The following is a 115,343-nucleotide window of genomic DNA, read 5'->3' on the forward strand; positions in this document are numbered from 1 at the left end:
GGCCCCATGTCGACGCGCTTCTGGGACTTGATGATGACCCGCTGGTCCGGAGCGGTCTTGTGGACGCCCGGGTTGAGGGCCTTCATCTTCCAGGTGCGCTTGCAGGAGATCACGCATCCGTTGCACCGCATGCACTTATCGACGTCCTGCAGGATTGCCATCACATTACCCATTGCTCATCACCTCCTTAAGCCTTCTCGATCCTGCACAGGCAGACCTTGTACTCTGGGATCTTCGTGTTCGCGTCCCATGAGTCGATGCACAGGTCGTTCGCACGCGATCCGGTGCCGAGGCCGCGATCGCCCCAGTGCCACGGGATGGCCACGACGCCGGGAGCCACACGCTGGTTCGCCAGCGTGCCGACACCGACGCGCGCCTTGAAGCCCTTGGCCCAGCCGGAAACCGTCGTCCGGCCTTCCTCGTCTCCCGTGCTGTTGGACCGTGCCGTGATGACGTTGACATAGTCGCCGTCCTTGATGCCGTACTTCAAGGCATCGACCGAGTTAAGCTCGATCCACGGCTCGGGCTCCATCTCCACGTTCCACGGGTTGTTGCGGGTGATCGGGCCGCCCTGGAAGTGCTCGACGCACCGGATGGTCGTGAGCACCAGCGGGTACTGGTCGACCGTACCGACCGGGGTGGTGACCCCGACCGTGCTGAGCAAAGAACTGCCGTTCGCGGTGTTCTTGCCCCAGCGGGCGACCAGGTCAGGCCGCGGCGACTCGTACGGCTCGGTGTAGGCCGGGAAGCGGCCGGGCAAGATGTGCGGATCGCCGATGCCGGTGTCCGGCGTGTCTGCCAGTGTGCTGTACTTGCGGTACAGGCCCGACCAGTCCGCAAGCAGGTTCGTGTTGTTCACGAACAGGCGCGCGAGGTAGCCCGGCGCGACGAAGACGTCTGCCACATCGCCCGAAAGCTCGCCGTTGTTGTAGAAGATCCGGCGGTTCAGGAGCCACGCCCAGCCGTACCGCGGGTACTGGAGCGAGGTGCCTGCGAGGTCGCCGTTCCGAGACTTCGCACGGTTGGCCTTGCCCCAGCCAGCGCCGACGGAAGGCTGCACATCGTCGGTGTTCGTGTTGTAGCCGGACGCAGAACCGTTGCCGGAGTAGATCCACAGCGTGCCTGCGGGGCCGCTTGCAGCGTCGAGCGGAGAAGCCATCTCCTTGAAGATGTTCTCGGCAACGACCTCGCTGCCGTACATCAGCACGCCTTCGGCGTCTGGCGCCGACAGGCTCTCGAAGTCGGTCGTGCCATCCCACCCGTACTTGGCGTACAGCACCGTCCACGGGTCAGCACCTGCACCGCCGTTGTACAGCGACAGCACGGCGGTCAACGTGGCCCACACCGCCTTGATGTGGTCGAAAGCACCAGCGGCATTGAGCGCCTTGGCGAAGCGGAGCAGCAGCTCGAGGTCGGACTTGCTGTTGCCCTTCGGAGCACGCGCACGGTCACGCCACTGGATCCAGCGGCCGGAGCTCGTGACGGAGCCGGCTTCCTCCACGTGCGAACAGGCGGGAAGCAGGTACGTCACGCCGGTCGCCTTGCGCTTGCACTGCGCGGTCTCCGTGGCGAACATGTCGACCACCACGAGCAGGTCGAGGTTCTCAAGACCCTGGCGGACAGCGCTCTGGTTCGGCTCCGTGACGGCGGGGTTCTGACCCCAGACCACGGCTGCCTTCACTTCTCCCGTGATCATCCGGCGGAACGCCTCGATGTGCTGGTAGCCGTTGCCCTTGGGCCAGCATGCGTACAGCGCGTCGAAGTCCGTACCGGTCACGTCGCGGTTGCCAAACCACTCACGGGTCATGTTGTAGAAGCCGCGCTGCTGCAAGCCGAGCTGCGATGGGTCGTACGGGTCCTTTGCTCCGGTTCCGACGACCCGGTTGCCGAACAGGCCGTTCGAGTAGTCGGGATAGGCCTGGCCGACGCCAGGGTTGCCCGAATAGCCCGGGATGAGGTCGAACAGCAGACCCATGTCGGTCGAGCCCTGGACATTGTGGATGCCGCGCAAGGCATTGATACCGCCGCCCGCACGACCCATGTTGCCCATGAGCGTCTGCGCGATCGCGTACGTGCGGATGCCCTGCGAGCCGGTGGTGAACTGCGTCGCGCCCATGGCGTACATGATGGTCGCCGCGCGGTACCCTGCGGCCGTCGGCGTCGCGGTCGCTGCGCCGAAGTCGATCGACGCGAAGCGGCTGTTCTCGATCCACGCTTGCGCGACCGCAGCGATGTCGGCCTCGGTGCAGCCGCAGATGTCGGCGACCGTCGCCGCATCGTACGGCGCCAGGTGTGAGCGCAGCTTCTGGAACACGCAGTCCGTGTCGTCGATGTTCGCAGCGAACTCCGGCATGTTGGAGAACGTCCAGCCGCTCGCGGTCTTGAGGATCACACGCTTGTAGTCGTCACCAGCAGCGTTCACCTTCGCACGCGAGTCGCAGTACTTGGGCCAGCCGTTCGCAAGCGGCGCCGCATACCAGGTGGTCCCGCCGTCGCTGCTGTACTCAGCCGTCGCCAGCTCAGCAGAGCTGAGGGTGCGCGACACGCCTGTGTCGTCGATGAACGAGCGGGTGAACGAACCAGAGTTCGACGCCGTGGTGTTGTGCCAGGCGAAGAAGTTGATCGACTTTTGATCCGTCGGATTCGCATACATCCAGTCGATGATGGCCTTCATCACGCCGTTCATGAACGCGATGTTCGTGCCCGGACGGATGCGGACGTAGCGGTCGTGCTTGCGCTGGTCGTTCGGGTTCGACGCATCATGCGGCACGCCCGTGAGGCGCGCGGTGCGCGTCTGCCGCGGATCGACGACGATCAGCCCCGCGTTGCGCCCGCGGCCGTACGTGTCGAAGCGCGCGTGGTTGACGTGCGCAATGGAGGCCGGGTGGTTCTCAGCGGGGTTGGCGCCCAGCACCAGGAAGAGCGTGGAGTTGTCGAGGTCGACCCAGTTGTTGGTCATCGCGCCTCGTCCGAATGTGCGGCCAAGACCGGCCACAGTGGACGAGTGTCATATACGGGCCTGGTGCTCGACGTTGCTGGTGCCGAAGTTCGCGACGATCTTGCGGTACAGGTAGTTCGCCTCGTTGCTTATGTGCGACGAGCCGAAGAACATGACCGACTTCGCGTTCGAAGCCGCCGTGCCTCCCGGCGTGACCGCACCGCGGATGGCGACAAGACCGGTGTGGTTGACGCCGTCGCCCGCTGCGATCTCGGTCATCGCGTCGTCGAGCGACATCTCGCTCCACGGGCCGTTGCCGATGCGCTTCCACGCGCGCCCGGTGAAGTCGTAGCCGTCGACCGCCGCCGTGTGCTCCGGGACGCCCAGGCGCCTCGGGTTCGTCACCAGCTGGTAGGAGCCTGCGCCCTTGGCGCACAGGCCGCCTCTGCTTGTCGGGGAGTTCGCGTCGCCGTAGATGTCGAGCACGGTGCCGTCGGCCGCGACGTCCACCTTCTGGCCGCACTGCGCTGAGCAGTACGGGCAGGTGGTGGTGTAGGTCGCTGCGACCTCAGCAGCATTGGCTCGAGACGGCGTGAACACGAGATCGGCGCCGGCCGCCCCGACGACAGCCGCTGCGGCGCCGGCCTTCAGGAAGTCGCGCCGAGTGAGCTCGAACTTCCCTCCAGTGCCTTGTTTGTCGTGTGTAGCCATACCCTTACCTCTCCGTTCAGTCGGTACTCCTGCGGGTCTTCCGCACCGAGTCCTTCGGTCCACACTCGACTACCTCGCCAGCGCCACCTCCTTCCTTCGGCCGTCATCGGGGGGAAACAAAGACCGGCCAGCACGCTCGCATCGGCGTCTGACCGGTCCTGTCGTCCGTATACGGCCTCCCTTACCCACATCGCGCACACATCGGCCCTCGTGAGGGCCTCCGGCTGCGCTCGTCCCCTTTCCGATGCGGGAGGCGCCGCGGTTTCCCACGACACCCTGTCGGCCCGAAGTCCGTGGCTTTCGCTGTAGGCGCTTGGGGCTCGGAGACGTCAACGGCCTTCTTCTGTTGCGTTCGACAGCGCCTGCCGGGGCCCCTGTCGAACGAGAGCTTGTAACTGTGATTACAAGACTCCGCCTACAAGGCTACCGCCGACAATGCGCGGTGTCAACAACTTGTTGTCGAGAATCCTGGATCCGCGGCTCACCGCTTCGCCTTCCTGTCTCGCTCATCTACGAAGCTCGCTGCGTCGTACACCTGTGCGTCGAGCGCTCGGGCCACGCGCGCGAGCTCGGAGTACTGCGTGCCGAGGCGCCCGACGCGCTGCACGAGCGAAAGCAGGATGGCCGTATCGCGGTCGACGCCGGTCTTCTCGATCAGGTCCGCCACGTCGGATTCGGAGTGCGGCTCCCCGACGAGCAGGTCCCCGAGCCGCACGCCGCCGAGCACCGCGTCGGCGAGCCGCTCGTACTCAGAGTTCGGGACGATGAGCCGTAGACGCCTCTCTTGGAGCGCGTCCATCCGGTCCATCGCAGCGACCGCTTCGAGGAAGTCCTCGGTGACGACGATCTTGCGCTTCCGGAACGCAAGCGGCAGAAGAAGCAGCAGCAACGGCGAGAGGCACAGGCCCCACTGGGCCGGCTTCTCAGGGGGCGTGACCGGCGGCACCACCGTGGTCGGCCACCCCCACACCTGGACTTGGTGGTTCTCGCGGTCCGTGATGTACATGCGGCCGCGCTTGTCGAGCGCGATGTCGTTCGGATACTGGAATTGGCCGGGACCCAGACCGGGCCCGCCGAAGGACACAAGGCGTTTCCCTTCCAGGTCGTACGCATCGATCATGTGTGCGAGCGGATCGACGACGAGCAGGCGCTGCTCGCTGTCGATGACCATGCCTCGCGGCGTGCCGGACACCGGCAGGATGCGCAAGAACTGCCCCTGCGCATCGAAGACCTGCACCCGCCTGTTGTTGCCGTCCGCGACGAAGATCTCACCTTCAGGCCCGATGGCGATGCTGTTCGGGAAGTAGAACGAGCCCGGCGAGTCCGTCATCCGGTTCGCCTGCACCGTCTTGCCGAAGCGCAGCACCTCGGTGCCGTCCTGCTCGAACACGAGCACGCGGTGGCCGCGGGTCTGACCGACGTCGCAGACGTACACCTTCCCGTCCGGACCGAACGTCACCGAGATCGGCGCCCACGTCTTGGCCGCGTCCGACTTCGGCACGAACCTGCGTTTGAAGACGCCGTCCTTGTCGAAGACGAAGATCCCGCGGAGCAAGCGGTCCGTGACCCAGATCTCGCCAGACGGGCTTTGCGCGACGCGGCCCGGCTGCGCGAGGTGCGTGGCCTCATCGCTCGTCAGCGCACCGAAGCTGAAGAGGTACGAGCCGTCGGTGCGGTACACGCGCACGACGTCGCTCTTCAGGTCGGTGACATAGACCCGGTCGTCCTTCGTCACGTACACGCCGATCGGCTTGGCGAGCGCATCTTTGCCCGCCGGTCCCGCGATCGCATACAGGAACTCCGGTGGCTGCACCGCTTGCGTACCGCCGGTCACGAACGGGATGGGGAGCCGACGGTTCGCCTGGTAGTAGAGCGCCGAGTACGTCAGGAGCGCGAGGAGCAGCACCAGCACAACGAGCAGGATCGCTTTCCTGCGCTTTGCTCTGCGCTCTCTGTCTGCGAGGTACCGGTCGAGCCGAACGGATACATCAGCCACGTTGCACGCTCCGAGGTCTCACTTCTTCTTCGACAGTGCTTCAAGCGCCGCGACCGCTTCCGGATCTTCCGGAGCGAGCTGCAGCACCTTCTCCCACGCGTCGGCCGCGTCCTTCGCGCTTCCCAGTTCTTGCAAGAGCCGTGCCTTGATGCGCGCAGCGTCCACGTTCTTCGGGTCGAGCGCCGCAGCGATCCTGGCCTGTTCGAGCGCCGCCTTCTTGTCGGTGGCGAGCAGCGCTTCAGCCTTCGCGAGCCTCTCCGAGAACGGCCCGAGCTTCTCCAGCTCCTTGAGCGGCTCCGGTTGCCCCGGCGCGCCGTCGATCGCTCGACGGAACGCCTCCGCCGCCCCAGCGAGGTCGCCGTCTTTCACCAGCAACCGCCCGAGGTCGTAGTTCGCTTCCGGCAGCAGCGGATCGAAGGCGAGCGCGGTCTCGAGCTCCTGGCGCGACTTGTCTAGGATGCCGAGCTCGCGGTACGCCACCGACAGCGCATAGTGCGTGTCCGAAGCGTCGCGCCGGATCCGAAGCGCCTCTTTGAGGTAACCGGCGGCGTCCTCGTACTGCTTGCGCTTGATGAGCGTGACGCCGAGGTAGTAGTACGCACGCTCGAGCCGTTCGTCGGCACCGGCGATCTGCCCCCCGCTGAGCTTGTCGACGATCCGCCGGAAGTAGCCTTCCGCAGTCGCCCACTGCTGCTGCTTGAGCGCGATCATCCCCAGACCCTCGAGCGCGACGGGGTTGTCCTCGTCGAGCTTCAGCGCGGCCTGGAACTGCTCGATGGCCTCGTTCAGCCGGCCCTGGCCGGCAAGCGCCTGTCCGAGCAGGATCCGCGCGTCAGGGTTCCTCGGCTCTCTCCGGACGGCCTCGGCGAGGGTGTCCACGGCGCGCGCGGCGATCGTGGTTGTCTGCGTGCGCCGTTGGTAGTCCCAGGCGGTGTACGCCAGGTACAGCAACGCGACCACGACGAGAGCGGCGACTGCTTTGAGTGCGACGTCGAGCTGGCGGCTTGATACTCGGAACTTCACGGGACTGGTCACTCCTGCTCGTCAGATCTTCAGGTCGGTATGGCAGCGTCGGCAGAGCTCGGAGCCAGGCCACGGCGCTATCTGGAGCCGGTTCACGTCGAGGGCGCCGTGGCAATCATAGCAGGCGCGCAAGTCGTGCGGGCCCGAGAGCTGGCTCGTGACGTGCACCTCGGAGAAGCCGAACCCGATGTGGCACTCCGAGCACTGGTACGGCTTGCCCTTCTTCTTGGCCACGTCGAAGTGCACGGCGTGCTCCGCGAGCGGCGCGTTCTTGATCTTCGTCGCCGGCTCCGTGCGCATCTCCGGATGGCACTTCACGCAGTTCTCGCGCACGAGGTCTACGGAGCGCACACCTTGATGGTGGCATTCCTGGCAGGTGCGGCGGTCTTTGTGGCAGACGTTGCAGTCCTTGCCGAGCGCTCCGTTCTGCTTCGAGTGCGCGGCGAGCCAGTCCGCCGGGTGCGGCATGGCGGTCTGGTGGCACTTCGTGCACGACGGCGAGTCGTGGCACACGGCGCACAGCCCTTCTTGCGCCAGGTACCGGCCGCCGTGGTCGGTCCGCCACTGCGTCTTCTTGTGATCGGCAGGCACGACCTTCGGGCTGACGCGCCCGTCGGCCATCTTCACGCCGCCGTTGTGGCACTTCACGCAGGCGCTCGACTTGTGGCACATCGAGCAGTACGTCGGCTCGCTTCGGGCGCGGTCGCGGTGACCGCCGCTCAGGAACTGCTTCGTGTGGTTCGCCGGAACGAGCTTGAACTCTTTCGGGTGGCACGCACTGCACGTCTCCGGCGCGACTTCGCCCTTGTCGCCGTGCACGAGTCCATGGCAGCGATAGCAGTCCAGCATCGAGTTGTACAGCGTGCCCTGCGGCTGGTGCGGGAACTTCGGATGGCACGTCACGCACTTGTACGCACGCTTGAGGTGGGTGTCGTGCGTGAAGATGATGCGGCCCGGCGTGATGCCGTTGATGTCTGCGTGGCAGAAGACGCACTGCCCGACGGTCACAGGTTCGTCGACGTCGATGAGCACAGATGGCTCGTCGGGCTTCACGGGCACCGTGCGGAGGTACACGGCGGGCATCGGCCCGATCCCCGGCTTCTCGCGCGCATGGCACTCGTCGCAGTCTTCTTTGGGCTCATGGCAGAGCAGGCAGCCGTTCACGTTCGGCTTCGCCGCGCGCGCGTGGGGCTCCGCCTTCCAGTCCTTGACGTGCGAGGCCGGTCTGAGCGGGAAGTCCTTGGTGTGGCAGTCGCGGCAGGTCCCGCTCGCGATGATGCCTGACGGACCGTGCGCAAGACCGTGGCACGAGAAGCACGTCTGCATCGTGGGCCGCATCGTCGTGCCGTCGCGATGCGGCGTCGCTACGTGGCACGCGGAGCACTCCACAGTGAGGTGCGACGCGTGGCTGAATATCAGACCCTGTTGTTTCGCCGAGCCGATCGAAGGGTGGCACGGCATGCAGTTGCGCGGCTCGATCGGGCCGGTGAGGTCGATCGGCGGCGTGTCGGTCTGCGTGAGCGCGGTCTCGGAGGCGCCGGCGACGAAGGCGGCCGCCAGGAGCGCGGCGGCCGCCACCTTCAGAGATCGCCTCCACACGACGCTCGCACGCATCCTGTCAGTCACGACCTCCGAGTATCGAGCCGACGAAGCGCAGCAGGCCGTTCTCCTGCCGCACGACCACCTTCTTGTGGATCAGGTCGCGCGAGGCGCGGACGAACGATTCGCTCGAGTCCTTGTGCTGGTGGCACCGCGCACACGTGGCCGGGAGGTTGGCCGGGTCGACCGGGGACGCGGGATCGCCAGCGGCCTTCACGTCGTGCGCATCGTGGCAGTCCCAGCACGCGGGAGCGTCCTTCGCGCCGCGCTTGTACGCAGCGCCGTGGTAATAGTCGCTGTACGAGTCCCAGTACTCCTTGTGGCACGTCCCGCACATCTGCTCAGCGGACGCGTGCAGCGCTTCGCTCGCTTCTTTCGTGTCCAGCCGCTGGATGTCGTGGCCCCCGTGGCACGAGCCGCACGTGGCGGAGCGGAGATTGCCCTTCGCGATCTCTTTCGCGTGCACCGAGGTCGCGTACGCCTTCGCCTGCGCGTCGTGGTCGTGGCATTCGGCACACGCAAGGCCGGCGTTGATGTTCCACAGCGGCGTGGGCGCCTGCACCTCGGCGTACGCGAAGTCCACGTGGCACTTCTGGCAGCTCAGGTCGCGGTGCGCCGAACGCTCGAGGCCGGTGACCTGGAACGACTTGATGCCAGCGCTCGTGGTCCGCACGAGGTTCGGGCTTCCATGGCACGCCTGGCAGCCGGTGCCCGCATCGTACACGAACGGGACCGGCGGCTCCCACTGGACGCCCGTCTTCAGATGGCAGTCGTCGCACTCCTTGCGCGTATGGCACATCGCGCACTTCGTGGTGAGCTCATCGCGCGCCGGCTGCACGTGCGGCTTCTCCGCCCAGTCCTCGGTGTGGAACGCAGGGCGCAGCGGCTTGCCGGTGGCGTAGTGGCAGTCGAAGCACTTGCCTGTAGCGAGGACGCCCTGAGGACCGTGGTTAAGCGCGTGGCAGTTGAAGCACTGCTTCATGTCCATCTTGAGCGTGCCCTCAGGACGGTGCGGGAACTGCGTATGGCAGCTCGAGCACGCGTACGTGATGTGGTTGCCGTGGCTGAACTTCACCGGGAACGTGGCCGGCGTCTTCGCCACGTTGCCGTGGCACGGAGCACACTTGTCGGCGAAGACGGTGCCGCCGATGTCGATCGTCAGGCCATACGCGGTCGCAGCCCACCCGAACGACACGCACGCGAGCACCATCGCAACGAGCGCTGCCGAGACAAGCCTGCCGGAGCGTGTCTCTGTCTTCACTGTCCTGTCCCCTACCCTTCTCGCACCTCGGATCCTCTGAAACCGTCACTCAGCCCTTCAGCACGAACCCGAACAGCTTTCGCAGCAGTCGGTACACAGGGTTGTCCTGTTTCGCTTGGCGCTTCCCGTGTATGGCGTCCTTATACGACGACACGAAGTCTTCGTCGACCGTGCTGCGCTTGTGGCACCCTTCCTGGCCGCAGGTCTCGACGAGGTTGGCCTCGCTCACGCGAGACTTGCGGTCCTTGGCCGGCAGGATGTCGTGCCAGCCGTGGCAGTCCCAGCAAGCAGGAGCATCTTCCGCTCCACGCTTGTACGCCGCGCCGTGGTAGTAGTCGTCGTAACTGTCCCAGTAGTCCTGATGGCACCGGCCGCACACCTCCCAGCCCGACGCGTGCATCGCGGCCTGTCCCGCCTTCGATTCCGTGAGCTTCTGGATGGCGTGGCTCCCGTGGCAGTCACCGCACAGCGGCTTGGATTCCTCCACGCTCGCTCGCGTGCCCGTCGCGTCCACAGCACGCTGGTGCGCTCCCTTGCCGAACGCCACGAACTGCTCGTCGTGGCAGTTGCGGCACGCGGTCTTCGCAGTCACTTGCCAGGCGACGTCGGTGTCGTGCGGCAGTTTGTACGCGAAGTCCAGATGGCACGCGACGCACTGCTCCTTGCCGTGAACCGAGGATCCGTACTCGTCAGGCGCCACGTAGTAGCTGGTGATCTTCCCGGCCTTCAGCCGTACCAGGTCGGGATCCCCGTGGCACACCAGGCACCCGGACTTGCTCTGCGTCGGCAGCGTGAAGTCGAGGTCGTAGCCTGACGTCGCTGACCGTGACGCAGGCACCGTCGCGACCAGCGATGGCGTTTGCGCATGCGCCGTCCCCGCCCACGCGGCGACGGCAACCAGGCAGAGCGCGAACGCTCGAGCAGGCCCCCAGTTTCCTCGTGCTCGAGTCGTCACGAACTAGTCTCCTTCTGCGTGGGCGGCTGCAAGTCCGGCCCGGGCATCCTCATGCTCGTCGTGGTGGGCGTACGCGTCCGGATAGACGGTCATCTTCTTGATGCCGAAGAAGTCGAGGGAGCACGGAAGATCCTCGGCAACAGCCAGATACATGTGGACCGTGACAAGGATGATGAACACCCAGTTGATGCTGTAATGGATGATGCGGACCCACGCCCCTGCCAATGCGACGCTGCCGGGAAGCCACCCGAGAAGCACCTCGCGAGGCGAAAGCCCGAACAAGAACGGCTGCGTCAGGAGAGCGATACCCGTGATGCCCTGGAACAACATCAGCACGGCGAACAGGTCGTAGGTGATCTTCTGCATGACGTTGTACTTCGCGACGTGCGGCTTCTTGTTGCTGAGGTAGAAGTAGTACATCGCGACGCCGATCATCGACTGGAGATCCTTCTTGGTGATGGCGAACTCCTTGTAGTCGCGCTCCTTGGAGAAGAACGCGTACCACAGCCGCCAGAAGTAGTTGATGCCCACGATGAACGCCGCAACGTAGTGCAGGTAGCGCATGGCCGTCCGGCCGCCATCGAAGAAGGGGAACCGGATGTACATGCCAGAGAACGCGAGCAGGCCCATCATAGCCAGGTGCTGGAAATGCATGAACTTCGGCAGCGCAGGCGGCGCCCAATCGTGCTTCGGCCACTCGTGATCGACCCACTTCTTCTTGAAGCGTCCGGTCGGGATGCCGAGCACGAACAGATGCACCACGAAGAACGCTACGAGCACCAGCAGCCAGACCGTGGTGAACACCACGTCGAGCCACACGTTCACTTGAGTCAGCAGAATCGCCAACACCCCCTACCCGTCCGGTGCGGCCTTATGGCCGCACCAACCAACCACACGTCCGCTGGAGCCTGCGAGGCCGCTTCGCCGGAACGCGCCTCGCAGCTTGTAACGCCTGCGACAAGCGTACGGTTCGCCGCATGAGCGTGTCAATGCGAGCGTGGCGGGGCTCACGCTTACCGCTCGACTATCTCCACCAGTTCTATCTCGAAGGTGAGTGTCCTGCCCGCGAGGGGATGATTGAAGTCGAGGGTGACGGTCATGAGGTCGTCGCTGATGGCGCTCACGGTGGCAGCGAGCTGCGAACCGTCGTCAGCTATCACGCTCACGACGTCGCCGATCTCCGGCGCAGCCTCGCCGAACAGATCGATCGGCACTTCCTGGACTGCCTCCTCGTAGCGAGGGCCGTAGGCCTCTTCGGGCGGGATGGTCGCGACGGCCTTCTCGCCGACCTCGAGGCCGAGCACCGCTGCCTCGAATCCAGGGATGACGTCGCCTTCGCCGAGCGTGAACAGAAGCGGGGCGCGACCTTCGCTCGCATCGAAGACCGTCCCGTCTTCGAGCATGCCGCGGTAGTGGACGGTGACGGTGTCACCTGAGCGTGCTGGCATCGTGAAGCCTCCTGTCGCCTCGTGCGGACCGATGACTCGCCCGGCTGCGGGCGACCATGCGCTACCCTATCCCGACACGCCCGCTCCGTCAATGCGGTCGCGAAGGCCGGCGAGGTCCGCAAGACGGCCGGCGACCACCGGTTCGTCCCACCCAGGCTGCGGCGTCTCGCCGTACAGCGACAGCAGTTCCACGGCGACCTGCCAGCGGGCTTCCGGCGTGAGCTGCGGGCGGCGCGCGAGGAACTCGGCCACGAGCGCGTCTTCCGGCCGAAGCATCGTCACCGGGTCGGGAAGCGCGAGGTCCTCTGCGTCGCGGACGACGACGGTCCCCGCAGCCATGTCCCCGAGCCGCTTGCCAGACTTCGACAGCAGCGCTGCCACGATGCCGACCGCGTAGTACCCGGGCAGCATGTCGACGATCCGGAGCACGTTGCGGATGACCGAGTCGGTGAAGCTCACCGGCCCGCCGTCGTCACGGACGACCCTGATACCCACGCGACGTTTGCCTGGCGTGCGACCTCCGCGCAGCACCTCGCCGAAGAGGAAATAGCCCCAGTAGGTGACGAATGCGGCAGCGAGAGCCGCTCCCAGCACCCACGGCGTGGCGACCGATGCGCCTGCCGCTTCCAGGAGCGACGCGACGAGCACCGTGACGCCGCCCTCGACGAGCACGATCATGAGAAGCAGCGCTGTGTCGATCACGATCGCGGCTCCGCGCGAGCCGATGCCAGCAAGCTCGTACGAGAACGCCACGGCCTCGGGGGTCTCGACCAACAGCGTGGACGGGTGTCCCTGCTCGCCCGGCATCCTCGCTCCTCACTTCGTGGCCGCAACGCGGCAAAGCCACAACGATGCTAGCATAGGCGCGTTGTCTGACATGGAGGAGCGGCGTGGAGGAGCGCGAGTTCGTCGAGGGGTCGCGCGCGGCGTGGCAGCGGCTCGCCGAGCTGACCGAGCGAGCGCACGTCCGCGGGGTGGACGCCCTCGATGCGGCCACTCTCAAGCGCATGCACGAGGACTACCGCCGTGCGGCCGCCGATCTCGCGTACGCGCAGACGCACTTCGCGGGCTCGCAGTCGGAGCGCGCGCTGAACGCTCTCGTCTCGCAGGCGCACGGCGTGCTGTACGGCAGGAGCCAAGGGCGTCTTTCGCAGGCGGTGCGGTTCATGGCGGTGGGCTACCCGCGCCTGGTCCGCGAGCACTGGCGCACCGTCGCGCTGTCCGCGCTCCTGCTGTTCGGCTCGGGCGTGCTCGGAGCGATCATCGCGGCCGTCGACCCGGCGCTCGCGCGGACGCTGCTGCCACAGATGCTCCGCGACGTGCTCGGCGAGAAGGAGTGGTCGGCCCCTTCGGACGGGTTCGCGACGATGGCGCCGCTCGTGTCGGCCGCGATCACCACCAACAACATCCAGGTCTCGCTGTACGCGTTCGCGGGCGGTATCACGTTCGGCGCGCTCACCGCCTACGCGCTCGTGCAGAACGGGCTCATGCTGGGCATCCTCACCGGAGCCATCGGAACGGGCAGGCACGCGCTCGAATTCTGGTCGCTCATCGTCCCGCACGGCGCGCTGGAGCTGCCCGCGATCGTGCTTGCGGGCGCGTCTGGGCTCACGCTCGCACGCGCGCTCGTCGCGCCGGGCGACCTGCCGCGCGCCGACGCCCTACGAGCCGCGTCACAGCCGGCCGTCCTGCTCGTCCTCGGCGCGGTGCCGCTGCTTCTCGTGGCGGGCGCGATCGAGGGGTTCTTGACGCCGGCGCGGCTCGACCCGGCGGCGAAAGTGGCGTTCGGCGGAGCGATGGCGTTCCTTCTCGGGGTCTACGTGCTGCTGCCGGGGCGGGAGCGGCGAGCCCGCTAGAGCTGGCCGCGCGCCTTGACCTCCAAGAAGCGGTTGACCGCGGCCACCGAGAGGTCCTCGGGGTCCACGTCGAGAACGAGCGCGCCGCGTGACGCGAGCGTGCGCAGCGCCTCGGCCTTGTCGCGCAGCAGGTCCTCGGCGACGGCAGCGGCGAAGGCGTCCTCCGCGGTCGAGATCTCCGCTTTCGCCCGGCTCTCGAGCGCGCGGTTGCGCTGCGTGGCCACGAGCGCAAGATGCCGTGGCGCAAGCCCCGCCAGGACGCCGATAAGCCGCCTGGACGGCTCCGCTCCCGCGACGTCGGTGAACAGCACGATGAGCGAGCGCCGAGAGAGGTTCCGCGCCAGGTAGCGGAGCGCGCGCTCGTAGTCGGGCTCCTCCACGCGGGCACGCACGTCGTAGAGCGCTTCAAGGAGCACCCCGAGATGCCGGCGCCCCTTGCGCGGCGGTACGAACACTTCGACGTCGCGCCCGAAGACGAGCAGTCCCACGTGGTCGCCCATCTCGAGCCCGAGGTACGAGAGCAGGAGCGCCGCGTTCACGGCCCGGTCGAGCTTCGTGAGCGCGCCCGCGTTCGCGGCCATCAGGCGCCCGGCGTCGACGGCGATGACGAGCGTCTGGCTGCGCTCGGGCTCATACTGGCGCACCATGGGACGCCCTCGCCGGGCGGTGGCCTTCCAGTCGATGTCGCGGTACGGATCGCCCGGCTGGTACTCGCGGAGCGACTCGAACTCCGTGCCCGACCCGGCCAGCCGTGCCGCTCGGACGCCGATCTCGTGGAGCTTCCCACGGCGAGCGAGAAGCGCGTACCCGCGCACCGCGGTGATGTCGGGGTACACCGAGCACGGCTGCGCGCACGGAGCCGACTCCTGGCGGAACACGAGCCCGAGCGGCCCGAGCAGCCGCACGCCGACGTCGCCGAACGAGAACGCCCCACGCGACGGCGGCGTGAAGGCGAAGGCCGCCTCGGCCTCGCCGTACGGCGGCACCTCCAGCGGACCAGCGAGGCGCTCGCCGGCGAACCCCGGCGGCGGCGTCTCACGCACGAGCATCCGCGCGGAGCGATCGCTTGCGTTGCGCACCACGAGGGTGACGGGGTTCGCTACGCCGATCGACAGGCGTTCAGGCATCGTGCGCTCGACAGCGATGGCGCCGCGCGGCGGAAGCGAGCGCGCGTCGAAGACCGCGGCGGCCACGCAGCACGCCACGACGACGACGGCCGCGATCCACGCTCCGCGCCCCGGGACGAGCAGCGGCGCGCCGGCGAGCAGCACGAATGCGACAGCCGCGCGCTTCGTCGGCAGCGGGACGGCGCCGAACGTCTGTGCGAGGCGCGCGATCATCGTGGAACGGGCACGCTTCCGAGGACGTCTGCGATGACGCTGTCGGGCTCGGTGCCCTCGATCTCGACTTCAGGTCGAAGCAGGATGCGGTGCCGGAGGCCCGGGAGCGCCGCTGCCTTCACGTCGTCCGGCGTCACGAAGCCGCGGCCCGCCATCAGCGCGCGCGCTTTGGCCGCCACGAGCACGCTCACGCCCGCGCGGGGGCTCGCGCCCAGCAACACCGCCGGGTGTTCGCGGGTGGCGCGCACGATCGCGCTCACGTAGTCGAGGACGCCGTCGTCGACCACCACCGCGTCGAGCTCCGCGCGCGCGGCGAGCACGTCGGCACCCGTCGCGACCGCCCTGAGCCCGAGCGTCGTGAAGTCCGGCATCTCCATGCCTCCTGAGTGGCGAGCTAGGATCGCGCGCTCGTCGTCGGCCGAGGGGTACGAGACCACGACCTTCTGCGCGAAGCGATCGAGCTGGGCCTCGGGGAGCGGGTACGTCCCCTCGTACTCGACAGGGTTCTGCGTGGCCACCACGAGGAAGGGCGACGGCAGCGCGTGCGCGACGCCATCGATCGTCACCGATTGCTCTTGCATCGCCTCGAGAAGCGCCGCCTGGGTCTTCGGGGGCGTTCGGTTGATCTCGTCGGCGAGCACGAGGTTCGCGAAGACGGGGCCCTGCCGCAGGTAGAACTCCTGGCGCTTTGAGTCGAAGACGTTCGTGCCGACGACGTCCGCCGGCATCATGTCCGGCGAGAACTGGATGCGCTTGAACGACACGTCGATCGCGTGCGCCACGGCGCGGGCGATGAGCGTCTTGGCCGTTCCCGGCACGCCTTCGATGAGCACGTGGCCGCCGGTGATCAGCCCGACGAGCAAGGCGTCGACCACGTCGGTCTGTCCCACCACCGCTTTCGCGACCTCGTCGCGCACCGCCTGCGCGAGCTGTACGACCTTCGTCGCCTCTGCCATCTATCGCTCGACCTCCCGTCGTGCCGCAACCACGAGCCGCGCTGCTTCGCGGAACTCGTCTTCCGGTATCGTATCGCGCCCGAGCGCCTCGTCCGCCCTGGCGAGCGCTTCTGCCGCGGCCGGGTGACGCCGCAACCCCGCGGCCGGCGAGCCGTACCGCCTCGCGAGCGCTCGCGCAAGCCCGTCGCGCAGCGTCGCGAGCGCCTCTCTGTGCGCACCCGCGCGCCGGTAGAGCCCGGCGAGCGAATCGATGTACGCGAGCGTGCGCGCTCGCTTCTCCTCGGGCGCGGGCACCGGCGGCCCGGTGCGGCGCGAGGCGCTCAAGAGCAGCAGCCCGACACCCAGCGCGGCGAGCACGAACGCCGCCTGGCCTGACGGACCGAGCCGCTGGAATGCGCTCCCGCCGCGCGCGAAGCCTTGGTGGTACTCGTCGAACCACACGGGTTGCGATGCAGCGAAGATGCGGAGCGCGACGCGGGCGTTGTCGGCTTCCGCGATGTGCTCGTTTGCAAGCGCGTCGGCGTCGGCGAGCCACACCACCTCGCCTCGGTCGACGGCGGCCGCTACCAGCACCGCCCCCGCATCGTCGCCCGCCACGACGACCCACCGCGGATCGTCGGCGAGCACGCGGCCTGTCTGCACCGAGACGCGATCGACGCCCTCGGCAAGCGGCGTGCGCACGCGCGGCGCGATCTCCGCGGCCTCCCCGCGCACCAGGACGGCCGTCAGCCCGAGGCTCTCGACCACCCGGCCGCCCGAGCTGCCTGCAAGCACGACGGTGCCGCCGCTTCGGACCCATTCGGCGAGCGAGGCCAGCTGCTCGTCGGTGAACTCCACCTGCAGCGGCGCGTCGCCAACGATCGCGATGCACCCGGACGGCGGCAGCTCGTCGAACTGCTGCAGCAGGCGCACATCGACGCCCGACTCGTCCAGGTAGCGGTACAAGACGCGCAGCCCTTGCGGTGCGGAGCTGAAGACGCTCGGCACGGGGATCGTCTCGCTCGCGCGGCTGAACGCAGCGGAGACCGCGAGCGCGTACAGCGCGATGACGGCCGCGGTCACGCCGAGCGCGATGGCAAGCACGGGGTCGACCGAGACGCGCCGCTTCATCTGGACGCGCCCCCGCCCGCAGCCGCGGCCTGCATCTCGAGGAAGGCCTGCCTCGCGCGCTCGTACCCATCGCGTCCAGGGTCCTGGTGCCCGTACCACGCCGGCTCGAACGCTGCCGCCAGCGCGGCGAGCGGCCGGTGGGCCGCCGGCGCGTGCTCGGCCACGTCGCGCAGGATCTCGGCGGTCGTGCGCGTCTTGGCCGCCGGGATCGCGCCGTGCTCGACGAGCGCGCGGGCGGCACCGCCGAACAGCGCGCGCACCGCCTCCCGGAACCGCCCCGAGGCCGCCTCGGCGTCGGCGAACGCGAGCGCGTCGTTCGGCAGGTCGCGGGCGGCGTCGACGACGGGCTCGCCGGCAAGCGCGCTCGCAGCGTCCCGCCTGCGCCGTCTGCCACGACCGCCGCCTCGAAGCGAGCTCAAGACGCGCCACACCAGCCACGCCGCCACGAGTGCGCTCACTGCGAGCGCCACGTAGTACGCGGCCTCGAAGCCGGTGGACGCCGCCTTCGAACCGAACACCCTCGACATGACGCGCTCAAGCCACGAAAGCAGCCGCTTCTGCAGCCTCTGCAGGAACTCCTGCGCCGCACCGCCCTGCTCGATGCCTTCCTCGGCCAAGATGCGCTTGATACGCGCAGGATCGTCGCGCACCGGAGCCGCACCGCGCTCCAACGCCACGAGCGTGCGCACGTGGGCGGCCAGGTCGTCGCGCGCCTGCGCCCGCTCCGAGCCGCTGCGCGCCTCCCGGAGCCGTTGGACGAGCGCGAGCGCATCTTCGTCGCCGCTGTCTTGAAGCGCCGGCTCGACCTCGTCCGCGAGGCGCTGCGCGGACTGCGCGTCATACGCGCGCGACGACGCGAGGGCGTCGGCGGCCTGACGCAACGACGCCGCCGGAGCCGCGGCGCACGGCCGTGCCGCTGCGGCAAGAGCAAGCACCGCAGCGAGCGCGACGACAGCGAGCGATGCTCCGGCGCGTCTCATGCCGTGCGCGCTGCGATCTCGCGCGCTCTGACGATGAGGTCCATGCCTTCCGAGCGCGCACGGAGGTCCGTATACAGGTGCGCGAGGGCGAGCGGCATGATCGGAGCGACGAGCGTCATCGCGACGGCGAGCACGAGCCCTTCGGCGATCTTCCACACGAGCGAGGTCTGCTGGAAGACCGCGTCGGGGTTCTGCACCGCCACCACGATCTGCCGCACGATGAGCGGGGAGGCGATCGCGCCCTCGAACAGCCCCATGAGCACCGAGAGGATCACGAGGTACCCGAGCACCCGCCAGAAGTGAGGCTTCGTGAGCCCGTACGACCGTTGGATCGCCTGCACGGTGTTGGCGTTCTCCAGCACGGCGATCACCGCAGCCAGCGACAGCAGCGTCCACACGACGATGCCGCCAGCGAACAGCACCACGAAGCTCGCGACGGCGGCCAGCGACGCCAGCAGGCTCACGAGGTACCCCGTGAGCAGGTACCATCCGTACCGTGGCAGGCCCCCTTTGAGGAACGCCGCCCGGTCGCTCACGCGTCCGTACAGCATCTGCGGGAACGCCGCGAGAATCGCCGAGTCGAGGTATGCGCGGCCGAAGAACATGAGCTGCGCGCCCGCGACCATTGCCGCGTAGCCCGCGAACATGCCGAACGACGGAGCAGCCGTCGGGTCGGTCCCGATGAGCGTCTCCTCGACGAACCCGCGCAAGAAGAAGTCCTGCCCGACGCCCACGAGCAGCGCCATCGGGAACACGAACAGCGAAGCGGCGATGAGGATCGGCCCCGCGTTCGCCCGATAGGTCGCGATCGCGTCGTCGATGAGCGTCCCTGCGTTGCGCGGCGAGAACCGGTTCACCGCTCGCCTCCTGTCGGTGCCAGCGTGACCTCTCCTGCAACCACCGGCACGGGACCTTCGGCCGTGCGCACCAGCAGCCTGCCCATCCCGTCCACGCCCATCGCTTCGCCGTGCGCCACGGTCCCGCCTGCGAGGTCACGCACCGTGACCTCCCGCCCCGGAAGCAGGTGCCGACGCTCGTACTGCTCGACGAGCCCTGCGAAGCCCGCGCGGACGAACTCTCGGTACGCCTGCGCTATGCCATCGAGCGCGATCGCCGCCACCTCGGCCGGCCGCATCGGAGCGACCTCGTCGAGAGAGGCGGCCTCGGGCGCGAGCTCGGGCGTCCGGCGCACGTTGATGCCGCACCCCGCGACCACCCACTGGACGCGGTCGGCCTCGGCCGCCATCTCGAGCAGCACGCCGCCCAGCTTCCGCCAGCCGAGGTACACGTCGTTCGGCCACTTCAGCATCACCGGCGCGCCTGCGGCCTCGAGCGCGGCCGCGATGCCGAGCGAGCACACGAGCGCGAGCGGCGGCGCATCGGCAGGCGCGACCGGCGGGCGAAGCAGCGCCGAGAAGTAGGCGCCCCCTCTCGGTGAGATCCACTGGCGCCCGAGCCGGCCGCGACCTGCGGTCTGCTCCGCGGCCACCACCACGGCGCCTTCGGGGGCGCCGTCCCGCGCGAGGCGCTTGCAGTCGTCGTTGGTGGAAGCGGTGACGACCCCGCCGTCGAAGCGGTTCCAGAACGGGTCGGTGACGAGCCGCTCGACCTCCGGGGGGACCGTCTCTTCAGGCAGTGCGACGAGGCGGTAGCCCCTTCGGTTCGCCGACTCGACGCGGTAGCCGCACTCGCGCAGCCCCTGGACCTGCTTGGCGACCGCCGTCCGACTGACGCCGATCCGGCGCGCGATGCTCTCGCCGGACACGAACGCGCCGTTCGCGGCGGCAAGGGCGGCGGCCACCTCAGCCCTGCGGCTCCGCATCCTTGGCAGCCTCCTTTTCGGCCTCTTTCGCCAACGCCTCGACCTTCGCCCGCAGGTAGCGCCTGCGGCCCACCCACAGCGCTGCGAGCATCCCGAGGAGCAGGACAAGACCTGCCCAGGTGATGTTGCGCGCGATGGCCAGCGCCTTGTCGAAATTCTCGCCGAACACCCGCCCGAGCACCACCATGAGCGTCGTGTACGCGAGCGCGCCCGCAAGCGTGTACGCCTCGAACAGCGCGATCCGCATCCGAGACGCTCCGGCGATGACCGGCACGAAGTTCTTGAAGACCGCGGCGAACCGAGCGATGAGCACGGTCTTCGGCCCGTGCCGCTCGAAGTACTCCTCGGCCGCGAGGATGCGCTCCGCGTCAACGAGGCGGCCGCCGTAGCGCTCCAGCGCCTGCCGGCCGCCCTTGCGACCGAAGAAGTACGAGATGTTCGAACCGGTGACGGTGCCGATGATCGAGCACGCGAAGACGATCCTGACGTCGAGGTGGCCCTTCACCGTCAAGAACCCGGCCGCCATGACGATGGTCTCGCCCGGCGTGAACGATCCGATGACGAACAGGTTCTCGAGGATCGTGAACAGCACGACGAGGAGGTAGCCCCATCCATCGAGCAAGGAGAGCACCCAGTCGAGCGCAGCGATGCCGGTGTGCGGCGTCACGCAGGACCTCCCGTCGCTCCGTCGTGGGCGAGCCAGCGCTGCCAGTCGGCCTCGCGGGGGAACATCGTGGCGCACCCGAGGAGCGCGAACCCGAGGGTCAGGTACAGGTCGAGGACCGATCGCGTCATCGGCACGAGGACCGCGCCGACGATGCTCGGCGCAACGGCCGCCCACACGAGGTCGCGCGAGAGTCGCTGCGCGCTCGCAAGCGCCGCCTCCTCGTGTTCGGCCGCCTCGACCGCGCGGGTCTTGAGCGCGCGGCCGAACACCACGGCGCCCGCGGCCAGCGCAAGCAGCATCGAGCGGAACCCCGCCGGCGGCGCCGGCCACGCAGGGAGCGTCGCGATCGCCGTCTGCCCCCACGCGACCGACACGAACGGCACCGCGAGCACGACGACGTTCCGCTTGAACCAGCGGAGGTACTCGGCTCGGACACGCTGCGCGTCCACGGATCACCTGCCTCGTCGCGCAAGGTCGGGCGTCACGACTCGTCCAGTCCGTAGTCTACCGGCAAAGCGAGCGTGATGCGGCTCGTCGAGACGCGGTCGACGCCGATGCTGGCGAGGACCTCGAGCCGCTCGATGGTGACACCGCCCGACACCTCGACTTCCACGGCGCGCCCCACGCACGCGCTCGCGTCCCGCACAGCAGCGACGGCAGCGGCCACTGCGGCGTCGTCCATGTTGTCGAGCATGACGACGTCGGCTCCCGCTTCGACGGCGACGACAGCGTCATGCGCACGCTCAACCTCGACCTCGACTGGAAGGTCCGGCCGGGCCGCACGCGCGCGGCGGACCGCCTCGGCCACGCTGCCTGCCCGCGCCACGTGGTTGTCCTTGATGAGCACCATGTCCCACAGCCCGGCACGGTGGTTGTGCGCGCCGCCAACGGCCACGGCGTGCTTGCTCAACGCGCGCAGACCGGGGACGGTCTTGCGGGTGTCGTAGACCCGGAGCGCCTCGCCTGCCGCGCGCTGCCAGCGCCTGGCCTCGGTGGCGATCCCCGAGAGCACCATGAGGAAGTCGAGCGCGGTCCGCTCCGCCGCGAGCACGACGCGAGCAGGGCCCTCGACCCGCAAGACGGCCGTGCCCGCCTCGACCTCCTCGCCTTCCGCGCGAAGTGCCTCGATGCGCACGGCTGCAGGCTCGCCCGCCGCTTCAGCGAGAAGCTCGAACGTGCGCGTGGCGGCGACCGTCCCGCACACCACGCAGCGGCGCCGGGCGACAGCGACGCCCGCAAAGCGCTCGGTTCCCAAGAACAGCGCGGAGGTCGTGACGTCGCGCTCGAGAAGCTCAGGACCTGCCTGGAGCAGCGCGTCGGGCTCCACGCCGAGGTCTTCTGCGAGTGCCCGGACGACGGCCTCGTCCACGTCGCGGGCCTGAAGCGCGCTCATCGCTCCCCCTGTTCGCCGCGTGCCACCGCGATCCGCACCGGCTCGGCCTCGCCTCGGCGCCACGCGAGCCGATGCCGCCACCGCTCGTCGTCGCGCGCCGGGAAGTCCGCTCGGTAGTGCGTGCCACGGCTCTCGGTGCGCGTGCGAGCGGCGCACGCGATGAGCGCCGCGACGGTCACGAGGTTGCGCGATTCCATCGCGGCGGCGTCGAGCGCCGGCCCGCCGAGGGTGGACGCGAGCCGCGCGAGCTCGTCACACGCCGCTGCCAGCCCTTCTTCCGAGCGGGTCACGCCCACCCGCTCGCTCATGAGCCGTTGCACGCGCCCACGCACGAGCGCAGTCCCGCAGGCCGTGTCCCCGTCCACCGCGCCGACGATGCGCAAGGGCGACGGACGCGGGCGCTCCTTCTCCAGCACGCGCGCGATACGGCGGCTGAACACGAGCCCTTCAAGCAACGAGTTGCTCGCGAGACGGTTCGCGCCGTGCAAGCCGGTCGCCGCCGCCTCGCCGGATGCGAACAGCCCTGGAAGCGAGCTCCGCCCGTCACGGTCGGTGAGCACGCCGCCTACCATGTAGTGCGCGGCAGGCGCCACAGGCACGAGGTCGCGCGCAAGGTCGAAGCCCGCTTCTCGGCACGCTCGCCAGATGGTCGGGAACCGCTGCTTGAGGAACTCCTTGCCGAGGTGCCGGGCGTCCAACCACACGTTCGGACGCCCGCAGCGGGCCATCACGCGCTCGATCTCGCGGCTCACCACGTCGCGCGGCGCAAGCTCGGCGAGCGGGTGCGCGTCGAGCATGAAGCGCCGCTCGTCGCAGTCGAGCAGGTACGCCCCTTCGCCGCGCAGCGCCTCGGTGATAAGGAACTTCGGGTTGGCGCCGGAGTCGAGCGCTGTCGGGTGGAACTGCACGAACTCCAGGTCTGCCACGAGCGCGCCAGCACGCCACGCGGCCGCCACACCATCGCCGGTCGCCACCTCCGGGTTGGTGGTGACGCGGTAGATCTGCCCGCAGCCGCCGGTCGCGAGCACGGTCGCGCCCGCCCAGACCACCACGGGCTCGCGTGCCCCGCGCTCGAGCACGAGCGCACCGACGCAGCGTCCTCCTTCGGTGAGGAGGTCCACCAGGAAGGCCTCCTCGAGGATCTCGATGCCCGCGTGCGAGCGCGCGACCGCGGTGAGCGTGTCTTGCACCTCCGCGCCGGTGGCGTCCCCTGAATGCAGCACGCGGGGCAGGCTGTGCCCGCCCTCGCGCGCAAGCGCGATGCTGCCGTCGGCTGCGCGATCGAACGCCACGCCGAGCGTCTCGAGCTCCGCGAGCGCTTCGGGCGCCTCGCTCACCACGGCACGCACCACGTCGGGGTCGCACAGACCTTGCCCGACGACGAGCGTGTCCGCGATGTGGAGCTCGACGGAGTCCGCCTCGCCGACCGCGCCGGCGATGCCGCCCTGCGCGTACCACGTATTCGTCTCCGACAGCCGCGCCTTCGTCACCAGCAGGACCTTCGAGAAGGCAGCCGCGTGGAGCGCCGCTACGAGCCCCGCGATGCCGCTGCCCACGACGAGCACGTCGCACCGCCGCTCAGGCAGCGCCTGTGTGTCGAACGGCAGGAGGTACCGCCGGTCGAGCGGCCCGAGGTCGAGCGCGGCGTCCACATCACTCACCCGATCGCGACCATGCGCTCGACGGCAGCGGCCGCACGGGCGCGGACGTCCTCGGCCACCTCGATCCTGCCGGACATCGCCTGCAGGCAGTCGCGCACCTTCATAAGCGTCGTCAGCTTCATGTTCGGGCAGAGCATCGGGGGGCACACGCCGAAGAAGCGCTTCTCAGGCGCAGCCTTCGCGAGCCCGTGCATGAGCCCCTCCTCGGTGACGACCACGAACTCCTCAGCAGGCGAGACCGCCACGTGCCGGAGCATCCCAGAGGTCGAGAGCACCGCGTCTGCGAGCGCGACCACCTCGGGCCTGCACTCAGGGTGCACGAGCACCTCCGCGTCCGGGTGCTCCCGGGCCGCCTCCGCGACCGCCTCGGCCGACACGTGGTCGTGCGTCGGGCAGTAGCCGTCCCAGGCGATGACCTCGACCTCGGAGACCTGCGTCGCCACCCACGCGGCGAGGTTGCGGTCGGGCGCGAAAAGCACGCGCGGGACGCCGAGCGAGCGAACGACCTCGGGCGCGTTCGCCGAGGTGCAGCACACGTCGGAGACGGCCTTCACCTCCGCAGACGAGTTCACGTAGGTGACGAGCGGCACGCCTGGGTGCTGCGCCTTGAATGCCGCCGCCTGCTCGGCCGTGATCATGTCCGCCATCGGGCAGCCTGCCGCCGGCTCCGGCATCAGCACCGTCTTGGACGGCGAGAGGATCTTCGCTGTCTCGGCCATGAAGTGCACGCCCGCGAACACGATGACGCTCGCGTCCGTGGCGGCCGCTTGCCTCGAGAGCCCGAGCGAGTCCCCGACGAAGTCAGCGACGTCTTGCACCTCGGCACGCTGGTAGTTGTGCGCGAGGATGACCGCGCCGCGCTCCGCCGCCAGCCGCCGCACCTCTTCGGCGAGCACGCCTGCGTCACGCTGCCCCGTCACGCCCTCCCCTTCCTTCCTCCGTCACGCGGACGGCATCGCCATGTTGTCGATAAGCCGCGTCGCCCCCACGCGCGCAGCGATGATCGCGCGCGCGCCTCCAGCGCCAGCGGCGCGCACCAGCGTGTGCGGATCGATGAGCGCGGCGTAGTCCAAAGACGCAAGCGGCTCGGCTTCGACCGTGTCGCGCATCGCCTGCTCCACGTACTCGACGCTCGTCTCGCCGCCGCACACGAGCGTCTCCGCTTCTCGCAGAGCGCGATAGAGCACCGTCGCCGCTGCGCGCTCCTCGGCAGAGAGATACGCGTTGCGGCTCGACATCGCAAGCCCGTCGTACTCCCGGACGATCGGGCAGCCGACGACTTTCACCGGGAAGTCGAGGTCGGCGACCATGCGCTTCACGATCACGAGCTGCTGGTAGTCCTTCTCGCCGAAGAACGCGAGGTCCGGCGCGACGAGCGCGAACAGCTTGGCGACGATCGTGCACACGCCGCGGAAGTGCCCCGGACGGGACGCGCCTTCCCACACGTCGCCGAGCGGTCCCGGGTCGACCGTCACCTGCGCGTCGGGCGCGTACATCGCCTCCGTGCCCGGCGTGAACGCCGCGTCCACGCCCTCAGCGGAAAGCAGCGCAAGGTCGCGCGCAAGGTCGCGCGGGTACGCTTCGAAGTCCTCGCTCGGGCCGAACTGCGTCGGGTTCACGAAGATCGAGACCACCACCAGATCAGCGCGGGCCTGCGCCGCACGAACCAGCGACAGGTGCCCCTCGTGCAGCGCGCCCATCGTCGGGACGAGCGCGACGCGCTTGCCCTCCCGCCGCGCCTCCAGCACGAGCTGCCGGATCTCCTCTTTCGAGACCGCCTGCTCCATCGTCGATCACTCCTCGCCAGCGCGCCGCGGGCCTGCAAGCGGCAGCACCGTCTCGAGCTCCGCCACCACCGGCTCGCTCGCGTGCGTCGCATTCTCGTCGCCCGGGAACGCGCCTTCCCGCACCTCGCGCACGTAGGCGGCCACGGCATCGGCAAGCACCTGCTCCGCGTCCGCGTACCGCTTCGCGTGGCGCGGCGTGAAGGTCGAGAGCCCCACGAGGTCGTGGAACACCTGGACCTGTCCGTCGCACGACGGCCCGGCGCCGATCCCGATCGTCGGGATCTCGAGCTCCTCGGTGACGATGGCCGCGACTTCGGCAGGGACGAGCTCGAGCACCACTGCGAACGCGCCTGCGGTTTCGAGCGCGAGCGCGTCTTCGACGAGCGCGATGGCCTCGCCCGCCTCCTTCGCACGCACGCGGTAGCCGCCGAACACGTTCACCGACTGCGGCGTGAGTCCGAGGTGTCCCATCACGGGGATGCCTGCAGCAACCATCCGCTCCACGAGCGGCGCGACGCTCCGCCCGCCTTCCAGCTTCACGGCCGCCGCGCCCGCTTCGGCGAGCAGGCGCACGGCGTTCGCGACGGCATCGTCGGGAGACGCCTGGTACGACCCGAAGGGCATGTCGGCGACCACGAGCGGCCGCGAGACGCTGCGCACCACAGCAGCGGTGTGCCGCAGCATGTCGTCCAAGGTGACTGGCAGAGTGCTTCCGTACCCGAGCACCGTCATGCCGAGCGAATCGCCGACGAGCACGGCGTCGGCCCCGGCGGCCTCGGCGATTCGCGCAGAGGGAGCATCGTAGGCCGTCACCATCACGATGGGGTCGCCCGAGCGCTTCATCTCGCCGAACGTGGCGACGGTCACGCGCTCCGGGCTCGTTCGAGCACTCACAGCACCGCTCCTTTCCGGCAGTCCCGGCCCGGCAGACCCAGGTCCAGGCAGCCTCTTCAGGTGGCGTTCCAGTATAGCACCCGCGAATCGGTGAACGGCTGGCCTCCAGACTGCATAGAGATGGCGCTTTGGGGCATAGACATTGTTTGGACACGCGCACAAGGGGTGCGCTGCGGACGCGAGGAGGCGCCTATGAAGAAGATCGTGCGCATCGACATGTCCGACCTGAGCGTGAAGACCGAGCCGCTGCCCGAGAAGTGGGCGCGATACGGCGGCCGCGCTCTGACGGACGCGATCGTGTTCTCCGAGGTCCCGCCATCGGCAGACCCGCTGGGCCCGGAGAACAAGCTCGTCTTCGCTCCGGGCATCCTCGGCGGCACGACCGCCCCGAACGGCGGCCGCCTCTCTGCCGGTGCGAAGAGCCCTCTCACGGGCGGCATCAAAGAGTCGAACTCTGGCGGCCAGGCCGCGCACGCGCTCGCCAAGCTCGGCATCGCGGCGCTCGTCATCGAAGGCGCCCCCGCAGACAAGGACGCGCGGTACCTCATCAAGATCGCGCCGGACGGATCGGTCGAGATCAAGCGCGTGGACGAGTGGGCCGGCGCAGGCAACTACGCGGTGGCTGACGGCATCAAGCAGACGATGGGCGACGTGAAGCGGTACGCCACCATCTCCATCGGACCTGCCGGTGAGATGGGCATGAAGATGGCCGGCATCGCCGTGAGCGACCCTGACGGGTATCCGAACCGGTTCCTGGGCCGCGGCGGCCTGGGCGCGGTCATGGGCTCCAAGGGCGTCAAGGCCATCGTGCTCGTCGACGAAGGGCTTCCCACCATCGAACACGCCGACCGGGACGCATTCAACGCGGCGGTCAAGAAGTTCGCGGCGGCGTTGCGCGAGCACGCTGTCACGGGCCAGGGGCTCCCGACGTACGGCACGAACGTTCTCGCGAACATCATCAACGAGGCGGGCGGCTATCCCACCCGCAACTTCTCGAGCGGCCGGTTCGAGCTCGTCGAGAACATCTCCGGCGAGCGCCAGCGCGAGGTCACGCTGGAGCGTGGCGGCAACGTCAAGCACGGCTGCCACACCGGATGCGTCATCCAGTGCTCGCGCTACTGGGTGGACAAGGACGGCACGTACATCACCAAGGGCCCCGAGTACGAGAGCATGTGGTCGCTCGGCGCTGACTGCGGCATCGGTGACATCGACGACGTGGCAGCGCTCGACCGCGCGTGCGGCGACATCGGCATCGACACGATCGAGACCGGCGTCATGCTCGGCGTGTACATGGACTCCGGCCGGCTGGCGTTCGGCGACGGCAAGGGCGCGCTGCGCCTGCTCGAGGAAGAGGTGCGCAAGGGCACCGATCTCGGCCGGGTCCTGGGCGACGGCGCGGAGGCCACGGGCACCGCGTTCGGCGTCAAGCGCATCCCTGTCGTCAAGCACCAGGGTCTGCCGGCGTACGACCCGCGCCCGATCCAGGGCATCGGCGTGACCTACGCCACCTCCCCGATGGGAGCGGACCACACGGCCGGCTACTCCATCACGGCGAACGTGCTGAACGTCGGCGGCACCGTCGATCCGCTCAAGCCGGACGGGCAGGCGGAGCTCTCCAAGGGCCTGCAGATCGCCACCGGCATGCTCGACTCGATGGGGCTGTGCATCTTCGTGGCGTTCGCGGTCCTCGACATCCCCGAGGCGTTCGACGCCATCTTCGAGATGGCCACGGCGCACACGGGCCAGACGTGGGACGCCGACGCGCTCATGGAGCTCGGCAAGGAGACGCTTGCGATGGAGCGCCTGTATAACGAGGCCGTGGGCTTCAAGCCGGAGGACGACCGCCTGCCGCGGTTCTTCTACGAGGAGAAGCTCCCTCCGCACGACGCCGTGTTCTCGGTGTCGGACGCAGACCTCGACTCCGTCTTCGACTTCGTGCCGGAGACGGCCGCGAAGATGGGCATCTCGAAGCCGGGTGCGTGAGGCTGCGCTGTGCGCATCGAGCTCGCACTCTTCGCATCGCTGAGGCGCTTCCTGCCGACAGGCGAAGCGGGGCACGAGCGGACGATCGACCTGCCCGACGGGACCACCGTCGGGCAGGTCATCGCCACGCTCGGGCTGCCTGACGAGCCTCGCGTCGTGTTCGTGAACGGCAGGCACGCGCCGGACGACTTCGTGCTGCACGACGGCGACCGGCTCGCGGTGTTCCCTCCCGTCGCAGGCGGGTGATCCCGATGCCGTCTCCCGAGCAGCAGGCCATCGCCGACAGGCTCGGTCGCGCGTGCGTCGGCATCATCGGCCTCGGAGGGCTCGGCTCGAACGTGGCCTGGATGCTCGTGCGCGCAGGCGTCGGCGCGCTCGTGCTCGCCGACCCCGACGCCGTCGACGCGAGCAACCTCGACCGCCAGTTCTACTTCCTGGACCAGGTGGGGGCTCCGAAGACCGAGGCGCTCGCCGCCAACCTCCTGCGCATCCGGCCAGATGTGCTCCTCGAGACCCACCGCATGCGCGTGAGGCGTGAGGACATCCCGGCGCTGTTCGGGCGCTGCGACGTGGTGGTCGAAGCAGTCGACGCGGCCGCGGAAAAGGCGGCGATCATCGAGGGCTGCTGCGACGCGCTCCCGAAAACGCCCCTCGTCGCCGCCTCCGGCATCGCGGGCGCAGGCTCGGCGAACCGCATCGTCACACAGCGCTTGAGCGAGACGGTGTGGCTGTGCGGAGACACCGAGACGCCCGCTGACGGTCACGCGCTCGTGGCAAGCCGGGTCGCAGCAGCGGCCGCGCACGAGGCGCACATGGTCGTGCGCATCCTGCTCGGCGAGACAGAGCCGTAAGGCGCGCCTTACTCGTCGCCGAGCGACTCCAAGACCCGCCCGGCCGCCTGCGCCTCGACGAGCAACCGCCGCGCATCTGCCTCGTGCTCCTTCGGAACGAGCAAGCGCACGGTCTGCACGATCGGAACCACGTTTCCCGGCGGCTCCATGATCACAGGGACGCCGGCGCTTTCGAGCAGCGTTTTATGGATGAGCGCGCCTACCGGCCCGTCCCCGGCCAGACGCTGGAACGTCTCAACGACGACCCACCCCTCGGTCCTCGGCAGTTCCACCTCGGCGTCGCCTGCCTGCCGCTCGTCTGCAGCAAGGCCTTCTTCCGGCACGTACTCGACGCGCTCGCCGCGCCACGGCACCGGCGGTGTCAGGCGCTCGAAGCCCGGAACGAAGCCGATCACGCGGGTGATGCGGCCGTATGAGGCGCCCTCGCGGCTCACGGCCGAGCCGTCCGGGAGCGTCGCCTCCGGCGCGACCTCGAGGAGCGGCACCACCACGAACTCCCGCTCGCGAAGACGCGGGTGCGGGATGGTGAGCCGAGGGCTTGCCCACTCTTCGTCGTCGAACAGCAGGATGTCGATGTCGATCGTTCGCGGGCCCCAGCGCGTGCCGTCGCGCACCCGCCCGAGCTCGGCTTCGATGCGCAGACACTCGTCGAGCAGCTGGTCTGCGCGAAGCGCCGTCGCCACCGCCGCGACCGCGTTCGCGAACGGCGGCTGGCTCGCATCGCCCCACGGCTCCGACTCGTACAGGTGGCTCACGACCGCCACCGTCGTCTCAGGGACCTCGCCCACGCGCCGAAGCGCCTCAGCGATCGTGCGCTCCCGCTCGCCGAGGTTCGCCCCGAGCCCGAGAAGCGCCATCGAGCGATGCCGGACCTCCTCGCTCGTCGGCCAGCGCAAGAGCGCCCGCCAGTGCGGCAGCGGCTGCTCGCCGCTCGCGGCGCGCACGCGCGGAGCGTCCGGGGCCGCGCCACGCACCGCCGCTTCTGCGCGCTCGAGCGCCTCGGGGTCATCGACCTCGACCTCGCCGAAGCCCGAAAGCGTCCTGCGATACGCGTCGTCGAGGCCGCTCACGTCGCTTCCCCCTCGAGCGCCCGCCACACGGCGAGCGCCTGCACCGTCTCGCGCACGTCGTGCACGCGCAGCACGCGCGCGCCGCGTGCCGCCGCCCACAGCGCGACGCCGACGCTGCCGCCGAGCCTGCGCTTCGGGTCGGCCTCGCCGGTGATGTCGCCGATCATCCGCTTGCGCGAGGCGCCGACGAGCACGGGAAAACCGAGCGACGCGAGCTTGGGCAGCGCGCGCAGGAGCTCCAGGTTGTGGTCGAGCGTCTTGCCGAAGCCGATGCCGGGATCCACGCAGATGCGCGACCGCGCGACGCCAGCAGCGATGAGCGTGTCGGCCTGCTGCGACAGGAACGCTCGCACCTCGGACACGACGTCGTCGTAGTACGGCTGCACCTGCATGCTCTTCGGCTCGCCGAGCATGTGCATGACGACGAGCCCCGCATCGCTTCGTGCTGCCACGCCCGCCATCGCCGGGTCGCGGAAGCCCGCGACGTCGTTGACGATGCTCGCACCTGCAGCGATCGCGGCTTCAGCGACACGCGCGTGCCGCGTGTCGATCGAGACCGGAACGCCCGCATCGCGCGCGAGGCGCTCCACGACCGGCAGCACCCGCTCGGCTTCGACGTCGGGCGGCACCTCGTCTGCGCCAGGCCGCGTGGACTCGCCGCCGACGTCCAGGACGTCGGCCCCTTCCGATACGAGCCGCAGCCCGTGCTCGACCGCCGCGTCCGCCGTCGCGTGCTCGCCGCCGTCGGAGAACGAGTCCGGCGTGACGTTCACGATGCCCATGACGAGCGGGCGCTCGAGCCCAAGCGCCAACCGCCCGCACTGCCACACGCGGCCCACGCGACCTCCTAGCCTGCGCCTTTGATGAGCGACATCGCCTCGGCCCGCGTCGCGATGTTGCTCGCGAAGATGCCACGGACCGCGGACGTGGTCGTGATAGCACCTGGCTTGCGGACGCCGCGCATCGACATGCAGAGATGCTCGGCCTCGATGACCACCAGCACGCCTTGCGGGTCCAGGTGCTCGACGAGAGTGTCGGCGATCTGCGAGGTCATGCGCTCCTGGACCTGCGGCCGACGCGCGAAGACGTCGACCACGCGCGCGAGCTTCGAGAGCCCGCAGATACGGCCGTGCTTGCCGGGGATGTACGCGACGTGCGCGCGTCCCATGAACGGCACGAGGTGGTGCTCGCACATCGAGTACAGCGGGATGTCGCGCACCAGCACCATCTCCTGGTGGCCTTCGTTGAACGACACGCTGAAGTGCTCAGCGGGGTCCTGCTCGATGCCAGCGAAGATCTCCTCGTACATGTCAGCCACGCGGCGGGGCGTCTCGAGCAGCCCTTCGCGCCCAGGGTCCTCGCCGATGCCTTCCAGGATGAGACGGACGCCGCGCTCGATCTTCTCGCGGTCCATGCGCGCTCCTTCGCGTTCGGACGACACGCTGATTCTAGCGCACGGTGAAGCGAGGTCTCACAGGAGCGTCTCGATGGCCGCGATCGCCTCGCGGGCCGCAGCCAGACCGGGGGAGCCGGTCGCGAGCACATCTTCGAGCGCCGCGCCCGCTGCCAGCGCTTCGAGCGTGCGTGCGAGCGCATAGTCGAAGGGGATCTCGCCGAGAAGCGCGAGCCCTTCGGTGCGCGCGAGATGGCGGACGCGCTCGGCGCCTTCGGCCGAGAGGTCGGCCTTGTTCAGCACCACGGCGACGCGCACGCCGAGCCGCCGCGCGAGCGTCACGAGCCGCGAGAGGTCGTGCTCGCCGGACACGGTGGGCTCCGCGACGCCGACGACGAGATCGGTGTTCGTCACCGAGGCGATCACGGGGCAGCCCACGCCCGGAGGGCCGTCCACCACGAGGAGGTCCGCGCCGTCGCGCTTCGCGATCTCGAGCGCGGCCCCGCGGACTTCGGTCACCAGCTTGCCGGAGAGGTCTTCGCCCGGCACGAGCTCGCCGTACACGACAGGCCCGACCACCGACGTTGCCGTGACGACTCTGCCCGCGATCGTGCTCACCATGGCGATGGCGCTGTCGGGACACTGCACGACGCACGCGCCGCAGCCTTCGCACGCAAGCGGATCGACGGCAAGCGTCGGCCGCACGAAACTCTCGCTTCCCTGCACGATCGCATCGAAGCGGCACACCCGCGCGCACGCGCCGCACCCGCGGCAGACGTCCTGATCGATCACCGCGACGGCGCCGCCCGCGAACGGCCGCGACGAGCGCTCCTGGGCGCCGAGCGCGATGGGGAGGTTCGCGGCCTCGACGTCGCAGTCCGCAAGCGCGATCCCCCACCTCGCCCACAGGTGGCTTGCAAGCGCCGTGAGCGTGGTCTTGCCGGTACCGCCCTTGCCGGACGCGAACACGACGGTCTTCATTCTTCGGCCTTCCCAGCGAGCATCGCAATCCCTTCGAGGAGCGTTGCGAACCACTCCGCCCCGTCCGGGTGCTCGTCGATGACGAGCCCGCCCCGCGCGTAGATCTCGGCGATGCGGCGGTCGAACGGGATCGTGAGCAGTATCGGGACGCCCTCGTGCGCCGCGAACACCTCGACGTCGGCCTGTCCCGCGCCGACGCGGTTCAGCACGATCCCCATCGGCGTCTGGAGCTGCCGGCCGAGCTCCACGGCCAGGCGCAGGTCGTGCAGCCCGAACGGTGTCGGCTCCGTGACGAGCACGAGCGCGTCTGCGCCCCGCATGGCAGCCACGGCCGAACACGACACGCCGGGCGGCGAGTCGAGCACGGTCACCGAGCGCGCGAACACCGCCGCTCGCTTGCGGGCGGCCCGGATGACGTCGGGCGACTTCACCTGCCCCACGTCGAGTCGCCCGGTGACGACGTCGATGACGGTCGGCGCGGCGAGCCCACCTGTGATGCTCGACCACTCGACCTCCCCGACGCGCGTTGCGACTTCGCGGATCGCGCCGACGGGGCAGGCCCGCGTGCAGCGGCCGCAGCCGTGGCACAGCTCCTCGAAGACGATCGCCTTCCCGCCAAGCACACGGATCGCACCGTACGCGCACTCGTTCCGGCAGATCCCGCAGCCGGTGCACACGTCCGCGTCGATCGCCGCGAGCGGGAACGTCACTTCCGATACGCCCTGCGCCTCGCCGCGCAGGAACAGCGCGTCGTTCGGCGCCTCCACGTCGCAGTCCACGAGCGCCACAGGCGTGCCAGAGCGGGCCGTGGCCACCGCGAGGTTGGTGGCAACGAGCGTCTTGCCCGTCCCGCCCTTGCCGGAGGCGACGGCGATCTTGACCTTCCTGAGCGCGAGGCTCGAACCCAGCATGGCCTAGTGACCGTGCCCGCCGCAAACGTAGCCAGGGTCGATGATCTCGGTCTCGCCAGCGAGGAACGCCTCCACCGCGTCACGGACGATGGCCCGCTCGTTGTCGAAATACACGGTGATGCCGGCGTCGTTGAAGCCCGCAAGCGGCCTGGCACCGATGCCCGCCACCATGAGCGCGCTCACGCCGTGCGACGCCAGCAGCTCGACCGGCCGGAGGCACCCGCCTTCGACGTGCGGCGGGTTGTCCACCACGCGCACCGCCGAGACCGCTCCGTCCTCGATCTCGACGACGGTGAAGCAATCGCAGCGCCCGAAGTGCCCGGAACGCTCGCAGTCGAGCCCTCCGTCACCCACCGACGGGATCGCCAAGACGACCTTCTCGCTCATTGCGACCTCTCTTCCTACGGCCTGCCTGGCCGCCTCACTCCTGATGCGCTTCGCCTGCCGCGTCGATCCGCTCGAGCGTGCCTGCTTCGAGCGCCTCGATGGCCTCCCGCACCGTCTTGCCGCTGCCTACGTACCCTTCGATGCCGAGCGACTCCAGCACGCGGAACGCGTTCGGACCCAGATGGCCGGTGATCACGGCCGTCGCGCCCGCGTTCGAGACGGTCTCCGCCGCTCCAAACCCCGCCCCCTGCATCGCGTTGCGGTTGCTGGCGTTGTCGATCGCCTCAGTGGCGCCAGAGTCCGTGTCGTAGACGATGAACCACATCGCACGCCCGAACTTGTCGTCGACTGTGCTGTCGAGGTCAGGACCGAGCGCTGAGACTGCGACTTTCATGAGAGCCCTCCTACTGTTCGTCCTGCGGAAGCGCCGCATCGATCGCGTCGACGGCGCGCGCGAACAGATCGCGGCTGGCGGCCAGGTGCCCACGCCAGTGCTGGAGCACTGCGACGCCGTCCGCGGTGATCGTGTACCGGCGACGCTGGGGACCCGCCTCGGTGTCCTCCCATTCCGAGGTCACGAGCCCTTCGGCCTCCAGCCGTCGCAGCGTCCGGTACAGCCCTCCGAGGTCGACGGCGAGCGTCCCGCCCGTCATCTCTTCGATGACCTGCGCAAGCTCGTAGCCGTGCCGCGACGATGAGGCGAGCCCCGCGAGCACCAGCGGCTCGACGAGCGCCCAGCGCCCGCGCCCGACCTGGCGCTGCGTCCCATCAGCGGCCTCGCAGCACCTACGACCCAGCGGGAATCCGTTCGGCACCTGCACGCCTCCTTGCTTTCGTCATGTATATGACTACATCACATAGATGCGCGCGTCAAGACCTTGATGCGATCCTGCGCAGACCCGTCAGCGAGCGAGCGGGGCGCCGCGTCGTCGCGCGCGAGAGAGGACGGCGCCCGGGTGCGCCTCGCGCGCTTACGCTGGCGACACCGGCGGGACGGTCGGCGGCATCTCGACGATCGGCCGGGCGTCCTCAGGCTGCTCCGGCTTCTCCTCGCGCTCTCGCTCCCTGCGCCGCCGCTTGCGGTCCTCGGACTCGGCCTTCGCCTGACGCTCGGCCTCCTGCTTGAGGTACTCCTCCCACGTGCCATCGAGCAGCGCCTTGAGCTCGTCTTTGTCCACGGTCTCGCGCTCGATGAGCACCGAGGCGATCTGGTCGAGCTGTGCACGCCGCTCGGTAAGGATGGTGCGCGCGCGGTCGAACGCCTCGTCGATGAGGCGCCGCACCTCCTTGTCGATCTCGTAGGCGATCTCCTGGCTGTAGTTGGGCGTCGCGGAGAAGTCGCGGCCCAGGAACACCTCGTGCTGGTCTTCTCCGAGCGTCATCGGCCCGAGCCGGTCGGACATGCCGTAGCGCGTGACCATCTGCCGCGCGAGCTTGGTGGCCCGCTCCAGGTCGTTGCTCGCGCCTGTGGTGACGTCGCCGATGGCGATCTCCTCGGCAACGCGGCCGCCGAGCAGCATGGCGAGCTCGTCGAGCATCTCGCCTTTCGTGCTCAAGAACTTGTCCTCGGTCGGCAGCGCGAGCGTGTACCCGAGCGCGCGGCCCCGCGAGATGATGCTGATCTTGTGGATGGGGTCGGTGTTCGGCAGCACGTGGCCGACGAGCGCGTGGCCCGTCTCGTGGTACGCGATGATGCGCTTCTCCTTCTCGGAGATGAGCCGGCTCTTCTTTTCAGGACCTGCGATGACGCGCTCGATGGCCTCCTCGAGCTCCTCCATCTCGATGCGCTTCTTGCCGTGCCGTGCCGCGAGCAGCGCCGCTTCGTTCACCATGTTCGCCAGGTCTGCGCCCGTGAAGCCGGGCGTCCGGCGAGCGAGCACCTCCAGGTCGATGTCGTCGGCCATCGGCTTGCCGCGCGTGTGGATCTTCAAGATCTCCACGCGGCCTTTAAGGTCCGGCCGGTCCACCACGATCTGCCGGTCGAACCGCCCGGGACGGAGCAGCGCTGCGTCGAGCACGTCCGGACGGTTCGTCGCGGCCATGATGATGACGTTGTCCTTGATGTCGAACCCGTCCATCTCCACGAGCAGCTGGTTCAACGTCTGCTCGCGCTCATCGTGGCCCCCGCCGAGACCGGCGCCGCGCATGCGGCCTACCGCGTCCAGCTCGTCGATGAACACGATGCACGGAGCCGCGGCTTTCGCCTGCTCGAACAGGTCGCGCACGCGGCTCGCGCCGACGCCGACGAACATCTCCACGAAGTCAGAGCCCGAGATCGAGAAGAACGGCACGCCCGCCTCGCCTGCGACTGCGCGCGCGAGGAGCGTCTTGCCGGTGCCCGGAGGCCCGACCAGGAGCACGCCTTTCGGGATCTTCGCGCCGAGCGCCTGGAACTTGCCGGGGTTGCTCAAGTACTCCTTGATCTCTTGCAGCTCCTCGACAGCCTCGTCCACGCCCGCAACGTCTTTGAAGGTGATGCGCGGCATGTCGCGCGTCATACGCTTGGCGCGCGCCTTGCCGAACGACATGACCTTGGAGTTGCCCCCCTGCATCTGGTTCAGGAAGAAGAACATGACGCCCACGATGAGGATCGCGGGAATGAGCTGCGAGAGCAGCGCCACCCACCACTGCGAGTCCGAGGTGTTCGCACGGTAGCCCTCGAGCGGCGGGTTCTCGGCGATGAGCTGGGCGAACCAATCGTCTCCCAAGTAGGTGGTGTTGTACTGGTGGGCCTGCTTCTTCGCCTTGTCCGCGGCCGTCGGGTAGTACTCGCCTCGCACCCGCTGCTCGCGGACGATGACCTCTGCGTTCACGACGCGACCGTCTTTGAGCGCCGTGACGAACGCCGACGTCGGCAGGTCGTCCACACGGCCCTGCGTCTCGAAGCTGTTGGCGACGAACAAGAGCGCCACTGCGATGAGCAGCAGGTACAGCAGCGCCGTTCTCAGGTTCCGGTTCAATGCACGCTCCTTGTCACGAGGTCTGCGTGTAGACCTCCGGTTTCAGCACGCCGATGTACGGCAGGTTCCGGTACTTCTCCGCATAATCCAGTCCATACCCCACGACGAACTCGTCCGGCACGGAGAAGCCCACGTACTTGCACTCGATCGGCACCCGCTGCTTGCCTTCTTTGGAAAGCAGCGTCACGACCTCCAGGCTCTTGGGCTTGCGCGACGCGAGGTTGCGGAGCAGGTACTTGAGCGTGAGACCGGTGTCGAGGATGTCCTCGACCACGAGCACGTCGCGGCCGGCGATCACCTCGTCGAGGTCCTTGATGATGCGCACCACGCCCGACGACTTCGTGGACGAGCCGTACGACGACACGGCCATGAAGTCGATCTCGACAGGACCGTCGATCGCCCGGGCGAGGTCCGCCACGAACAGCGCAGCGCCCCTGAGCACGGCGACGAGCAGGAGCGAGGAGCCCTCGTAGTCGTGGGCGATCTGCGCTCCGAGCTCGCGGACGCGACGCTGGATCTGCTCCTCGGTAAGCACGATGTGGTCGATGTCGGGGTGCATCTGCATCCTCGCTGTCCCTTTCTTCTGCCCTATCGTCGCCTCACGGCCGTTCCCACTCGAGCACCACCGCACGCTGCGTCGCGGCGGTCACTTTGAACCTGTCGCTCGTCACGAGCCCCGCCACCCACACGACCTCGTCACCGCATCGCACCACCGGCGTCACCGGGCGAAGCCGCCTCGGCACTTTCGCGTCGACGAAGACGTCGTGCAGCTTCTTGGTGCCCGCCATGCCGAGCGGCCGGATGCGATCGCCCGGGCGAGGCGCGTCGACCACGAGCGGCACCTCGATACGGTCGGCGTCTACGACGGCCGCATCGCGCGTCGCGGGCATCTCGCCAGGCTCCGCGTGCCGCGCCACGAGGACGCCGGCCGCGCCCAGATCGGCACGTCCGGGGACTTCGAGCAGACAAGGTTCGATCGGAGCGGGCGCGTGCCCGCGCCGGGAAACTGCTAGTGTAGCGTACTCCGTCTCGGCTCGCAGGCCGAAGGGAAGATCGCGCGCAAAACTTTCACACGAGAGCCCCTCGATGAGCGCCTCGACGTGCTCTGCCTCGAGCCTGCCGGCGTCCGGGAACGCGACCGTGAGCGCCGCGCGGACGGTGCGGCGCGCCATCGCGCGCGAGAGCGTCGCCATGCGGGCCTTGTCGAACTCCACCCGCTCGGGCGCCACGGTCGCGAAGTCGCGGGCGAAGGCCTCGGCCATCTCGGCGAGCAGGTCGTCTTCGTCAGCAAGGATCCGAAGCGTGCGCTCCGTCGTCTGCGCGAAAGACGGGAACCGCGACTCGATCACCGGCAGGAGCTCTGCACGCACCCACGCCCGCGTCCGAGCTGTGTCGGCGTTCGTGGCGTCTTCCCGCCACTCAGCGCCCTGCGCCGCGAGCCACTCCCGCACCTCGCTCCGGCGCACGCCCAGAAGCGGCCTGACGACCCGCCCGCGTACCGGCCGGATCCCTCTCAGCCCGCTCGCGCCAGCGCCGGTGAGCAACCGCATGAGGAAGGTCTCCACGTGATCGTCGAGCGTGTGCGCGACCGCGATGCGCGCCCGAGATCGTGGCGCGCCGAGCTCATCGGTGAGCGCGTCTGCCTCCTGCTCGGCGAACCGGTAGCGGACGCGCCGCCCGGCGTCTTCAAGGTTGAGCCCCTCCTGCTCGGCGAAGTCCGCCACGTCGTAGCGCACCACGCGGCACGGCACCGAGAGCTCGGCAGCGAGCGCCTCGACGAACGCGGCGTCGGCGAGAGAGTCGGCGCCGCGCAGCATGTGGTCGACGTGCAGCACGCGGATCCGGCCTTGAAGGTCGCCGAACGCGCCCGAGACGAGCAGACGGAGCAGCGCGACTGAGTCCGCACCGCCGGAAACGAGCGCCACCACCGCGGCGCCCTCGGGGAACATGCCGTGCTCGAGCGCGGTCGCGCGTGCGATGTCAGCCACGTCGGTCATGTGAGAAGCGTACGCGCGAGCGCACGCGCGCGCTAGAGCGAAGGCGTCGCCGTGTCCGCGCGCCCGTGCTCGCGAAGGAGCTCGACGACCCAGCGCGCGGTCGTCCCCACGAGCTCGGCGCAGTGCGCCCAGCGCGCAGGGGCGTCCATGCCGCCGTGGCGTTCTGCGACCTCGTGGCAGGTCTCAGCCCGCTCGCGCTCGACCCATCGCCGCCGAAGCTCCGCTGCCGCCTCGTAGCTCGGCTCCCAGGCGTCGGCGGGCCCTGAACGGCCGAGCACGATCCCTGATGCCATCACCGCGCCAGCAAGGGCCCCGCAGATGCACCGCGAGCCCCCGAGCCCCTCGCAGAACCCAGACGCCATGCGGTGCACGCCCTCAGGCATCGGCGAGCCGAGCGCTTCGTTGACGGCCTTCACGACGGACTCCCCGCACCACAGCCCGTTCTGGTAGTAGGAAGCGGCAGCGATCTCGGCCCGGCTGGCAGGATCGGCGTCCCACCAGCCGCCGAGCACGCGCGCGGGCGCGGGGCGGATCGGCGTCGTCGGTGCTTCCATCGTGCGGCTCGCTTCCGGTGGAGCATAGACAGCGGCTATTGACACGATTAGAGTATCTCATACCACGTCCAGCGCAACCGTGTCCAGTGGGACGGGTACAGAATCCCCAGCCAGGAGAAAGGAGCGCCTCGTGAGATCACGGTCATTGATCGCACTGCTCGCGATCGCCGTCGTCGCAACCGTCACCGTCGGCGGGTGCGCGACGAAGCAAAACAGCGCAGGAGGCGGAGGCGAGACGAAGCAGGGCCCCACGGTTCGCGTCGCGTCGCTGCTGGATTCAGAAGGCGTCGTCTTGGGCTCGATGGTCATCCAGATGCTCGAGGCGAACGGCATCCCCACGGAAGACAAGACGAAGTTCGGTACGCCTGACGTGGTCCGCAAGGCCATCCTCGCCGGCGATGTGGACGCGACCATCGACTACACCGGCTCGGGGCAGTACTACGTCGGACCCGAAGGCGATCCGTTGTGGAACGACCCAGAGAAGGGCTACCAGACCATCAAGGAGAAGGACCTCGCCAACGGGCTCGTATGGCTCACGCCTGCTCCGGCGAACAACAGCGAGTACTTCGGGGTGAAGAAGGAGTTCGCCGAGGCGAACGGCCTGAAGTCCATGGAGGACTTCGCCCGCTACGTCAACGGCAGCGGTGCCGTCAAGCTCATCGGCGACCAGTCCTGGATGGACAACCCGGCCGGGCTGAAAGCGTACGAGGCCGCGTACGGATTCACGCTGCGCGACGATCAGAAGATCGGGCTTTCGAACGGCGTGACCGCCCAGTTCATCCAGGCGCTCGTGAACGGCACCGACGGGGTGAACGTCGCCGAGGTGTACGCCACGGACGGCGGGCTGGCCGAGCAGGGCATCGTAGTCCTCGCAGACACGAAGAACGTGCCGCCCGTCTATCGCCCCACGCCCGTGTTCCGCAAGGAGATCATCGAGGCGTATCCTGAGATCGAGGGGATCTTGAAGCCGGTGTTCGAGTCGCTCACGACCGAGACGCTGCAAGAGCTGAACCGTCAGGTCGCGTTCGGCGGCAAGTCGGGCAAGGACGTGGCGCGCGAGTATCTGGTCTCAAAGGGATTCTTGAAGCAGTAGCGACGTCGGAAGAGCACGGTGGACGGCCCTGACCTTTCGCTTCACGCTCGGGCCAGGGCCGTCGCGGTGTCGGGCGCAGCGCTCGGCATCGCGGCGGCCCTCGGCCCGTTCGGCCTCGTCTTGCGCGTGAACCGCATCGCGCGCGGCGAGGCGGTCTCGCTCTTCTCTGCGTTCGGGCCGTGGGGCGTCGCGCTCGTCGCGTGCTGGGCGATCGTCGCCGTCCTCGCTCTGTCTTCCGCCCCGCTTCGGATGCGCGGCATCGTCGGCTCGCTCGCCGCCGGCGCAGCGCCCGTCCTCGCGCTGTGGCAGGCCGGCTCGGTCGCCGCACGCTACACGCTTCAAGCAGGCGACCTCGCCAGAGTCTCGCTCGGAGCCGGCTTCTGGCTCACCGTCGCCGCGTCTTACATCGCGATCTTCGCGGCGACCGCATGGCTTAAGCGCAGCGTCGTTCGGGGGCTCGTCGCTTACGGGCCGTTCGCTGCCGTCGCCGCGCTGCTTGCCAGCGGCGCGCTTTCCTCTCTCGGCATCGTCAGAGAGTACGCCAACAACGCCGAGGCGTTCGCGAAGCAGATGAACCTGCACGTCGCCTACGTCGGCGTCTCTGTCCTCGCGGGCCTCGTGCTCGGCCTTGCGCTGGGGCTTCTCGCCGCCCGGAAGCCGGCGACCGAGCCCGTCGTGTTCGGCGCCCTCAACGTTCTGCAGGTCCTCCCCACCCTCGCGTTCATCGGGCTGCTGTACCCCGTGCTCACCGACCTCTCGCGCAGGGTCGACCTGTTTGCAGCAGTCGGCGTGCACGGCGTCGGATGGGCGCCAGTCGTCATCGTCTTGTCGGCCTACGCCGTCTATCCGATCGCACGCAACACCCACGCCGCATTCGTCAGCCTGGAGCCTGCCGTCATCGACGCAGCGAGGGGCATCGGCATGGGCCCGGCGAGCGTGCTCGCTGAAGTCGAGCTGCCGCTTGCTGCGCCTGTCATCCTGGCCGGACTCCGGGTCGCGCTCGTCCAGAGCACGGCTGGCGCCATCATCGCGGGTCTGGTCGGCGGCGGCGGGCTCGGGACGTTCGTGTTCCTCGGCGCGAGCGAGACAGCAAGCGATCTCATCCTTCTCGGCGTCCTGCCGATCGTCGCGCTCGGACTCGCGTTCGATCGCGGGCTGACGGCCGTGGAGACCGCGCTCACACTGTGGAGGGAGCCTGCGTGATCGAGATCGTCGGCCTCACGAAGACCTACGGGCAGCATACGGCAGTGAACGGGCTCGACCTGCGCATCGAGACTGGCGAGCTCACAGTGCTGCTCGGCCCGTCCGGCGCGGGGAAGACCACCGTGCTGCGCTGCATCAACCGCCTGATCGAGCCGACGGCAGGGGCCGTGCTCATCGACGGCCTCGATGCCTCGACGCTCGACCCGGTCGAGCTGCGCCGCTCCATGGGCTACGTCATCCAGAACGTCGGGCTGTTCCCGAACATGACCATCCGCCAGAACGTCGCCGCCGTGCCACGCCTGCTCGGTTGGGACCGGGCCCGCATCGAGCGGCGTGTCGAGGAGATGCTTGACGCAGTCGGCCTCGACCCCTCGCGCTACGGCGACAAGTACCCGCGACAGCTCTCCGGCGGCGAGGCCCAGCGCGTCGGCGTGGCTCGCGCGCTTGCCGCCGATCCGCCCGTGCTGCTCATGGACGAGCCGTTCGGCGCCGTCGACCCGCTCACGCGGGAGCGCCTGCAGACGCTCATGCGCGACCTCCAGCGCCAGCTGAAGAAGACGGTCGTGTTCGTCACGCACGACATCGACGAGGCGGTGCTCCTCGCCGACCGCATCGCGCTCATGAAAGACGGCCGGCTGGAGCAGCACGACACGCCGGAGGCGATGTGGCGCCGGCCGGCGAACGAGTTCGTGAGCAGGTTCTTCGGCGAGAACCTCGGGCTTCGCGTCATCATCCGACACTGCCTGGCTGACGTCTCCCTCAAACCGGTCGGCGGCGACGCCGCGGACCTGCCGCGCATCGATGCGGGGGTGTCGCTGAAAGAGGCGCTCGCCGAGCTCGTCGGCAGGCGTGTCCGGGCGCTCGTGGTGGTGCGCAACGGCGAACCGATCGGCGTCTTCGACTTCGACGTGCTCGTCGAGTCGCTCGTGGAGGAGCGTGCGTGTGATGCCGTCTGAGCAGACCCGCCAGCGCGTTGTGCGCTGGGCAGGCATCGCAGTCCTCGGAGCAGCCACCGCGTGGATGACGCTCGACGCGCGCGGATTCGAGCGTTTGCTCAAGGCGTTGGCGCCGCACGAGTCCTCCTGGCTCTACCCCACCAAGCCGCTCGTGACGCTCATGGCCGAACAGGTGTGGCTTGCGACCGCCGCGAGCCTGCTCGCGTTCGTGGCAGGCGGCCTGCTTGGCGCGCTCGCGCTCACGCGGTTCGGCATCGCCTTCAGGGACCTCGTGCTGAGCGCCGCCAGCCTCGCGCAGACGGTGCCGACGGTCGCGCTCATGGCGCTGTTGGTGCCGCTCACGGGGTACGGCCCCGAGCCCGTCATCGTGGCGCTCACGCTCTACAGCGTCCTGCCGATCGCCCTCAACGTCATCGCCGGAATCGAGAGCGTGCCGCCGGAGGTACGCGATGCCGCGACAGGCATCGGCATGGGCCGTCTGCAGCGCCTGGTGCGCGTTGAGCTTCCGCTCGCGATGCCCGTCATCATGGGCGGCGTGAAGAACGTGGTCGTCATCAACGTGAGCGCCGCCACGCTCGGCGCGGTCGTGGCGGCAGGCGGCCTGGGCATGCCCATCCTCGCAGGCTTCCACGACTACAACGACGCGTACATCCTCGAAGGCGCGCTGCCCGCGATCGCCCTCGCCTTGCTGCTCGACCGAGCGCTCACCGTCCGTCCCCGGTGGGACGTGCGCTGACACCTAGCGCCCGGCACGCCGCCGTCCTACACTGTGCAGCGTTTGCCGCTTCGAGAGACGAAGGTGGTCCACGTGCCCTTCTTTTTTTCCGACCCCGCCCTTGAGCCCATCGCCGAGAAGGTGCTCGCCGGCGAACGCCTGTCACGCGAGGACGGCCTCGCGCTGTACGCGAGCCGCGACCTGCTCGGCATCGGACAGCTCGCCGACACGGTGCGCCGACGCATCAACGGCGATACGGTCCACTTCATGGTGAACCGCCACATCAATCCCACGAACATCTGCCTGAACCGCTGCAAATTCTGCGCGTTCTCGCGGAACAAGGACCAAGACGGCGCGTACGAGATGACGCTCGAAGAGATCGTCCGCACCGCTGAAGAAGCGGTCCCTGACGGTGCGCACGAGATCCACATCGTCGGCGGCCTGCATCCTGACTGGCCGTTCGAGTTCTACGTCGAGATGGTGCGCCGCTTGCGCGAGGCCCTCCCGCCGCACGTCATCATCCAGGCGTTCACGGCCGTAGAGATCGAGCACTACGCGAAGATCAGCGGGCTGTCGACGCTCGAGGTCCTGCGGACGCTCAGGGACGCCGGCCTGCAGGCCCTGCCCGGCGGCGGGGCGGAGATCTTCTCCGAGCGCGCACGCCGCCTCGCGTGGGACAAGAAGACCTCGGCTGACGACTGGCTGCGCATCCACGGCGAGGCGCACTCGCTCGGCATCAAGACGAACTGCACGATGCTGTACGGGCACATCGAGACCCTCGAGGAGCGCGTCGACCACCTCGTGCGCCTTCGCGAGCAGCAAGACGCTTCCGGCGGGTTCCTCGCGTTCATCCCGCTCGCCTTCCATCCGCTCAACACCGAGCTTTCGGACCTGCCGCCGACCACCGGCTACGACGACCTGAAGACGCTCGCGATCTCGCGTCTCATGCTCGACAACGTCCCGCACATCAAGGCGTTCTGGATCATGCTCGGGCTCAAGGTCGCGCAGCTGTCTGTCGCCTTCGGCGTGGACGACCTCGACGGCACGGTCGTGCAGGAACGCATCACGCACATGGCAGGCGCCGCCACGCCAGAGGCGCTCTCGAAAGACGAGCTCCTCGCGCTCATCCGGGAGACCGGCCACACGCCTGTGGAGCGTGACACGCTCTACAACGTGGTGCGCGTCTACGAGGAGGCGTGATGCGCCCGCGCCTCGGCCACATCCAGTTCCTGAACTGCCTGCCGCTGTACTACGGGCTCGTGAAAAGCGGCGATCATCTGCTCGAGGTCGACCTCGTGAAGGCGGCGCCACGGGAGCTCGCCGAGCGCATCGTCGCAGGCGACCTCGACGTCGCTCCCATCCCGTCCATCGAGTACGCGCGCCACGCGGACGAGTTCGTCCTCCTGCCAGACATCGCGATCTCCTCCGATGGCGAGGTGCAGTCGATCCTGCTTGCCTCCACCGTGCCGGCGGAAGAGCTCGATGGGCGCACGGTCGCCCTCACGGACACCTCGCGCACCTCACAGGTGCTCGCGCGCGTCCTGCTCGCGAAGCGCTGGGGCGCCAGTCCCGCGTACGTCGAGATGCCGCCGGACCTCCCCGCCATGCTGCGCGAGGCAGAGGCCGCGCTGCTCATCGGCGACGAGGCGCTCCGCACCTATTGGGAGCGGCCGGAGGGCGTGCGGCTCTACGACCTCGGCACCGAGTGGACCGCCTGGACCGGGCTGCCGATGGTGTACGCCGTGTGGGCGGTCAGGCGCTCGTTCGCCGAGGAGCGGCCGGACGCGGTGCGTGCCGTCATCGACGCGCTGTCGGGATCGCTGGCGTACTGCCGCGCGCACCTCGACGACATCAGCGAGTACGCGGCCCGGTGGGAGCACTTCGGAGCCGACCGGTTCCGCTCCTACTTCGACGCGCTGCAGTTCCGCTTCGAACCGCGCTTCCGCGAAGGGCTCGCGCGGTACTTCCAAGAGGCCGTCGGCATCGGCGCGCTCGATGCCGTCCCCGCGATCGAGGTGCTCGGCGAGTGAGCGAGCTTGCCGCCATCGCGTTCGAGGCCGCTCACGGCGCGCGCCGCCTGACGCCCGAGGAGGCGCTCGCGCTGCTCGAGCGCGCCGACACGCTCGAGCTCGGCGCGGCCGCCTCTGCGATGCGGAGACGGCTGCATCCTGCTCCCGAGGTCACCTTCATCGTGGACCGCAACGTCAACTACACCAACATCTGCGTGAGCGGCTGCCGCTTCTGCGCCTTCTACCGCGACAAGGACGCGTCCGACGCGTACCTGCTCACGCTCGATGAGCTCTTCGCGAAGATCGAAGAGACGCTCGCGCTCGACGGCACCGCGATCCTGCTGCAAGGCGGCCTGCATCCAGACCTCGGCATCGAGTGGTACGAGGACCTTCTTGTGGCGATCAAGCAGCGCTATGCCATCCACGTGCATGGGTTCGGCCCTCCCGAGGTGGTGCACATCGCGAAGGTCTCCGGGATACCGACGCGCGAGGTCCTCGCACGGCTGCGCGACGCCGGGCTGGATTCGCTGCCCGGGGGCGGGGCCGAGATCCTCGTCGACCGCGTCCGCAGCCACGTGTCGCCGAAGAAGGCCACGAGCGAGCAGTGGCTCGCAGTGATGCGCGAAGCGCACGAGCTCGGGCTCTCGACCACAGCGACGATGATGTTCGGCGGGCTGGAGACGCTCGCCGAGCGGGTCGAGCACCTGGCGCGCATCCGGGCGGTGCAAGACGAGGCCGTGGCCGCTGGGCGCGTCGGCTTCCGCGCGTTCATCGCGTGGAGCTTCCAGCCGGGCAACACCGAGCTCGAAGACGAGGTCGTCGAAGGCGCTGGGAGCGGGTGGCAGTACCTGCGGACGCTCGCGGTCGCGCGGCTGTTCCTGGACAACGTCCAGAACCTCCAAGCGTCGTGGGTAACGCAGGGCCCGAAGATCGGTCAGATCTCGCTCGCGTTCGGTGCGAACGACATGGGCTCGACGATGATCGAGGAGAACGTCGTGGCCGCTGCCGGCACGCGGTTCGTCATGGCGCGCGACGACCTGGTGCGCCTCATCCGCGATGCTGGGTTCACGCCGGTGCAGCGCGACACGCTCTATCGCGAGGTCCGGCGGTTCTGAGCAGACCCGTCACCTCGGCAGCGGCACCACCTGGCGCGTCGCCTCGCCTTCCGTCCCGCTCGCCTGCGGCTGCGGCAGTTGCGACGGCTGTGACGTCCGGTTGCACCCGGCCGCGAAAGCGACCTACGCGCAGACGGCGATCAGACGGACGAGCACCTTGCTGGCAACCATCGTCCCACCCCTTGTCCTGCCTCCCTCTGCTCGATCGATAGGACGCCCGTGCGGAGCCGTCAAGCGCACCTCTGTTCGGCGCCGTTCAGGTAGACTTGGACCGAGACGCACGCTCCGTGCCGAGCGAGGGGATACACCGGTCATGCGGATCCTCCTGGTCAGCCACGCCTACCCACCAGCCATCAGCGGCGTCACCGTGGTCGTGCACAAAGTCGCCCACGAGATGGTGCGCCGCGGCCACGAGGTGATGGTCGTTGCGGCGAGCGACAACGGCGCGCCGTACGAGCACGACGACGACGGCGTGCGCGTGGTGCGCGTCCGCTCCGCGCCGAACCCGTACTGGCGCGCGGGACGCCTGCCGATCGCCGGTTCGGAGCACCTCGCGGAGATCGTGCTCGGCTTCTCGCCGCACGTCGTCCACTCGCACGAGTCGGCGTGGCTCGCCTGGCAGCTCGCGCGCCTGCGCGAGGAGATCCCCGTGCCGCTGCTCGCCACCTGCCACTTCGTGCCGCGCTTCCTCACGCACTACCTCGGCCCGTCGCTTCGCACCCAGGCGCGCGAACGCGTCGCCTGGCGCGTGGCGGTGCGGCTGCTCGACCGCTTCGATTGCGTGGTCTTTCCGACCGAGACGCAGCGCCAGATGTATCTGCGGGCCGGGCTTGGCGCTCCGACGCGCGTCATCTCGAACGGCGTCGACCTTCGCCGCTACCGGCCGGGCCCGAGCGAAGGCCCCGCCGGGCTTGCGCTGCCACCGCGCCCGCGCGTCCTGGCCGTCGGACGCGTTGCACGCGACAAGCGCCTCGACGTGCTCTTGCACGCGTTCGCCTACCTGCGCGACACCCGTGCCTCGCTCGTGATCGCAGGCGACGGGAATGCTCGCGAAGACCTGGCGCGGCTCGCGACCGAGCTGCAGCTCGACGAGACGGTGGCGTTCACCGGCTCCGTTCCCGAGGCGGTCATGCCTGACCTGTACCGTGCGTGCGACATCTACGCCATCACCTCGCTCGTCGAGGTGCAGTCGATCACGACCTTGCAGGCCCTCGCAACGGGGCTGCCGGTTGTGGCCGCCGCGGCAGGCGCGCTCCCAGAGGTCGTCCAGCACGGCGTGACCGGCCTGCTCGTGCCGCCCGAAGACCCTCGCGCGACGGCAGACGCGCTGAGATCGCTTATCGCCGACCCTGAGCGGGCCCGAACGCTCGGGGCCAACGGCGTGCGCGCCGCCGCAGCGCACGACGAGCGGCACACCTTCGACGCGTACGAGCAGCTGTACCTTCAGGCCGCTGAACACCACGTGACCGCTGGTTCGTGAGGAGGGATCGCGTGAGTCTGGAGACGTTCGGGAAAGTCATCATGGCGCTCGGGATCGGCCTTGCGCTCCTCGGGGCGCTCGTGTGGCTTGGCGGCCGGCTCGGGCTGGGCTCGCTTCCGGGCGACGTCCGCATCGAGCGGGAGAGCTGGGGCTGCTACGTGCCGATCGCGAGCTCGATCGTGCTGTCGCTCGTGCTGACGCTCGTGCTCAATCTCATCGTCCGCCTGCTGCGGAAGTAGACCGGCGGCGGCTCGGGTAAGAATATGCAGGACCGAGGAGGAGCTATGCAGACGTGCACCAGCCCGACCGAGAAGCGCCGGATCGTCATCGCGGGAGGCGGCTACGCCGGAACGACCCTTGCGGTGCGCCTGGCCAAGCGCATCAAGCCGAGCGACGACGTCGAGATCCTGCTGATCGAGCCGAACCCCTGCCAGCAGGCGCTTTCGGAGCTCGACCTCGTGGCGGTCGGCCCGCCCCGGCCGGAGTTCTGCGAGCTGTGGCTGCCGACGATCTTCAAGGACCTGCCGGTCACGGTGTGCTACAACCGCGTCCACTCGGTGCTCCCTGACGAGCACGCAGTGCTGGTGGGACCGCGCGAAGGTCCGCATGAGAAGGTCACGTACTGGCGGCTCGTGCTCGCCACCGGGGCGGTCGCGTTCGTGCCGCCCGTGCCCGGCCTGAAGGAGCACGCCACCACGATGTGGTCGGTGCACGACGCCCAGGAGCTGCAGCAGCGCATCGAGCAGCAGTTCCGCATCGCCGCGAAGACCGTCGACCGCGACGCGCGCGCCCAGGCGCTCTCGTTCGCCGTCATCGGCGGCGGCGCGACCGGCATCGAGATCGTCGGGACGATGGCGCAGATGCTCCCGAAGCGCATGCGCGACCACGGACTCGACCCCGTCGACCTGCACGTGCACCTCGTGGAGGGCCGGCCCGACATCCTGTACGACCTGCCCGAGAACCTGCGTCGCAAGGCCAAAGCGCGGCTCGCTCGCTTGGGCGTGGAGCTGCACCTGGGCTCGATGGTCTCGTCGGTGGACGACACGGGCATCACGCTCGAGAGCGGCGCTCGCGTCCCGGCGGCGGTCGTCGTGTTCTGCGGCGGCGCGAAGGCCGACCCTGATGCGACCACCTGGGGGCTCGCCGCCGACCCGTCCGGGCGCCTGATGGTGGACGAGTCGCTGCACGCGAGCGGCCATCCTGACATCTACGCCATCGGCGACGTAGCGGCGTTCCGCGACCCGGAGACGAAGCGCACGCTGCCGATGCTCGCGCAGTTCGCCATCCGCGAGGCCGAGCACACGGCGGACAACCTCCTGCGCGAGCTCCGTGGCGAGACGCCGCAGCCCTTCCGTCCGCACATGCACGGCGAGTTCGTGAGCATCGGGCCGAGCTACGGCGTCGGCTGGGCGTTCCGCTTCCACCTGAGCGGCCTGCCCGCCATCGTGATGAAGCGCTTCACCTACGCCATGTACTGGTACGAGGTGGGCGGCATCCGGACCGCGTTCAAGCGCCTGCGCGAGATGCTGGCGATGCAGCGATAGCGCCGCGTCTTCGCAGGCCGGCCCGCTTGCGGTACGCTTGCGCCGAGGAGGTCCCGATGTCCGCTACTGCTGTCCCGTCCGCTCAGTTCGGCGTGTGCGGCGGCTCAGGCTCACTGTCGCTCGAGTTTCCTGGCGCGCTCGACGACCCGCGCGTCGAGGTGCTTGCCGAGGGGCTCGTGTTCGACACGCCGTTCGGCCGCTCGCCCGCCTTCACGCACTTCCGCGTGACGGGCGAGCACGGCCCGCGCGACGCGCTCGCGGTGAGGATGCACGGCTGGCGCCGCGGCGTGAAGCGGGCCGACGCCAGCCTGCAGGTGTTCTGGGTGTTCCACGAGGCGGGCGTCCGTAAGGTGCTCGCGGACGGCGGCGTGGGCGCGCTCAACTACCTGCTCGACCCGCGCGACGTGGTCGTTCCCACCGACTTCATCGACCTGTCGATCAAGCAGGACATCTACGTGCGCGGTGACCACCTGCTCATCATGCGGCAGCCCATCTGCCCCGACCTGCATGCGCGGCTGTACGCAGCCGCGAGCGAGAGGTTCGCCCGCGTCTTCCGCCGCGGCGTCTACCTCGTCACCGACGGGCCGCGCTTCGAGTCCGTGGCGGAAGTCGACTACATGAAGCGCCTCGGCGCCGACGTCATCGGCCAGTCGCTCGCACCGGAAGTCTTCTTGGCGCGCGACATCGGGGCGTGCTATGCGGGCCTGTACATCGTCGTCAATCACGCCGAGGGCGTCGTCAAGGAGTGGGAGCACGACGAGCTCAAGGCGATCTTCTTCGACGAGTCCGAGGCGATCGCCTCCTGCGTGCTCGACGTCATCGCCGATGCCCCGCTCGACGCCGCGTGCGGTTGCATGGACCTTCGCAAGCCGAGCCTGCTTCTGCGCGCAGAGGAGCCGAGCACGTGATCATCGCAGGCGACTGGCTGGTCCCGGTGCTCGGCGCGCCGATCCGAGACGGCGCAGTCGTCGTCCGCTCTCCGCTCATCGTCGACGTGGGACCGCTCCTTCAGATGCGCGAGCGCTACCCCGGGCTTCCTGTCCGCGAGCACCCCGGCTGCGTCATCGCGCCGGGGCTCGTCAACGCGCACACGCACCTGGCGCTCACCTCCGTCGCCACCGCGATCGGACGCGCGCCGTTCCCCGAGTGGCTCGGGCGCGTGGCCGCCGCGATGCGCGCTTTGGACGCAGACGACCTTGCGGCGTCATGCGCGCATGGCGCGCTCATGTCGATCCGCGCGGGCGTCACGACCGTGGGGGACGTCGCGTACGGCCCCGAGGCCCCGGCTTCCGCTGCCGACGTCGGACTCGACGGCGTGTTCTTCTTCGAGGTCCTCGGGATCGCCGCCGGCGAGCTCGAACGGCGTCTCCAAGAGATGGAGTTCCCGTCGGACGTCGGGTCCTGCAAGGGCGGTCGCACGGTGTGCGGGCTCACGGCACACGCGCCGTACTCCTCCGGCCCTGACCTGATCCGCGCGGTCCACCGCACTGCGCACGAGCGCGGCGTCCCGTTCGCCATGCACCTCGCGGAGTCGGACGCCGAGGTCGAGCTGCTCGCCTCAGGCACGGGCCCGTTCTCGTCGCTCGCCGCACGCCTCGCCCACGGTTTCGCGCCGCCCGGATGCGGACCTGTCGAGTATGCGCACCGGCTCGGCGCCCTTTCCGGGACGATTGCCGTGCACTGCGTGAAGACCGCAGGCGACGAGATCTCCCTGCTCGCGCGCGAGGCGGCCGGCGCGGTGCTCTGCCCTCGTTCCAACCACGTCCTCGGCAACGGCGAGCCGCCCGTGCGCGAGATGCGCGCTCACGGCGTGCGCATCGCGCTCGGCACCGACTCGCTCGCGAGCAACGACGACCTCGACCTGTTCGCGGAGGCGCGAGCGCTGCGCGCACTCGATCGCACCCTCGAGCCAGAGCAGCTGCTTTCCATCATGACGATGGACGGCGCGGCGGTGCTGGGACTTCAGGACCGCGTCGGCGCGCTGACTCCGGGACGGTTCGCGGACGTCATCGCCGTGCGCACGGGTCCGACCGACGATCCGGTTCGCGCGCTTCTCGACCGCGGCTCCACAGACACCGTGCGCACCGTCGTGAGCGCAGGCGTGCTGCGCGTCGTCGATGGGCGTCCGACGGTGCCCACGCGAACCATCGAGAACGACAGCGCGCGGGTCGCCCTGAAAGCAGCCCGCGCGCTTCGCGTCTCGTAGCGGTGCGGGGTCGGCTCCGAGGCCTCACACCTCGCCGAGGTAGGTCTTGCGCACCTGCTCGTTGGTGAGGAGCTCCTTGCCGCCTCCCGTGAGCGCGATCCGGCCCGTCTCAAGCACGTAGCCGCGGTCGGCGACCGAAAGCGCCATCGCCGCGTTCTGTTCCACGAGAAGGATCGTGATGCCCTCCTCGTGCAGACGCTCGATCGTCTCGAAGATCGTCTCGACGACGACCGGCGCGAGCCCCATCGAGGGCTCGTCGAGCATCAAGAGCTTCGGCTTGGCCATCAGCCCTCGCGCCATCGCGAGCATCTGCTGTTCGCCGCCCGAGAGCGTCCCGCCCTTCTGCGCGCGACGCTCCTTCAGGCGTGGGAAGAGCTCGAACACCATCTCTTTGTCCGCCGCGATCCCATCGGCGTCGTTGCGGAGGAACGCGCCCATCTCGAGGTTCTCTTCGACGGTCATGCGCGGGAAGATCCGGCGGCCTTCGGGCACGTGCACGATGCCTTTCGCGGCGACCTGGTGCGCCGGCATGCCCTGGATCTCCTCGCCCGCAAAGACGATCCTGCCCTCGCGCGGCGCCAGCTGGCCGGAGATGGTCTTGAGCGTCGTCGACTTGCCCGCGCCGTTGGCGCCGATGAGCGTGACGACCTCACCTTCGGCGACCTCGACGTCGATGCCTTTGAGCGCCTCGATTTGGCCGTAGAACGTGTGGATGTTCTCGACTTTCAGCAGCATGGCCTCTTACCCTTCCGCGGCCATGAGCGCTTCAGCGCCCTTGCCGAGATACGCCTCGATGACCTTCGGGTTGCGCTGGATCTCCGCAGGCAGCCCTTCGGCGATCTTCTCGCCGAAGTCGAGCACGACGATGCGGTCGGCGATGTCCATGACGACCTTCATGTCGTGCTCGATGAGCAGCACCGTGACGCCCGCATCGCGGATCTTGCCCACGAGCTTCGTCAAATCCGTGCTCTCCTGCGGGTTCATGCCGGCCGCAGGCTCGTCGAGCAGCAGGAGCTTGGGCTCAGTCGCGAGCGCACGGGCGATCTCCAGCTTGCGCTGCTCGCCGTACGGGAGGTTCTTGGCAAGCTCGTTCGCCTTTCCGGCGAGCCCGACGAACCGCAGCCACTTCACCGCCTCATCGACGATGTGCTGCTCCTCGTGCTTGAACTTCGGCGTGCGCAGCACTGCGTGCAGCGGCCCGGCCGTGGTCCGTGTGTGCCGCCCCACCATGACGTTCTCCAGCGTCGTCATGTTCTGGAACAGCCGGATGTTCTGGAACGTACGGGCGATGCCCATCCTGCAGATCACGTGCGGCTTGCGTCCCGCGAGCGGCTTGCCGTCGAACAGCAGCGTGCCCTCGGTCGGCTTGTAGATGCCGGTGAGCAGGTTGAAGAACGTCGTCTTGCCGGCGCCGTTCGGGCCGATCAAAGCGACGATCTCGCCCTCGTCGATGTGAAAGTCGATGTCGCTCAGCGCTTTCAGTCCGCCGAACCGCATCGTGATCTGTGTGGCTTCCAACAGTCGCGCCATCGTGTGGCCCTTCCGATCGGCCGTCTTACAGCTTGTGGGGAAGGTCGTGCTTGTGCTCGACCTCCCACAAGTCGGTGTTCTCTTCTTCGATGATGGGCTCCTCGGACGTCAACTCGCGCGCGCGGCGCGTGGACGGCAAGATGCCTTGCGGTCGCACGGCCATCATCACGACGAGCAAGCCGCCGAAGATCAGGTACCGATAGTCACCGATCCGCGACGCCTGCTCAGGTGTCAGGAACCGTGAGAGCGCCGTGGACTGCGCCAGCCCGCGGATGACCTCGGGCAGGCCGGCGATGATGATAGCGCCGACGATCGACCCAGGGATCGAGCCCATGCCGCCAAGCACCACCATGCAGACGATCAGCACCGACTCCATGAAGTTGAACGACTCGGGGCTGATGAACCCGACCCAGTACGCGTAGGTGATGCCGGCGATGCCGCCCCACATCGCACCAAGCGAGAACGCCCAGAGCTTCGTGGTCATGATGTTGACGCCGGTGGCCGCCGCTGCGACCTCGTCCTCACGCATCGCGACCCACGCCCGGCCAAGCCGCGAGTTGTCGAGGCGCCGGATGACGAAGATCGTGAGCAGACAAAGCGCAACCACCACGACGTACCAGAACAGGTCCTTGGAGAACGTGAAAGTCGTCGTGCTCAGGTGCATGAACGCCCACTTCTGGCCGGCCGCTGTGACGATGGTCTCACCGACGCGCGGGAGACCTGCCGAGCCGTTCGTGAGCCCGAAGATATCGTTCTGCAATGCGATTCTGACGATCTCACCGAAACCGAGCGTGACGATGGCGAGGTAGTCGCCGCGCAGCCGCAGCACCGGCGTACCGAGCGCGATGCCGGTGAGCGCAGCCATGAGCGCGGCGATGGGCAGAAGCGCCCAGTACGACAGCCCCGCAAGCGGCGCGTCGGCGCCGCCCACGAGCTTCTGGAAGACGTACCCAAGCAGCACGCCGGAGTACGCCCCCATGCCGTAGAAGGCCACGTAGCCCAGATCCAGCAGGCCGGCGTAGCCCACCACGATGTTCAGACCCAGCGCAAGCATCACGTAGATGCCCACGAGCGCGAAGATGCGCACCATGAACACGTTGCCGATCGACTGGAAGTACACCGGCGCTGCCACGAGGAACACGGCAATCGCCGCGTACAGAGCGATCTTCTTCGGTGTGAGACGCGCGCTTTGGACACTCGTCTTGATGTCGACCTTGCTTCCGCCCATGGCCTACACCTTCTCCACAACCGACTCGCCGAGCAGGCCGCCCGGACGGAAGATGAGGACGAGGATCAGGATGACGAACGCGATGACGTCCTTGTAGGCCGTCGAGATGAAGCCCGACGCCAGCGCCTCTGCCATGCCCAGCACGAAGCCGCCCAGCATCGCTCCGCGCAGGTTCCCGATACCGCCGAGAACCGCTGCGGTGAACGACTTGATGCCGGGGATGAAGCCCATGTTGTACTTGATGTTTCCGTAGTACATGCCGGAGAAGATGCCTGCGACGCCACCCATCGCCGGACCGATGAAGAACGTGATTGCGATGATGCGGTTGATGTCGACGCCCATCAGCCCGGCGGTGTCGCGGTCCTGCGCAGTGGCGCGCATCGCCTTGCCGAGCTTCGTGCGTGATATGAAGGTGTCGAGCACGAACAGCAGAATGAGCGTCACGACGATGATCATGATCTGCAGCGTGCTGAACTGCACGATCGCGTGCGCGCCCTGGCCGAGCTTGTCGACGATCTTGTCGCTCGCGCCCAGCACGGTGAACGCGAGAGACCCGGACCCGTCACGCGCGAGCGTGTACTGGTAGACCGGGAACTTCACCGGGAAGGGGATGGACCGCGACGAGACCCACAAGAGCACGGCGTTCTGGAGGAACAGCGACACGCCGATGGCGGAGATGAGAGGCGCCAGGCGTGGCGCGTGCCGCAACGGCCGGTATGCGAAGCGCTCGATGAGCACGCCCAGGACGCCCGTCATGATCGCCGCCAACAAGATCGAGATGGCGTACAGGAGGACGAGACCCACCGCGCTTCCAGTGAAGAAGCTCTGCTTGCTCAAGATGTTCAGCCACAGCAGCCCGAAGTACGCACCGCCCATGAACATCTCGCTGTGCGCGAAGTTGATCATGAGCAGGATGCCGTAGACGAGCGTGTAGCCCAGCGCGATCAGCGCGTACATGCCGCCGAGCGTCAGGCCGTTCACGAGCTGCTGCGGCACATCAGCGACGTTGAAGTGCACGGTTGCTCCATCCGTGGTTCACGCGCGACGAAGCGGCGGCTTTGCCGTACCGCACCGGACCCGGGCGGGGTCGCCCCCGCCCGGGCCTCGGGTCGCGCATCGCTTCAGATCGGTCTTACTGCTCGTACGGGACGAACGCGCTGCCCTTGACGATGTAGGCGGTGATCGCCTTGTTCGTGGTGTCGCCGAACTCGTCGAAGGCGACCTTGCCGGTCACGCCGTCGTAGTCGGTCTGGGCCACCGCGTCGATGATCGCCTGCTTGCCGGCCGGGGTGGTCAGCTTGTCAGCGCCCATCTCCTTGGCCACCTTCTTGATCGCCTCGACGATGACCATCGTGGCGTCGTACGCGTAGGTGTCGTACGCCTCGATGTTCGTGCCGGGGAACTTCTTCTCGAACGCGGCCTTGAACTCCTGGCCCTTCGGCTGCTGATCGAGCGGCAGGCCGACGGAGGTGGCGATGTCGCCCTCGGCGTTCGCAGCGCCAGCGATGTCGATGAACTGCTGCGTGTACAGGCCATCGCCGCCCATCAGCGGAACGCGCAGACCCGCTTCCTTGGACTGCTTGCTGATGAGGCCGCCCTCGGTGTACATGCCACCGAAGTAGATCATGTCGGGCTTGAGGCCCTGGATCTTCGTGACGAGCGCCTTGAAGTCCTGGTCCTTGAGCTGGATCTTGTCGCGGGACACCACCTTGCCACCGCGGGACTCGAACTGCTTGGCGAACTCGTCAGCCAGACCGTCGCCGTACGGCGTGGAGTCGCTGATGACCGCCACTGTCTTCGCGCCGAGCTTGTCGACGGCGAAGTCGCCAGCGAACGAGCCCTGCACCGTGTCGATGGTGCACACGCGGAAGACGTTCTTCAGACCCTGCTGCGTGAGCTTCGGGTTGGTGGACGCGGGCGAGACCTGCACGACGCCCGCCTCGTTGTACTTGGTAGACGCAGGAATCGAGCAGCCGGAGTTCAGGTGCCCGACGACGCCCACGACCTTCGGGTCGGAGGTGAGCTGCGTCGCTGCGTTCACGGCCGTCTTCGGATCGGCCGCGTCGTCCACGAAGAAGCCCTCGATCTTGATACCGAGCTCCTGGAGCTCGGGATCGGCGTTAGCCTCATCGATGGCGAGCGTCGCGCCATTCTTGATGCCGAGGCCGAGCGCGGCAACGTCACCGGTGAACGGCGAGGTAACGCCGATCTTGACGGTGACGGTCTCCTTCTCGCCGCCCGTCTCCGTCGTGCCGCCACAACCGGCGACCACGAGCGCGAGCGCGGCGAGTGCCGCAACGAGTGCGACGAACCGCTTGCTTCTTGCCATGCCTCCTCCTTCGCAACACACGACTTCCGCACGAGCCGGCATGGCGCCGGCGCGCGCACCGCCTGAGATTCCCGGAATGTAGCACAAATGACGGCTATGCAACAGACGTTACGAACCATGCATGCCGCGAACGGCCCTACGCGGCCGGGGCATGGGTTGCCCGGCCTCACGCGCGGCGCGAATCCAACTCACCTTTTGATACGCACGGTGACGAACACCTCGCCGTCGCGCACCGTCACCGGATAGGTGCGGACGTCAACGTCCGGATGGTCGGTGGTGCCGTCGCGCACGTCGTACCGCCACCCGTGCCACGGACACATCACGTGGTAGCCGTCCATGAAGCCGTCAGCAAGCGGCGCGAACGCGTGGCGGCACACGTTGGAGAGCGCGAAGAACTCGTCGCCCACGCGCGCCACCGCGATGTCGTTCTTGCCGACCTTCACGTGCCGGACCTGCCCTGGCGGTAGGTCCTCGACGCGGAAGACCGGTACCTCGACATCGCCCGAGAGCGCTTCGATCACGCCGAACAGCTCGCTTCCGTCTTCGACCTCTTTGAGGATGAACAGCCCGCACCAGCACTTCTTGATGGCCGCGAACTCGTCCCGGTGGAATGAGATGCAGGGACAGATGATCCTCACATCCTCTTTCGGGTCTCCGGTTCGGACACGGCAGGGGCAGTACACGTCGCCCGTCTTCTCCAGGATCTCGAGCTCGGAGGCGAGCACGTCGTCGACGAAAGACGACTCGGTGTTGAACTTGTAGCCGAGCCGGTCCACGAACGGCCCCATGTACGCTTTGAGGTCTTCGATGGTCGTGCCAGGCGCGAAGCGCCGGCGCGCCGTCGCATCGCTCACAGCCCCAGCTCCTCCTTGATGCGCTTCTTGTTGAAGCCGACGATCACGCTCTCGTCGTCGATGACGATCACCGGGAACGCCGTGCCGCCCGAGACGCGCCGTACCTCTTCGACGGCGGCCTTGTACTCGTCGCCTTCGAGCTTGTCGACCTCCACGACGTCGTACTCCACGTCGTTCTCGTCCAAGTATGCGCGCGCCGCGCGGCAGTACGGGCAGGTCGACAGGGCGTACACGAACACCTTGTGCATAGGATCCTCCTACGCGGTCGTCGGGGTCGTCTCAGACTTCTCCTCTTCGATCTTGCGCCAGTGATAGATGTAGATCGGGCCCGCGATCAGCACCAGAGCCAGGTTCCCGACCACGTTGATGATCGCCCAGCGCTGCGACTGCTGCCGTCCGATCTCCTGCTGCCGCTGCCATTCCTCCTCGGTCATCTCTGGCGTGCCGGACCCGTCCTTCGGCAGCGGTTCCATGATGGTGGGCTCGGGGTAGAGGAGCTCGACTCCGCTCCGCACCACGCCGACGGCACCCACGATGACCATGATGAGCGTGATGAGACACACCAGGTACAGGTAGATGTTGCGGAGCGACCACTTCGAGCCGGCCATGCTGCACTCCCTTCGAAAGCGCCTTCGCGGCGCACATCATAGGTTGATGATACCCTGTACGCGTGTCCGAGCCGCGCCCCATCGACACCGGTCGTTGCGCGAGCCCCGAAGCCGAGGGCGTCGCGCTTCTCGCATCGGGATCGCGCGGCAACGCAGCGCTCGTGTACGCGGGCGCGACCGGGATCCTCATCGACTGCGGCATCTCTGCCCGCCAGGCGCGTCTGCGCATCGCGGCGGCTGGGCTCTCGCACGTGCGCATCGAGGCGGTCGTGCTCACCCACGAGCACGCGGACCACGTCGCTGGCATGCGCGTGCTCGCCCGCGAGCTCCGCGTGCCGGTGCTCGCAACGCACGGCACCCTCGACGCGATCGCAGGGGTGCTCGCAGAGATCCCCGACGTCGGCCCGCTGCGTGCTGGCGAGGTCGTCGCATTCGGCGGGCTTTCGGTGCTGCCGTTCCGCTCTTCGCACGACGCGGCCGAACCGGTGGGCTACCGCGTGACGTTCCCATCGGGCCGGACGCTCGGATACCTGTCGGACACCGGATTCCTGACCGGCGAGGCGGAAGAAGCGCTCCGTGGCTGCGATGTGTTGGCGATCGAGTCCAACCACGACGTCGGCATGCTGGAACGAGGCCCGTACCCGGCGTTCCTCAAGCAGCGCATCCGCTCTCGGGTCGGGCACCTGTCCAACGACGACGCCGCGGCCGCCCTCGCCGCGCTCGCGCACGACGGCCTGCATACCGTGGTGGGGCTGCACCTCTCGGAGCAGAACAACACGCCTCGTGCGGCGCACTCGGCGCTTGCAATCGCGCGCGACCGTCTCGGGCTCGCGTGCGAGATCCTCGCAGCCTCGCAGCACACGCCCGTGGTGTGCGCGGTCGACACGCGCTAGAACTCGATGCCCTTGCGGGCCGGCACACCGCGCTCGAACGGGTGCTTGTGCGAGCGCATCTCGGTGACGAGGTCGGCGGCCTCGATGATGGCGTCGGAGGCCCCTCTGCCGGTGAGCACCACCTCGACGTGCACCGGCCGAGCCGCGATTGCGGCGAGCAGGCGCTTCTCGTCTACGAGCCCCTGAGCCGCGGCCACGCACGCCTCATCGAGCACCACGACGTCATACGCGCCGCTGCCGATGGCCTCCTCCGCAAGCGCAAGCGCTTCTTTCCCCGCTCGACGGTCCTCGTCCGTTGCGCCCCCTGCGAGCAGGCCGGTCGACTCGCGCGCAGGGCGTTTCACCGCAACGCCGATGCGCTCGAGCATCGCAAGCTCGCTCGACCGCTCGCCGCCTTTCACGAACTGCAGGAACAGCACGCGCAGCCTGGCTCCGGCGGCGCGGACCGCCAGGCCCACCGCAGCGGTGGTCTTGCCCTTGCCGTCGCCGGTATAGACCTGCACCAAGCCCACCCGGTCGCTCTCAGCCACGGTGCGCCTCCTTCGCCTCGAGGTGCGCGAGCACGGCCGCGACCACCTCGTCTTCGTTCGGAACGACCAGCGCCCCGCGCTCGACGGCCGCTCGCGCGAGCGCCTGCGCCTCGCCACCAGTGTAGTCCCGCTCGAGAGGGAGGTCCCCGAGGAGCACGAGCGGCGCGCCGCAACGGACGGCCGCCCGGAGGTTCGCGACGTTCGCGCGCCCGAAGGGCGTCGGCGCCACCGCTACCGCGGCGCACGCGGCGAAGCGCTCCTCGACCCACGCCTCGGCCTCCGCTCCCGCCTCGCCGAACGGCGGCAGGCGGAGGAACTCGTGCCCGAGCGCCTCGGCGACAGACGCATCCACGTCTCCTTCGTTGAGCGCCCCGCAAACCACGCGGCAGCCCGCTCGCGCGAACTCGCGCTGCAGCCTCGCGCCCGCGCCCGAGCCGCACACGAGCCCGACCGGGCCGCGCCGAAGCGCCGCCACCTCCGCACCGCGCACGATCGGAACGACCGCCACCGCGCCGGTGACCGGCTCGACGCGCACGACGGCGCGCACGTCGAAGACGCGGGAGAGGGTCGCCGCGTCCAGCGCCACCTCGGGAGGCGCGGGCTCGCTCACGGCGCCTTCGGCGACGATCGCGATGCGGTCCGCGTAGCGGGCGGCGAGGTCGAGGTCGTGGAAGACCGCGAGCACGGCGGCGCCAGCGTCGGCCTCGCGACGAACGAGGTCGAGGACCTGCAGCGCGTGGTTGACGTCGAGGTGCGCGGTCGCCTCGTCGAGCAGGAGCACCTTCGGCTGCTGCGCGAGCGCCTGCGCGACCGTCAGCCGCTGCAGGTCGCCGCCCGAGAGCGTGTCGACGGTCTGGTCCGCGAGCCGCAGCGTGTCGGTGCGTCGCATCGCGTCTTCGACGACCGCGGCGTCCGCCGGGCCCGGCCGTTCGAGCACGTCAAGGTGCGGGTGCCGCCCGAGCTCGACGAACCGGCGCGCGCTCATCGCGAACGGCACCGGCAGCGCCTGCGGCACGACGGCCACCATCTTCGCGCGCGCGCGAGCAGAAAGCCCCGATGCCGCTTGCCCGCAGATCGCAAGTAAGCCCGCTTCCAGCCGCGCTGCTCCCGTCACCGCGCGCAACAGCGTGGACTTGCCGGCACCGTTCGGGCCGACCAGGCCGACGACCTCGCCCGCTCCCACCGCGAGCGTCACGCGCGAGAGCACCGGACGCCCGCCGTACCCGACGACCGCGTCCTCGAACGCGAGCAACACCTCGGACGCGCTCATGCGGCGCGCTCCTTCCGCGTGAGCAGCCACACGAAGAACGGCCCGCCGGCGAGCGCGGTGACGATGCCCACCGGGAGCTCCACGGGCGCGAGCACGACGCGCGCAAGGAGGTCCGCGAGCACCACGACGATCGCGCCGGCGAGCGCAGAGGCCGGCAGGAGCGTGCGGTGGTCGGGTCCGAGCACCAGCCGGACGGCGTGCGGCACCATGAGCCCCACGAACCCGATGAGCCCCGACACCGACACCGCGCCCGCGACCACGAGCGACGCGCACGCGAGCATGCCGAGCGTGAAGCGGCGCGCATCCAGCCCCAGCTGGTTCGCGCGCTCGTCACCGAGCAGCATGAGGTCGAGGTCGCGCGAGCGCGCGAACGGCACGGCGCCCCCTGCCGCAAGCACGAGGGCGAGCATCCCCACGTACGGCCACGACGCGCGCTGGAGCCCGCCCATCATCCAGAACACCACCGCGTGCATGGACTCGCGCGACACCACCATCACGAACGACGTCAGCGCGGCGAGCGTGTAGGACACGGCGACGCCGGCCAAGAGGAGCGATGCGGACTCCAGCCGCCCTGCCCTGCCGGCGAGGGCGACGACGAGCGCGATCGTGCCGAGCGCGCCCGCGAACGCTCCGGCCGGAACCCCGACGAGCACGCCGAGCGTGGTGGAGCCGGCGAGCACGAAAGCGAGCGTCGCTCCGAGCCCTGCTCCGGAAGAGACGCCCAAGATGTACGGGTCTGCGAGCGCGTTTCGGAAGAGCGCCTGGTACAGCACGCCTGCGACCGCGAGGCACGCTCCCACGAGCGCCGCCAGAAGCACGCGCGGAACCCGCAGGTCGAGCACGACCGCGTCCTCCACCGGCCCCGAGGCGCCCGAGACCGCGCGGGCGATCGCGCCGAGGACCTCGCCAGGCGCCACCTTCACCGCGCCGAAGGCGACGCCCGCCACCATCGCGATGGCGAGCGCCGCCGCAAGCCCGGCGAGCACCGCTGGCCGTCGTGTCCCAGGCACGCTCACGGCGCTAGAACGCGTCGGGGTGGAGCGCCTCGGCGATCTGCCGGATGCCTTCGATGCAGCGCGGACCTGGCCTGCTCACAAGGTTGTCGTCGAGGACGAACACCTTCTTGGCTTTGACGGCCGACAGCGCCGAGTACCCGGGCCGCTTCTCGATGTCGGCCGGATCGCTCATCGAGCCCTTCGTCGCCAGGTAGACTTCAGGGTCGTCCTTGAGCAGCTGCTCGAGCGAGTACGCGACGTAGCCCTCCTGCGTCACGACATTCTCGCCGCCCGCCTGTTCGATGAGGTCGTTGATGAAGGTGCCCGAGCCAGCCGTGTACAGCGGCTCTTGCGCGATCTCGATGAAGCAGCGCACGGGCGCCTCCTCGATGGCGGACTGGATCGTGGCGAGATCGTCTTTCATGCCCTGCACGACCTCCTTGGCCTTCGCAGGCTCGCCGATCGCGGTGCCCACCATCGTGATCGCCGCGTACACGCCGTCGAGCGACTGCGGATCGACCGCAAGCACGACCGCTCCGCTCTCCTCGAGCTTGGCGATCGTGTCTGCCTGGACGCCGCCCGTGGCGAGCACGAGGTCGGGCTTGGCCGCAGCGATCGCCTCCATGTTGGGGTTCATGAAGTCGCCGACTTTGGCGATCGACGAGACCTCCGGCGGATAGTCGTCGAAGGTCGTGACGCCGACGACGCGGTCGAGCGCGCCGAGCGCGTAGACGATCTCGGTGTTCGCAGGCGCCAGGCTCACGATCCGCTCCGGCTTCTTGGTGATGGTGACCGTGCGACCGGCATCGTCTTCGAGCGTTACCGGGAACGCCGCCTGCTTCTGTGCGCCACCGGAATCGGCCTGCTTCGTGCCGCACCCAGCCGGCGCGACCAGGAGCAGCGCGGCCACCGCCGCCGCGACGAGCGCTCGGATCCATCGTTTCGTTCGCATCCTCGTTCCTTCCTCTCGCATCCGGGCCATGCCTCCCCGAACAGCGCGGCCGAGAAAGCGAAGGACCCGCGAGAAGCGGGTCCTCGAGTCCTCGGTCTCCCGGAAGCACGCGCATCGCGCGGGCGACTGGGCCTCAAGTCCTCGAAGGCCGACGTCGCAGGGATCCCAGGCAGGTCTCCTGACTTCGGGGCGCATGCCCCGTCACAGTGGCGGGTCCGTGCCGGACTTGCACCGGCTTCCCTATTCTCCTGCCTTCGCGTGCGCTTCGGCAGGCACCTGGGACCGCTGTTCGGTTCGCTGCGATTGTAGACCGCCCGCCCGCGATGCGCCAGGGGCAGCGTTCGACGACATTCTTACGTGAGACAACGGGGACACAGACGCGGATACGGGGCGGCGGATCTCCGTGCAGCGTCCAGTCGCACGCGACATCGCCGCCCTCCGCGTGCGACAAAGCGGTAAAATCGTCCGGTATTCCGCGACCGGCCAGATCCAAACGGACGGGAGACCCATGGACATCTTCGGCAAGTGCTTCGAGTACAGCGAGGCCGACGAGGCGCGCGCTTCCGGCTACTACCCGTACTTCCGCGTGATCACCTCGGAGTCCGACTCGAAGGTCCGCGTCGGCGACCGTGATCTCATCATGCTCGGCTCGAACAACTACCTCGGCCTCACCACGCACCCGCACGTGCGCGCCCGCGCGCGCGAAGCCCTCGACAAGTACGGCACTTCGTGCACGGGATCGCGCCTGCTGAACGGCAACCTCGACATCCACGAGGAGCTGGAGCGCCGGCTCGCGAAGTTCGTGGGCAAGGAGGCGGCGCTCGTCTTCTCGACCGGGTTCGGCACCAACATCGGCACCATCTCGGCCATCGTGACCCGCCACGACTACGCCGTCATCGACAAAGACGACCATGCCAGCATCTACGACGGCTGCAAGCTGTCGTGGGGCAAGGCGGTCCGCTTCGAGCATAACGACCCGGAAAGCCTGCGCGAAGCGCTCGGGCGCGTCGACTGGGAGCACGGCGGGGCGCTCGTGGTGGTGGACGGCGTGTTCTCGATGGAAGGCGACGTCGCGCCCCTGCCGGAGATGCTGCCGATCATCCGTGAGTTCGGCGCTCGCCTGATGGTGGACGACGCGCACGCATCAGGCGTGCTGGGGCCGAACGGCGAAGGCACCGCGGCGCACTTCGGCCTCACCGACGAGGTCGACCTCATCATGGGCACCTTCAGCAAGAGCTTCGCCTCGCTCGGCGGTTTCATCGCCGGCGATGCGAAGGTCATCGACTACATCAAGCACAACTCGCGGCCGTTCATCTTCTCGGCAGCGATGGCCCCGCCGAGCGTCGGCGCATGCCTCGGCGCGCTCGACGTCATGGAGAGCGAGCCGGAGCACCGCGAGCGCTTGTGGCGCATCGTCAACCGCATGCACGCCGAGTACCGCCGCCTCGGGTTCGACACCGGGAACAGCACCACGCCGGTCATCCCGATCGTCTTGGGCGACGAGATGCTCGTCTTCGAGTTCTGGCGCCGGCTGCTGGACGCGGGGATCTTCGTCAACCCCGTGCGACCGCCCGCCGTGCCGCAGGGCCGCGCGCTCCTGCGTACGTCGTACATGGCCACGCACACCGACGAGCAGATGGACTACGTCCTCGAGACCTTCGAGCGCATCGGTCGCGAGCTGGGCGTCATCGGCGGGTAGCGCCCGCTTCCGCGCGCGTACGGACGGCGGCCTCAGGCCGCCGTTTCCGTCTTCCGGCGCGCGATCGCCACGCCGGAAGCCAGCACCGCCACCGCGACCGACGCCACCATCCCAAGGAAGGTCGCGATGTAGGCCGTGTTGCCGGAGCGGAAGACCGGGCTGTCCGGGTGGAAGAGGTTCGGGAGCACCAGCACGAGCGCCCACAGCGAAAGCGCAAGCAGCGCGTCGAGCGCGGCCGGCACCTTCGGCGAGTCGGCGAGGTACTGCGCGGCGAGCACGAGCAGCGCGCCCGCGAGGATCCCGAAGGTCATGAGCAACCGCGGCTCGTTCCACAGGATGCCGCCCCAGATGAGCTTCATGGAGATGAGCCCGAGGATCGTGTTGACCACCCAGTGCGGCAGCGCGAGCCACCGGAACGCCTCACCGTACGGCCGCCACCGCTCCGCCCCGAGCAGCGTGGCGACGCCGGCCGCGCCTGCGATCGTGAAGGTCGCCATGTTCACCCAGGTCGAGGCGCCGTGATACATCACGAAGCGCACCATCGCCCCCAACTTCTGGTCGGGCGGCGTGAGCAGGACGGCCGCGACCGATCCTGCGACCCCGATCGCCAAAGCCGCCGCGAGCGTCGTCTTCCGCATGCGTCCTCCTTGCGTGTCATCGCCCGTGACGGCGACCGTGCCTGTCACGGCAGTCGTATCCGCGCCGCGCGCGCAACCGCCCGAACGGCCAGCCGCCCGGCGCGCTCGCCTGCCGCGATGATATCGGGTGCGGCGAGGAAGTCATAGCCTGTGTAGGTGTGCACGTCCGGCGAGATCACCACGTCCGCCTGCTCGAGCGCAGGAAGCGCCACGTGGCGCTCCAGGATCTCGCTGCTCGCCGAGAGCACCTCGAGCGCAGACGTGCCGCGGCGGCGCTGGCGGGGCTCGCCGCGAAGCGCCGCGATGAGATCGCGCACGACGCCTGCGTCGCGTTGAGCGTCGTCAGGCACGACCGTTCCGGAGCCGCACACCTCGACGGCCACCACCACCTCGGCGCCGAGCCGCCGTGCGAGCATCACGGGAACGGGCTCGGTGAGGTAGCCGTCGACGAGCACGTGGCCGTCGCCTGCCACCGGCGCGAACACCACCGGGATCGAGATCGACGCTCGCACCGCGCGGCGCAAGTCGCCGGAGGTGTGCTTCACGCCGTGGCCGGTCACGAGGTCGGTCGAGGCGCAGCCGAAGGGGATCGCGAGGTCTTCGAAGCGCTCCGGCAGGTGCTCGGCCAAGAACGACTCGACCTTCTCGCCTTGGATGATCGCGCCGCGCTGCCATGCGATGTCGGCGAGCGAGATGAGCGCCTTGACGTCGTATGCGGTCGCGAGCGCTTCCATCTCGGCAAGCGGCTTCCCGGCGGCGTACATCGCGCCGACGATCGCGCCCATGCTGGTGCCCGTGACGACGTCGGGGCGGATGCCTGCCGCTTCGAGGGCTTTGAGCACGCCGATGTGCGCAAGCCCGCGCGCGCTCCCGCTCCCGAGCGCGATGCCGAGCCGCCTGCGACCGAACAGGCCCACGCTACTTCCCTTCTTTGGCGAGGCGCACCGCGTGCACCCACGACGCGCCGAGGAACACCGCGCCCATCGCTGCCGCGAGCACGATGCCGACGACGTCGAACGGCTTGAGGCCAGACACGACCTCGCGCAGGAAGAACGGCTCGAAGACGAGGATCGCGGTGTTCACGAGCATGATGATGACGCGCATCTCGGTGGGCCCGAACCGCCCGTACGAGATCTTGAAGACGCCCTCGACGGCCGTCCGGATGTAGACGTGCACGCTCATGAGGAGATAGCCGATGAGCGCAAAGGCCGCCACGTCGAGCCGCAGGTACGGCGACATCCCGATGCCGATGATGGTGAGGAACTCCGCGACCGCGTCGACCGTGTGGTCGATGTAGAAGCCGAACTTCGGCCGCTCGATCTTGCGGTAGCGCGCGAGCGTGCCGTCGAGCGAGTCGCCGAACCAGTTGATGACGAAGCCGAGGTTGACGAAGAGCAGCCACCACGGGCTTCGGTTCGTGAGCCAGTAGCCCACGAAGATCATCATCGAAGCGGCCACGCCGATGCCGGTGAGAACGTCCGGCGTGACCCACGCGGGCATGCGGGCCGCCAGCCACTGCAGTGCAGGCCGCTCCAAGAACCCGATCAGCATGTCGTGTTCGCGCTTGTGCTTCGCTATGTCTGCCACGTCCGTCCTTTCCTGCGGGGCGCCGCTCGCGCCGCCGGCCATCTCCGCTGCGCCGCGCGGCCTCTCAGCGCGCGCCCTGCCTCGCCGTCACGGTGCCTCGGCGTGCGGCCACACCGCGTGCGGCATCGCCCACTGCCGCGGGCGCGCCGCGATCATGCGCTCCGCCTCCGCCGCGCAGCGCTCGGCATTGGCGACCGCGTCGTCGCCTTCCATCGGGATCGGCTCGGACATCTCGAGCCGATAGCGCCCGTCGTCGTCGAGCGGCGCTGAGGCCACCACCACCGGCGCGCCCGCTTTCATCGCCAGCCGCACGTGCAGGAGCGGCAGCGGGGCAGGCTCGCCGAAGAAGCGCACGCTCGCCTCGGGCTCCGGGATGGGGCGGTCGAGCCCGGTCACCACGACGCCGCCCTCTTTCAGGCGCCGGGCGGCCTGAGCAAGCGAGCGCACCGACACCGGCGTCACCTCGAGCCCCGCCTGGCGGCGCATCTCGTTCTGCTGCTCGTACGCGCCGTTCGGGTCAGGCACCGACAGCACCTGCGGACGCCAGCCAGCGTACGCGAGCGCGCGGCCGACGAGATCGAAGTTGCCGAGGTGGATGCCCGCCACCACGAGCGGCCCTTCGGCGCTCAGCGCGAGCATCCGCTCGAAGGTCTCGTCGCGCTTCACGAGCCGGAAGATCGCGTCGGCGCCTTCCGGCAGGTGGAACAGGTCGAACAGGAAGCGGCCCGAGTTGGCGAGCACCTGGTAGGCCGCCTGGTCGAGCTCGGCGGAGGAGAGCGTGCGACCGGAGACCACCCACTGGTTGGCGCGGATCGCGCGCGTCATCGGCAGCATGCGGTCCTTCGCCACCCGGCGCGCCACCCGCTGGGCGAGCGCATAGCCAGCGGCGCGCGGCATCGCCCGGCTGGCCGACAGCGCCATGCCGATCCCGAGCCGGCTGTTCGCAAGCGATTCGAAGTCCATGCACTCTCACCTCGTGGGTCACGCACGCCCGATACAGTGTAGCAGCCCGGGCTCGCGTGGCAGCCCGGGCTCGCGCTGCACCGGGGTGCCCGCGGACGCCGGGCGCGCCCTGCACCGAAACGCCCGCGAGCGCCAGTCGCGCCCTGCACCGACGCGCCCGCGAGTGCTACCCTTGCGAGTGTTCGTGCCCACAGCGAAGGAGGCGTTTCCCGCATGTCCGCACCTGCGTCCGGATCCTCCGACGTGCGCATCGTCGAGATCCCGCTCGGCGATCCGCGCATCAAGGACTTCGTCGCGTTCCACTGGAAGCACTACAAGGGCGACCCGAACTGGACGCCGCAGCTCGACGCCGACCTGCTCGGCAACAAGGTGCTGGGCATCACGGGCCTGCTGACGCCGGAGCACCCGTACCACCGCACGGCCGAGGTGACGCACTTCATGGCGTACCGCGGCTCGGAGCCGGTCGGCCGGATCTCGGGCGCCATCAACCACCGCTTCAACGACTACTACTACGGGAAGTACGCGTTCTTCGGCTTCTTCGAGTGCGTGAACGACCAGGCCGTGGCCAACGCGCTGTTCGATGCGGTGCGCGCGTGGGCGGCCGAGCGCGGGGCCGACACGCTGCGGGGCCCCGGCGAGTACTCCAACGCCACGCACGAGCGCCAGGCGTGCTTGATCGACGGCTTCGACACGCCGCCCACCGTCGAGCTCACGCACAACCCGCCGTACTACAAGGATCTCATCGAGGGCTACGGCTTCGAGAAGGCGATGGACTACCATGCCTACATGATCGACCTCACGCAGCCGGTGACCGACCGGCTGCACCGGCTCGCTGAGGCGGTCCGCAAACGCAAGGACATCGAGACGCGGCCCGTGGACATGTCGCGCTTCGAAGACGAGGTGCGGCTCGTCATCGACATCTACAACCTGGCGTGGGCGAACAACTGGGGCTTCCTGCCCATCACGGACTGGGAGGCCGACATGCTCGCCGAGGCGCTCAAGCCGATCATCGACCCGGGGCTCGTGCGCTTCGCCTACCACGACGGCGAGCCGGTGGCCGTGCTCGGTGCGTTCCCCGACCCGAACTACGCCTTGCGCCCACGGTGGAAGTGGTACGGCGATTCGGACTACGTGCGCCTGGCGCGGCTGTTCGCGACGCGGCGCAAGATCCCGCGCGTGCGGCTGATGTTCTTCGGCGTCGTGCCCGGACACCGGCGCCTCGGCGCGGACGCGCTGCTGTTCGAGGAGGTGCACGCGTACGCCACGCAGCACGGCTACACGCAGTGCGAGGCCTCGATGCTGTTGGAGCACAACGAGCTCATCTTGCGCGCGTCGGAGTTCATGGGCGGCCACCGCTACAAGACCTGGCGGATCTGGGATTTGAAGCTGGGGTGAGGAGCGGGCTGTCGCGCTGCGCAACAACACGGATGCGGCCGAGTACGCGGACGTCCCGGGCTTCTGCAAGTCAGCCACCATCGAGGACATTTCAGATGGCGAAGGCCTTCTATGCCGACGGGCGACGCTACTGCCCGTGCTACGGGCCCGCGGGCGACCCCGGTCTCGATCGCAAGCTCATACACCGGGCAGCCGGAGACCTCACAGGTGTGGGGCACCTATCGGAAAGGGTTCTCGGCATCGACGAGCGACCTGCCTGAGGATCTCCAGCAAGTCGCCGACGCGATCGCCGCATCAGCGATGCCCGCTTCCATCGCGGTGGCCGGCGGCTCCGCCTTCGGCGAGACATGGATGCCGATTCCCGGATGGGCGCAGGAGAGCTGACGGTCCGGAGGACCAGGTGCTTCGAGGCTGAATCGGTGCGTCCGATGTTTCGCCCGACCGAGTTTCCGCCACAGCTACTCCGTCGCTGTGAGCCCTCGGATCACCTCGTCGACGCGATGGCCCTCGACGCTCTCGTCAATCGCGAAGAAGCGTATGCCGAGAGGCTCAAGTCGCTCGAGGAGAGCCTCGATGTAGACTCCTGGCAGCGGCGCGGATTCAACACGAGACACGACTTCCGCCCATTCCGCAGGTGCGTATTCGCCTCCCCAGTGGCCCGAAGCGGACTTCGTCACGCCACAGGTCGGGCTCCCGTCGACCCCCACGACACCAAGGATCTCGTACCCACAGCGCCGATACTCCTGAACCTGCGCGAGGACCTCATCGGCGAGCCGCGCACAGAGTCCGCGGAATGGGACGTTCTCGTACTGCTCTCGTGTTTGGCCCCATCTGCTCATGCCGCACGATCGAATCTCAGGACAGGGCATCTGAATGATTCCGAGGCCGAGGGCGGCCAACTGCGCGATCAACGGGTGTACTCCCGCGTACTGGGCGAGCCCTTCCACCTTCGAGTTCGCGTTCAGCAAGCAGTGGCAAACGAACACGATCCTGCGGCTCCTGGAATCTACCGGGTTCCGGCCTGCATCTTCTGTGGTCATCTCGGTCATCTCCCCGTGACTGCCGCAAGGATTCCGCTTGACGATTCAGATTGTCACTTGTAGCATCAGGCTGGATTATAGCTTGTATACCGGTTCATGCACGTCGACCGACCGGCATCTGGCGACGAAGGAGGGCTGTAGTGAACAAGCGCATTTCGCTCGTGTTCGTACCGGTGGGAATCGGGGTCAATGTGATCGGCGGGTTGCTCGCCAGCTCGCTCAAGTTGCCCGTCTTCCTCGATACGATCGGTACGATTCTCTCCGCGGCGATACTCGGCCCATGGTGGGGAGCGCTTACGGGAGGACTGACGAACGTCATCATGGCGCTCCAGAACCCGATGGACATGTGGTTCGCCATCGTCAACATCGCTGTCGGACTGATCATAGGCTTCATCTCCGTCAAGTACGGGTTTCAGAAGTGGCTCGTCGTGCTCATCGCCGGTCTCATCATCTCCGTCGTGGCGCCGATCATCGGCACCACGATCGCTACATATCTATACGGTGGCCTCACGGGTGGCGGACTCGACATCTTCGTCGGCGGACTCATGAAGGCTGGTGCCGACGTGTTCACGGCCGCGTTCATACCTAGGATCGCTTCGAACCTTGTGGACAAACTCCTCTCTGTCTTCGTGGTGATGTTCGTGATCATGGCGCTTCCGAAGACGCTTAAGGGCTGCGCGGCAGGCCCGGAGGAGGCATAGCTCCCGACATGCGGAGAGGCATCGTTGTCCGCTGATGTGACAGGGGGGCTCCCGACGTTCGAGCCGGGGGCCCTTCCGCATCCGATAGGGTTAGGAGCCGTCCCCGTCGGCCCGCGGATGTTCCTCGCCGCCTGTGGGATCCTCGCTATCGCACTGACACCGACGATTCTATGTCTCGGCGTTCAGCTGCTCGCGCTCCTTGCAGCGGCGACCGCCACAGGGCTCCTCGTGCCTCTCGTGCGGAGCTGGAGGGGTGTCGCCTGGGTCTCTCTGTCCTTGCTGGTCATCTACTCGTGGGCATATCCTGGCTCGACTGACCACGTGTGGATCTTCGGCGTTCAGGGCTTTCTCGCCGGCCTACTCATCGTGATACGTCTTCTCGGGTTCGTCTCGGTCATGTATCTGTTGCTGCTATCAACGGGACCATCGGCGATCATTCGGTGGGCCGGAGATGTGAACGAGGATCTTGGCATCATGATCTCGCTCACGCTCAGCGTACTGCCTGTTATGAAGCAGCAGATGGATACCACCATCCAGGCACAGCAGGCCCGCGGGATGGCCATGGGCGGGAACCTTGTGCGCAAGATGCGCGCCTACCTTGCCGTGTTGATCCCCGTCATCGTGAAGTCGCTCGTGCGTGCTTACGGCATGGCTGCTCTGCTGCATGTCCGAGGATACAGCTCCAGCCGTAGGGTGAAGCCTCAACGCAAGGTGACCTTAGGAGCTGCAGCCTGCTATGCAGCAGGTGCGCTCTGGATCGTGGCTGTCGCGGCGACTCGGTTGGTGTTCCGATGAGCGACCGTGGAGCATACGTCACAGCCGAGGGGGTCGGCTTCACGTACACGCGTGCTCGTTCGGCGGCAATCGCAGGTATCGACTTCGTCGCCACCCCTGGCTCAGAGAATTGGATAACCGGGCCGAATGCGGCGGGTAAGAGCACTCTTCTAGGGGTCATCGCGGGTGTCGTTCCCACGGTGATAGAGGGCAATCTCACGGGACGACTGGATGTGGTTGGGGCGGGCACGGGGGGTGCCGCCACTACTTCGATGGTGTTACAAGACTCGGACGTCTATCTGTTTCGCAGCGTCTTCGACGAGATCGCGTTTCCTCTGGCTAACCGTGGGGTGTCAGGAGACGAACTGGATTCGGCGGTTCTTGGCGCACTCGAAGCGGTCGGCATCGCTCATCTCGAGTCTCGCTTGATGCACACGCTCTCGGGCGGCGAACGTCAGAAGGTCGCAGTTGCAGCGGCTCTCGCGGTCGATCCAGACGTGCTGCTTCTGGACGAGCCCTTCGAGCAGCTCGATCCTGCATCGGCCGTTGAGGTTCTTGGACTCGCGCGCCGGCAGTCCGCTCTTGGGACGACGGTGTTCATTGCCACCCGCGAGGCCGGGCATGTGCCAGAGGGTGCCAACCGGCTTCATCTTGTCGGGGGCGTTCCCCACGTTGACGATGCCGAGCCGAGAATAGTGTGTTGGCCCAAAGCTCGCCCCCTGGGGGGCCTGCTCCTGGAGCTACGGAATCTCACCCACCGGTACGGCTCGGGTGGCGGTGTCGAGGACGTCGATCTGAGCGTGCATGAGGGTGAGTCGGTCGCGCTTCTCGGCCCGAACGGCGCTGGCAAGACGACGATCATGAAACACGCCTGCGGCCTCCTTCGGCCCGATTCAGGCGAGGTGCGCGTGCTCGACCAGGATGCGAGCGACCAACAGGTCTGGGACTTGGCGCGCGTCGTAGGAACTCTCTTTCAGAATCCCGACGACCAGATCTTCAACAGGTTGGTGGAGATGGAGGTCGCCTGGAGTCTCATCGCTCGAGGAACCGCCAAGGAGGCAGCCCTCGAGCGGGCGCACGCGGTCATGGCGGAGCTGGGCATCAGCAGGCTGGCAATGGAGAATCCCCACGAGATAACTGCATCCGAACGGCAGCTGGTGGCGTTCGCCTCGGTTCTCGTCGCGGAGCCCCGTCTCATCGTGCTCGATGAACCCACGAAAGCGCTCGACGCCGATGCTGCGGAGACTGTAGCGTCTGCAATCGAGCGACGACTTGATGATGGCGCTGGCGTGCTGCTTGTCACCCATGATGTGCGTTTCGCCGCCCGGCTCTCCAATCGTTGCGTAGTACTGGCCGACGGGCGAGTGATTGCGAACGGGCCCTCGTGTGAAGTGCTGGAAGATGCGAGCCTGCTTCGCCGTGCACGGCTTCTCACATAGGGCTGGCAGCGGACCGCTTGCAGCCCGATTTGTCGCCCAGGTACATGGCGGCTGTCGGTAATGGTCGGTACCTATTGGGACTCGCCGCAGCAGCGACGATGTGAGACCTTCACGATATGAACAGGTCGCGCGATGCGCCGCAGTCAGAGGGGGGAAGATGAACGAATCCAAGAAGCGCACGTACATCGTCTATCTGGCAGGTCCCATCACCGGCTGCAATGACGACCAGAAAAACCGGTGGCGCAAGGAGTTCAAGCAGATCGTCGGGAAGCGCCGAAACGATGTCGAGTTCCACGACCCGACGGAGTGGAGCACCGACTGGAAACCGCTTCGGGAGACATTCCTTCTTCGAACCGTCGATGTGGTCGTCGCGAACATGTGGAAGGAGTCGATCGGCACCACCGTCGGCATCATGCAGGCGCTCGACCTGGGCAAGCCCGTGATACTCATCGACCCCTGCTATCTCAACAGCAAGATCCTTGAGGGCTTGCTGGGCGACAAGCCCGCCCGCTCGGTCCAGGAGGCGGCTGACCGCCTGAACGACCTGCTTGATCGGACTGGGGACGTGTTCGTGCAGAAGAGCACCGGAGAGGTCGTCCCTTTCGAACTGACCAAGCTCGTCGCATCGATCCAGACCGCGTGCGCAGCGGCGCACATACCCGAGGACCAGTTCGCGAACCAGATCTCCAGAGCGGTTCTGCAATCGCTAGAAACGTCCGCCGATAGCGAGCGGCCCGTCCCGACGAGCGCGATCAGAGGCGCTATCTTCGAAGTCTTGGAAGACTACAGCACCAGCGCACGGTACGACGCCGATATCCGCCATCTCGCGGCGGCGGTGAAACGAGAGTGGGAGAAGAAAGAGAACTACAAGCGCGAAGACGCCATCGTCGAGAAGACGGAGGCCGATCTGGCCGCAGCTCGAGCGGAGGCCGAGCAATACAAGGAACTATGGATGGCGGCAGCGGCCAGTCGGAAAGCGGCCCTCCCCAGCGACGAGCCGAGCTCTGGACCCAGCAGCCTCCGTACACCGCGTTTGCGCACTCTTGAAGAAGCGGTCCGTTTGGCTGAAGAGAAATGGCGGGATTCTCTTGAGATTCTGCCATCTGCGCGCAGGAGTGCGCGCAAGTACGACAAGTGGAGAGACGCCGACAAGGTCTTCGAACTCTTGGATCTGCTTGGCGAATGCGCATTCGAGCGGATGGTGGACAAGTCCGAGCGGCAAGTCGGACCGACGCTCGACCAGATGCTCAAGCAGCGGCAGCGCGGCTTCGAGTATGCCCCGACCGAAAGCAAAGAGACCATGGACCGATACGGACGGGAACGGACATTCTCCGGCCGAGACGGCAAGCAGTGGGTTTGTAAACAGCACCTGAAGATCGGGACGCGCGGAGGTGCGGAAAGGCTGCTGCGCATCTACTTCTGCGAGGACCCTGCCACCGGTCGCATCGTGATCGGGCATGTCGGGAAGCATCTGACGACGTACACGGGGGACTCGTGAGCGCCTCCTGCGCCGAAGAAAAGACCTCCGCGGCTACCGCTGCAAGACCGGGCGGATCTGGGATCTGAAGTTGGGGTGAGGGGCGGGCTGTCGCCATCGTGTCAGAGGGTTTTGCTACGCTAGGCGAAGCTTCCGACCCCTCCGGGAGGCGACATGGGGAACACCGTCGTGCCACGTCCAGGCATGTTCGCGGTGGTACGTAACCGCCGCGGCGTCATCGCTGCCGTCGAGCCGTTCGACGGTGAGCACGGGCGGACGCACGCGGTCACAATCGAGTACCGCGACGAGCTCTTTCCTCCGAGCCAGACGCTGATCTGGGAGCTTGAGGGGGCGCACGCCTCGGTTCTTGAACCGAACGCCCTGCCGGACCCGATGCGCGGCGAACCGATGCCGCCAGAGGACTTCGACGCACTCGTGCGGGCAGCTCGCTGGACGAGCGCGATGCCGTACCTCGATCCGGACGGCTCCGGTCCGCTCGGCCGGCTCCCGTTCCGAAGCCCGTTCCACGCTGCGGTCGAAGTCGACGACTACCAGCTCGTGCCACTGCTCAAGGCACTCAGGATGCCGCGCGTGCGCCTCCTGATTGCAGACGACGTGGGCCTCGGAAAGACAGTGGAGGCCGGCCTTATCCTCTCCGAGCTCCTCATCCGGCGACGCATCCAGCGCGTGCTGATTCTGACCCCGGCATCCCTACGGCTCCAATGGCGCGACGAGATGCGGGAGAAGTTCTCGCTCTCCTTCGAGCTCGTCGACCGTGAGCAGACCGAACAGCTCCGCCGCCGCCTAGGCATGGATGCGAACCCGTGGAGAGCGTTCCCCAGGATCATCGCATCGTACCACTACTTGCGCCAGCCTGACATCCTCGAGCAGTTCAACGCGGCGTGCAGAACACCGGACGACTCGCCGCGGCTCCCGTGGGATCTGCTCATCGTAGACGAATGCCACAATCTCATGCCGTCTTCGTTCGGCAAGGACTCTGACCTCGCAGAGATGCTTCGCATCATCGCACCGCGCTTCGAGCATCGGTTGTTCCTCTCAGCTACGCCGCACAACGGTCACACGCGCAGCTTCACGGGTCTGTTGGAGATACTCGACCCAGTGCGCTTCAGCGCTACGGACGAACTTAGGCCAGCAGAGCGCGCTCGTGTCGAGCAGCTCGTCATCCGGCGCCTGAAGCGCGAGATCAACGACCGGACCGACCCACCAAAGTTCTGCCGGCGCCTGGATCCCATCGCTCTCAGGCTCGACTTCTCACCAGAAGAAGCGGCGTTGACAGAAGCCTTCGACAAGTTCCGAGCGGCCATGCGGTCGTGGATCTCCCAAGGAGACGCGAAGAGGCGTCGTGCGGGCCACTTTGCCGTAGAGGTGCTCGGAAAGCGGCTCCTCTCCTGTCCCGTCGCGTTCGCCGATTCGTGGCGCCGGTGCAAAGAAGGGCTCGCGGCGCAGCAAGCGGCGACCGAGGCCGACGTCGACGTGGCGCGCAAGAGCGTCGAACGCGACACCGACGACGACCGCGAGGCCGCATCGCGCGAATCGGTCGCTGCAACGGTGGTAGGCGCATGGCTGGTGAAGGCAGCCCCGCACCTTGAAAACCACATCGCGACGATCGATCGGGCGCTTGCGCGACTCGGCCTCGACAGCGACCGCGCCGACAGCTTCGCCGACCTCGACCCCGTCCGCGACGCACGCTTCGACGCGCTCGTCACGCTCATCGAAAAGCTCCTGCGCTCAGATGGCCGCTGGCGCGACGACGAGCGCCTCGTCGTATTCACCGAGTACAAGACGACGCTCGACTACCTGGCCCGCCGACTGAGAGAGCGTTACGAGGACAAACGCGTCCTGACGCTCTTCGGTGGCATGGACGACGCCGACCGCGAGGCAGTGAAACGGGCGTTCAACAATCCCGCAGACGCCGTGCGCGTGCTCATCGCAACCGACGCAGCCGCGGAAGGATTGAACCTCCAGCAGACCGCACGATACCTCTTGCACTTCGACTTGCCCTGGAACCCAAGCAAGACCGAGCAGCGGAACGGCCGACTCGATCGCCACGGTCAGGCTCGCGACGTGCAGATCTTCCACTTTGCCAGCGAGACTGACGACGATCTTCGGTTCCTAGCGCACGTGATGCGGAAAGCGAACGACATCCGCGAAGACCTGGGCAGCGCGAACGAGCTCTTTGACACCGTGATCCATCGGAAGCTCATTGACGGTGAGTCCATGGGTGCGGTCGAACACGACCTTGATCGTGGGCTTACCGTCGTTCGTGGGCGCGCGAGCATCGAGGCAGACGACACGGTCGCGACGGGCGAGGAGGATGCCTCGGCCGCCCAGCAGCTGGAAGCGCTGGCCAAAGAGCTCGACCTTGACCCAGAGGCGACCCGATGCACGCTGGAAGCCGCGCTCGCCAAACGCGCGGGCCGGCCACAGCTGGAACTCTCACAAGAACCGGGGTGTTGGCGACTCATCAACCCCGACCTACCAGGCTGGCGCGAGGTCGTCGACGAGAGCCTGCGCGTTGATGCGGGCGCAGGAGGGCGCGGAGCTGTCAGGCGCCTAGCGTTCGATCCGGGCCCCTTCGTGAAGGCGATCGGCGACGGAGGCCGGACCGTCTTCAATCCGCGTGCCGACGTCGCGCTCATGCACCTCTCGCACCCGATGCTCGAACGCGCCTTCTCGATGCTGTCACGCGCACGCTTCCCGAGCAGCGGCGAGGAGGTGTCCCGCTGGACGGTCCGGGTGGGCGACGTGCCAGCGGAGGCTGACGCGCTTGTACTCCTGTCAGTCGAGGAGCTGGGCGTGAACGAGCTTCGCGAGACCTTCCACCACTGGGTACGGACCATCGCCTTCCCTGTGCGCAGCGGGCGACTCAGCAAACCGCTCGACCACCGGCCCGCGATCGCTCTCCGCAACGCGAAGCCGACGACAGACGCCGAACTCGTGGAGCGTGCGCGACAAGTATTCGAAGACGTCGCGCCAGACTTGACGGCTTTCATCACGCAGCACGCAAGGAGACTCACTGACGCGTTGACCGCCGTGCTGTCTGAAGAGGGCCAGCAACAGCGCCAGGAAGAGCTGGAGCGCTACCGCTCGCGTTCCGCCGAGATACTGACACTCATCAACGAGAGCACGCTTGCCAAGCTCGAGCGCGAGATCGAGGACCTTAAGCGCCAGCAGGCTCAAGGCGTCTTGTTCGATGAAGAGGGGGCGCTCGATAGGCTGGCTGCAGACATCGAGGCGAAAGAGGCCGAAATCGACCGCCGGCGCCGGACCTACGAGGAAGTCCGCGAGCAACTGGAGCGCGAACGCGAGCGTATCACCAAGTTCCTGCTGCCGAAACGCTACGCCATGGCAGGCGACGCACACGTCTTCCCGGTCTGCGTTGAAATCCGTCTACCTGACCAGGGAGGCGCACGATGATCCCGGGCTGGGAGCTCCTTCGTCACGGCGGGCTGCTGCTCGACCCACCGCGCCTGCGCCAGCTGGCCGACCATGTCGCGCCACCCCTCAGCGAATACCAGGAGCGCGAGCTACGCCGCTTGACCGACGCGCTGCTTGCCGAGACCACGGCGTCTGGCGACAGCATCTCGAAGTACGTGACTTACGTGCTGCAAGACATATGCGGCTTCGACGCTGACGCCGGCGGCACGTGGCTGCGCGGCTCTGGAGTGGGCGCCGAGTTCAGCACGAAAGCCTTCACGGGCGAGACAGTGAAGCCCCGGCACCTGTGGCGCGCCCCCGACGGCGCCCCTGCGCTGCCTGTCTTCATCGACACCGAGCGCCGCATCGGCGTGGGGCGCGGTCGTCGCGTCGTCAGCCATGCGCTCCAGTGGCTGCGCGCGAAGGGACACCGCTTGGCGCTCGTCACGAACGGTCGCCAGTGGCGCATCGTCTTTGCCGGCCTGGACTTCGACGCGTTCGCGGAAGCCGATGCTGAGCTGTTCTTCGAGGAGGGCGCCCCGAGCGATCACCTCATCGCACTTCGTACGCTGCTACAACCGGCGCTGTGGACGCCACCAGCATCCGAGGCGCCAGGACTGCTTGAGCAGGCGGTCCTCGACGCGCGGAAGGGCCAGGCAGAGCTTTCATCAGTGCTGGGCGAGCGCGTCCGTCAAGCAGTCGAGGAGCTTGTAGAGGCGCACGCGCCCGAGCTCGCAGACTACGTGTCCGGTCTTCCGCCTGAGGAGGCCGGCCGAGCACCCGCCGACGTCTACCGCGCAGCGGTGCGCGTCATCATGCGCCTGGTCGTGGTGCTGTTCGCCGAGTCGCGCGACCTGCTGCCGCGTGAGAATGCGCTGTACCACGAAAGCTACGGCCTCGCCGGACTGATCGACGAGCTTTCCCGCCATGCAGGCTCCCGTAGCGGCCGCCTGGCTCGAAGCTATGCGGCATGGCCGCGCATCCTCGCGCTCTTCCGTCTCGTGTACGAGGGTTCATCACACCCGGCCCTGCCCGTACCTGCGTACGGAGGAGAGCTGTTCGCCCCAGGGGACCCCTCGAGCCCAGATGGTCTCTCTCGCGCGCTCGCCATCTTCGAGCAGGCGTGCTTCAAGCGGGAGTGCGTGGCCGATAAGGATGTCTGGCGCATCCTCGAGCTCATCACACGCACGAGGGTGAGGATCCGCCAGGGCCGTGCGAGCACCTGGGTGCCGAGCCCCGTGGACTTCTCCGACCTCTCCAGCGAGTACATCGGCATCCTCTACGAAGGTCTGCTCGACTACGAGCTCAAGCGTGCCGACGACGATCCGGTGGTGTTCCTCTCCGTCGGCAACGCCCCAGCGCTGCCCCTGTCACGCCTGGAGGCGATGGACGACAAGGCCATCCGAGACCTTCTGGAGAATCTGAATAAGACTGACAAGGACGAGGAACCCGAAGAAGAAGCGGCGGAAGAGGAGCCCGAAGGGGGCGCAGACGAGGAGGCAACGATCGGCGAGGAGGCCGAGTTGCCCGACGAGGTGGTCTCCGACGACGAGCTCGCCCCCGATCTGATCGCCGCCGAGGTCGCCGACGCCCGCCGCTCGGCCCGTGAGCGCGCGGACGCCTGGGCGCGTCGCGCGGTCGTGGCGGCCGGGCTCGTGCGCAGACCTCGCGGCGCAGACACCCCCGAACGCCGCCTGCGCCACGAACAGGACGTCGCGCGCGCCGCGCGTGCACTGCTCGCCCGCGACATCGTGCTGCCCGGCGAGTGGTACGTCGTGCGCTGGGGCGGCACGCGCAAGGGCGCCGGCACGTACTACACGCGCCCGGGTCTCGCGGTCCCCACCGTGCAGCGCACGCTGCGCCCGCTCGCCTACGACCCGCCCACGCGCGCCGACGGCACGCCCAACCCCGACGCGCCGCCGTCTGCGTGGACGCCCAAGCGCCCTGAGGAGATCCTCGCGCTCAAGGTGGTGGACCCCGCGTGCGGCTCGGGCACTTTCCCGGTCGCGGCGCTGCGCTACCTCACCGAGGCGCTCTACGAGTCGCTGCTCTTCCACGACCGCGTCTCTGATGACGCAGGCCGTGAGCGCGCCATCGTGCGCCTCATCGAGCCGCCCGAAGGTGAGCCGACCCCTGAGGAGCGCCTCACCCAGGAGCTCGTGCCGTGCCGCAGCACCGACGCCGAGTTCGAGCCGCGCCTCAAAGCCCTGCTTCGCCGCCACGTGGTGGAGCGCTGCATCTACGGCGTGGACCTCGACCCGCTCGCTGTCGAGCTTGCGCGCCTGTCGCTCTGGATCGAGACGATGGACCGGCAGCTGCCGTTTTCCTTCCTCGACCACAAGGTCAAGTGCGGCAACGCGCTTACAGGCGCGTGGTTCGACACCTTCCGGCACTACCCGGTGATGGCGTTCAAGAACCGCGAGGGCGGCGACAAGGGGCACGGCAACGGCGTGCACTTCGAGAAGAACGCGCGCACCAAGGCGCTCAAGGCGTTCGCGTCCGGCCCGCTCAAGTCCGACCTCGCGCGCTTCCTGTCCGGCCCATCGCTCTTCGACCCGCGTGATACCGCCGCCGAGGCCGCGACCGTCCACGACGAGGCGCTTGCCGCCCTCGCGCGCCTGCATGAGCTTCCCGTGCACGACGCCGCCGAGCGCGCCCGCATCTACCGCGAGGAGCTCGTGGGCTCGCCCGCGTACCGCCAGCTCAAAGAGGCGATGGACCTGTGGTGCGCGTGCTGGTTCTGGCCCGCCGACGAGCTCGAGCACGCCCCGCTTCCCACCACGCTGCACGACCCGGGCGAGCAGACCCGCGCGATCGCCCGGCGCATCGCCGCCGAGAAGCGCTTCTTCCATTGGGAGCTCGAGTTCCCGGATGTGTTCCGCGAGGCGGGAAGCGGTTTCGACGCGGTGCTCGGCAACCCGCCGTGGGACATCGCCAAGCCCAACTCCAAAGAGTACTTCAGCAACATCGACCCGCTTTACCGCTCCTATGGCAAGCAGGAGGCGCTGCGCAAGCAGACCGAGTACTTCGCCGAGGAGGCCGTCGAGCGCGGGTGGCTCGACTACAACGCGGACTTCCGCGCGCAGTCCAACTTCATGAAGTACGCGGCGAGCCCGTTCGGCGACCCGCAAGGCGCCGAGACGAGCGGGGACCGCTTCGCCATCTCGCGCGGGCGCGAGAACGACGCGCTGCACGGGCGCTGGCGCGACCTTCGGCGCGCAAGCCGCGGGTACGCGGACGCCGCGCACCCGTTCCGCCATCAGGGCTCAGCAGATATCAACCTCTACAAGCTCTTCCTGGAGGCCGCCCACGCGCTGCTGCGGCGCGGCGGGCGGCTCGGCTTCATCGTGCCCTCGGGGCTGTACTCCGACCACGGCACCGGCGCGCTGCGCGAGCTGTTCTTGGACCGCTGCCGCTGGGAGTGGCTCTTCGGCTTCGAGAACAAGGAAGGCATCTTCGACATCCACCGCTCGTTCAAGTTCAACCCCGTCATCATCGAGAAGGGCGGGCGCACCGCAGCCATCCGCACGGCGTTCATGCGCCGCGCGCTCGAGGACTGGGAGCGTGCCGAGGAGTTCGCCGTGCCGTACACGCGCGAGCAGGTCGAGCGCTTCAGCCCCAAGAGCCGCGCCATCCTTGAGATCCAGTCCGCGCGCGACTTGGAAATCCTCGAGAAGATCTACGCGAACTCGGTGCTCTTGGGCGATGACGGCCCCGACGGCTGGGGCGTGACGTACGCACGCGAGTTCGACATGACGAACGACTCGAAGCTCTTCCCGCCGCGCCCGGTATGGGAGGCCAAGGGCTACCGCCCCGACGAGTACAGCCGCTGGCTGCTCGGCCGCTGGCGCCCCATCGAGGAGCTGTGGGCCGAGCTCGGCGTCGACCCCGCGCGCGTCGTGCCCGCCGAGGTCGAGCTCGAGGAGTGGCTGTTCGACACCACCGCCGGCCCCGAGCGCCGCGAGGCCGAGGAGCGGTTCGTGCACGGCCACCTGCTCAAGCCCGGCGACGTCGCGCGCACGCCGTGGCGGCTGCGCTGCGCCCAGCCACCCTACGACGCGCTGCCGATCCCGCGCGCGGAGATCCCGGCGGGAATCGTGCTCTCGCGCGAGGGGGACGCGTGGGTGCGCGAAGACGAGGTCGAGGACGTGGCGCTGCCGCTGTACCAAGGGAAGATGATTTACATCGACAACTGGGCTCTCTCGGAGGGTTCCTTCGATGTTCCTCAGAGTGATCTTGCGGATGCCGAGTATCTAATCGGCGCGGTTGATTGGGGGGTGCCGCCCCTCAGGAATACTCGGCTCGCGTTTCGGGACATAGCGCGAGCAACGGACAAGCGCACTCTGATATCGACAGTCATCCCAGGGTTGCCGTGCGGCAACAAGGTTCCGCTGTTGACCGAAGATGATTCGCGCGATGACGCCCGCCTCGTCATGCAAGCTGTGCTCGGAACCTACTGGGCCGACTGGGCCGCCAGACAGCGTGTCGCCGCCGCCCATATTAACTGGCACGTCGCCAGTTCGTTTGCCGTGCTGCGACCAGATCTCGTGCCACCGGGGCTGGTGCGAGACGCTGCGCTACTCCTCTTCGGCGGCCGTGTCTTCGCGACGTCGGCCGTCCGGCTCGGTTTGCCCGATGCATGCGTCCTGACTGCGCGCACTCGATTGGAACGATATCGTCGGCGCATTGCCCTCTCCGCAGTTGTTGCTTGTGCCTTAGGGCTCGACTGGGACAACGTCACCCATATCCTCAGCGATGTCTGTCTGCCCGCAGTCAGCTCCGACCTCGACGCAAGAGGCTTCTGGCGCGTCGACAAGGACAAGGACCCCGAGCTGCGCCACACGGTGCTCACGCTCGTCGCCTTCCACGACCTCGAGGAGAAGATCCGCGCGTGCGGCGGCGACCGCGACGCCGGCATCGAGGCGTTCCTCGGTCAGAACGAGGGCGAGGGGTGGATGCTGCCGGAGACGCTTCGGCTCGCCGACTACGGCCTCGGCCACGACGAGCGCGCGAAGCACCCGCAGCCGGTCGCGAGCCGGCTGGGGCCGCGGTTCTACGACTGGCAGCTCGCGCAGAGCGCGGAGGAGTCGTGGCGCGAGTGCCACCTGCACGCGCGCAACCTGCTCGGCGAGCAGGGCTACCGCGAGCTGCTCGACGAGATCGCGGCGCGCGAGCGCGGCGAGGAACCGGGGCGTGTGGAGGAGCCGCCGGCGTCGCTGCTGGATGAGGGAAGGCAGGGGGCGCTGTGGTGAGCCTGAATCTCAGTCCGGAGCAGGCGCGGATCTTCCGTATCACTCACATCGACAACATGCCGTGGATTCTGCGCAACGGACTGCACTGCCCCTCATCGGCCACGCGCGATCCCAACTTCGTGATGATCGGCAACCCGGACATCATCGGCAAGCGCACTTCCAAGTGCGTGCCGATTCCACCAGATGGCGTCCTCGAAGACTACGTGCCTTTCTACTTCACTCCATGCTCAGTGATGCTCTACAACATCGTGACGGGCTACAACGGCCTCACTCGCCGGGACCCGGACGACATCGTGATCATGGTGTCCTCAGTCGCTCGACTCCAAGAGTGTGGCGTGGACTTCGTCTTCACGGACCGGCACGCCTTGGTGCAATACGCCAAGTTCTTCAGCGATGTCAGCGCCCTCGATACAATCGACTGGGAGCTGCTGAGGGCACGGGATTTCGCCCGCTCGGACAAGGACCCGGGCAAGGTTGAGCGCTATCAGGCCGAAGTCCTGGCTCATCAGTCGGTGCCGGTCGAAGCGCTGCTGGGCATTGCCTGCTACTCTGAAGCGAGCGAACGACGGGTGCTGATGATGCTCGCGGCGGCAGGATCCGACCTGAGGGTAGAAGTGAAGAGGGACTGGTTCTTCTGATGATCACCTACACCACCGGCAACCTGTTCGAGGCTCAAGCTGACGCCCTTGTGAACACCGTCAACGAGGTAGGCGTGATGGGCAAGGGCGTCGCGTTGCAGTTCAAGGAATCCTTCCCGGGTGCCGCGTGTTCTTACATCGACGCGGCGAAGCGAGGCGATGTTAAGGTCGGGCGAGTGTTCGTCACTGAGAGCCATAGTCTCTCCGGGCCTCGCTGGATCATCCACTTCCCGACCAAACGTCATTGGCGGCATCCGTCCAAGCTGGAGTGGGTACGGGAAGGCCTGGATGACTTGAGGCGCGTGATTGTCGAGCTTGGGATCAGCTCGATCGCCCTGCCGCCGCTGGGTTGCGGCAACGGGGGGCTTGACTGGGCGGATGTCAGACCCGTGATCGAGAGCGCGCTCGGAGACCTGGAGGGCGTCGAAGTCGTCGTGTACGAGCCGTCCGCTCGATACGCGACGGCACCGAAGCAGCATGGTGTCGAGCAGCTTACGCCGGCGCGTGCACTTGTGGCCGAGATGGTCCGGCGCTATTCGGTGCTCGGAATGGGATGCACCAACCTCGAGGTGCAGAAGCTTGCGTGGTTCCTGCAACGTGCGTTCACAGCGCTCGGAACCAAGGACCCGCTTCGCCTGCGATTCGCGGCCAACAAGTACGGCCCCTATTCGGACCAGTTGCGGCATCTCCTCGATGCGATCGATGGCAGCTACCTGCACAGCGAGAAGCGCCTCAGCGAGGCAGGGCCGTTCGAGCCGCTGCACTTCGTGGACGAGAAGCGTGAACTCGTGAAGCGCTATCTGGAGGACGAGGCCCAGGAGTATCTGCCAGCGCTCGAGGCGACGACGCACTACATCGATGGATTCGAATCACCGCTTGGCATGGAACTGCTTGCCACGGTGGACTGGCTTGTCACTCAACAGCATTGTGAGGCGCGAGCGGACGCGATTCGCTCGGCGCTCGGTTCGTGGCCCGGGGGCAGGTCTGCCGGCACGCGCAAGCAGCAGATGTTCGACGACGCGATGATCGAGGCGGCGCTCGAGCGAGTCCAAGAGGGCATACAAACAGGTCAACCACAACTGCCGCTGTTCTAGGCGAGGGCCCGATGCACGCGGTTGATGGGTGCGAAAGAACCTTCCGCGAGCTTGCGGATGAGGTACTGCCTGGCCACATGGCCGAGCTGTATCGTTGCATGGCTTCGCCCCGCCCGATGCTGGACTTCGCACAGAAGGGGATCGGTGTGCGGACCCTCTTGCGAGAAGCAGGCCGCGCTTCGGACTTCCCTGGCTGCTACGTGATGCTTGACGCGGGCCGCCCGTTCTACGTCGGCATTTCGCGCAAGGTGTTCACGCGCCTTCGGCAGCACGTCCTCGCGGACACTCACCACAGCGCGACGCTGGCGTACCGCATGGCGGCCAAGTGGACGGGTCACTCGATGCGGCGCTCGGAAGCCATGGCGGACCCCGATTTCAAGCGCGAGTTCGACCGGGCGCGAGAGAAGATCCGCTCGCTTGACGTGGCGTACGTAGAGATCGATAACCCTCTGGTGTTGCACGTGTTCGAGGCGTACGCGGCGCTCGAGCTTGGCACCGGGGAGTGGAACACGTTCGAGACTCACTGAGACCGGCTACCTAAGGGAGGACCCGTGGCATTCCAGACACCAATCACCATCGATCGCGCCCTGCAAGGGATCACAACGCATGAGTACGTCCTCCCCGCCATCCAGCGTGAGTTCGTCTGGAAGCCTGAGCAGATCTGCGCGTTCTTCGACAGCCTGATGCGCCGATATCCGATCGGGTCGTTCTTGTTCTGGGAGATCCCGGTCGCCGATCTCGGCGACTACGTCTTCTATGACTTCATCCGTGCCTACCACGAGCAGCGCAGCGCCCACTGCCCGGTCGTTCGTTCTGATGAATTGCCGACCGGCAAGCCGGTGACCGCGATCCTCGACGGACAGCAGCGCATGACCGCGATCAACATCGGGTTGCGGGGAAGCTATGCCCGGCGTCTGCCGCGCAAGTCGTGGAACAACCCGGATGCGTATCCGGAGAAGCGTCTCTATCTCAACATCGCAGCACCCGCGCAGGACAACGATCAGAAGCTCGCGTATGACTTCCGCTTCCTCACGGAGAAGGAGGCCAAGGAGGGCAACGCGGAGGATGGTGCTCACTGGTTCTTGGTGCCGAAGATCCGCGAGCTGACTGACGGCACCGACTCGGTGGGCATCTTCTCCTACATCCAGGAAGCAGGACTGGCAGCTGACAACAAGTTCGCATTCCAGGCGCTCGATCGGCTCCGCCAGCTGGTCTTCCAGGACGGCGTGATCAGCTACTACGCGGTCGAGGACCGCGAGCTGGACAACGTGCTCGACATCTTCATCCGCGTGAACAGTGGCGGTACCGTGCTGTCCTACTCAGACCTGCTGCTCAGTATCGCCACCGCGCAGTGGACGGAGCGCGATGCTCGTCAGGAGATCCACGCGCTCGTTGACGAAGTCAACGCGACCGGTCAGGGCTTCGGCTTCACCAAAGACGTCGTGCTCAAGGCGGGGCTCGTTCTTAGTGACATCGGCGACATCCGGTTCAAGGTCACCAACTTCAACCAAACGAACATGCACCTGCTCGAGCAAGGTTGGGACACGATCGGGGCGTCGCTTAAGCTGGGAGCGAAGCTGCTCGCGTCATTCGGGTTCAGCGAGCGCACCCTCGGCGCAGACTACGTGTTGTTGCCCATCGCCTACTACGTCAGGCATCGCGGCCTGGATGAGACGTACCTGTCGTCAGAGGCGTATGCGAGCGACCGAGAGCGACTGCGGGCATGGGTGCTGCGTTCGTTGCTCAAGCCCGGCGTGTGGGGATCGGGTCAGGACACGCTGTTGGGGGCGCTACGCAAGGCCATTCGCGACCATGGGTCGGCCGGTTTCCCTGTCGATCAGATCGAGGCCGCGATGGCCGGACTGGGCAAGAGTCTGCGGTTCGGTGCCGAGGAGATCGACGCGCTGCTCGACTTGCAGTATGGCAAACCCCGGACGTTCGTGACTCTGTCGCTGCTGTACCCCAAGTTCAGTTTCGAGAGCGAGGTCCACGTCGATCACGTCTTCCCACAGAAGATGTTCTACAAGAAGTCGCTCGCAGCCGCAGGCGTGCCGCAGGCGCACTTCGACGACTACTTGGCTCTGATGAACGGCCTACCGAACCTGCAGCTGCTGCCGGGCAAGGCCAACATCAAGAAGCAAGACATGATGCCTCGCGATTGGATCGAGTCGCTCGACTCAGGGAGCGACGAGGCCCAGGCGGCGGCGCGGCGCGAAGCATACCTCACTGAGCATGATCTTCACGGCCTGCCCGATTCGATGCTCAAGTTCCCCGAGTTCTACGAGACTCGCAAGGCGCGCATGCGGGAACGGCTGGAGCGGCTCCTGGGAGTGCGGTAGACATCTGTGGCCCAACCCGTGTCTATAGCACAATCTTTAGGCAAGCACCCGAGGCGACAGCGCGTGCCTCTACGAAAGACCCAGGAGCATGTAGATTGCGCGCGACGGGGCTTGCGCCGACGCGACAGCGACCCGGCGCAGTAATGCTCGGTGTTGTGCTATCCTCGTAATGCGTAAAAATCTACGCATTGGGAGACTGCGTGAACACCAACACAGGGTTGACGACGCTCCGCTTCCTTGAGAGCCACGAGGTGTTCACTCTCGACGACTTCATGGAAGCCGTGGGCCAAGGCACGTCCGAGCGCACCCGCTACGCCAATCTCTGCAACGCCGTGCGCCGCGGCCAGGCATATCGGATCAGGCGCGGGCTGTACGCCTCGAACATCGGCGCCTATCGCGACAGAGTCCCCAATGTCGCGCTCGTCGCATCGAAAGCAGCACCGGATGCCGTCGTGAGCCACCACTCGGCGCTTGAGGCGCACGGTGTGGCGCATTCACCGCTGCGAACCGTCTACTTCACTGCCCCGACCAAGGTGTCGGACTTCGAGGTGCGCGGCTATCGGTTCCACCGGGTCGCGCCGCCTGATGTCTCGCCCGAGCTGCTGTGCGAATTCGTGACCCGCGTACGCGTGGGTGACGTGCTCGTGCCGGTGACCAGCCGGGAACGCACGCTCGTCGAATGCCTCGCCAACGTCAAGCTCGCCGGTGGACTCGAGGAGCTGCTGCGCAGTCTCGGCGGCTTCACTACGATGTCCGCCGATCGCGCGTGGCGCTATGCTGCTGCGCTCGGCTCCCCCACGGTGGCGGCTCGGCTGGGTTGGACGCTGGAGCTGTTCGGCGATCTTTGGGAGCCGGATGCTCGCGTTCTCGACGAGATGCGCGCATTTCTTGGGAGAGGCACCTATCGGCTCGGGGACGTCCGGTCGCCGAGCCGCTTCGTGTCGCGGTGGCGACTCTACGTCCCCGACGGCGTACCGTACGAGGATTGGGTGCGAGGATGACGCGCCCGATCCTTAACGCGCCGGTCGGGTTCTCCAAGCCGGTCATCGACAAGGTCGAGCGGCTGCTCGAGATCCTTTCGGCGCTCCATGATGACCCCATGCTGACAGACGCGTTCGTGCTCCACGGCGGCACGGCCCTGAACCTCTTCCACGACGACGCTCCGCGCCTCTCTGTCGACATCGACCTGCTCTTCGTCGCCGAGCCCGAGCTCGCGGCCATGCGCCGCGCACGGCCCGATGTCGATGCTCGATTCCGGCGCGTGGTCGAGGGGCTTGGCTACCTCGTACAGGGAACGAATGACGAGCACAGCGGGCAGACGTACCGCGTGAAGTACCCGGGCGATTACGTGAAGGTCGATGTGAGCTACCTGGCTCGGGTGCCTCTCCTGCAGCCCGAGCTGCGGGTCTGCACTCTTTCGGAACCTCACGTTCCGTTCCCGACCCTCCGCTTTCCAGAGCTTGTTGCAGGAAAAGTGAAAGCGCTCTTGGAGCGGACGGCCGCACGTGATCTCTATGACCTCTGGAGAATCGCAGTGCGGCACCCTTTCCACTTCGTGGACCCGCTCGCTCGAGCCTGTGCAATCTACGCGATGAGCGCGTCCGATCCCTTCCCATACACAAAGCGACCCGCCGATGCGCTGGCCCGGTTTGAGAACCCGGCGGCCGACCTCGCAGAGCCGCTGTACGCGATGCTGCGCCCGGGTGATACGCCTGAGTTCAGCGAGATGGTCTCGGTGGTCCGCTCGTGGCTGGCGCCCCTCGGCAACACGACGCGCGCAGAAGCGGAGTACATGCGGCTTCTCGAAGACCGTGCCGAATTCAGACCAGAGCTGCTGTTCGGCGAAGACTCCGAAACGGCCTCGCGGGCGCTCCAAGACCCGGTGATGGCGTGGAAGGTCCAGAACCTCGCGAAGCGTGGACAGGGAGGCGGCAGATGAACGCCTCTGCCCTCGCGTCCCACCCTCTTAATACTGTCGCGCCGTACTACACGATGTTCCGCCCGGAGTTCCCGCTGGCAGCGCTCGAGGGCGCGAGCGGCTGGGTGCTCGACCCGTTCTGCGGCCGCGGCACCACCAACTTCGCTGCCCGGCTGCTCGGGCTGCCATCAGTCGGCATCGACGCGAGTCCGGTCGCTGTGGCCATCGCCTCGGCCAAGCTGGTTTCGGTCGATGCTAAGCGGGTCGTCGCCCTCGCTCACGATCTCATCATGCAGCACGCAGACGCCGTCGAGCCTCCAGCCGGAGAGTTCTGGGAGCTCGCGTACCATCCCGACACGCTGCGTGAGCTGTGCGCGATCCGCGAGGGGCTGCGCGCCGCCGATTCCGCCGACCCCACGGCCGTGATGCTGCGAGCGATCATGCTCGGCGCGCTTCACGGACCCTGCGGCAAGCACGTGCAGAGCTACCTCTCGAACCAGATGCCGCGCACCTACGCCACCAAACCGGCTGGCGCCGTGCGTTTCTGGCGAGCACGCGGCATGCAGCCGTCACGCATACCAGTGCTCGACGTGGTTGCCAGGCGCGCCACCCGAGCGTGCGACAGCACACTCCCCTCGGCACGCGGCTGCATCCTTCACGCCGACGCGCGAAGGATAGAGATGCCGCCCGGAGCGGGCCCCTTCTCGCACATCGTGACTTCGCCGCCGTACTACGGCATGCGCACCTATGTCAGCGACCAGTGGCTGCGGCACTGGTTCCTAGGCGGCCCGCCGCGCCCGGACTACGCGGCTGACCGCCAGCTCGAGTCGGCGAACCCCGAGCGCTTCGCCGCAGATCTGGCGCTGGTCTGGAGCCGCGTCGCACAGTGGGCCAGGCCCGGATGTCGCCTCACTGTCCGCTTCGGTGCAGTCCCGAGCGTTCCGTCCGAGCCCGAATCTCTCATCGTCAGCTCTTTGGAGAGCTCGGATGCCGGCTGGCGCATCATGCGGGTCTCCACTGCAGGTGCAGCTGACAGAGGAAGACGCCAGGCTCAACAGTTCGGATTCGTGCGGAGCAAGCCGATAACAGAAATCGACGTGTTCGCCATGCTGAGGGGGTAACCGTGCTCAACCCTGAAGACATCGAGTCCGTGCGCGACGCCATACGCTCGTGCGCGCAAGCAGACGAACGCGTCTTGGAGGCGCTCTGCAGGGAAGTCCGCGTGCTCAAGCCTGGTGTGCGCGTCATCCGGCCTCGAACCACGACCGCCGTCTCGCTGGTAGCGAGCGACGGGGGCAACAACCGGCTCGAGTTCGACCCGTTCCTCTTTCAGATGGTCAGGGTCGTCGATTCGTGCGGGAAGCAGCTTTGCCTCGACGTCATTTCCCCCACAACCGATACGGACGCGCTGTCCCGCCGTCAGTTCGATGAACAACATCGACCTGTGACCGATCTCGGATTCCTCATGGAAGAGCTGGGCGTTCGCACGCATCACCTGCACGACCTCAGCCCGATGATCCCGTGGGGCGCCAAGGTGCGCGAACAGCCGGAGAAGGTCGGCACCTCGTGGGTGCAGGTGTACCGGGACCTGGTCGAATGGGCAGTGCTGTACCGGCTGATAGTCGACCGCAGGTTCGGAACAGACACGCTGATCGTCCGCGACGGCTTGTTGAGAAGCAAGGTCTTCGCCGGCGACCTGTTCATCAAGATGATGCAGCGTATCGAGCAGGCCATCGAGCGCGTCCGGACCGAGGACAAGCGCAACGTCTACCTCGTCGGTGTCGCAAAGCACTCCAAGGTCCTTCAGCGCTACCAACTCGCCATGGCTCTCGAAGACGTCCTCCCTGGCGGCGAGGCGCGCTTCGTCGAGATTCCTGCAGATCTCGAAGCGAAGGCCTACAAGTGGGACGAGTGGGCGCGTGGGCGCACCGAGGCCGAAGAAGGCGGCGAGGCCGCGAAGTTCAAAGCGGGTCAGATGTACTTCGTCCGGTTCGGATCGCGCGTGTCAGACCCCGTATGGACAATAGACTTGCTCGAATCCCAGACGGATCGCGCACAGGAGGTGTTCGGTTACTTGCTTGCGGACGCCATCAACGGTTTCCCCGTGCCGTACTACCCCCGATGTCTCCAGAGCGCCCACGAGCATGCCCAGGTGGCCGGCTTCGATTCAGCGATCCTCCAGCACGAGGTACTGGAAGCGATACGTGACCTGCTTCCAGACCAGAGGCGACCTATCCTCGACCGAGCACAGCTTGATGCTGGCGACATCTCAGAGCGGAGGTACGGATGAAGCTCTTCCCGAAGGACAAAGTGGCGGGCGCGTTCCTTGGCTTCTCTGAGGGAGGGCTCGAGTTCCACGCCGACCTCGTGCTGCCGTATCAGAGCGAGTATCAGAAGACGCCGATGCATGGCCAGTTCTTGATTGTCGCCCTCGAGCATGAGAACGAGGCCGTGCTCGGCCGTATCACCTCGATGTCCGCCCAGGGACGCCTCGCGTCGAGCGCTGGCGAGGACTTTGCGCTCCGTGCCATCCACGACGATCGCGAGATCCCAGAGGACCTTCGGACCAGTTATCTGAAGTATCGGGTCAACATCCGCGTGCTCGGCGTGTTGAAGGTCGTTGGCAGCAAGCTCGAGTTCGTGCCCTCCCATCGCCGTTTGCCGCACGTCGGCAGCAAGGTGGCTTTCCTTTCGGACGAAGTGCTCCGTGAGGTCGCCGGACACAATCTGGAGGGAGCCGATCTCGGCTTCTTCGCGCTCGGCGAATTCGTCTACTCCGGAGAAGATCCTCGGGTCGAGCTCGGACCGGGAGCGCAAGCACTGTACCCGGCCGTCGTGCCCAAGTTCAATGAGCGGCACCTGGTTTCGAGACGCACCTTTGTCTTCGCGCGCGCTGGTTTCGGCAAGTCGAACCTCGTAAAGCTGCTGTTCAGCAACCTGTATGAGGAGACCCCGACGGTCGAGAAGCGCGGTGGGTATCGCGCCAAGGTCGGCACTGTCATCTTCGACCCTGACGGCGAATACTTCTGGCCAGACGACAAAGGACGACCGGGGCTGTGCGACGTACCTCATCTGCAGGACAAGCTCGTGGTGTTCACCGACCGTCAAGCGCCGAGCCCCTTCTACGACTCGTTCACAGCCGCTGGAATCAAGCTTGACATCAGACGCCTCAAGCCCAGCGACGTGGTTTCCATCGCGTTGCCCCCTGAGAAGCAGGACCAGCAGAACGTCCGTAAGCTGAGAGGGATGAGCTCAGAACCGTGGGCCAAGCTGGTAGACGAGATCTATCGCAACGGGAACAACGCGGACCCGGAAGTCCTGCGCCCGCTTCTCAAGCTCGAACAGGGGCAGGAGGCGGAGCTTTATGCAGCTCGGGCGAACATGACACAGATCGTCCAGATGCTGCACGACCCAAGCTCCACCATGCTCGACATGCTTTTGAAGGCGCTCGGCGAGGGCAAGCTCTGCGTGGTGGATGTGTCGCGCATGCGCGGACAGCCGGCGCTCATCCTGTCAGGGCTGATACTCTCGAAGATCTTCGCCCACAACCAGGAGCAGTTCACGCGGAAGGACTCGAAGACCATACCGACCATCGCGGTCGTCGAAGAGGCCCAGTCCGTGCTCGGGCAAGGCGCCACAGAAGGCCCGTACGTGTCGTGGGTCAAGGAGGGTCGAAAGTACGACCTCGGCGCCGTGCTCATCACCCAGCAACCGGGAGCGATCTCCAACGAGCTCCTCAGCCAGGGCGACAACTGGTTCTCGTTCCACCTGCTTTCGGCTGGAGACCTGTACGCCATCAAGAAGGCCAACGCCCACTTCTCCGACGACATCCTCAGCTCCTTGCTGAACGAGCCGATCGTCGGCCAGGGCGTGTTCTGGAGCAGCGCCGGAGGCACACCGTATCCGATACCGCTTCGGGTGCTGTCCTTCGAGAAGATGTTCGAGGCGCGCGATCCGCATTACTCGGGACCCCCTGTGGAGACGCACGCCGCCCGGATGAAGGCGGAGTTCGCCGCAGCGCTCCGCGGCGGCGCCATGGCCACGATTTCCCCCTCCCCGGATGTGTTCGAGGAGCAAGGCGGCGGTTATGTGGCGGACAGCGGGGGCGAGGACCAAGGACCGGCCGCATCGGGCGTCGATGTGCGCGAGACGCAAGTGCGCAGGGCTGTTGCAGCGCTCAAAGCGGACAGCGCCCTGTTGGCAAGGCTCAAGTCCGGCGACGGCGTCAGGTGGTGGGACGTCCAGCGGAAGCTCATCGAGGCCTTGCCAGACGTCATGACATGGGATGAGCGTAGACAGCTCGCCTACGAGATTGTGACTCGCGCTCTTGACGAGATAATCGGCCCTGGTCAATGGGAAACGCACCACCCAGTGTTGCCCGATGGGTCCCGCGACAAGGCCTGGATTCGCGCAACGGGAGGAACCGAATAGTGGCTCTGAATCCCATAGCCTTTACCGAGAATGTCGTGAAGAACTTCCTCCGTTACCAGTACACGACTTACGCACTGGCAGACGATCGGCTTGCGCAGCAGATGCGCGATTTGCTCTCGCTGGGCGCCGCCCGGCGCTCCCCCCTTCTGCGCGGACCCTACATCAGTCTCTCGCGCCCGTTTCGCGAGGGTTGCTCGATAGAGGATGCCATCAATGAGGGTCTGCTCCATCCTGCGCTTCGCCAGCGGATTCCCGCCGGAGTGACTCACCTGTACGGTCATCAAGAAGAGGCGATCCGCGCCATCGCCGCGGGGCGCACGACACTTGTCTCGACGGGAACAGGCTCGGGCAAGACCGAGTGCTTCCTCTACCCGATCGTCTCGAAGTGCCTGACCCTGCGGGACGAGGGGGCTCCGCCCGGCATCAGCGCCGTGATCGTCTATCCCATGAACGCGCTGGCAGAAGATCAGCTCATGCGCCTCAGATCGCTCCTTGCCGGAACCGGCATCACCTTCGGCATGTATGTGGGCAAGACTCCTGAGTACGAGCGCGATGTCACGGGCATTCGCCTCCCCGCTGGTGCGTCTCGTGCCGACTACGAAGCGAAGTTGCGCGAAGTGAGAGAGCGCGGGTCTGGTGAGACGATCTATCCGCACGAAGAGGTCTGCTCGCGTGAAGCGATGCGTACGCACGGCGGCCAACCGCGCATACTCCTCACCAATGTGAAGCAGCTTGAGCTGCTCTTGACGCGGCAAAAAGACGTGGAATTGTTCAACGGGGCCAGGCTGGACTTCCTCGTTTTCGACGAAGCGCACACCTTCACCGGTGCCCTGGGCTCTGAGACAGCGTGCTTGATACGGCGCTTACGCGCGTTCTGCGACCGCACAGCCGAAGAGACAGTGTGCGTAGCGACTTCGGCCACAATCGTCGACCCCGAAGAGCCCGACGCAGCGCGACGCTTCGCCTCGCGCTTCTTTGGCGTAAGCCCAGATCAGATAGTCACCGTCGGCGAGGACTACGAGCGAGAGACGTGGGCCGACGATCGCTTCGTGCCGCCTGCCCCCAAAGAAGACGCAGTCGGCCTTCTTGATGATTGCGTCCGTGCCGTCGATCTCCCTGAGCCCGAGCGCGCTCATGCAATCGAACAGGTTTACGGCAGGCTTGCCGGACGCGAACTTCCGTCGGGCGAGTGGCAAGAGGTCTTGAACGAGGAGCTCTCGCACTGCGAGATTGCGTATCAGTTGAGCGAAGTGCTGGCTCAGCCTCGTTCGCTGTCAGAACTGCCACCGATGATGGAATCTCACATCGGCCGGCCGATCACGGAGGCCGAAATCCTTGCGTGGCTGACCCTAGGCGCTGCAGCGCGGCACGAGGGCCGCCCACTCCTTCGTCCCGTGGTGCATCTGTTCATCCGTGGCGTGGGCGGCGCGGTTGTTTCATTTCCGGAAGGCGACAAACCGCTCCTGCACCTCTCAGCCGAAGAGGAGAGCACAGAAGAGGATGCCTTTGTACACCTTCCGATTCTCACCTGCACGGTGTGCGGTCAGCATTACTACGCCGCCGCCTGCAAGGACTTCGAGTTCACCGGCAAGCGTCCATCTGGAGGCGAGGCCGTCGGCGACTCCTCGTACTGGGAACCACTCGACGAGGCACAGGGTGGCAAGCGCGTCGTGCTCGTGGATCGCATCATCGGCGCGGACGATGACGAGAGCCTTGACGATGTCGGGAGGCTCTCGAATGTTTGGATGTGCCGACACTGCGGAGCGCTGCACCCCAAGAACGCGGATCGCTGCTTGCACTGCGGGCAAGCCGGCGAGATGGTTCTGCTCTACGCGATACGTCAATCGAAAGACAACCCCGGACGGCTTACGAGCTGCCTCTCCTGCGGCTCCAACGGCAGGCGCTTGAGTGGGTTGTATCGCGAGCCAGCAAAACCCGTCCGAGCCGTCAACGTCGCCGACGTGCATGTTCTGGCTCAAGAGATGATTCAGCATTCCGAGCGTCCACGGCTGCTCGTTTTCTGCGACAACCGTCAGGACGCTGCGTTCCAGGCCGGCTGGATGAAGGATCACGCGCGGCGGTACCGGCTACGCGCTCTCATGGCCGAAGCCCTGCGAGCGGGCCACAACACGGTAACCAACATCACACGCTACATCGACGAGATGCTTGATAAGGACGAAAGCGCGTCGATAGCGCTGCTGCCCGAGGTGTGGTCCCGGTTCCGCAAAGAGAAAGTCACCGGACGCCACGAAATCGAGCGGTACAAGTATCTCCGCATACAGGTCTTGCGCGAAGTCACTGCCTCTTCCAGGCAGTCAATCGGTCTGGAGCCGTGGGGCCGGCTCCGGGTCAGATACCACAATCTCAGCACCGCCACGCCATGGGTTCGCGAGAATGCGAAGGGTCTCGGCCTACCGGCAGAGGATCTGCTCGAAGGCATCTCCTCTATCCTCGACTATCTTCGACGCAAGCGGGCCCTGTACGATCCGGAGTCCCAGGTTTTCAGCAAGTACTGGATGGACGGCGACCCCGAGGTTCAATGGGGCTACCTGCCGCAGCTTGGGAATCCAGTCGCCACGAAACTTCGACGCGCAGCCAACGAGAAGCCTGAGCTGGTAGTGCAGTGGCTAAGCGGCCGAGGCGACACCACCATCCGACAAATCGCTGGGAAGTGGGGGGTCCCGCCCGATTCTGTCGACGAGTTCCTCGCTGACCTGTTCTCAATGCTCAAGGACAGCAAGGTCTTGACACCTGTGAAGCTCACAGGCTCGAAAGGCACGCCGCTCCCGGGTGTGAGTGAGGTCTACCAGGTCCACGCGGACCATCTCGTCCTCGAGCCCGGCAACGGCGTGTACCAATGCAGATCGTGCCGCCGACGCTATACAAGACGCACCCCACATCTGCGCTGTCCATCGTGGCACTGCAACGGGACCCTCCAATGGCTCCCTGAGGATGCAGACAACTATGACCTCCATGTACTGGACGGCGACTATCGGATGCTGCGTCCCGAAGAGCACACAGCGATGGTCCCTGCTGAAGAGCGCGAGCGCTTGGAGAACCTCTTCCGAGGCGAGTCCGACGCCGTGAACGCACTTGTTTGCACACCGACGCTCGAACTAGGCGTGGATATCGGGAGGCTCGACACGGTCTTGATGCGCAACGTGCCCCCCTCACCCGCCAACTACTGGCAGCGCGCTGGACGCGCCGGACGACGTCACCGCATGGCTGTCAACGTCACGTACTGTCGACCGACATCGCACGATCGCGCGTACTTCTCTGAGCCTGCGAAGATGCTTTCCGGCCGGGTTGACCCCCCTGCGTTCAACTTGAGCAACGACATCATGGTTGCAAAACATGTTCACGCAGCAATGCTGACACGGCTGCACCAATACACGCGTGATGTTCGCCGTTCCGAGGTGGACCGCACACGCATTCGCGCGGTGTTAAGCGAATGCCTTCCTGCCACAGTTCGAGATTACCTCTTCGACTCGAATGGGGCTGTGCGCGTCGCACCTTTCGACCTCTCTCCACTGGCAGTCGTAATCGACGAGAACAAGGAAGACTTGCTCAGGTACGTGAGCGGCATCTTCGGCCAAGGATGGCCGGAGTCTGACGCGAACGTCGTGCTGCCCGAAAGACTTCAAACGTACATCGAGCAATTCATCCAAGAACTCGATGCGGTGCTGGACAGACTGCGACGCCGACTGACATGGGCGATGCACGAGATGCAGCGGCTCCACAGGATTCGCGAGTCGCAGGGCGTTCTGGATTCCGAAGACGAGGCGCTCCTACGGCTCTGCACGACCCTCGTGAAGCGCCTGAAAGGAACCGCCAGCCGAAGCAGATTCGAGGCAGAAGGATACAACGATGCCGCCACTTTCGGTGTGCTCGCCGCTGAGGGATTCCTTCCTGGATACGGGCTCGAGGTCGGATCGGTCCTCGCAACTGCCGAGATTCCCTACTGGACGTTAGGGGCGAAACGATTCACGCTGCCTCGGCCACCGAGTGTGGCCCTGCGCGAGTACGTGCCCGGCAACTTGATCTACGCGAACGGCAACCGCTTCGTTGCGCGGGTCTTCCATCGTGATATCGACGAGAAACGGGAAGAGGTTCCCGTGTTCGAGGTGGCGCTTCAGCGTCAGGCAATCAAGGAAGTACGAGCGCACGGCAATGCATCTTCTCTCGGCACAGAGGTGCTCCCAGCCATCGCTGTGTGCGACGTGGACCTCATACACCAGTCGCACATCTCGGACGACGAAGTGCTGCGGTTCCAGCTCGGTGTCGGTATTCACGGGATTGAACGAGGGCAGCACGACGGCGGTGTCGCATACTCTTGGGGCACACAGCCGGTTCACTTCCTCAAGAACGACCGCCTACGGCTCGTGAACATCGGGGCTTCGGCGGCAATCAGCCGCTCAGAGCCGCTCATTGGCTACCCGGTTTGCACGGTATGCGGACAAAGCCGCTCGCCGCTCTCGTCGAAGAAGGAACTAGAACGATTCAAAGAGGATCACGCCGAACGTTGCGGCAAACCCGTGCGTAACGTTGGATTCTACGCAGACATTACCGCAGATGCTCTCGTGTTACGGGGGGTGGCAGACCAGGCTGCTGCCTACAGCGTGCTTGAAGCGATTCGAATGGCGGCAGCAGAGGTGCTGGATATGCACGTCGAAGACCTGCAGGTCCTCGTCATCGGCCATGTCGACAGGGACGATGTCGACGGCTACCTGTGGGATCCTATGCCAGGCGGATCTGGGCTCATCCGACAGATGTGCGAACGATGGACGGATGTCATCCACATCGCGAGGAACATAGTGTCGGGATGCCCATCGCGTTGCGCCTCATCCTGTATTGATTGCCTTCAAACGTTCCGCAATGGGTACTACCACCGGTTCCTGGACCGGTTCGTAGCAGATGAACTCATGTCGCAATGGGGCGACGATATCGTCGAGTCTCACCCTATCCCGCCAAGACAGCCGAGCAGCCCAGCGCAAGACGCCGGTATGCCCGCGAACGTCGCAGAACAGCGGCTCAAGCACTTGCTCACTGCAGCGGGTTTCCCTGAGGGCCGATGGGGCGAGCAGCTTCGTCTCGGAGCCGGCATGGGCACGACAACGCCGGACGTGATCTACCGGACTCAGCATCATGATGATGACAGCGGCATCGCAATCTACCTTGATGGGCTGAGTAAAGGAATCCATGGCGACCCGCGCCGCGCCGCACAAGACCGTGAAATCCGCGACTGGTTGCGCAATAACGGGTGGGATGTCATCGAGATTGCCGCGAGCGACCTTTTCGATGAGGCGAAAATGGCAAGCCACTTCAGGCGCCTCGCGCGTTACCTCGGCGATGCAAGACTCTCGGATACCCTCCGAGAGGACCATAGCTGGTTCATGGGATGAGCGAAGCACGGAACCGCGACGGCAACAGCTGCCCTCGCCCTCTCCTCAGCCCGCCCCCGATGGCTGCCCCCCAACGCAAACGGCCGGGACATCGGTCCCGGCCGTCGATAGTGCTTGGTCGCGGGGGCAGGATTCGAACCTGCGACCTTCGGGTTATGAGCCCGACGAGCTACCAGCTGCTCCACCCCGCATCGCTGAGCGAATGCGTATGCTAGCACGTGCGCCCGCGTCGCGCAACCCCGATTCCGCCGGCCACTCGTCGCCCGCCGCTACCGCTCGCGCCGCAATCCTGCCGCTCGTCGTCGGCATTGCCGTTCATCGCCCCGTTTGTGCCTTCCGGAACATGGCTGCTCAGGCGGGTAATCTCTCGTCCAGTATCGCCCGATAATACGTGACGGAGGTATGTACACGGACGGAGCTGTATGACGCTTTCCGCACGCACACCGCTTCTCGTGGCGCTGGCCGTCGCTCTCGCTGCCACGGCCTGGCTCACGCTGCGCCAGGCGGCCCCGATCGCCACGCCCGAAGGACCGCCGAGCGCGCCCGCGAAGTCACCGGCCATCGCCCCGTCCGGCAGCGCGACGGTCGACCCTGCCGTCGCAGAACGCCTCGCCGATCCCATCGCGGTGCCTCGCGATGCTGTCGCCGCCGTCGCCGCAAAGGGCGTCGGCTCGCTCGGCGCGAACGATCGCGCCGCGTACGAGCGGTACGTGGCGCACGTCGAAGACGCTGTCCACAACGACGCCTCCACGATCAAGGCCATGCTCGGCGACTACACCTCAGCGCTCGCGCGCAGAGACCTCGACGCCCTCGTGGCGATGTGGGCCTCCGACGAGGGCACCGACCCCCGCGCCGCCGCGGCCGCTCGCATCGACTCGCTGCCGCAGATCGTGAGCGCGAGGCCGCAGCAGACGGTCACGGCGTTCGCAGTCGGTGCAACCACCGTGTACGTCGGCTATGCGGTCGTCGTCTGGCGCGACGGCGGCGTCGACTCGGAGCACACCATCGCCGTGCCGATGCGTCGCACCGCGTCGGGCTGGCGGCTGACCGGGCTCGATCCGACACGCGTCCCGAGCTCCGTCGTTGTGACCACAGTCACAGGCATATAGAATGGTACGCGCGCACCACGAGCCGGAGGTGGAGAAGATGCATGGCGACCAGCGGATCCCGAGAGCAGCGCTCATGACGCTTGCTGCAGCGCTCGCCATCTCGCTGGCGGCCCCAGCGCTCGCAGCGACGCCGACGCAGCCCGTGCTGCGCGACGTGTTCGTCACGCCACGAGCCAGTCTCGTCACCTCTCCGACCGTGACGGTGCAGTGGAGCGCATCCACGGACGCGTCCGGTCACGCGCTCGTCTACGACGTTTACCGCGACGTCATCCCGATCACCGGCGCCACCATCATCTCGCGCGGCCTGACGCCGGTCGCCTCCGGCCTGACGGGGACGAGCGCGCAGATCAACGCCGCTTCGGCCGAGACCACGCAATCGTACGTGTGGTTCTACGCCGTGGTCGCACGCGACTCGCTCGGCACGAAGTCGGCGCCGTCTTTCAACATGGCGCCGAACATGCACGGCAATCGCAGCGATCCGAACCAGATCTCCTGTCCGCGCTGCCACCGGGTGCACGGCGCGTACCGGGTCGACTATCACCTCAAGGAGGCGTGCTACTACTGCCACGGCTCCACCGGGGCGAACTTCGCCACCGGCGCGAAGAGCACGTACAACACCGAGGCGTCCTTCTTCGACACCTGCACCGCGACGGCCGGGTCCAAGCACCGGAACACGTACATGACCTCAACCAAGCAGGAGTGCACCGCGTGCCACACGCCGCACCGCTCGCCGTTCTTCTACGACGCCGCAGGCGTGTACCAGGCGTCGCAGAGCTACCGCCGCATGCTCCGCATCGAGTACGCGACGAACACCTACGAGTACTACAGCCGCAACGACAACCCCGGTGGCAACGCGTTCTGCTTCTCGTGCCACGGCTCGACGGCCGTCACCTGGAACGGCAAGACCATCAACGCCCAGCAAGCGATGAGCATCGCGGGCGGCACGAGCGCGTATGCGAACGCAGGCGGCGACCACAACTACGCCGGATACGCGAGCGCGGCGCACGGACCGTCAACGGTGCTGACGAACACCACCGAGCCGAACCCGGGCATCCAGTGCCTCGCGTGCCACAACAAGCACGCAAGCCGCGCCGACAAGCTCGTGGACTACCGGTCGCAGAACACCACCGCCTCGCAGACGGGCGGCGCGGACATCTGCTTCGCGTGCCACTCCGCGACCTCGACCGACACGCGCATCGCCGGTTCGGCGGCGCCGTTCTCGTGGAACGGCCGGGACGTGAAGGCGCAGTTCACGAACAGCGCCACCTACATCTCGCGGCACCCGTACCGGATCGTCGCCGGCTCGTGGGTGACCGACACGATGACGGTGCTTTCCCACACGACGAAGTCCGAGTTCGACACGTACTCGCTCGTCAACGCCGCCACCACCGATTCCGCGGGCGGCGAGATCCAGCTCGCCCAGTACACCACCTCGATCCAGGTGCCCGTGGTGTTCGGCATGTCGGGCGGCAGCACCACCTTCGACGAGTACACGCCGAGCGCGAATGCGTGGAACACGCTCTACAACCCCGCCAGCAGCACGCTGGGGTGGAGCCCCGGAAGCGGCTCGAGCGCATTCGTCGTCAACAACCGCGTCTACATCACCCGCGGAGGCAGCAACACCACCCAGGGCTACTACGACATCTCCAGCAACTCCTGGAGCGCCGGCCAGGCGCTCCCGAACTCCATCGGCCAGGGCGGCGACACCGCCGTGAATCCGCGCTCTGACTCCACCTGCGTATACTACACCCGCGCGAACGGTCAGTCCGCCATCATGTGGTGGAACTACACCGGCACCGGCACGGGCTCGTTCAACTTCCAGACCGGCGGCTCTGCAAGGACCCTCGGCATCGGATCGGCAATCGCGTTCGCGCCGGTGGCCAACCGACTCTTCGTGATCTACCAGTCGGGCACCAACGGCGATGGACGCCTGTACTACAGGTCCTCGCCAGGCCGCTCAACGACGTCTGTTGACTTCACGCAAGGGGTCCAGGTGACCAGCGATGTGAACACGCGCTACGCCCGCATGACGTACTTCACCAAGAACGGCACCGAGTACCTGATGATCGTCGGCCGTGACACCGGAGACAACCGTGACACGATCATCGTCTCGAACCTGGCTGGGACGCCGACTATCACCAACCTCAACATCGATCCGTTCGGAGCCGATCTCGGCGACGGCTGCGACCTCGAGTGGGACGGCGGCGACTACATCTACGCGATCCGCGGCGGCGGCCAGGCAGGCTTCGCCCGGATTCTCATCCCCGACGATCCCGCGAGCGCGGCCTCGTGGGACGCCTGGCAGTCGCTCGCCAACCCCCCGTGGGGCTCCAACTGGAACACTGGCTCGTCCATCGCTCCGGCGGCCTACACGACGACAGGGCTCGCGTACCGAACAAGCGGCACCGCGACGACCCCGGATATCACGCCTGACGCGTCCGTGCATCACTGGGGCACGGTGTCGTGGACCGAAGATGAGCCCGTCGGGACGGGCCTGCGCGTCAGCGTGCTCGGTTACAACGGCTCCTCGTGGACGACGATCGCAGCGTCGGTCGATGATAGCCCGATCAGCCTCGCCGCGTACGCCACCAGCGCATATCCGAGGATCCGCCTGGTCGCCGAGCTTTCCACGAGCGACAATCAGAAGACGCCGACGCTGTACGACTGGACGGTCACGGGCCTCTACGACCGGTACGTCACCGCGACCGGATCGCTCACCTGCGCGAACTGCCACAACGTGCACTACGTCGGGAAGGGCACGGCGGGCACCGCGTGGAGCATGGCGCGGGCGAGCGACCCCGACAACACGAAGCTCGCAGCGCCCTCCTCGCCCACCGACTTCTGCCTGCGCTGCCACGACGGCGCGGCTGCTCCCGCTACGACGACGGCGACCTCCATCGTGCCGTACTCCGCGGCGTTCAGAGACGTGACGGCCCCCTTCTTCCCCGGGTGGAACAAGGCGGCCTCCGGCGTGGACTTCGCCTCGAGCGGCCACAAGGAGACCACGATCCAAAAGCTCACGGGTCAGTTCGGCTGCCAGACCTGCCACGACCCGCACGCGTCGCAGAACCAGCGCCTGACCGCTATCACGCAGATCCCTGACGGCTCCACGAGCACCGGCCACCTCAACGTCTCGCGCGACAACAGCACCACGTGGTCGGAGCAGGCGCTCTGCTACGGCTGCCACGACGGACGACGCAGCGGCACGTGCTCGTCGACCGGCTGTCACAACACCGACATGAGCTGGCTCAACGTCTCGGGCGCCTTCGGCCAGACCTACCGTCACCCCGTGGAGCGCTCCGGCCGTCACACCGACACCGAGACCGCCTCGCAGCTCGGCGCCTCGAACCGCCACGCGGAGTGCGTGGATTGCCACGATCCGCACGTCGCACGGCGCGGGCGTCACACCACCGGCAGCTCGCTTGCAGGCGAGGTCTTGCGCGGTGCCACGGGCGTGAAGCCGACGGCGTGGCCGAGCAACTGGACGGCGGTGCCTTCCGGCAACTGGACGACAGAACGGCTGAACGGCGAGACCTCCGACTACGAGGCGTACCTGTGCTTGAAGTGTCACAGCTCGTACAGCGGACAGCCGTTCACGGCGACCCGCAGCAACAACGCAATCTACACCTCTACAGACCAGGCGCTGGAGTTCAACCCGAGCAACTTCTCGTACCACAACGTGCTCGGCCAAAGCACCGGCATGCAGTCGAGCTTCACCTTCGTCGACAGCGGCGGCACCACGCGCAACGTGACGTGGGCGGTGCCGACCGTGAGCTTCTTCGTGAGCGGGTCGTCGTGGACCGTGAACTCGATGATGACCTGCACTGAGTGCCACACCAACTCCACCGCAAGCGCGAAGGGCCCGCACGGCTCGAGCGTCGAGTGGCTGCTCGACCCCAACTACACCACCGACTGGAAGACCGCATACCTGAGCAACACGACGAACGGCATGAGCTCGACGACGATCATCTGCGCGAAATGCCACGACCTGAACGGCCCATCCGGCACGTGGAGCAACAACGTGCACTCCACGGGAGACCACCAGGGGAACTTCACCGACGGTGGCTGCGTGAAATGCCACATCAAGATTCCGCACGGGTGGAAGCGGCCGCGACTGTTGGTGCGGGTCACTGCAGACGGAACGTATGCGGGCAGCAGCTCCGGCCTGACGGCCGTCGGCATCTCGAACATCACGCTCAGCGGCGGGCAGGCGCAGTGGAGCAAGAACAACTGCTCCACGAACTGCGGTGAGCACGGCTCGATATCGCCGTACTGGCCGTGATCCGCACGACCTGCACGACCTTCCGCAGAGCCGGCCGCGCGCCGGCTCTGCGTGCGTGCGCGCCTGGCACGCCGCGTGCTAGAGTACGCAACGCCATGGGTCTTCGGGGCCGATACACACTCATCTTCCGTGCGCTTGCCGCGTCGCTGCTCGTCTGCTCACTCGCGACGCCTGCTCTCGCGCTGCCAGGCGAGACAGCACAGCACGCCGCTCCCGCTCGCGATCTGGCGTCGCTTCAGGCGCAGGTCGATGCGCTCAAGGCCGAGCTCGACGCGCTCGACCGTGAGCTTGGGATCGCCGCCGAGGAGTACAACGCCGCGCGCGACCAGCTCGCGCTCGCGCGCGCTCGCGCCGAGGCCGCCGTGGTCGACCTCGCGGCCGCCGAGGTCGCCCTCGCCGAGCAGCAGCGACTGCTGGAGAGGCGGGCGGCCGCGGTCTACCGCGATGGCGCCGAGCACCCGCTCGCGACCCTGCTCGCATCGGAATCGCTGTCGGATCTCATCGCGCGCCTGCGCTTCTTGGGCGCCCTCGGGGAAGCGGACGCTCGCGCCGCCGCTTCGCTCGAAGCGCAGCGAGACTTCGCTCGGCGCACCGCTGAGGAGGCCGAGCAGGCCGCCAAGCGCGCTGAAGAGCTCGAGTTCGAGCTTTCGGCCCGCAAGATCGAGATCGAGCTCCGCATCCAGGAGCGCCAGGAGATGCTCGCGAACGCGCAGGCAGAGGTGCTCACGCTGCTCGCTGAGGAGTCCGCTGAGCGCCAACGCGAGGAGGCGGCGTTCCTGCGGCAGCTCCTCGCGGGCTCTGAAGGCACCATCACCGTGCAGCCGGGCTCGCCCGTCGAGACCGCCCTTGCCTACATCGGCGTCCCGTACGTGTGGGGCGGGGCAAGCCCGTCGGGCGGCTTCGACTGCTCCGGCCTCGTCATGTACGTGTTCGCGCAGCACGGCGTGCGTCTGCCGCACTACTCGCGCGCGCAGTTCGCCTTGGGCGAGCGCGTCGCTCCGGCAGACCTCCGCCCAGGCGACGTGGTATTCTTCGGCAATCCGGTGTACCACGTGGGAATCTACGTGGGCGGAGGCTGGTTCGTGCACGCGCCGCGCACGGGGGACGTGGTGCGCGTGGCGAGGCTCGCTGACCGGTCGGACTACGCTGGCGCCCGCCGGTACGCCTGGAGCCTCCGCACGGGAGCACCGCTGCAGGCGAGCGCCTCGCAGCCGTAACGAGAGAGGGGGACCATGCGCGACATCGCCCTGGCGGCGCTCGACGCCGCCACGCTCGCGGGCGCTTCGTACGCCGACGCCCGCGTCGTCCTTGAACGCTCCGAGACCGTCTCGGTGCGCACCGGCCGCGTCGACGCCATCGCCTCGAGCGAGAGCCACGGGCTCGGCGTCCGGGTGATCGCGGACGGCGCGTGGGGATTCTCGGCCACCGCAGATCTCTCGCCCGATGGCATCCGGCAGGCGGCCCGCGAAGCGGTGGCGCTCGCGCGCGCGGCCGCTCGCACCTGGAGCGCGCCCGTGCGCGTCGCCGACGCACCGGTCGTCACCGACCAGTGGCGCGGCCGGTGCGAGATCGACCCGTTCGCCGTGTCCCTCGGCGACAAGCTCGCGCTCCTTCTGACCGCTGACGAGGCGATGCGCGCTGAACCGCTCGTCACGGTGACCGCGGGGTCCATCGACGCGTTCGGCGTCGACAAGGTCTTCGCTTCCACGGAAGGCTCGGTCATCGAGCAGTCGTACACCGAGGTCGGCGCCGGCATCGTGGCGTACGCGATCACCGACGGCGAGGTGCACCCGCGCTCGTACCCGAACTCGCACGGAGGACAGACCGTGCAGGCAGGCTGGGAGGCTGTGCTCGCGCTCGACCTTGCCGGCAACGCCCCGCGCATCGCAGAGCAGGCGGCTGCGCTCACCCGCGCGATGCCGTGCCCGAGCACCACCACCACCGTCATCCTCGACGGCAGCCAGGTGGCGCTGCAGGTCCACGAATCCATCGGGCACCCCACCGAGCTCGACCGCGTCTTGGGCGACGAAGCGGCCTTCGCGGGCACCTCGTGGGTGCGAGCCGCCGACCTGAACGCGCTCACCTACGGCTCCGAGCACCTGAACGTGGTGGCCGACGCCACGACCCCGGGCTCGATCGGCAGCTTCGGCTACGACGACGAGGGCGTTCCGGCGCAGCGGTTCGACATCGTGAGACGAGGCGTGCTCACAGGCTTCCTGTCGTCTCGTGAGTCAGCAGCCGCCATTGGTCGGTCGAGCACCGGCTGCGCGCGAGCGAGCGAGTGGAACCGCATCCCGCTCGTCCGCATGACGACGGTGTCGCTCGAACCAGGCATCTGGGACTTCGACGATCTGGTGGCCGACACCGACGAGGGCATCTACATGGAGACCAACAGCTCGTGGTCGATCGACGACAAGCGGCTGAACTTCCAGTTCGCCTGCGAGATCGGCTGGGAGATCAAGGGGGGCAAGCTCGGCCGCATGATCAAGAACCCGAACTACACCGGCATCACGCCTGCGTTCTGGGGCTCGCTCGACGCCGTGTGCTCGCCGAAGCACTGGCAGGTGTGGGGCGTCCCGAACTGCGGGAAGGGCGAACCGATGCAGGTGGCGCACGTGGCGCACGGCGCTGCGCCGGCCCGCTTCCGCAACGTCCAGGTGGGGGTGGCGCGATGAGGCCGCACGAGATCGCTGCCGGGATCGCCGAGCAGACGCTCGCCCTCGCCCAGGGCGACGAGGTCGAGGTGCTCGCCACCGTCGAGCGCTCTGCGCTCACCCGCTTCGCCAACAACCGCATCCACCAGAACGTCGCCGAGCGCTCAGCGAGCGTCTCGGTGCGCGTCGTCGTCGGCTCGCGGCAGGGCTGCGCGTCCACCGACCGCGTGGACGCCGCGTCGCTCGCGCGCTGCTGCGAGCGGGCGCGGGAGGCCGCGCTGCACGCGCCGGACGACCCCTCGTTCCCGGAGCTGCCCGGACCTGCCGACGCTCCGACCGTGCTGGAGCGCCCGCTTCCCGACCTGGACGCCTTCGACGCCGACGCGCGCGCGCAGGCCGCTGCCGCCATCATCGCGCAGTCCGCCGAGCGTGACCTCACGGCCGCCGGAACCGTCTCGGCAAGCGCAACAGGCATCGCCGTCGCGAACTCGCGCGGCGTCCATTCGGCCGCCACGACCGGTGCGGCGCGCGCAACCGTCCTTTCGATGCACCCGAGCGGTGCGAGCGGCTGGGCGTCGTGGCTGGGCGCAGACCCCTCCGGGCTTCCCGCCGCCTCGCTCGGCGACCGCGCGGCGCTGCTCTCAGAGCGCTCCGTGGGCGCCGAGCCGCTCGAGCCCGGCGAGTACCCGGTCGTGCTCGCGCCTGATGCGGTCGCGGACCTGCTCGACTTCCTCGGCTACACCTCGTTCGGCGCGCGCGCGTACTTCGAGCGCTCGTCGTTCATCGCGCTGCACGAAGGCGAGCAGCTCTTCCCCGCCTCGCTCACGATCGTCGACGACGCGCGTACGCCGGAAACCGTCGGGCTGCCGTTCGACTTCGAGGGCGTCGCCAAACAGCGCGTCGCGCTCATCGACCGCGGCGTGCCTGCGGGCATCGTCACGGACTCGTACTGGGCCGCCAAGCTCGACCGCGCGAACACCGGGCACGCGCTTCCAGCGCCCAACCCCTGGGGCCCGATGCCGCTCAACCTCGCCATCGAGCCTGGCGACGCCACGATCGACGAGATGATCGGGAGCATCGAGCGCGGCGTGTACGTGACGCGCTTCCACTACGTGAACGTCGAGGACCCGGCGGAGGTGCTGCTCACCGGCATGACGCGCGACGGCACCTTCCTCATCGAGGACGGTCGGCTGACGCGCCCGCTCACCAACGCGAGGTTCACGCAAAGCGTGGTCGAAGCGCTCACGGGGCTTCAGGCGATCGGCCGCGACCGCGAACTCATCGGCACCGAAGAAGGCGGAGCCTGCCTCGCGCCGGCGCTTGCGCTGGCGTCGTGGCGCTTCACGGGACAGACGGGCTAGCCGGCGTCGGCGGCGGCGTCCTCGGCCGTGCGCTGCTGCTCGAGCATGTCCTTCACCTTCATCAGCCGGGTGAGGTTGCCGCGCTCGGCCTCGTCGAGCTTCATCTGCACGCTCTTGATGGTCTCGACGATCGACGGGATGAGCACGTGCTCGAGCGCGTTCACGCGCCTGCGCGTGCGCTCGATCTCCGCCGCGAGAAGCTCGATGGCCTTCTCGCGCTCCGCAAGCTCGATCATGAGCGGAAGCGTCTCTGCGAGCGCTTCGAGCGCTTCGTCGAGCACCGCCGGCATCGTGCCGAGCGAGTACCCGCCCGGCTGCGGGATTGCTTCTGCCTCGATCTCAGGGACGCGCACGCTCATCACGTTGCGCTCCGCCGTCGTCAGGAGCTCCGCAGGCTCACCGGCGAGCAGCGCCTGGGCGAGGTCGGTGCGCCCGGCCTCTGCGCGCGCCACCGCGAGCAGCGCGTAGGCATGCGCGAGCCGCGCTTCCACCTCGCGACGCAGACGGCGGCTGTCTGAGATACGCGCCAAGAACTCCTTCAAAAGCTCGTCGAACTTGTCCTTGAGCAGCTTGTGGCCGCGCTTGGCCACGTCGCGCCTGCGCTTGAGATTCAGCAGCTCCATCCGGTTGGGGTTGACGCGCAGCACGCTCATCGGCTACCTCCGCACCAGCGCCGAGACGACGATCGCCGCCGCGACGAGCAGGAGGATCGCGTTCATCACGCGGATGATGACGACGCCGGTCGGCGCCGTCGCGCCGGCCCGCTTGTACATGCCGGCCATGTACGCGTTGAACGCCACGAGCGCCAGGAAGAACAGCGCCATCCCCACGACGAGCGCGATGCGCAGCGACTCGACGAGCCCGCTCATCGCCCTACGCCTCCCCCGCGCCCGCAGCCTCGGCGGTGGGCAGGTACTTCTCCACGTACGCGTCTTTGATGCGCTTCAGTTCGCTCCGCGGCAGCATCGCCGCCAGCTCCCAGCCGATGGCGAGCGTCTCGGCCACCGAGCGCTCCTCGTGCTTGCCTTGGCGGATGAAGCGGTCCTCGAACGCGTCCGCGAACGCCACGAACGCCTTGTCGGTCTCCGAGAGCGCCGCCTCGCCCAGGATGACCGCGAGCTCCTTCGCTTGCAGACCGCGCGCGTACGCGCCGAACAGCTGGTTCGAGAGGTCCGCGTGGTCCTCGCGCGTCTTGCCCGGCCCGATGCCCTTCTGCTTCAGGCGCGAAAGCGACGGCAGCACCGCGACAGGCGGGTAGATGCCGCGCCGGTGCAGGTTGCGGTCCAAGATGATCTGGCCCTCGGTGATGTAGCCGGTGAGGTCCGGGATCGGGTGCGTCTTGTCGTCGTCGGGCATCGACAGGATCGGCACCTGCGTGATCGACCCGCGCTTGCCCTTGATGCGCCCCGCGCGCTCGTAGATGGTGGCGAGGTCGGTGTAGAGGTAGCCCGGGTACCCGCGGCGGCCCGGCACCTCCTTGCGCGCGGCCGAGACTTCGCGCAGCGCCTCGCAGTAGTAGGTCATGTCCGTGAGGATGACGAGCACGTGCATGTCGCACTCGTACGCGAGGTGCTCCGCTGCCGTGAGCGCCATGCGCGGCGTGGCGATGCGCTCGACGGCCGGGTCGTCGGCGAGGTTCAAGAACAGCACCGCGCGCTCGATGGCAGAGGTCGTGCGGAACTCGTTCTTGAAGAACTCCGCGTCCTCGAAGGTGATGCCCATCGCCGCGAAGACGACGGCGAACTCGCCTTCCATCTTCTTGCCGACCTCGTCGGGCCGCTCGCTGCGCACGAGCACCGCGCTTTGGCGCGCAATCTGCGCCGCAAGCTCGTTGTGTGGGAGCCCCGAGCCTGAGAAGATCGGCAGCTTCTGACCGCGCACGAGCGGGTTCAGGCCGTCGATGGCCGAGATGCCGGTCTGGATGAAGTCGTCCGGGAAGTCGCGCGCAGTGGGGTTGATGGGCGAGCCGTGGATCGGCAGCCGCTTCTCGGGGATGATCTCGGGCCCGCCGTCGATGGGGCGCCCCAGCCCGTCGAAGACGCGGCCGAGCATGTCCCGGCTGACTCCGAGCTCGAGCGGGCGGCCCAGGAACTTCGCCTTCGTGCCCGCCGGGTTCGAGCCGCGCGTCCCCTCGAACGCCTGCACGAGCGCGACCGAGCCGTTGACCTCGAGCACGTTGCCGAGCGAACGCGTGCCGTCCGGGTATTCGAGCTCGACGAGCTCGCCGTAGGTGACGTCGACGACGCTGTCGATGAGCAGGAGCGGGCCGACGATCTCGCGCGTGGTCATGTACTCGCGCATCAGCGCTCACCTCCCGCATACACCGAGGCTCGGTCCTCTTCCTCGCCGCCCACGAGCTGCGTCTCGATCTCGGATGCGATCGCGTCGAACTCCGCGAGGTCCTCGGCGCTCAGGTACTTCGCGCGCGCGATGCGCTCGCGCACCGGGGCCGAGAAGATCGCGTCGAGCGCGGCCCCGCGCGAGAGCGCCTCCAGCGCCTTATCGCGGAAGAGCAGGATCACGCGCAAGAGCGCGTCTTGCTCGGCAAGCGACGAGAACTGGTCGTCGTCGCGGAACGCGTTCTGCTGCAAGAAGTCCTCGCGGATCGACTTGGCGGTCTCCATGAGCACGCGCTCCTCCGGCGAGAGCGCCTCGACGCCCACGAGGCGGACGATCTCCGCCAGTTCGGCCTCGCGCTGCAGGATCGCCATCGCCTCGTCGCGGCGCGCGCGGAACTCCGGCGAGACGCGCTCGGCCCAAAACGGCGTCACCTTGTCGAGGTACAGCGAATACGACGTGAGCCAATCGATCGCCGGGAAGTGGCGCTGGAACGCCAGCTGGTCTTGGAGCGCCCAGAACACCTTCACGACGCGCAGCGTATTCTGCACCACCGGCTCCGAGAGGTCGCCGCCCGGAGGCGAGACGGACCCCACGACCGTGACGGAGCCCTCGCGTTCGTCGCTGCCGAGCGAGCGCACCTTGCCCGCGCGCTCGTAGAACGACGCGAGACGCGTGCCGAGGTACGCCGGGAAGCCTTCGTCGCCGGGCATCTCCTCGAGGCGGCCGGAGATCTCGCGCATCGCCTCGGCCCAGCGGCTCGTCGAGTCGGCCTGCAGGACCACGTTGTAGCCCATGTCGCGGAAGTACTCGGCCATCGTGATGCCCGTGTACACGCTCGCCTCACGAGCGGCGACCGGCATATTGGAGGTGTTCGCTACGAGCACCGTGCGCTTCATCAGCGGCTGGCCCGAGTACGGGTCGGTGAGCTCGGGGAACTCCATGAGCACGTCGGTCATCTCGTTGCCGCGCTCGCCGCAGCCGATGAACACGACGATCTCAGCGTTGCTCCACTTCGCGATCTGGTGCTGAGTGACGGTCTTGCCCGCGCCAAACGGCCCAGGGATGCACGCCACGCCGCCTTTCACCACCGGGAAGAAGGTGTCGATGACGCGCGTTCCCGTCACGAGCGGCTCAAAGGCGGACAGCTTCTCGCGGTACGGCCTCGGCACGCGCACCGGCCAGACCTGCATCATCGTGAGGTCGTGGACGGTGCCGTCGACCGCGCGCAGCCGCGCCACCGTGTCGGTCACGGTGTGCTCGCCCTCGCGCACCTCGACGATCTCCCCGGCCAGGTGCGGCGGCACCATGATGCGGTGCTCGATGACGACGTTCTCCTGCACGACGCCGATGACGTCGCCGCCTGCGACCGCGTCGCCGGCCTTCACGCGCGGCTCGAACGCCCACAGCCGCTTCCTGTCGAGCGCGGGAGCGCTCAGGCCGCGAGCGATGAACGCGCCTGCTTGCGCCTGCAGCACGTCGAGGGGCCGCTGGACTCCGTCGTAGACCTGCTCGAGCATGCCCGGCCCCAGCTCCACCGACAGCGGCGCGCCCGTCGAGACCACCGGATCGCCCGGGCCGAGGCCCTCGGTCTCCTCGTAGACCTGGATCGAGGCGCGGTCGCCGCGCATCTCGATGATCTCGCCCATGAGGCCCTCGTCGCCCACGCGTACCAGGTCGTACATCTTGGACTCGACGAGGCCTTCTGCGACCACGAGCGGCCCCGCGACCTTGATGATGCGCCCTTGCTCCATCACGCTTCCTCTTCCCGAATAAGTGTGCTCGTACCGACGGCGCGCTCGATAGCGCGCGCGAGCTTCGCTTCCCCGACCCCGCCCGGGCTTCCGGCCCCCGGGATGACCGTCACGGCAGGCACCGGCCTGTCGGCGATCGTGGCGATTTCCTCCGCGAGCTCCGCGTACACCGGCTCGGTGAGGAACACGATGCCGTACGCGCCGCTCGCCACCTCAGGCCAGATCGCGTGCGCGTCGGCCGGCTCCGCCACGGGGAACACGGCGAGTCCGAGCGGCCGGAAGCCGGCCACGCTCGTCGAGTCGCCGATGATCGCTATCTTCTCAGCCACGGCTCACGTACACCTTCCTCAGCCGCGCGCGCAGCTCGTCTGCGCTCAGCCCGGCGATCTTGCCGATGAGCAGCACGCGCAGCTGCCGGACCTCGGCCTCGCGTGCGAGGACGTATGCGACGACGGGCTCCGCTCCGAGCGGCACTGCGCGGCCCGCGCGCATCATGCGCACCGCAAGCGCGTCGGTGGCGACGTCGAGGCGGTCGAGCGCGAGCAGGTCGTCCGCCTGCACGCCCCGAAGCGCTCGCTCCTTGGCGAGGCGCGCTGCGAGCTCGTCGAGCGGAAGCGCGTACAGGCCCGCGAGGCGGTCGCGCGCGATGCGTCCGCCGTCCAGCAGCGACGGCTGTACCTCAGAGAGCGGTACGCCGCGCCGCTTCGCGCGCACAACGCGCTTGACGTTCGCGAGGTCGACGGAAAGCGCCACGTACTCGGCGAGGAACTCGCTTCGCGCGGCGCGTGCGAGCGAGGCGAGCTCCGCGTACATGGCGCGCTCGACGACGCGGTCGACCGCCTCCAGCTTCGCAAGCATGCCGGCCTCGGCACCGCGACGTTCCGCGTCGGCGTCGAGCGCCGCGAGCGCGTCGAGCGCCTCCTCCGCTGCGCGGCGCAACCACTCCGGCAGCTCCTCCACCGGCCCGGCCACGACATCGGGCGGCACGGTGCCGAGCGACGAGAGGTCGCGTTCCACGGACGCGTCCAGCACCTCGCCTTTCAGGCGTGCGCGCAGGTTCGAGAAGTCGTGCCGCACGCGGAAGAACCGCGCCATGCTCTCCGGCAGTCTGAACTCGGCCACAAGACCGTAGACGGACTCGAGCGCCGCCTCGAGCCCGCGCTCCACGTCGTCCGCCGTCTGCGCGTCTTCGAGGTACCGGCCGTAGGCGGTGTCCGAGAGGATCTTGCGCTGCTCGGCGAAGCTCGGCGCGTCGACGAGCCGTTCGTAGGTAGCGTCACGGAACACGCGCGCCTCGAGCGCACGCACGCGCCCGACCGCGTACCCGTAGCGGACCGAGTCCTTGACGGCTTTGAGAAGCGGAGGCCGCATCGTTACGAGCCGTCTCCTTCGCTTGTCCGGAACAACGCAGCCGCGAACCGCGCCACGAGGCGGTCGCGCTCGGCTTCGATGAGTCCTTCCACCGACAGGTCGACGCTCTCGCGGTCGCCTCGCAAGACGACGCCGTGCGCGACGGGCGCCGGCTCATCTGAGAACCGAAGCTCGAGGCCCTCACGCCCCGCTTCCCGCGCCGCAGCCTCGACTGCATCGGGAAGCCCCGCGAGCCGCTCCCGGTCCGCCGCAGCGACGAGCACCTCCTCGCCTCCGCGTGCCGCGCGCAGGATGCGCCGCGCGATGAACCGCGCGTACCGGGAAGGTTCGAGCGACGCGAGCCCCGCCGCGACCGCTTCGAGCGCCTCGTCGATGAGCGCCTGCTTGACCGCGAGCGTGTCGTCGCGCGCACGCAAGCGCGCCGACGCGCGGACGGCCTCGGCCTCCCGGCGCGCGTCGGCCTCCGCCTCGGCGAGGACGCGCGCCGAGCGCTCGGACGCGCGCCTCTCCGCCTCGCGACGGACCCGTGCGGCCTCCTCCTTAGCGCGCTCGACGATCTCGCGCGCTTCGGCTTCGGCGTCTGCCGCAATCTGCTCGAGGATGTCAGCGAGCGCCACGGCTCCTCCTACAACGCCTGAGCGGCGCTCTGGAGCCCGAGCAGCATCAGGATGGTGACGATCAGCGCGAGAACCGCGTAGGTCTCCACCAGCGCCGGGAAGATGAGGGCCGGGGCCGGCTGGTCCGCCGCGACGATGCCTGCTGCGGCAGCGCCGGTCATGCCCTGGTAGATCGCACTCACCAGACAGAGGAACGCCACCGGCAGACAGGCCAGGAACACCTTGAAACCGATGGTCGCGGGCAGATCCACCTTGCCGCCGAGCACGTTGAAGAAGATCACGACCAGCACCGCCGCGATGAAGCCGTAGATCCCCTGCGTACCTGGCATCGCAGCAAGCGGCAGCAGCTTGCCGAACTTGCTGCCGTCCTCGGACAGGATGCCGGACGCCGTACTCGACGCGATGGTGATGCCGATCGCAGACCCGATGCCGCCCAGCACCGCCGCGATACCGGCACCGAGCAGCGCCCAGTCAGTGCCGGACATCCCAAGGATTGCATCCTTCACGATCGCACGCCTCCTTCCTGCTGCGCCCCCGCTGGGTGCAGCACGACTGCCTGTGTCTTGTACGAAAGCGGCAGGAACGGCTTGCCGCCGTTGTCGTAGAACTTGCTGAAGAACTCCACGAACTGCAGACGCG

At 67.6% G+C, this 115,343-nt stretch carries 103 protein-coding genes, 1 tRNA gene and 2 riboswitches (2 of these 106 running past the window's edge); of the genes, 41 read left to right on the forward strand and 63 right to left on the reverse strand.

Annotated elements, in window-relative coordinates:
* The 11 genes from MX659_RS07290 to MX659_RS07340 form a co-directional block, all read right to left on the reverse strand.
* Window positions 1-173, reverse strand: partial view of a 4Fe-4S dicluster domain-containing protein gene (locus MX659_RS07290; RefSeq protein WP_267192814.1) — the beginning only. The gene continues 682 nt to the left of window position 1, outside the view; the window shows 173 of its 855 coding nt (coding positions 1-173); the start codon lies at window positions 171-173; its stop codon lies beyond the left edge, outside the window.
* A gap of 14 nt (window positions 174-187) precedes the next feature.
* Window positions 188-2,959 (reverse strand): molybdopterin-dependent oxidoreductase, encoded by a 2,772-nt coding sequence (locus tag MX659_RS07295; protein ID WP_267192815.1) that lies wholly within the window; start codon window positions 2,957-2,959, stop codon window positions 188-190.
* 48 nt (window positions 2,960-3,007) lie between these two features.
* On the reverse strand, window positions 3,008-3,649 hold the full coding sequence (locus MX659_RS07300) for a twin-arginine translocation signal domain-containing protein (protein WP_267192816.1): 642 nt from the start codon (window positions 3,647-3,649) through the stop codon (window positions 3,008-3,010).
* Window positions 3,650-3,867: 218 nt separating this feature from the next.
* Window positions 3,868-3,987, reverse strand: a riboswitch (molybdenum cofactor riboswitch).
* Between the two features lie 143 nt (window positions 3,988-4,130).
* Window positions 4,131-5,645 (reverse strand): NHL repeat-containing protein, encoded by a 1,515-nt coding sequence (locus MX659_RS07305; protein WP_267192817.1) that lies wholly within the window; start codon window positions 5,643-5,645, stop codon window positions 4,131-4,133.
* Between the two features lie 18 nt (window positions 5,646-5,663).
* Window positions 5,664-6,668 carry a tetratricopeptide repeat protein gene (locus MX659_RS07310; RefSeq protein WP_267192818.1) on the reverse strand — a complete coding sequence of 335 codons (1,005 nt, stop codon included), beginning with the start codon at window positions 6,666-6,668 and terminating at the stop codon, window positions 5,664-5,666.
* A gap of 21 nt (window positions 6,669-6,689) precedes the next feature.
* Entirely contained in the window at window positions 6,690-8,294 is a 1,605-nt protein-coding gene (locus MX659_RS07315; protein WP_267192819.1) for a hypothetical protein, read from the reverse strand.
* Window positions 8,287-9,528: a hypothetical protein gene (locus MX659_RS07320; RefSeq protein ID WP_267192820.1), complete on the reverse strand. Its 1,242-nt coding sequence runs from the start codon at window positions 9,526-9,528 to the stop codon at window positions 8,287-8,289. Before MX659_RS07320 ends, MX659_RS07315 begins: the two co-directional genes overlap by 8 nt.
* A gap of 49 nt (window positions 9,529-9,577) precedes the next feature.
* Complete coding sequence (locus tag MX659_RS07325) at window positions 9,578-10,483, reverse strand: multiheme c-type cytochrome (protein WP_267192821.1); 906 nt, start codon at window positions 10,481-10,483, stop codon at window positions 9,578-9,580.
* Window positions 10,484-10,486: 3 nt separating this feature from the next.
* Window positions 10,487-11,329 (reverse strand): cytochrome b/b6 domain-containing protein, encoded by an 843-nt coding sequence (locus tag MX659_RS07330; RefSeq protein WP_267192822.1) that lies wholly within the window; start codon window positions 11,327-11,329, stop codon window positions 10,487-10,489.
* Window positions 11,330-11,496: 167 nt separating this feature from the next.
* On the reverse strand, window positions 11,497-11,931 hold the full coding sequence (locus tag MX659_RS07335) for an FKBP-type peptidyl-prolyl cis-trans isomerase (protein ID WP_267192823.1): 435 nt from the start codon (window positions 11,929-11,931) through the stop codon (window positions 11,497-11,499).
* A 66-nt stretch (window positions 11,932-11,997) separates the two neighbouring features.
* Window positions 11,998-12,738 carry an RDD family protein gene (locus tag MX659_RS07340; RefSeq protein ID WP_267192824.1) on the reverse strand — a complete coding sequence of 247 codons (741 nt, stop codon included), beginning with the start codon at window positions 12,736-12,738 and terminating at the stop codon, window positions 11,998-12,000.
* 83 nt (window positions 12,739-12,821) lie between these two features.
* On the opposite strand from MX659_RS07340, the gene MX659_RS07345 reads away from it, so the two are divergent.
* Entirely contained in the window at window positions 12,822-13,787 is a 966-nt protein-coding gene (locus MX659_RS07345) for a stage II sporulation protein M (protein ID WP_267192825.1), read from the forward strand.
* On the opposite strand, the gene MX659_RS07350 is transcribed toward MX659_RS07345, so the two are convergent.
* From MX659_RS07350 to panB, 13 genes are read right to left on the reverse strand one after another with little or no spacing between them, the layout of a single operon-like run.
* Window positions 13,784-15,127, reverse strand: a complete 1,344-nt coding sequence (locus MX659_RS07350) for a DUF58 domain-containing protein (RefSeq protein WP_267192826.1) — start codon at window positions 15,125-15,127, stop codon at window positions 13,784-13,786. The two genes, MX659_RS07345 and MX659_RS07350, sit on opposite strands and share 4 nt — an antisense overlap.
* Entirely contained in the window at window positions 15,124-16,083 is a 960-nt protein-coding gene (locus tag MX659_RS07355; protein ID WP_267192827.1) for an AAA family ATPase, read from the reverse strand. Before MX659_RS07355 ends, MX659_RS07350 begins: the two co-directional genes overlap by 4 nt.
* Window positions 16,084-17,193, reverse strand: coding sequence for a DUF4350 domain-containing protein (locus tag MX659_RS07360; protein ID WP_267192828.1), 1,110 nt, complete (start codon window positions 17,191-17,193; stop codon window positions 16,084-16,086). It lies immediately after the preceding gene.
* Window positions 17,190-18,173: a DUF4129 domain-containing protein gene (locus MX659_RS07365; protein ID WP_267192829.1), complete on the reverse strand. Its 984-nt coding sequence runs from the start codon at window positions 18,171-18,173 to the stop codon at window positions 17,190-17,192. The genes MX659_RS07360 and MX659_RS07365 overlap by 4 nt, the downstream gene beginning before the upstream one ends.
* Window positions 18,170-19,030 (reverse strand): hypothetical protein, encoded by an 861-nt coding sequence (locus MX659_RS07370; protein ID WP_267192830.1) that lies wholly within the window; start codon window positions 19,028-19,030, stop codon window positions 18,170-18,172. Before MX659_RS07370 ends, MX659_RS07365 begins: the two co-directional genes overlap by 4 nt.
* The gene (locus tag MX659_RS07375) at window positions 19,027-19,995 is read right to left on the reverse strand and encodes a biotin--[acetyl-CoA-carboxylase] ligase (protein WP_267192831.1); all 969 of its coding nucleotides are present in this window, start codon (window positions 19,993-19,995) and stop codon (window positions 19,027-19,029) included. The genes MX659_RS07370 and MX659_RS07375 overlap by 4 nt, the downstream gene beginning before the upstream one ends.
* Entirely contained in the window at window positions 19,976-20,662 is a 687-nt protein-coding gene (locus MX659_RS07380; RefSeq protein ID WP_267192832.1) for a DedA family protein, read from the reverse strand. Before MX659_RS07380 ends, MX659_RS07375 begins: the two co-directional genes overlap by 20 nt.
* Window positions 20,659-21,111 carry a hypothetical protein gene (locus MX659_RS07385; protein ID WP_267192833.1) on the reverse strand — a complete coding sequence of 151 codons (453 nt, stop codon included), beginning with the start codon at window positions 21,109-21,111 and terminating at the stop codon, window positions 20,659-20,661. Before MX659_RS07385 ends, MX659_RS07380 begins: the two co-directional genes overlap by 4 nt.
* Before the next feature lie 32 nt (window positions 21,112-21,143).
* On the reverse strand, window positions 21,144-22,055 hold the full coding sequence (gene nadC, locus MX659_RS07390) for a carboxylating nicotinate-nucleotide diphosphorylase (protein ID WP_267192834.1): 912 nt from the start codon (window positions 22,053-22,055) through the stop codon (window positions 21,144-21,146).
* Complete coding sequence (gene nadB / locus MX659_RS07395; RefSeq protein WP_267192835.1) at window positions 22,052-23,716, reverse strand: L-aspartate oxidase; 1,665 nt, start codon at window positions 23,714-23,716, stop codon at window positions 22,052-22,054. The genes nadC and nadB overlap by 4 nt, the downstream gene beginning before the upstream one ends.
* A complete protein-coding gene (nadA, locus tag MX659_RS07400; protein ID WP_267192836.1) occupies window positions 23,713-24,636 on the reverse strand; it encodes a quinolinate synthase NadA in 924 nt (307 codons plus the stop codon). The genes nadB and nadA overlap by 4 nt, the downstream gene beginning before the upstream one ends.
* A 21-nt stretch (window positions 24,637-24,657) precedes the next feature.
* A complete protein-coding gene (gene panC / locus MX659_RS07405) occupies window positions 24,658-25,503 on the reverse strand; it encodes a pantoate--beta-alanine ligase (RefSeq protein WP_267192837.1) in 846 nt (281 codons plus the stop codon).
* Window positions 25,504-25,509: 6 nt separating this feature from the next.
* Window positions 25,510-26,346, reverse strand: coding sequence for a 3-methyl-2-oxobutanoate hydroxymethyltransferase (gene panB, locus MX659_RS07410; protein WP_407674476.1), 837 nt, complete (start codon window positions 26,344-26,346; stop codon window positions 25,510-25,512).
* 243 nt (window positions 26,347-26,589) lie between these two features.
* Here panB and MX659_RS07415 point away from each other — a divergent pair, with 243 nt between their 5' ends.
* Genes MX659_RS07415 through thiF form a run of 3 tightly spaced genes read left to right on the forward strand, consistent with a single transcriptional unit; the run spans window position 26,590 to window position 29,231 of the window.
* Window positions 26,590-28,380 (forward strand): aldehyde ferredoxin oxidoreductase family protein, encoded by a 1,791-nt coding sequence (locus MX659_RS07415; RefSeq protein ID WP_267192838.1) that lies wholly within the window; start codon window positions 26,590-26,592, stop codon window positions 28,378-28,380.
* A 9-nt stretch (window positions 28,381-28,389) separates the two neighbouring features.
* Window positions 28,390-28,626 (forward strand): MoaD/ThiS family protein, encoded by a 237-nt coding sequence (locus tag MX659_RS07420; protein ID WP_267192839.1) that lies wholly within the window; start codon window positions 28,390-28,392, stop codon window positions 28,624-28,626.
* A 5-nt stretch (window positions 28,627-28,631) separates the two neighbouring features.
* The gene (thiF, locus tag MX659_RS07425; protein WP_267192840.1) at window positions 28,632-29,231 is read left to right on the forward strand and encodes a sulfur carrier protein ThiS adenylyltransferase ThiF; all 600 of its coding nucleotides are present in this window, start codon (window positions 28,632-28,634) and stop codon (window positions 29,229-29,231) included.
* Window positions 29,232-29,239: 8 nt separating this feature from the next.
* On the opposite strand, the gene folK is transcribed toward thiF, so the two are convergent.
* From folK to MX659_RS07485, 12 genes are all read right to left on the reverse strand, one after another.
* Window positions 29,240-30,301 (reverse strand): 2-amino-4-hydroxy-6-hydroxymethyldihydropteridine diphosphokinase, encoded by a 1,062-nt coding sequence (gene folK, locus MX659_RS07430; RefSeq protein ID WP_267192841.1) that lies wholly within the window; start codon window positions 30,299-30,301, stop codon window positions 29,240-29,242.
* On the reverse strand, window positions 30,298-31,140 hold the full coding sequence (folP, locus tag MX659_RS07435; protein WP_267192842.1) for a dihydropteroate synthase: 843 nt from the start codon (window positions 31,138-31,140) through the stop codon (window positions 30,298-30,300). Before folP ends, folK begins: the two co-directional genes overlap by 4 nt.
* 8 nt (window positions 31,141-31,148) lie before the next feature.
* Window positions 31,149-31,715: a GTP cyclohydrolase I FolE gene (gene folE, locus MX659_RS07440; RefSeq protein ID WP_267192843.1), complete on the reverse strand. Its 567-nt coding sequence runs from the start codon at window positions 31,713-31,715 to the stop codon at window positions 31,149-31,151.
* A 57-nt stretch (window positions 31,716-31,772) separates the two neighbouring features.
* Window positions 31,773-32,675: an ATP-binding protein gene (locus MX659_RS07445; protein ID WP_267192844.1), complete on the reverse strand. Its 903-nt coding sequence runs from the start codon at window positions 32,673-32,675 to the stop codon at window positions 31,773-31,775.
* Entirely contained in the window at window positions 32,672-33,586 is a 915-nt protein-coding gene (locus MX659_RS07450; RefSeq protein WP_267192845.1) for an ATP-binding protein, read from the reverse strand. The genes MX659_RS07445 and MX659_RS07450 overlap by 4 nt, the downstream gene beginning before the upstream one ends.
* A gap of 3 nt (window positions 33,587-33,589) precedes the next feature.
* Entirely contained in the window at window positions 33,590-33,973 is a 384-nt protein-coding gene (locus tag MX659_RS07455) for a NifB/NifX family molybdenum-iron cluster-binding protein (protein ID WP_267192846.1), read from the reverse strand.
* A gap of 34 nt (window positions 33,974-34,007) precedes the next feature.
* Window positions 34,008-34,367, reverse strand: a complete 360-nt coding sequence (locus MX659_RS07460; protein ID WP_267192847.1) for a NifB/NifX family molybdenum-iron cluster-binding protein — start codon at window positions 34,365-34,367, stop codon at window positions 34,008-34,010.
* Between the two features lie 10 nt (window positions 34,368-34,377).
* Window positions 34,378-34,788 carry a PadR family transcriptional regulator gene (locus MX659_RS07465; RefSeq protein ID WP_267192848.1) on the reverse strand — a complete coding sequence of 137 codons (411 nt, stop codon included), beginning with the start codon at window positions 34,786-34,788 and terminating at the stop codon, window positions 34,378-34,380.
* Window positions 34,789-34,944: 156 nt separating this feature from the next.
* Window positions 34,945-36,933, reverse strand: a complete 1,989-nt coding sequence (ftsH, locus tag MX659_RS07470; RefSeq protein WP_267192849.1) for an ATP-dependent zinc metalloprotease FtsH — start codon at window positions 36,931-36,933, stop codon at window positions 34,945-34,947.
* 13 nt (window positions 36,934-36,946) lie between these two features.
* Complete coding sequence (gene hpt / locus MX659_RS07475; protein ID WP_267192850.1) at window positions 36,947-37,492, reverse strand: hypoxanthine phosphoribosyltransferase; 546 nt, start codon at window positions 37,490-37,492, stop codon at window positions 36,947-36,949.
* 40 nt (window positions 37,493-37,532) lie between these two features.
* On the reverse strand, window positions 37,533-38,921 hold the full coding sequence (gene tilS, locus MX659_RS07480) for a tRNA lysidine(34) synthetase TilS (RefSeq protein ID WP_267192851.1): 1,389 nt from the start codon (window positions 38,919-38,921) through the stop codon (window positions 37,533-37,535).
* 41 nt (window positions 38,922-38,962) lie between these two features.
* Window positions 38,963-39,484, reverse strand: a complete 522-nt coding sequence (locus MX659_RS07485) for a C-GCAxxG-C-C family protein (protein ID WP_267192852.1) — start codon at window positions 39,482-39,484, stop codon at window positions 38,963-38,965.
* Between the two features lie 130 nt (window positions 39,485-39,614).
* Between MX659_RS07485 and MX659_RS07490 the strand changes: the two genes are divergently transcribed.
* The 12 genes from MX659_RS07490 to MX659_RS07545 all read left to right on the forward strand — a co-directional run bounded on the left by MX659_RS07490 (window position 39,615) and on the right by MX659_RS07545 (window position 51,805).
* Complete coding sequence (locus MX659_RS07490; RefSeq protein WP_267192853.1) at window positions 39,615-40,577, forward strand: glycine betaine ABC transporter substrate-binding protein; 963 nt, start codon at window positions 39,615-39,617, stop codon at window positions 40,575-40,577.
* Between the two features lie 18 nt (window positions 40,578-40,595).
* On the forward strand, window positions 40,596-41,780 hold the full coding sequence (locus tag MX659_RS07495) for an ABC transporter permease (RefSeq protein WP_267192854.1): 1,185 nt from the start codon (window positions 40,596-40,598) through the stop codon (window positions 41,778-41,780).
* Complete coding sequence (locus MX659_RS07500) at window positions 41,777-42,736, forward strand: ABC transporter ATP-binding protein (protein WP_267192855.1); 960 nt, start codon at window positions 41,777-41,779, stop codon at window positions 42,734-42,736. The genes MX659_RS07495 and MX659_RS07500 overlap by 4 nt, the downstream gene beginning before the upstream one ends.
* Window positions 42,726-43,472 (forward strand): ABC transporter permease, encoded by a 747-nt coding sequence (locus MX659_RS07505; RefSeq protein ID WP_267192856.1) that lies wholly within the window; start codon window positions 42,726-42,728, stop codon window positions 43,470-43,472. The genes MX659_RS07500 and MX659_RS07505 overlap by 11 nt, the downstream gene beginning before the upstream one ends.
* 72 nt (window positions 43,473-43,544) lie before the next feature.
* Window positions 43,545-44,651 (forward strand): aminofutalosine synthase MqnE, encoded by a 1,107-nt coding sequence (mqnE, locus tag MX659_RS07510; RefSeq protein ID WP_267192857.1) that lies wholly within the window; start codon window positions 43,545-43,547, stop codon window positions 44,649-44,651.
* Window positions 44,651-45,481 (forward strand): menaquinone biosynthetic enzyme MqnA/MqnD family protein, encoded by an 831-nt coding sequence (locus MX659_RS07515; protein ID WP_267192858.1) that lies wholly within the window; start codon window positions 44,651-44,653, stop codon window positions 45,479-45,481. The genes mqnE and MX659_RS07515 overlap by 1 nt, the downstream gene beginning before the upstream one ends.
* Window positions 45,478-46,575 carry a cyclic dehypoxanthinyl futalosine synthase gene (gene mqnC / locus MX659_RS07520; RefSeq protein ID WP_267192859.1) on the forward strand — a complete coding sequence of 366 codons (1,098 nt, stop codon included), beginning with the start codon at window positions 45,478-45,480 and terminating at the stop codon, window positions 46,573-46,575. Before MX659_RS07515 ends, mqnC begins: the two co-directional genes overlap by 4 nt.
* Before the next feature lie 313 nt (window positions 46,576-46,888).
* The gene (locus tag MX659_RS07525) at window positions 46,889-48,055 is read left to right on the forward strand and encodes a glycosyltransferase (RefSeq protein ID WP_267192860.1); all 1,167 of its coding nucleotides are present in this window, start codon (window positions 46,889-46,891) and stop codon (window positions 48,053-48,055) included.
* Window positions 48,056-48,066: 11 nt separating this feature from the next.
* The gene (locus tag MX659_RS07530; protein WP_267192861.1) at window positions 48,067-48,294 is read left to right on the forward strand and encodes a DUF2905 family protein; all 228 of its coding nucleotides are present in this window, start codon (window positions 48,067-48,069) and stop codon (window positions 48,292-48,294) included.
* 45 nt (window positions 48,295-48,339) lie between these two features.
* Window positions 48,340-49,599, forward strand: a complete 1,260-nt coding sequence (locus tag MX659_RS07535) for an NAD(P)/FAD-dependent oxidoreductase (RefSeq protein WP_267192862.1) — start codon at window positions 48,340-48,342, stop codon at window positions 49,597-49,599.
* Window positions 49,600-49,655: 56 nt separating this feature from the next.
* Window positions 49,656-50,507, forward strand: coding sequence for an MTAP family purine nucleoside phosphorylase (locus MX659_RS07540; protein WP_267192863.1), 852 nt, complete (start codon window positions 49,656-49,658; stop codon window positions 50,505-50,507).
* Window positions 50,504-51,805: an amidohydrolase family protein gene (locus MX659_RS07545; RefSeq protein ID WP_267192864.1), complete on the forward strand. Its 1,302-nt coding sequence runs from the start codon at window positions 50,504-50,506 to the stop codon at window positions 51,803-51,805. Before MX659_RS07540 ends, MX659_RS07545 begins: the two co-directional genes overlap by 4 nt.
* A gap of 24 nt (window positions 51,806-51,829) precedes the next feature.
* Here MX659_RS07545 and MX659_RS07550 read toward each other — a convergent pair whose 3' ends face one another.
* The 8 genes from MX659_RS07550 to MX659_RS07585 all read right to left on the reverse strand — a co-directional run bounded on the left by MX659_RS07550 (window position 51,830) and on the right by MX659_RS07585 (window position 58,354).
* Window positions 51,830-52,540 carry an ABC transporter ATP-binding protein gene (locus MX659_RS07550; RefSeq protein ID WP_267192865.1) on the reverse strand — a complete coding sequence of 237 codons (711 nt, stop codon included), beginning with the start codon at window positions 52,538-52,540 and terminating at the stop codon, window positions 51,830-51,832.
* Between the two features lie 6 nt (window positions 52,541-52,546).
* Entirely contained in the window at window positions 52,547-53,335 is a 789-nt protein-coding gene (locus MX659_RS07555; protein ID WP_267192866.1) for an ABC transporter ATP-binding protein, read from the reverse strand.
* Window positions 53,336-53,360: 25 nt separating this feature from the next.
* A complete protein-coding gene (locus MX659_RS07560) occupies window positions 53,361-54,563 on the reverse strand; it encodes an ABC transporter permease subunit (protein WP_267192867.1) in 1,203 nt (400 codons plus the stop codon).
* Window positions 54,564-54,566: 3 nt separating this feature from the next.
* On the reverse strand, window positions 54,567-55,580 hold the full coding sequence (locus MX659_RS07565) for a branched-chain amino acid ABC transporter permease (RefSeq protein WP_267192868.1): 1,014 nt from the start codon (window positions 55,578-55,580) through the stop codon (window positions 54,567-54,569).
* 115 nt (window positions 55,581-55,695) lie between these two features.
* Window positions 55,696-56,892, reverse strand: a complete 1,197-nt coding sequence (locus tag MX659_RS07570; RefSeq protein WP_267192869.1) for a branched-chain amino acid ABC transporter substrate-binding protein — start codon at window positions 56,890-56,892, stop codon at window positions 55,696-55,698.
* 188 nt (window positions 56,893-57,080) lie between these two features.
* On the reverse strand, window positions 57,081-57,746 hold the full coding sequence (locus MX659_RS07575) for a Rieske 2Fe-2S domain-containing protein (RefSeq protein WP_267192870.1): 666 nt from the start codon (window positions 57,744-57,746) through the stop codon (window positions 57,081-57,083).
* Window positions 57,743-57,994 (reverse strand): glutaredoxin family protein, encoded by a 252-nt coding sequence (locus MX659_RS07580; protein ID WP_267192871.1) that lies wholly within the window; start codon window positions 57,992-57,994, stop codon window positions 57,743-57,745. Before MX659_RS07580 ends, MX659_RS07575 begins: the two co-directional genes overlap by 4 nt.
* Before the next feature lie 9 nt (window positions 57,995-58,003).
* Window positions 58,004-58,354, reverse strand: a complete 351-nt coding sequence (locus MX659_RS07585; RefSeq protein ID WP_267192872.1) for a hypothetical protein — start codon at window positions 58,352-58,354, stop codon at window positions 58,004-58,006.
* 62 nt (window positions 58,355-58,416) lie between these two features.
* Here MX659_RS07585 and MX659_RS07590 point away from each other — a divergent pair, with 62 nt between their 5' ends.
* Window positions 58,417-59,247 (forward strand): MBL fold metallo-hydrolase, encoded by an 831-nt coding sequence (locus MX659_RS07590; protein ID WP_267192873.1) that lies wholly within the window; start codon window positions 58,417-58,419, stop codon window positions 59,245-59,247.
* Here MX659_RS07590 and MX659_RS07595 read toward each other — a convergent pair.
* The 4 genes from MX659_RS07595 to MX659_RS07610 are packed head-to-tail and all read right to left on the reverse strand — an operon-like array spanning window position 59,244 to window position 62,994.
* The gene (locus tag MX659_RS07595; protein WP_267192874.1) at window positions 59,244-59,777 is read right to left on the reverse strand and encodes a cob(I)yrinic acid a,c-diamide adenosyltransferase; all 534 of its coding nucleotides are present in this window, start codon (window positions 59,775-59,777) and stop codon (window positions 59,244-59,246) included. The two genes, MX659_RS07590 and MX659_RS07595, sit on opposite strands and share 4 nt — an antisense overlap.
* Window positions 59,770-61,047, reverse strand: coding sequence for an ABC transporter ATP-binding protein (locus MX659_RS07600; protein WP_267192875.1), 1,278 nt, complete (start codon window positions 61,045-61,047; stop codon window positions 59,770-59,772). The genes MX659_RS07595 and MX659_RS07600 overlap by 8 nt, the downstream gene beginning before the upstream one ends.
* Window positions 61,044-62,063: a FecCD family ABC transporter permease gene (locus tag MX659_RS07605; protein ID WP_323745503.1), complete on the reverse strand. Its 1,020-nt coding sequence runs from the start codon at window positions 62,061-62,063 to the stop codon at window positions 61,044-61,046. Before MX659_RS07605 ends, MX659_RS07600 begins: the two co-directional genes overlap by 4 nt.
* A 4-nt stretch (window positions 62,064-62,067) precedes the next feature.
* The gene (locus MX659_RS07610) at window positions 62,068-62,994 is read right to left on the reverse strand and encodes an ABC transporter substrate-binding protein (protein ID WP_267192876.1); all 927 of its coding nucleotides are present in this window, start codon (window positions 62,992-62,994) and stop codon (window positions 62,068-62,070) included.
* A 151-nt stretch (window positions 62,995-63,145) separates the two neighbouring features.
* Window positions 63,146-63,289: riboswitch (cobalamin riboswitch) on the reverse strand.
* Between the two features lie 213 nt (window positions 63,290-63,502).
* On the opposite strand from MX659_RS07610, the gene MX659_RS07615 reads away from it, so the two are divergent.
* Window positions 63,503-64,693 (forward strand): aminotransferase class I/II-fold pyridoxal phosphate-dependent enzyme, encoded by a 1,191-nt coding sequence (locus MX659_RS07615; RefSeq protein ID WP_267192877.1) that lies wholly within the window; start codon window positions 63,503-63,505, stop codon window positions 64,691-64,693.
* Between the two features lie 32 nt (window positions 64,694-64,725).
* On the opposite strand, the gene MX659_RS07620 is transcribed toward MX659_RS07615, so the two are convergent.
* The 4 genes from MX659_RS07620 to MX659_RS07635 all read right to left on the reverse strand — a co-directional run bounded on the left by MX659_RS07620 (window position 64,726) and on the right by MX659_RS07635 (window position 67,881).
* The gene (locus tag MX659_RS07620) at window positions 64,726-65,331 is read right to left on the reverse strand and encodes a hypothetical protein (protein ID WP_267192878.1); all 606 of its coding nucleotides are present in this window, start codon (window positions 65,329-65,331) and stop codon (window positions 64,726-64,728) included.
* Between the two features lie 44 nt (window positions 65,332-65,375).
* Entirely contained in the window at window positions 65,376-66,248 is an 873-nt protein-coding gene (locus tag MX659_RS07625) for a patatin-like phospholipase family protein (protein WP_267192879.1), read from the reverse strand.
* A 1-nt stretch (window position 66,249) separates the two neighbouring features.
* Entirely contained in the window at window positions 66,250-66,918 is a 669-nt protein-coding gene (locus MX659_RS07630) for a CDP-alcohol phosphatidyltransferase family protein (RefSeq protein ID WP_267192880.1), read from the reverse strand.
* A gap of 87 nt (window positions 66,919-67,005) precedes the next feature.
* Window positions 67,006-67,881, reverse strand: a complete 876-nt coding sequence (locus MX659_RS07635; protein ID WP_267192881.1) for a lysophospholipid acyltransferase family protein — start codon at window positions 67,879-67,881, stop codon at window positions 67,006-67,008.
* 213 nt (window positions 67,882-68,094) lie between these two features.
* Between MX659_RS07635 and MX659_RS07640 the strand changes: the two genes are divergently transcribed.
* The gene (locus MX659_RS07640) at window positions 68,095-69,276 is read left to right on the forward strand and encodes a hypothetical protein (RefSeq protein ID WP_267192882.1); all 1,182 of its coding nucleotides are present in this window, start codon (window positions 68,095-68,097) and stop codon (window positions 69,274-69,276) included.
* Between the two features lie 207 nt (window positions 69,277-69,483).
* Entirely contained in the window at window positions 69,484-69,660 is a 177-nt protein-coding gene (locus MX659_RS07645) for a hypothetical protein (RefSeq protein WP_267192883.1), read from the forward strand.
* Between the two features lie 74 nt (window positions 69,661-69,734).
* Here MX659_RS07645 and MX659_RS07650 read toward each other — a convergent pair whose 3' ends face one another.
* A complete protein-coding gene (locus MX659_RS07650; protein ID WP_267192884.1) occupies window positions 69,735-70,316 on the reverse strand; it encodes a CD3072 family TudS-related putative desulfidase in 582 nt (193 codons plus the stop codon).
* 140 nt (window positions 70,317-70,456) lie between these two features.
* On the opposite strand from MX659_RS07650, the gene MX659_RS07655 reads away from it, so the two are divergent.
* The 16 genes from MX659_RS07655 (at window position 70,457) to MX659_RS07730 (ending at window position 99,219) form a co-directional block, all read left to right on the forward strand.
* On the forward strand, window positions 70,457-71,017 hold the full coding sequence (locus tag MX659_RS07655; RefSeq protein ID WP_267192885.1) for a CD3073 family putative ECF transporter S component: 561 nt from the start codon (window positions 70,457-70,459) through the stop codon (window positions 71,015-71,017).
* Window positions 71,018-71,041: 24 nt separating this feature from the next.
* A complete protein-coding gene (locus MX659_RS07660; RefSeq protein WP_267192886.1) occupies window positions 71,042-71,812 on the forward strand; it encodes an energy-coupling factor transporter transmembrane component T in 771 nt (256 codons plus the stop codon).
* Window positions 71,809-73,230 (forward strand): ABC transporter ATP-binding protein, encoded by a 1,422-nt coding sequence (locus tag MX659_RS07665; protein WP_267192887.1) that lies wholly within the window; start codon window positions 71,809-71,811, stop codon window positions 73,228-73,230. Before MX659_RS07660 ends, MX659_RS07665 begins: the two co-directional genes overlap by 4 nt.
* Before the next feature lie 157 nt (window positions 73,231-73,387).
* Window positions 73,388-74,728 carry an ATP cone domain-containing protein gene (locus tag MX659_RS07670; protein WP_267192888.1) on the forward strand — a complete coding sequence of 447 codons (1,341 nt, stop codon included), beginning with the start codon at window positions 73,388-73,390 and terminating at the stop codon, window positions 74,726-74,728.
* A 153-nt stretch (window positions 74,729-74,881) separates the two neighbouring features.
* Complete coding sequence (gene drmD / locus MX659_RS07675) at window positions 74,882-78,145, forward strand: DISARM system SNF2-like helicase DrmD (protein ID WP_267192889.1); 3,264 nt, start codon at window positions 74,882-74,884, stop codon at window positions 78,143-78,145.
* Entirely contained in the window at window positions 78,142-83,397 is a 5,256-nt protein-coding gene (locus tag MX659_RS07680) for an Eco57I restriction-modification methylase domain-containing protein (RefSeq protein WP_267192890.1), read from the forward strand. The genes drmD and MX659_RS07680 overlap by 4 nt, the downstream gene beginning before the upstream one ends.
* Entirely contained in the window at window positions 83,394-84,035 is a 642-nt protein-coding gene (gene darT, locus MX659_RS07685; protein WP_267192891.1) for a type II toxin-antitoxin system toxin DNA ADP-ribosyl transferase DarT, read from the forward strand. The genes MX659_RS07680 and darT overlap by 4 nt, the downstream gene beginning before the upstream one ends.
* Entirely contained in the window at window positions 84,035-85,129 is a 1,095-nt protein-coding gene (gene darG / locus MX659_RS07690; protein WP_267192892.1) for a type II toxin-antitoxin system antitoxin DNA ADP-ribosyl glycohydrolase DarG, read from the forward strand. The genes darT and darG overlap by 1 nt, the downstream gene beginning before the upstream one ends.
* Before the next feature lie 146 nt (window positions 85,130-85,275).
* A complete protein-coding gene (locus MX659_RS07695; protein WP_267192893.1) occupies window positions 85,276-85,656 on the forward strand; it encodes a GIY-YIG nuclease family protein in 381 nt (126 codons plus the stop codon).
* A 24-nt stretch (window positions 85,657-85,680) separates the two neighbouring features.
* Window positions 85,681-87,468 carry a DUF262 domain-containing protein gene (locus MX659_RS07700; RefSeq protein WP_267192894.1) on the forward strand — a complete coding sequence of 596 codons (1,788 nt, stop codon included), beginning with the start codon at window positions 85,681-85,683 and terminating at the stop codon, window positions 87,466-87,468.
* Window positions 87,469-87,668: 200 nt separating this feature from the next.
* Entirely contained in the window at window positions 87,669-88,469 is an 801-nt protein-coding gene (locus tag MX659_RS07705) for a type IV toxin-antitoxin system AbiEi family antitoxin domain-containing protein (RefSeq protein WP_267192895.1), read from the forward strand.
* Entirely contained in the window at window positions 88,466-89,407 is a 942-nt protein-coding gene (locus MX659_RS07710) for a nucleotidyl transferase AbiEii/AbiGii toxin family protein (RefSeq protein WP_267192896.1), read from the forward strand. Before MX659_RS07705 ends, MX659_RS07710 begins: the two co-directional genes overlap by 4 nt.
* On the forward strand, window positions 89,404-90,507 hold the full coding sequence (locus tag MX659_RS07715; RefSeq protein ID WP_267192897.1) for a DNA methyltransferase: 1,104 nt from the start codon (window positions 89,404-89,406) through the stop codon (window positions 90,505-90,507). The genes MX659_RS07710 and MX659_RS07715 overlap by 4 nt, the downstream gene beginning before the upstream one ends.
* 2 nt (window positions 90,508-90,509) lie before the next feature.
* Complete coding sequence (locus MX659_RS07720) at window positions 90,510-91,676, forward strand: hypothetical protein (RefSeq protein ID WP_267192898.1); 1,167 nt, start codon at window positions 90,510-90,512, stop codon at window positions 91,674-91,676.
* Window positions 91,673-93,817, forward strand: coding sequence for an ATP-binding protein (locus MX659_RS07725; RefSeq protein WP_267192899.1), 2,145 nt, complete (start codon window positions 91,673-91,675; stop codon window positions 93,815-93,817). The genes MX659_RS07720 and MX659_RS07725 overlap by 4 nt, the downstream gene beginning before the upstream one ends.
* Window positions 93,817-99,219, forward strand: a complete 5,403-nt coding sequence (locus tag MX659_RS07730) for a DEAD/DEAH box helicase (protein WP_267192900.1) — start codon at window positions 93,817-93,819, stop codon at window positions 99,217-99,219. Before MX659_RS07725 ends, MX659_RS07730 begins: the two co-directional genes overlap by 1 nt.
* Before the next feature lie 115 nt (window positions 99,220-99,334).
* On the opposite strand, the gene MX659_RS07735 is transcribed toward MX659_RS07730, so the two are convergent.
* Window positions 99,335-99,410, reverse strand: a tRNA-Met gene (locus MX659_RS07735).
* A 231-nt stretch (window positions 99,411-99,641) separates the two neighbouring features.
* Between MX659_RS07735 and MX659_RS07740 the strand changes: the two genes are divergently transcribed.
* From MX659_RS07740 to MX659_RS07760, 5 genes are all read left to right on the forward strand, one after another.
* Complete coding sequence (locus MX659_RS07740; protein ID WP_267192901.1) at window positions 99,642-100,328, forward strand: hypothetical protein; 687 nt, start codon at window positions 99,642-99,644, stop codon at window positions 100,326-100,328.
* A gap of 37 nt (window positions 100,329-100,365) precedes the next feature.
* On the forward strand, window positions 100,366-104,610 hold the full coding sequence (locus MX659_RS07745; protein ID WP_267192974.1) for a cytochrome c3 family protein: 4,245 nt from the start codon (window positions 100,366-100,368) through the stop codon (window positions 104,608-104,610).
* Window positions 104,611-104,705: 95 nt separating this feature from the next.
* A complete protein-coding gene (locus MX659_RS07750) occupies window positions 104,706-105,827 on the forward strand; it encodes a C40 family peptidase (protein ID WP_267192902.1) in 1,122 nt (373 codons plus the stop codon).
* A gap of 15 nt (window positions 105,828-105,842) precedes the next feature.
* The gene (locus tag MX659_RS07755; protein ID WP_267192903.1) at window positions 105,843-107,285 is read left to right on the forward strand and encodes a TldD/PmbA family protein; all 1,443 of its coding nucleotides are present in this window, start codon (window positions 105,843-105,845) and stop codon (window positions 107,283-107,285) included.
* A complete protein-coding gene (locus MX659_RS07760; protein WP_267192904.1) occupies window positions 107,282-108,625 on the forward strand; it encodes a TldD/PmbA family protein in 1,344 nt (447 codons plus the stop codon). Before MX659_RS07755 ends, MX659_RS07760 begins: the two co-directional genes overlap by 4 nt.
* Here the strand turns inward: MX659_RS07760 and MX659_RS07765 are convergent.
* The 9 genes in view from MX659_RS07765 to MX659_RS07805 are tightly spaced (at most 17 nt apart) and all read right to left on the reverse strand, a layout consistent with a single transcriptional unit that may run on beyond the window.
* Window positions 108,622-109,278, reverse strand: coding sequence for a V-type ATP synthase subunit D (locus MX659_RS07765; protein ID WP_267192905.1), 657 nt, complete (start codon window positions 109,276-109,278; stop codon window positions 108,622-108,624). The two genes, MX659_RS07760 and MX659_RS07765, sit on opposite strands and share 4 nt — an antisense overlap.
* Before the next feature lie 3 nt (window positions 109,279-109,281).
* Complete coding sequence (locus MX659_RS07770) at window positions 109,282-109,494, reverse strand: hypothetical protein (protein ID WP_267192906.1); 213 nt, start codon at window positions 109,492-109,494, stop codon at window positions 109,282-109,284.
* A 4-nt stretch (window positions 109,495-109,498) separates the two neighbouring features.
* Entirely contained in the window at window positions 109,499-110,929 is a 1,431-nt protein-coding gene (locus tag MX659_RS07775; protein WP_267192975.1) for a V-type ATP synthase subunit B, read from the reverse strand.
* Entirely contained in the window at window positions 110,926-112,716 is a 1,791-nt protein-coding gene (locus MX659_RS07780; RefSeq protein WP_267192907.1) for a V-type ATP synthase subunit A, read from the reverse strand. Before MX659_RS07780 ends, MX659_RS07775 begins: the two co-directional genes overlap by 4 nt.
* Window positions 112,716-113,045: a V-type ATP synthase subunit F gene (locus MX659_RS07785; protein ID WP_267192908.1), complete on the reverse strand. Its 330-nt coding sequence runs from the start codon at window positions 113,043-113,045 to the stop codon at window positions 112,716-112,718. Before MX659_RS07785 ends, MX659_RS07780 begins: the two co-directional genes overlap by 1 nt.
* A complete protein-coding gene (locus MX659_RS07790) occupies window positions 113,038-114,087 on the reverse strand; it encodes a V-type ATPase subunit (RefSeq protein ID WP_267192909.1) in 1,050 nt (349 codons plus the stop codon). Before MX659_RS07790 ends, MX659_RS07785 begins: the two co-directional genes overlap by 8 nt.
* A gap of 2 nt (window positions 114,088-114,089) precedes the next feature.
* A complete protein-coding gene (locus MX659_RS07795; protein ID WP_267192910.1) occupies window positions 114,090-114,704 on the reverse strand; it encodes a V-type ATP synthase subunit E family protein in 615 nt (204 codons plus the stop codon).
* Window positions 114,705-114,712: 8 nt separating this feature from the next.
* Window positions 114,713-115,189 (reverse strand): V-type ATP synthase subunit K, encoded by a 477-nt coding sequence (locus MX659_RS07800; protein WP_267192911.1) that lies wholly within the window; start codon window positions 115,187-115,189, stop codon window positions 114,713-114,715.
* Window positions 115,190-115,206: 17 nt separating this feature from the next.
* Window positions 115,207-115,343, reverse strand: partial view of a V-type ATP synthase subunit I gene (locus MX659_RS07805; protein ID WP_267192912.1) — the end only. The gene runs 2,050 nt beyond the window's last position; the window shows 137 of its 2,187 coding nt (coding positions 2,051-2,187); its start codon lies off the right edge, out of view; it ends in the stop codon at window positions 115,207-115,209.

Origin of the sequence: Parvivirga hydrogeniphila (assembly GCF_023371205.1) — a bacterium.
In the GTDB taxonomy this organism is placed as follows: Bacteria; Actinomycetota; Coriobacteriia; order Anaerosomatales; family Anaerosomataceae; genus Parvivirga; species Parvivirga hydrogeniphila.

Coding starts and splice junctions, on each gene's coding strand:
- MX659_RS07560 (WP_267192867.1), bottom strand. CDS start 54,563: ATGGGCGGAAGCAAGGTCGACATCAAGACGAGTGTCCAAAGCGCGCGT.
- darG (WP_267192892.1), top strand. CDS start 84,035: ATGATCACCTACACCACCGGCAACCTGTTCGAGGCTCAAGCTGACGCC.
- MX659_RS07555 (WP_267192866.1), bottom strand. CDS start 53,335: ATGGCGCGACTGTTGGAAGCCACACAGATCACGATGCGGTTCGGCGGA.
- MX659_RS07415 (WP_267192838.1), top strand. CDS start 26,590: ATGAAGAAGATCGTGCGCATCGACATGTCCGACCTGAGCGTGAAGACC.
- MX659_RS07780 (WP_267192907.1), bottom strand. CDS start 112,716: ATGGAGCAAGGGCGCATCATCAAGGTCGCGGGGCCGCTCGTGGTCGCA.
- MX659_RS07740 (WP_267192901.1), top strand. CDS start 99,642: ATGACGCTTTCCGCACGCACACCGCTTCTCGTGGCGCTGGCCGTCGCT.
- MX659_RS07340 (WP_267192824.1), bottom strand. CDS start 12,738: ATGCCGGGCGAGCAGGGACACCCGTCCACGCTGTTGGTCGAGACCCCC.
- MX659_RS07450 (WP_267192845.1), bottom strand. CDS start 33,586: ATGCTGGGTTCGAGCCTCGCGCTCAGGAAGGTCAAGATCGCCGTCGCC.
- nadC (WP_267192834.1), bottom strand. CDS start 22,055: ATGAGCGCGCTTCAGGCCCGCGACGTGGACGAGGCCGTCGTCCGGGCA.
- MX659_RS07635 (WP_267192881.1), bottom strand. CDS start 67,881: ATGGACTTCGAATCGCTTGCGAACAGCCGGCTCGGGATCGGCATGGCG.
- MX659_RS07365 (WP_267192829.1), bottom strand. CDS start 18,173: ATGAGACGCGCCGGAGCATCGCTCGCTGTCGTCGCGCTCGCTGCGGTG.
- MX659_RS07615 (WP_267192877.1), top strand. CDS start 63,503: ATGGACATCTTCGGCAAGTGCTTCGAGTACAGCGAGGCCGACGAGGCG.
- MX659_RS07610 (WP_267192876.1), bottom strand. CDS start 62,994: ATGCGAACGAAACGATGGATCCGAGCGCTCGTCGCGGCGGCGGTGGCC.
- MX659_RS07725 (WP_267192899.1), top strand. CDS start 91,673: ATGAAGCTCTTCCCGAAGGACAAAGTGGCGGGCGCGTTCCTTGGCTTC.
- MX659_RS07570 (WP_267192869.1), bottom strand. CDS start 56,892: ATGGCAAGAAGCAAGCGGTTCGTCGCACTCGTTGCGGCACTCGCCGCG.
- drmD (WP_267192889.1), top strand. CDS start 74,882: ATGGGGAACACCGTCGTGCCACGTCCAGGCATGTTCGCGGTGGTACGT.
- panC (WP_267192837.1), bottom strand. CDS start 25,503: ATGGAGCAGGCGGTCTCGAAAGAGGAGATCCGGCAGCTCGTGCTGGAG.
- MX659_RS07755 (WP_267192903.1), top strand. CDS start 105,843: ATGCGCGACATCGCCCTGGCGGCGCTCGACGCCGCCACGCTCGCGGGC.
- MX659_RS07525 (WP_267192860.1), top strand. CDS start 46,889: ATGCGGATCCTCCTGGTCAGCCACGCCTACCCACCAGCCATCAGCGGC.
- folE (WP_267192843.1), bottom strand. CDS start 31,715: ATGGACCGCGAGAAGATCGAGCGCGGCGTCCGTCTCATCCTGGAAGGC.
- MX659_RS07445 (WP_267192844.1), bottom strand. CDS start 32,675: ATGAAGACCGTCGTGTTCGCGTCCGGCAAGGGCGGTACCGGCAAGACC.
- MX659_RS07600 (WP_267192875.1), bottom strand. CDS start 61,047: ATGAGCGCGTCCGAGGTGTTGCTCGCGTTCGAGGACGCGGTCGTCGGG.
- MX659_RS07770 (WP_267192906.1), bottom strand. CDS start 109,494: ATGAGCGGGCTCGTCGAGTCGCTGCGCATCGCGCTCGTCGTGGGGATG.
- MX659_RS07800 (WP_267192911.1), bottom strand. CDS start 115,189: ATGTCCGGCACTGACTGGGCGCTGCTCGGTGCCGGTATCGCGGCGGTG.
- MX659_RS07620 (WP_267192878.1), bottom strand. CDS start 65,331: ATGCGGAAGACGACGCTCGCGGCGGCTTTGGCGATCGGGGTCGCAGGA.
- hpt (WP_267192850.1), bottom strand. CDS start 37,492: ATGCACCCCGACATCGACCACATCGTGCTTACCGAGGAGCAGATCCAG.
- MX659_RS07640 (WP_267192882.1), top strand. CDS start 68,095: ATGTCCGCACCTGCGTCCGGATCCTCCGACGTGCGCATCGTCGAGATC.
- MX659_RS07335 (WP_267192823.1), bottom strand. CDS start 11,931: ATGCCAGCACGCTCAGGTGACACCGTCACCGTCCACTACCGCGGCATG.
- MX659_RS07455 (WP_267192846.1), bottom strand. CDS start 33,973: ATGAGCGAGAAGGTCGTCTTGGCGATCCCGTCGGTGGGTGACGGAGGG.
- MX659_RS07350 (WP_267192826.1), bottom strand. CDS start 15,127: ATGATCGCGCGCCTCGCACAGACGTTCGGCGCCGTCCCGCTGCCGACG.
- MX659_RS07745 (WP_267192974.1), top strand. CDS start 100,366: ATGCATGGCGACCAGCGGATCCCGAGAGCAGCGCTCATGACGCTTGCT.
- MX659_RS07790 (WP_267192909.1), bottom strand. CDS start 114,087: ATGCGGCCTCCGCTTCTCAAAGCCGTCAAGGACTCGGTCCGCTACGGG.
- MX659_RS07485 (WP_267192852.1), bottom strand. CDS start 39,484: ATGGAAGCACCGACGACGCCGATCCGCCCCGCGCCCGCGCGCGTGCTC.
- MX659_RS07360 (WP_267192828.1), bottom strand. CDS start 17,193: ATGAAGCGGCGCGTCTCGGTCGACCCCGTGCTTGCCATCGCGCTCGGC.
- MX659_RS07295 (WP_267192815.1), bottom strand. CDS start 2,959: ATGACCAACAACTGGGTCGACCTCGACAACTCCACGCTCTTCCTGGTG.
- MX659_RS07515 (WP_267192858.1), top strand. CDS start 44,651: ATGCGCCCGCGCCTCGGCCACATCCAGTTCCTGAACTGCCTGCCGCTG.
- MX659_RS07760 (WP_267192904.1), top strand. CDS start 107,282: ATGAGGCCGCACGAGATCGCTGCCGGGATCGCCGAGCAGACGCTCGCC.
- MX659_RS07580 (WP_267192871.1), bottom strand. CDS start 57,994: ATGCACAAGGTGTTCGTGTACGCCCTGTCGACCTGCCCGTACTGCCGC.
- MX659_RS07505 (WP_267192856.1), top strand. CDS start 42,726: ATGCCGTCTGAGCAGACCCGCCAGCGCGTTGTGCGCTGGGCAGGCATC.
- panB (WP_407674476.1), bottom strand. CDS start 26,346: ATGAAGCGCTCGGGCGACCCCATCGTGATGGTGACGGCCTACGATGCT.
- MX659_RS07535 (WP_267192862.1), top strand. CDS start 48,340: ATGCAGACGTGCACCAGCCCGACCGAGAAGCGCCGGATCGTCATCGCG.
- MX659_RS07765 (WP_267192905.1), bottom strand. CDS start 109,278: ATGAGCGTGCTGCGCGTCAACCCCAACCGGATGGAGCTGCTGAATCTC.
- MX659_RS07680 (WP_267192890.1), top strand. CDS start 78,142: ATGATCCCGGGCTGGGAGCTCCTTCGTCACGGCGGGCTGCTGCTCGAC.
- MX659_RS07550 (WP_267192865.1), bottom strand. CDS start 52,540: ATGCTGCTGAAAGTCGAGAACATCCACACGTTCTACGGCCAAATCGAG.
- MX659_RS07715 (WP_267192897.1), top strand. CDS start 89,404: ATGAACGCCTCTGCCCTCGCGTCCCACCCTCTTAATACTGTCGCGCCG.
- MX659_RS07540 (WP_267192863.1), top strand. CDS start 49,656: ATGTCCGCTACTGCTGTCCCGTCCGCTCAGTTCGGCGTGTGCGGCGGC.
- MX659_RS07650 (WP_267192884.1), bottom strand. CDS start 70,316: ATGACCACAGAAGATGCAGGCCGGAACCCGGTAGATTCCAGGAGCCGC.
- MX659_RS07750 (WP_267192902.1), top strand. CDS start 104,706: ATGGGTCTTCGGGGCCGATACACACTCATCTTCCGTGCGCTTGCCGCG.
- MX659_RS07665 (WP_267192887.1), top strand. CDS start 71,809: ATGAGCGACCGTGGAGCATACGTCACAGCCGAGGGGGTCGGCTTCACG.
- thiF (WP_267192840.1), top strand. CDS start 28,632: ATGCCGTCTCCCGAGCAGCAGGCCATCGCCGACAGGCTCGGTCGCGCG.
- MX659_RS07670 (WP_267192888.1), top strand. CDS start 73,388: ATGAACGAATCCAAGAAGCGCACGTACATCGTCTATCTGGCAGGTCCC.
- MX659_RS07710 (WP_267192896.1), top strand. CDS start 88,466: ATGACGCGCCCGATCCTTAACGCGCCGGTCGGGTTCTCCAAGCCGGTC.
- MX659_RS07375 (WP_267192831.1), bottom strand. CDS start 19,995: ATGCGGAGCCGCAGGGCTGAGGTGGCCGCCGCCCTTGCCGCCGCGAAC.
- MX659_RS07460 (WP_267192847.1), bottom strand. CDS start 34,367: ATGAAAGTCGCAGTCTCAGCGCTCGGTCCTGACCTCGACAGCACAGTC.
- MX659_RS07300 (WP_267192816.1), bottom strand. CDS start 3,649: ATGGCTACACACGACAAACAAGGCACTGGAGGGAAGTTCGAGCTCACT.
- MX659_RS07585 (WP_267192872.1), bottom strand. CDS start 58,354: ATGGCCGGCTCGAAGTGGTCGCTCCGCAACATCTACCTGTACCTGGTG.
- MX659_RS07355 (WP_267192827.1), bottom strand. CDS start 16,083: ATGGCAGAGGCGACGAAGGTCGTACAGCTCGCGCAGGCGGTGCGCGAC.